The organism is Mycobacterium sp. OTB74 (assembly GCF_029892685.1).
GTDB lineage: Bacteria > Actinomycetota > Actinomycetes > Mycobacteriales > Mycobacteriaceae > Mycobacterium.
The window spans coordinates 1-114906 of the sequence record NZ_JARXVD010000021.1; the positions used below are offsets into that span (position 1 = coordinate 1).

The window sequence follows — 114906 nt, forward strand, 5'->3', positions numbered from 1 at the left end:
AGTGTGTGAAGACGTCAGACATCTCCACTAAGCCCGGAGGTCCTCCCTTCTCACAGCCGAATCGTCAACAACGTCCCTGCCGAGTACATCTAGACGTTAAATCTGAACTCCGCGACGTCGCCGTCGTTCAGTAGCTACGTCGTCTCGGCACCCGTCACGGCAAGAATCGTGCGCGCGACTGACTCGGGATGGTCGAGCATCGGGACATGCGCCACATCGGGCAGGACGGTGAACGTGGCCCCCGGCAGGGTTTCACGGACGATGGCTTCGTAGTGCTTGAGCGGAAGCAATGTGTCTCGTTCTCCCCAGGCGACCGTAATCGGGCACGGCAATGGGTCCATCGACTTCACGTATTCGTCTGTGTTGTTGAAGATGTCGTCGACGATGGTGCATTCCAAATTTTGTCTGGCGATCTCGACCGCTCGGGCGGCGCTAAGTCGATTTCCGTGCACTGCGGCATCACGCAAAGCCACTTGCCGCCCAATTGACGAATTCGTTATGACCGGAGTCACCGGCCGTATGCCCAGAGCCAGCACGTGGGTTCGTCTGGCCTTCTTTGCGGCCTGCATCCGGAGCTTGTCCGACCAGATTCCGGCCGGCGAGAAGGCGCAAACTGACGCCGCCCTGCCACGCCGCGCCAATTCGAGCGCCACGAATCCGCCCATCGAGTTGCCGGCTAGGTGCGGCCGATCAAGTCCCTGCTCATCGAGATAGCGTTCGGACGCGTCGATGACGTCCCAGATCGTGACCGGACGCCGCTGCACAGCCGGACCCCCAGGGTGACCGATCGCAGACGGTGTGAAAACTGCGTGATTCGCGACGAGCAGTGGAGCGGTCTCTTGCCAGACCGCGCCCGACATCGTTAAAGGATGAAAGAGTACGAGGGGCGGCAGTTCGGCAGTCATTGGGTGATCCTGGCACCGTGCTTTCGTGCGGTTGGCGACTTTACAATCCTCCGACGTATGGATGCTTATCTGTGCCGGAACTCGACTATGTCGCCGTTGGGCGGTTTGACAACTCCTACGTCCAGGGGTCGAAGCTGTTCACGCCGTCGATGCAACCTTGGTACATGTTCGACAGATTGTCCGGCACGATTTTGGGCCAAGCCGTTCGTGGTGATCCTCAGGTCGCGGTCTAATGTCACGACTTTGAACCGCCAGCCGTTGCCACGGTGAGGCGCTAGCCCGGTCTCCTGTAGCAGAACTCCACCACAATCTGCAGTCGATCAATGCCATGGCCGAGAGGCCACTGCACGGCAGCATCCGCCAGCGCTTCAGTGGCTACCGCGTTTCCAGAGTGGTCCGCACCACCGTAGGGTTACGGGCCAAATCCAGTACCGGGCAATGGGTTTCGACAGCCTCATGCAGCTCGCGGTAGCGCTCATCGGTTTCCGGGCCGGTGACCGTCACCACCACACGCACCTCACCGAAACCGGCACGGACGGCGTCGTCGAGACCAAGAACCCCCGCACATCCAGGTCACCCTCCGCCCGCACGCTGATGTCGTCGACCGCAATGCCCAGCTTCTCCGCCCAGAACCGCCAGGTCACCACCTGGCAGGACAGCAGCGAAGCCAAGTAGTACTCGACTGGGTTGGGCGCAGCATGCTCCCCGCCCAGTGCGGGCGGCTCGTCGACCCCAATGCGGTACTTGCCGAGAGCGACAGTGCTTGCGACTGCGCCGTGAGCCGTCGCCGACGCGCGAAAGACAACCTGGCCGTTCGCAGTGTTGGCGGCGATCGCTTCGCCGGTCGCCGCGATGATTCCAGCGAGTTGGTTCGTCGAGGTGGTCATAGTGGGTCGACGGTAAAGGTGCGCAGGCGGATGGTCGCGGGTTGCGCTCGCGCTGAGGCGAATTCGCGTCGCAAGTGCCCATACTCATTGGGCAGTCGCTGATCGACAGCTGTCAAACAACAGCAGCATACGGACTGCACATGCCTCAAACGCGACGACCTACACGTTGAAGCAGAACTCCACCACGGCACCGCCCAGTGTGCGGTGCCGTGAAGAATATGCGGAACAGCGCCCGCATCGTCAGCAGACCGATAATCTCCTGCGAATGAGGTCAAGTCTGGCCGGCAAAGTTGCTTTCGTTACCGGCGGCGCGTCAGGCATCGGTAGCGCATTGGCCACGCAGCTTGCCGGTGCCGGCGCAGAAGTTTGGATCGCCGATCGTCAAGCTGGCCAAGCGGAGAAGCTAGCGCAGCGCCTCGAAGGCCGCGGTGGAAAGGCGCATGGCGTCGACCTCGACGTGCGCGATTTCCAGTCTTTTGAGAGAGCGGTCAAGGAAGCGGTCGAACAGTCCGGACGAATAGATTTCCTGTTCAACAACGCTGGCATCACAATTGCCGGGGAGATGGATTCGCTGACTCTCAACGATTGGAATGACGTCCTTGATGTGAATCTTCGTGGAGTGGTGCATGGAATCCAGGCGGTGTACCCGATCATGATCGCGCAGCGCTGCGGTCACATCGTGAATACCGCTTCGTTCGCGGGCCTGACGATCGACGCCGGCAACGCGCCCTATACCGCGTCCAAGCACGCCGTCGTAGGAATCTCAAAGACGCTGCGGATCGAAGCCGAGCGCCACGGCGTCAAGGTGTCCGTGCTCTGCCCGGGTGTGATCCGGACCCCGATCATGACCGGCGGGAAGTACGGACGCCTGCAACCCAATGTCGACGAAGCCGAATTTGTTAAGGAGATGTTTGAGTCGCTCAGGCCGATGCCGCCGGACGTCTTTGCTGAACAAGCACTTCGCGCCGTGTTGCGGGGAAGGACAATCATTGTGTTACCTAGGTGGTATCGAGCTCTTTGGTACCTCGAACGGATCTCACCGGCGTTATCGATGCGGATGTCCAAGGCCACGCTGAATCGAAAGCGGCAATTGGAGTCCGAGCCGTCGTGAGGGCGGGCGGGCGTGGCTCAGAACGCATTCACGAGCAGCACATAGGCAAGGGTTCCGGCACCGACACCGAGTAAGGTCCGCCGCCCGGCCAGAAGGTGCAGATCTCGCAGTGACCGCCACCGCGAGCGCCGCGTACGCCAAATGGCTGCCGTCGACCGCGACCTAGCGGAAGGTGCTCGCAGCCAGAATCAACACGATGCCGACCGGCATCCAGGTGGCCATCGTGTTGACGAAATGGGACTTTCGCAGCGGCTGGAGGATCGCGAACGGCACCGCACGCAAGGCCAAGTCGCTGAGGCCAACGTGACGACATCGAGCGTGGGCCATTACGAGGAATTCCGGCCGATTTTGCACGTAGGCCCCCACGTTCGACTGCGGTCGGTTACTGGCGGCTTTCCTGGTTGACCACGGTGACGATCTGGTCGGCGACCAATTGCGGCTGGTAGAGCATCAGGTTGTGGCCGCTGTTGGTAGCCGTCACGTTGACGGTGCCGAGCGCGTCCGCCAGCAGCGTGTTGGCCTGCTGGATCTGGCGCAATGTGTAGTTGTCGGGCTTCAAATCGGTCGGGGGCGGGAGTTTGTCAGAGCTGAGCACGATCGCGCGAACCTGCGGTAGCGGCGGTGCGGCGCTGATGGCGGCGTATGCATCATCGGCCAGGAAGCCTTCGCCGTTGGGGTCGGCCGGTATCGCAGCATCCCGATTGAACGCGGCGTTCTGCTCGGCGTCGCCCTGTGTGGGCAGGAATTCCGAAACCGGGTCGACCATGACCAGCCCGCTGATCAATTCGGGGTGTGTTCGTGCCAGCAGGTCGGCGACGAGACCGCCGTAAGAATGCGCTGCCACTACCACCGGCGTCGAGATACCCAGTGCGGAAAGCAATGTGACGACGTCGTCGACATCCTGGGCAACGGTGTGCGGTTGGGCGCTGGGCGTGGACCGATCCACCCCGTCGGGTCGTGTGTTGGGCCGGTCATACGCGCATACGCGCGTCGTTCTGGCCACCACGGGTTGAGTGGCAGTTGGACTGCGCTCGAGCTTGGCCTGGCCGATGACGTCGTACGGCAACGAACGGACCGGGTCGTCGGCAGGCACGACGACGTTCCATACCTCCGCATAGCTGCCCTTACCCGGAATGATGAGAACCGTGGGCGTGCCGGCGCCCTGGCAGTTCACATATAGGCTGCGACCGCCGCCGATGTCGACCAAGCCCGCGAAATCGCCGGCGGCCCTTGCCGAACCGCAGCCGTTGGCTATGACAGCGGCCAGCGTCAGCGAGATCGAGACCAGCGAGTGCCAGCGCATGCCTAACGATAAGGCCGCTGCCTCCGCCGCAGGTACTTTTACGCCGCAGCCTTACCGCGTCGGAGATGTTCTCACAAAAGCTAAGTTCTGCTACAGAATCCGACGATGGCGGCCGGATCACACTCGACGCTGTCGCGCTGTCGCGACCGTCTCAGCGAGGCTGGTAGTGCAGATAGGCAGTGCCGTTGTCGAAGATCGTGTGCTCAACGAGGCTAAGCACCGGCACTCCGCCGCGTCAACGCAATCATTCCGCCCCAAGGTCCGAGTCACTATCGCCAGCAGCGCCCGTCATGCACGAATGCGAACGCTTGGTGGAGTACAGGATGTCGGCCGGTACGCAGTTAAACGTTGAAGCGGAACTCCACCACGTCGCAGGTCACCGTGGCTCGGCAGGCGGCCGGTGCGGAAGGCGGGTGCCACCCCGGGCGACATACTGCGCTCGCGCGGCATCGAGACTCAGTGACCCGTTAGGGCCACCACGAACGACCTTACTGTCGTGATCATCCTGACCGTCGTCCTCCCAATGACACTCGGCACAAATGTCATATGCGCCGCGCTCCTCAAGCGTCATATGACCGCAGCACGGGCATGAGTAGCCGCCGTCGACGGCTTCAGCGCGTACGTTCAGCTGCGACGTGTAGAAATCAAACCAGCGTGTTCGCTGAGCAAGCAGTTCTTCGTCGCTCAGCATCGGATCGACGTCTGGGCCGCGTGACACACCGCTCACTTCTTCTGCTGTCCAGACGTTGCTTGGAAGCGGAACTCGACAGAGTCGGCGCTCACCACGATCTCTTCCATCGCGGGAGCATTTTCAACTGCATTAAAGTGTGGACCGGAATACCCGATGGGGCGCGCATTCGCCAATATCCATCGGCAAACGGCACTATTTGCGCGATCCATCAAGGTTACCGTGACGGTACGAGGATCGTCTTTTCCGGCCATCACCGCCTCTAGCCAAGACCATAGGGTGCGTTCAGAGTCCACGGCGCGACGTAGCCGCAGGTCAGAGACCTTCGCTCGGGGCCGAAGTCGGACTTCCGACACGGAATCGCCATCACTCTCGTCATACACGACTTCGACACCAAGCCCACTCACTTCGGCAAATCCGACCTCCGTGCCACCGATCATTACCTGGAAGTTGAATGCGCCGACGAGATCGTTGGCCGCCAAGAGCACCTCACTTGTGTCCCACTGACATTCGGCTACGTGTTGAACAGCCTAGCTCTAGGCTTAGCGGGCGAGGCCGCTTCAGCCTGGCCCAAGCAGTCCAAAGGGATAAGGACAGCAGATGGCAACACGCGACAACCCATTCGGCGGCTTCAACTTTATGGTGCGGCTCGGCGATGACGGTGCCGACGACACGATAGTGGGCGGGTTCTCGGACGTCACAGGCCTCGAACAAGAGATCGTGTTCTACGAGTACCGCAATGGAAACGACAAAGAAAACCATCCCCGGAAAATTCCAGGCATCAGCCGAACAGGCGAGGTGGCGTTGAAGCGTGGCGTCATTGGCGATTTGCGACTGTTCTCATGGCTAAAAGAGACCCGAGACGGCTTGTATGATCCAAGAACTGTAACGATCACACTACTGGACGAGAGTCGATCACCAGTCGTCAGTTGGGTCCTTTCCAATGCCCAACCCAAGAAATGGATCGGACCAAACCTCCACGCCCTTGAGCTCGATGGAGTGGCGACCGAAGAACTCATCCTGATAGCCGAAACGATCGACTTCAGGTCGCTTTAGTGGACCCGGTCGCTCCCTCGGCCTGAGCCGTGAGCGAACTTCTGAGCACCGCAGCACGGCACGGCGCGGCTACTTAGCGGCAGCCTTGCCACCAGACGACTAGACGTTGAAGCGGAACTCCACCACGTCACCGTCGGCCATGACGTAGTCCTTGCCTTCCATCCGGACCTTGCCGGCAGCCTTGGCAGCGGCCATCGACCCCGCGTCGACCAGATCATCGAAGGCCACGATCTCGGCCTTGATGAACCCCTTCTCGAAGTCGGTGTGAATGACGCCCGCCGCGCGCGGTGCGGTGTCACCCTGGTGAATGGTCCACGCCCGCGATTCCTTGGGCCCGGCGGTCAGGTAGGTCTGCAGCTTCAACGTCCGAAAACCGGCCTGCGCCAACGCATCCAGACCCCGCTCGGTCTGGCCGATCGACTCCAGCAGCTCGGCCGCGGACTCATCGTCCAATTCCAGCAGCTCGGCCTCGATCTTGGCGTCCAGGAACACCGCTTCGGCGGGCGCCACCATCTCGCGCAGCTCGGCCTTGCGTGCCTCGTCGGTCAGCACCGACTCGTCGGCGTTGAACACGTACAGGAACGGCTTGGTGGTCATCAGGTTCAGCTCGCGCAGCACCGACCAGTCCTTGCCGGTGGAGAACAGTGTCTTGCCCTCGTCGAACACAGCCTGCGCGGCCACCGCAGCCTCCAGCAAGGGCTTGCGGTCCTTGTTGTTGCGAGCTTCCTTCTCCAGCCGCGGCACCGCCTTCTCCAGCGTCTGCATGTCGGCGAGGATCAACTCGGTCTCGATCACCTCGATGTCGGACTTCGGGTCCACCCGGCCGTCGACGTGCACCACGTCGTCATCGGCGAAGGCCCGCACCACCTGGCAGATGGCGTCGGCCTCGCGGATGTTGGCCAGGAACTTGTTGCCCAGGCCCGCGCCCTCGGACGCACCTTTGACGATTCCGGCGATGTCCACAAAGGTCACCGGCGCCGGCACAATCTTCTCCGACCCGAAGATCTCAGCGAGCTTGTCCAGCCGCGGATCGGGCAGTGGCACCACACCCTCGTTGGGTTCGATCGTTGCGAACGGATAATTAGCCGCGAGCACATCATTACGCGTCAACGCGTTGAACAGCGTCGACTTCCCGACGTTCGGCAGACCGACAATTCCCAGGTTCAGACCCACGAGTCAAATAGTTTAAGAGACGCCACACTCCCGCAACGCCCACCAGTCGGCACGGTGGCGTCAATTGCCGGTACGGTCTAGGAGTGTCAGCAGAGCATGATGGGCCCGAAGCTGCCCCGGATCATCGCTCCGCACTGCCCAAAATCCCGGGAATCCCCTGGTGGGGGGCCATTGTGCTGGCCATCACATTCTCCGCGGTGGGGTTCGCCTACGACGCCGGTTCGGGTGACAGAGAACTCAGTGGCTTCTTCTCGTTCTGCTACATCGCCGGATGTGTGCTGGCCGTGCTGGCGGTTCGGCGCTCCGGTGTGTTCACCGCCGTCATCCAGCCTCCGCTGGTGCTGTTCGCCACCATCCCGGCCGCCTATTTCCTGTTCCATGGTGCCAAGATCGGCGGCGTCAAGGACATTCTGATCAATTGCGGTTATCCACTGATCGAGCGTTTTCCGCTGATGTTCTTCACGGCGCTGGCGGTCCTGGCGCTTGGTCTGGTGCGGTGGTTTGTCCTGCCCAAGTTCCAGCGCCCGGTCGACGACGCGGCCGCCACAGAAGGCGGCGAGGCCATCAGCAGTGCACGCCGGTCCCGCCGACCGAGCACCACCGACGAGGCCGAGGACGCCGCTGCGGGCGGGCTGGTCGCCATGCTGTCCGCGAAGCTCACCAAGCTGACAGCAGCCCGCGCCCCGCGCACCCCACGCGCTGCCACCCGGCGCGCCGCCGCAGACGCAGCTGAGGTTGCGCCGCCGCGCCGTTCATCCGGGACCGGACGCGCACCGCGTCCCCGCCCCGCGGCCGACACCCAGATCATCGACCAGCCGGTGCGGCGCCCCCAGCGCGGCAGCCGTCCACGGCCCGCCGCGGATGAACCGTACGGCCTCGTTGAACCACCTGAACCGCGACGCACCGCCCGCCAACCGCGCCGCACCGCGCCGCCGCCGTCTGATCGGCGCGGCGCCGACCTTCGTGAACAGGGCGACGCATATGGGGCGCAGCGGACCGGACGCGGCGATCAGCGCCGGGCAGATCAACGCACGGCGGATCAGCGCCGGTCCGATGCACTCCCGCGACGCCGACACCGTGCGGACGACCCCTACGAACCCGTGGATCGGTTCGACCCCCGACCGGCACGTCCAGCCCCGCGCGGTTCATCGCCTGGTGGAGCCCGCGGCATGGGACCCAACGGACGTGGCGCGTCGACCAACGGAGCTCGTAGCCCAGGAGGCGACAGCGAGGGCAGCGGTACCCGGCACCCGGTGTCCCGCGTCCGCTACCGTGGTTCGGACGACGCCGAACCGCGCCCGGAGCCACGCCCCGACCGTCGGCCGCGCCAGCCCCGCAATTGGGAAGCCGACTCCTGGGAATACGACGTCTGATATCCGGAAAGCTGTTGTCCGGCGCAGGCTTTGCGGCCTGAGGTACGAGCTCTACTGGCGCGCCGGACGAATCTCCCGGGGCAGCGCGAAGACCAAGGTCTCGTTGGCTGTGGTGACCGGTTGCACAGTGCCATAGCCGAACTCGGCCAGCCGCTCGAGCACTCCACGCACCAAGACCTCCGGCACCGACGCACCCGAGGTCACCCCGACCGTCGTCACGCCTTCGAGCCAGGTCGGATCGATGTCCTCCGCGTAGTCGACCAGGTGCGAGGCCCGCGAGCCGGCATTCAGGGCCACCTCGACCAGTCGCACCGAGTTCGACGAATTACGCGAACCCACGACGATGACCAACTCACACTCCGGTGCCATCGCCTTGACCGCCACCTGGCGGTTCTGGGTGGCGTAGCAGATGTCGTCGCTGGGCGGGTCCTGCAGCGTCGGGAACTTCTCCCGCAGTCGGCGCACGGTCTCCATGGTCTCGTCGACGCTCAGCGTGGTCTGCGACAGCCAGATGACCTTGTTCACGTCACGGACCGTCACGTTGTCCACCGCATCCGGGCCGTCGACCAACTGCACGTGGTCGGGCGCCTCACCGGCAGTGCCGATCACCTCTTCGTGGCCCTCATGGCCGATCAACAGGATGTCGTAATCGTCGCGGGCGAAGCGCTTCGCCTCGTTGTGCACCTTGGTCACCAACGGGCAGGTGGCATCGATGACCTTGAGGTCCCGGGCTGCGGCGGTTTCGTGCACCGTCGGCGCCACACCATGGGCCGAGAACACCACGATGGCGCCCTCGGGCACCTCGTCGGTCTCGTCGACGAAGATGGCGCCGGCCTTGGCCAGCGTGTCCACCACGTGCCGGTTGTGCACGATCTCGTGGCGGACGTAGACCGGGGCGCCGTGCTTCTCCAGCGCTCGCTCGACGGTCTCGACGGCGCGGTCGACACCGGCGCAGTAGCCCCGCGGTTCGGCGAGCAACACCCGCTTCCCGCCCTCAGCCGTGGCTGCGGCGGCCACCGAGCTCGTGGTACCCGGAATGCCCATATTGATCGTCGGCGGCATGGCTCAAGGGTACTGATGACCAGCCGGGCAGAGCCAGCCGTACTCTGGCAGCCATGTCTAGTGCACCCTATGGGGTCCGCCTGTTGATCGGCGCGACGGCAACTGTGCTCGAAGAGACCTTGCGGCTCCCCCAGACCATCTTGACTTACCCCATGACGCTGGCGAGTCAGGTCGCTGGGCTCGTCATGAAGATGCAGCAGGATCTGGCCGAGCTGGTCATCAAGGGCGACGAAACACTGGAGCAGTGGTTCCCGCCCAAGGACGAGCAACCCGAGTGGGCCACCTTCGACGAGGACCTGCCTGACGACTCGGCGTCCGTCACCGAGATACGGCACGACGGCACCCGACTCACCGAGGGCCGGTTTGCGCTGTACAGCACCGATCCCGCCGATGCGCAGCAGAGCGCTACCCCGGCCGGCACCACCGCCTCGACCACCGCCACCGCCGAGGTGCCCGGCATCGTAGAGGAACTCGGCTACGAGGAGCTGACCCTGGCCCAGCTGCGCGCCCGCCTGACTTCCATGAAGCTGGGCGACCTGGAATCACTGCTGGCGTACGAGGAGGCCACCAAGGCTCGCGCCCCGTTCCAGACCCTGTTGAGCAACAGAATCACCCGCATGTCCGCGAAGTGATCGGGCGGTGACTGGGGCAGGATCAGGTGCGGCAGGATCAAGCGCGGCCGAACCCGCGAACTCGGCCGAGAACCCCTGGCCGGTACGCGCGGTGTCTACCCGGGTCGCCAAGTACATCGACCGCCTCGGCACCATCTGGATCGAAGGCCAGCTCACCGAGCTGAAGCTGCGCCAGTCCACCGCTTGGATGGTGCTGCGTGACCCCGCGGCAGACATGTCGCTGTCGGTCAGCTGCCCCCGCGCCCTGGTGGATGACGCTCCCGTCCCGTTGTCCGAGGGCACCCAGGTGGTCATGCAGGGCAAGCCGCAGTTCTACACCCGCAACGGATCATTCTCGTTGCGGATCAGCCAGATTCGCGCTGTCGGGATCGGTGAACTACTCGCACGCATCGACCGGCTACGTCGGCTGCTGGATGCCGAGGGCCTGCTCGACCCACGACTGAAGCGGCCGATCCCGTTCCTGCCCAACACCATTGGGCTGATCACCGGACGAGCGTCCGCAGCCGAACGCGACGTCATGTCTGTTGCTGCCGGTCGTTGGCCCGCAGTACGATTCGACGTCCGCAACACCGCGGTACAGGGCACCAATGCAGTGCCGCAGATCGTAGAAGCCTTGCGCGCGTTGGATTCTGAGCCGAACGTGGACGTCATCGTGATAGCTCGCGGCGGCGGCAGCGTCGAGGACCTGCTTCCGTTCTCGGATGAGACGCTGTGCCGGGAAATCTCCAAGTGCAAGACACCGGTGGTCAGCGCTGTCGGACACGAACCCGACAGCCCTCTGTGCGACCTGGTCGCCGACCTCCGGGCAGCGACCCCCACCGACGCGGCCAAACGCATCGTGCCCGACGCAACGGCCGAACAAGCTCTGGTGTCCGATCTACGCCGGCGCAGCGCCCAGGCGCTACGCAACTGGGTAAACCGGGAACAGCGGGTGATCGCCCAGCTGCACAGCCGCCCGGTGCTGGCCCAGCCGCTGCAGGCGTTGGACGCCCGGCACGATGAGATCCAGCGCGCGGTGGCTGCCGGCCGTCGGGACATAAAACGACTGATCGCTGCCGAGTCCGACCATGTCGGCCACCTGACCGCCCGGCTGTCCACATTGGGCCCCGCCGCGACGCTGGCCCGTGGCTACGCGGTGGTCCAGAACTTGTCGGCGGATGGCTCGGTGCTGCGGTCGGTGCACGACGCTCCGGCTGGGGCCAAATTACGAATCCGGGTTGCCGACGGCGCCGTCATCACCACGAGCGAGGGCATAGATGAAGAACGTTAGTGAGCTGGGATACGAGGACGCGCGTGACGAACTGATCGAGGTGGTGCGCCGACTGGAAGAGGGCGGACTGAATCTGGACACCTCGTTGCAGCTCTGGGAAAGGGGCGAACAACTGGCCAAACGGTGCGAGGAGCACTTGGCCGGCGCCCGCCAGAAGGTCGAGGACGTGCTCGCCGCGGGCACCGACGCGGAAACCTGAGAACTTCGGAGATTCTCCGAACAAACTCGAAACTGGAACACGTTTCAGTTATCCTCTTGACCCATGGGTGATGCTTCCTTGACCACCGACCTCGGCCGCGTCCTGGTGACCGGCGGGTCCGGCTTCGTCGGCGCCAACCTGGTGACCGAACTGCTCGACCGCGGGCACCAGGTCCGTTCCTTCGACCGGGCACCCTCGCCCCTGGCCGACCAGGAGAACCTGCAGAAGGTGCAGGGCGACATCACCAACAGCGACGATGTCGCTGCCGCGGTGGCCGACGTCGACACCATCATCCACACCGCAGCCATCATCGACCTGATGGGTGGTGCATCGATCACCGACGAATACCGCCAGCGCAGCTTCTCGGTGAACGTCGAAGGCACAAAGGCTTTGGTGCACACCGCGCAGGCCGCCGGCGTTGCACGCTTCGTCTACACCGCGTCCAACAGCGTGGTCATGGGTGGGCAGGACATCGTCAACGGCGACGAGAACATGCAGTACACCAACAGGTTCAACGACATCTACACAGAAACCAAGGTGATTGCCGAGAAGTTCGTACTCAGCCAGAACGGCGAGCACGGCATGCTCATCTGCTCCATCCGCCCCAGCGGCATCTGGGGCCGCGGCGACCAGACCATGTTCCGCAAGGTGTTCGAGAACGTGCTCGCGGGCCACGTCAAAGTGCTCGTCGGCAACAAGAACATCAAGCTGGACAACTCCTACGTGCACAACCTGATTCACGGTTTCATCCTGGCCGCCGAGCATCTGGTGCCCGGTGGCACCGCGCCCGGCCAGGCCTACTTCATCAACGACGGCGATCCGATCAACATGTTCGAGTTCGCCCGTCCGGTCATCGCGGCATGCGGACACAACCTGCCCAACTTACGAGTGTCCGGCCGACTGGTGCACAAGGCCATGATGGTGTGGCAGCGTCTGCACTTCAGGTTCGGCATCCGCGAGCCGCTGATCGAACCGCTTGCGGTAGAACGGCTTTACCTCAACAACTACTTTTCGATCGCAAAGGCCAAACGCGATCTGGGTTACGAACCGCTGTTCACCACCGAGCAGGCGACGAAGGAATGCCTGCCGTACTACGTCGACCTGTTCCACCAGATGGCAGCGGCGACCGGGTAGCCGTCACCGGATTCGGCTCAGCCCCATAGCGACATCAAGCCGACGTAGGTCGCCGTCCCGATCAGGATCGACAACAACGCTTGGCCACGCACCCAGTGCAGGCCTGTAGTCACTGCCACCGCGATGCCCAGCCAAAGCAGTTGGCGGGCGCTGCCGTCGGTCTGCCCACGCAGGGTGTAGATAGCCAGCATGGCCATCACCCCGAGTGGCATGTGCGTGCTCAGGTAACGCACCACGACGCTATGCCGCATCGGCGCCAGAATGGCGAACGGCAGCGCCCGCAGTGCCCAGGTGATCCCGGCAGCGACGGCCACCAGCAGTGCGATGTGCCCCGCGCCGTCAGGCATCGCCGCGCTGTTCGACTGCCAGGCGGGCCAGTAGCACCACGGTGAACGCTGCAAACGCACACACCAGCAGCTGGCCTGGCACCAACAGCCAGGAAGCCACTGCACAAGCCACCGCCGCCAGCGCGGTCACCCGATCAGGCCGCTGCCGGTAGGCATCGATGGCCAGCACGACGAACAATGCCGTCAGCGCAAATTCCAGTCCCCGCAACCGTTCGACCGGCAGCGCCAGGCCAATCAAACCGCCCAGCGCCGCTCCGGTGACCCAAAGCCCTTGCAGCGCAGCCTGCATCATCAGAATCGGACGGGTGGTCCACCGCTCCGCAGCCGGGCTGACCGCCACCGCATAGGCCTCGTCGGACAGTGTGTAGGTGCTATAGAGCTTGCCCGTCACAGCCTTGACCCGGTCCAGCGGAAAGGACAGCGCATAGAAGGCGTGCCGACTGTTGACGATGAATGTGGTCAGGGCGACCGCGCCGACCGGCGCCGCTGCCGCCGCCAGACCCACGATCAAGAATTCCAACGACCCGGCGTAGATCACCGCGGCGAATACCGGCGCCCACCACCAAGCCAAGCCTGCGTGTACCACCAGCAGCCCAAGCGCCATGCCCAGCGGAATGAACGCCAACCCGATCGGTGCGGTCGCGGCTATGACCTGACGCACCGAATGGTTGGACATGCCAATAGTCTGCCCCGAACGGGATCGACTGCTTCAGCGGTACAAGTGCACCGGATGGTGTGTCGCCTGTTCTATGCGGGCCGACGCAGCATGCAGCAGCTCGGTGCCCAACGTGATGAGGGCGCGGGCCGCCGCTATCTCCTCACCGATCATCGGTGTACCCGGATCTCGGGGGTTGCGGTAGGCATCTCCGGTGGTGGATATCGTGTCGTCGCGCAGGTGCGCCCGGGCCGATGCGTGGGTGTGGATCTCGTCCTCGGAGAACTCGATCTCGACGAGCCACTTGTTGGTCAAATCCATGTCGTACATGTCGATCACCTTCCCCATCAAGCGTGCGCCGAAAAGCCACTGCGCGCCAGAGTGAAAATTGGGCCGGATCAGACGCGGGGGCGGCGGCTATCGAGTTGCACCCGCAGGGTATTCGAGTGAACTCGATTCTCCCGGGTTTCGCCGAGACGGTGCTGGTCACCGGAAACCGGCAGCAGTTCGTTGAAATGATGGGCGTGGACTTCGACGAAATCGTGGCGATGCGTCAGGGCGGCTACCTGGACATCGACAACTCGGCCGAGGTCGCGGCGTTCCTGGCCGGTGACCGGTCGGCATTCTGCACCGGCGGTGAGTACGTGGTCGACGGCGGAATGACCGCCAGCCTTATGTGAGTGTTGGGGGGCACCCAACCAGCCCCCCAACAACTTTCACGACGCGACGGCTCTGCTCGACGAAATCGCACGGCTTGTACTGGTGGTCGAAGAAATCCTGGTCCTTACATCGGCTCGACGGCCGGCGGCTTCCAACTGCCGTCGAGAATGGCCGGTTCACCCCAGTAAGCCCGGATGTACAACGAGAAATAGCCATCCGGCGCCGGCAACCAGTTCGATTCCTTTTCCGGCCCAGGCGATTTCGACCCCGCGTACATCGTCAGCGAACCATCCGCATCCCTGACCAGGGTCTTGTTCTTGGTGCCCAACGAGTATCTGTTCAACGGGTTCGCGTTGAACAGGTGCTTGTCGTTGTACAACGTCAACGAGGTGAAGCCCTTGACCGGCGGCTCCCGCCCAGGCGCGAATGTCACCTTGTAACTGCGCGATCCTTGCAGCGGCGCACCGGTGGCATCGTTGTCGGTGTAGAAGTACTGCGTCTCGGTGGGCCGGTTGTCGAACATGTTCGACCGTGCAGTGCCGGTGCGATTGAAATAGTCGACACCCCACTGGGCATTGTTGGTCGAGCGGTTCCAGCCATTGCCCGCGGGACGACCGTTGTGCACCCATTCGAAGAACGGAGCGATGACGTCCTGCTCACTTGCCACCGCGGTATCCAGCAACACCTGGTGAATGGCCGGATCCTGTTTGGCCGCATCCATCAGTGACCGGAACTGTGCGTACAACGCCTCCTCTCCGGGCAGCGGAGCGACGGTGTCGAGCACCTGAGGCAACTGGTCGAAAAACCTCTCCGGCACAACCCATTTCGTTTCGCCGCTCGCAGCATCGGACGGTGGCGCAGGGATTTCGGGAAGCTTGGCCCATTCGACGGTCTTCATCTTGCCCTCGAACTCGGACAGCGGATAGATGTTGATTTGATTGATCACCGACTGGATCGCTGAGCGGTCCTCACGGGTGTCATCCATGAACACCCGGGGCAGCGCAATGGCCAGCGGAGTTGAGGACCGGAGAATCGCCTCCACACCATTGGGTTTGTCGCCCTTCCAGTTAGGGCCGGCGAGCAGGTAGAAGCCCGGTTTGGTGGAGTAGGGCTTGCCCAGCTCACCGAATTGATCGGTGCGAGCGTCGCTCAGCGCGTAGACCCAGAACCGATCTCCGAAATCGGGAACCTGGGCGATCACCGGCTGCTCGTCCAGTGACAGATATGCCAGGCCATATACGACGTCCTGGTTGGGGCAGGTGACGAAAGTTTCGCTTGGTTCAATGTAATTCGATAGCATGGCCAGCCGTCCCTGCGGCGCGACCGGCAGCACACCGCCCAGCAGTCCCGGTTGCGGCGCCTTGGTGATGGTGTCGTGCCGATTGATCATGTTGACCATCGGCCAACCCCACACGTATGCGGTCTGAGCGATGGTTCTGGCGTAACCCGGTGTCATCGTGATGCCCGACGCCGGCTGCGTCATCTGGGAAGCCGGCGCACCGTTCGCACCTGGTGACGGCGCCGGGGATGAAGTGCCCGAAGCCGATTGATTCGAAGCGGCCTTCTGCTCAGGCTTGGAGCATGCGGCAGCGGCAGTGGCCGCCCCGACCGTCGCGGCCGCCAGGCCCGCGGCACGTAGGGCCCATCGACGGGAAAGTTCGCTTGCCGCGATGAAACTGCCTTCCAGCCGAATTGGGTCCTTCAACTGATCGCTTCCATTCCTACTCGAATTCTCTATGAACCGGCACGAACTCCGCCGATTGCACAGGACCGTCCCCTAGCCTTTGACGGGGGTCCGACCATCAGAGACGGAGGCAAGAACGTGCCGAACGGTAAGCCGAACATCATGGTCATCTGGGGCGATGACATCGGGATCAGCAATCTGAGTTGCTACAGCGACGGCCTGATGGGCTATCGAACACCAAATATCGACCGCCTCGCCGACGAAGGCATGCGATTCACCGATTCCTACGGTGAGCAAAGTTGCACCGCGGGCCGCGCGGCCTTCATCAGTGGGCAAAGCGTATACCGCACCGGGATGAGCAAAGTCGGCGTCCCCGGTGTGGACATCGGTTGGGCCGCAGAGGATCCGACCATCGCCGAGCTGCTGAAGCCGATGGGCTACGCCACCGGCCAGTTCGGTAAGAACCACTTCGGCGACATGAACAAGTTCCTGCCGACAGTGCACGGATTCGACGAGTTCTTCGGCAACCTCTATCACCTCAACGCCGAGGAAGAGCCTGAGAACTTCGATTACCCGCATGAAGACCAATACCCCCGGCTGTACAACCTGGCCAAGCCGCGCGGCGTGCTCAAGTGCAAGGCCACCACCGAGGTGTCGACCGAACCGGATGACCCGAAGTTCGGACCCGTCGGTAAGCAGATCATCGAAGACACCGGCCCGCTGAACACCAAGCGCATGGAGACCATCGACGAGGACATCGCTGATGCCACAGTCGATTACATCAAGCGCCAGCATTCGGCAGGCAATCCGTTCTTCGTCTGGTGCAACTTCACGCACATGCATCTGTACACCCACACCAAGCCGGAGAGCCGTGGCCAGGCCGGGCTGTGGCAGTCGCCGTACCACGACACCATGATCGACCATGACCGCAACGTGGGCACGGTGCTCAACGTGTTGGACGAACTCGACATCGCCGAGGACACCATCGTCATCTACTCGACTGACAATGGGCCGCACCGCAATTCGTGGCCGGACGCCGGAACCACACCATTCCGTAGTGAGAAAGACACCAACTGGGAGGGTGCATTCCGCGTTCCGGAGATCATCCGCTGGCCCGGAAAGATCAAGGCGCGCAGCGTCTCCAACGAGATTATTCAGCACCACGACTGGCTGCCCACGTTGCTGGCCGCGGCGGGCGACCCCGACATCACCGAGAAGCTCAAGAAGGGCCACAAAGCCGGCGCCGATGGCAATACCGAGTACAAGGTCCACATCGACGGCTACAACCTGCTGCCGTACCTCACCGGCGAGGTCGAGACCAGCCCGCGTCGTGGCTTCTTCTACTTCTCCGACGACGCCGAACTGCTGGCGCTTCGGTTCGAGAACTGGAAGATAGTCTTCGCGGAGCAGCGATGCCCTGGGACACTGCGGATTTGGGCCGAGCCGTTCACCCCACTGCGGGTGCCGAAGATCTTCAACCTGCGTACCGATCCTTATGAGTTCGCCGATGTCACGTCAAACACCTACTACGAGTGGCTGTTACGGCACGACTACTTCATCTTCTACGCCACCGCAATGGCCTCGAAGTTCCTCGACACGTTCAAGGAATTTCCGCCCCGGCACCCGCCGGCCAGCTTCAGCGTCGATCAGATCGTCGAAAATCTTCACGCTTACCTTGCAAAGGACTGAAAGATGCCAAACGGAAAACCCAACATCCTTGTCATCTGGGGCGATGACATCGGGATCAGCAACCTCAGCTGCTACAGCATGGGGCTAATGGGGTACCAGACACCCAACATCGACCGCCTCGCCAAAGAAGGCATGCTGTTCACCGACTCTTACGGCGAACAGAGCTGTACCGCCGGCCGTTCTGCGTTCATCACCGGGCAGAGCGTCTACCGAACCGGTCTGTCCAAGGTCGGGTTTCCGGGAGCCGACGTCGGGCTACAGGCCGAAGACCCGACCATCGCCGAATGCCTCAAGCCACTCGGGTACGCGACGGGGCAGTTCGGCAAGAACCACCTCGGTGACCTCAACAAGTACCTGCCGACGGTGCACGGGTTCGATGAGTTCTTCGGAAACCTGTACCACCTCAACGTGGAAGAGGAACCCGAGCTCCCGGATTATCCGAAGAAGGAACAGTTCCCGATTCTGGCCGACCTGCAGCGCCCGCGCGGTGTCATCCACTCCTGGGCCACTGACGAGGTCTCGACCGAACCGGACGATCCGAAGTACGGCCCCGTCGGCAAGCAACGTATCGAGGACACCGGGCCGCTGACCAAGAAGCGGATGGAGACCATCGACGACGACACCACCGATGCCTGCGTCGACTTCATCAAGCGCCAGGTAGACGCGGACACGCCGTTCTTCGTCTGGATGAACACCACCCACATGCACCTGCGGACCCACACCAAGCCGGAATCGCTTGGCCAGGCCGGTGTTTGGCAGTCGCCATACCACGACACCATGGTCGACCACGACCGTCACGTCGGGAAGCTGCTCAACCTGGTCGACGAATTGGGCATCGCCGACGACACCGTCGTCATCTACTCCACAGATAACGGTCCGCACGCCAACACCTGGCCCGACGGCGCGACGACCCCGTTCCGCAGCGAGAAGAACACCAACTGGGAAGGTGCGTTCCGCGTCCCCCAGTTGATCCGCTGGCCCGGAAAGATCAAGGCGGGCAGCATCTCCAACGAGATCATCCAGCACCACGATTGGTTCCCCACATTCCTCGCCGCGGCCGGGGAGCCGGACATCATCGACAAGCTCAAAGCTGGATACAAGGTGGGCGACAAGGAGTTCAAGGTCCACCTCGACGCGTTCAACCTGCTGCCGTACCTCATCGGCGAAGTCGAAGAAAGCCCACGCAAGGGCTTCATCTACTTCTCGGATGACTGCGATGTGCTCGGATTACGTTTCCACAACTGGAAAGTGGTGTTCCAGGAACAGCGCTGCCAGGGCACCTTGCAGATCTGGGCAGAGCCATTCACGCCACTGCGAGCACCGAAGGTGTTCAACCTGCGTACAGATCCGTACGAGCGGGCCGACGTCACGTCCAATACGTACTACGACTGGTGGCTCGATCACGACTACATCGCGTTCTACGCAGGAGCCATCGTGACGCAGTTCCTGGAGACCTTCAAGGAATTCCCGCCACGACAGGAAGCGGCATCGTTCACCATCAACCACGCGGTGGAGAAGCTGCACGCGTTCCTGGCAGCCGACTAGATGCTGGAGCATTGGAACGACGGGCCCACGAAGTCGGCAATTGTCGACTTCGTGGGCCGAGTCAACTCGGTAGGCCCGGATTTCGTTGAGCCGCAAGACCGTATCGCGGTTTTCGACAATGACGGCACGCTGTGGTGCGAGAAGCCGGCGTACATCCAGCTGGATTTCCTGGTCCGCCGCATGGCCGAGCAGGCCACCGCTGACCCGTCGCTGACGGCTGGACAGCCTTACGCGGCAGCTGCCTCCGGCGACCTGGCCTGGTTTGGCAACGCCGTGACAAAGCATTACAACGGCGACGATTCGGACCTGAAAATCCTTGCTGGAGCCGTTTTTTCGGCCTATCAAGGGTTGCCGGTGGAGGAACACGCTCAACGCGTCGCGGCGTTCTTCGCCCGAGCCCAGCACCCGACCCTGCATCGGCCGTACACCGACTTGGGATACGCCCCGATGGTTGAGTTGTTGCGGTATCTGGAATCAGCCGGGTTCACCTGTTACATCGTCTCCGGCGGTGGCCGAGATTTCATGCGTCCGGTCACCGGTGCCATGTACGGCATCCCGCCGGAACGAGTGATCGGCAGCACGGTCGCCGTGCAATACCGCGACGGGGATGTGCTCACCACGGCGCAGCCGGAGTTCCTTTCCGACGGACCGATCAAGCCGGCCCGGATCTGGAGCCGGGTCGGACGGCGGCCCATCTTCGCGGCCGGCAACTCCAACGGCGACATCGAGATGCTCGAGTACACCCGCGGCTTGCGGATGCTGGTGTTGCACGACGACGCCGACCGCGAATTCGCCTATACCGCAGGCGCGCAGAAGGCGCTGGACCTGGCGCAAACCCACGGCTGGACCGTCGCCAGCATGCGCACGGACTGGGCCACCGTCTTCGATGCCTGACCTTCCGCCCAAACAGACAAACGGGCCAAAAAGTGCGAGTACAACCGGCCAAAACGTCGATTTCGACGCAGCCTGGATTCCCGGGCAGACCACCACCGTGGGCTCCGACGACCACTACCCCGAGGAGGCACCTGCGCACACCGTGACGGTGGAAGGCTTCTGGATGCAGCGTCACCAGGTGACCAACGCGCAGTTCGGGGCATTTATCGAGGCCACCGGATACGTCACGGTCGCCGAGCGCCCACTCGATCCCGCCGACTATCCGGGCGCCCCGCCGGAGAATCTGCAGCCAGGGTCCATGGTCTTCCGCCGCACTGCGGGCCCGGTCGACCTGCGTCATCTGAGCCAGTGGTGGGCCTGGACCCCCGGCGCCTGCTGGAACCATCCACGTGGACCGCGGTCCTCCCTGGTCAACCGTGAGAACCATCCAGTCGTCCACGTCGCGTTCGAAGACGCTGCGGCATATGCAGATTGGGCCGGACTGATGCTGCCGACCGAGGCGCAGTGGGAGGTCGCGGCCCGCGCAGGCCTGCCGCACGCCACATACACCTGGGGCGACGATCCCGAACCAACCGGCCAGCGGCTCGCGAACTACTGGCACGGCGAATTCCCCTACCTACCCGACACCGGCTACGGACAGACCTCCAACGTCGGACAGTTCGAGCCGAACGGCTACGGGCTGTTGGACATGGCGGGCAACGTCTGGGAATGGACAACCGACTTTTACGGTGACACCCGGGATGTCCAACCCTGTTGCGCTGCAGAAAGTTACGACCGCGGCCAGCCAGGAAAGCCAGTAGCCCGCCGTGTGATCAAGGGCGGGTCGTTCCTGTGCGCCGACAGTTACTGCCTGCGCTACCGCCCGGCCGCACGGCGGCCGCAGGCCGTCGACACCGGAATGAGCCACATCGGCTTCCGCTGCGTCCAAGTGGATTCTTGAAACGGAATCCGACCTGCGACGTTTCCGAGAATTGCAGATACCGCCTGTGATTTGCCTGGCAATAGCCGTCAGATCACGCGCCCAATTCAGTACCTGAACATCGCCACACCTCGGAGAGAACGCCGCCAGAAACTATTTCCGTACGACCCCGCCGCCGCAGACCCCCGGTTTACCATCGTGCGCATGACTGACCCAGCCGAGGAACCTGACGTCACCACCCACGAACCCGACGTCACCGTCGCCGAATCTGACGTCACCGTCGCCGAACCTGAAGTCGCCACCGACGAATCCGAACCCAAGGTCAACCACCACCACGCAGTGTCCAAGCCTCGCTCAGTAGCCTTGCCGATCGCCATTTGTGCAGCCGTGATCGGCCTTGCCGCGCTGGGGCTTTCGATCTGGGGACTCGTTCGCCATCCGCATGAAACGGCCACCAGCTCTCTGTCCCCCGCAGACGCCAAGACAAAGGCGTGCACGGCATTCGGCACGGTCGCACGTGCCGTCAGTCTGCAGACCAACGCCCAGCTCGGAGATGACCCGACGGCCCGCGCAGCGGTGGCGGCCAACGCCCGTCTGGCCACGCTGGGTGGTGGGCAATATCTGATGGCGGCGCTCGACCCGTCGACGCCGAACAACATCGCCGACCCCGCGCGCAGTTTCGCCAGCGCCCTGACCGACATCGGTATGAGTCAGCTAGCCGGCGCAGCCAACGACAATCCGGACCAAGTCGCCAGGCTGAAGACCGCCGAAGGCAACATCGTCACTTTGACCGGCCTCTGCAAGTAGGCCTTTTGGCCGACACATGTGCAGCCGTGAGCGGCTGACGGCTGCATACGACCAGCCCTCCCGAAGGGCGTCTGGTAAGGATTACGAGAACGCCCGTCAAATGCCTTGAGTTGGGAGCCACAGTTGAGTGACGCGGTACTGGTAACCGGAGCCTTCGGCATGGTCGGCTCGCAGACGGTGCGGCGCCTGGCTGCCGACGGCCGCCGGGTGGTCGCGACCGATCTGGATGTGCCGGCCAATCGCAAAGCTGCCGAGAAGCTGCCGCCCGGCGTGCAGTTGCGCTACGCAGACCTGACCGACCCGGCCGCGGTCGATGCGCTGGTCAGCGAGGTGGCACCGGCCGCGATAATCCACCTCGCCGCCATCATCCCGCCGTTCTGCTACGCCCGGCGAGGGCTGGCCCGCAAGGTCAACGTCGATGCCACCGCGTACCTGTTGGCGGCCGCGGCCAAGCAACCCACGCCGCCGCGGTTCGTGCAGGCTTCCAGCATCGCGGTCTACGGCGCCCGCAACCCGCACAAGATCAGCGATGTGCTGACTGCCGAAACTCCGGTCAATCCGTCTGACATCTACGGCCAGCACAAGGTCGAAGCCGAGGCTTTGGTGCGCGCTTCGGGCCTGAACTGGCTGATCCTGCGTCTGGGCGGGGTGCTGACCTCAGAGCCGGGCTTCAGCATGGACCGCGACCTTTTGTTCTTCGAGGGTGTGCTGCCCGCGGATGGGCGGCTGCAAACCGTCGACGTGCGCGATGTCGCCTCCGCGTTCGCCGCGGCCACCACGGTCGATGTCATCGGACGAGTTCTGCTGATCGGCGGTGACGACAGCCACCGGCAGCTCCAGGGCCAGATCGCACCGCAGACCACCGCAGCCATGGGTGTCGGCCAGCTGATGCCCACCGGCCGGCCGGGCAACCCGGACAGCGACACCGACTGGTTCGCCACCGACTGGATGGACGCCACAACCGCGCAGGAAATCCTTGGCCACCAACATTATTCGTGGCCGCAAACATTGTCCGACACCGCGGCCTTCATCGGCTGGAAGCGCTGGCCCATGAAGCTGGTCGCCCCGCTGGCCCGCGCCTACTTCACCAAAAACAATGTCTACCAAGGTGTTCCGGGGCCCTATGCGGACGTCTGGAACACCATCCGCAGCAAGTGGGGCGAGCCGGGTCCCGACGGCGGCGCACAGTAGCCACCCGAACCACCCTGAGACTGCACGCAGGAGAAACTTCATGAGCACCCAACGCAACGCCCTCGTGGTCGGTGGCGCCTCCGGCATCGGCTGGGCCTCGGCCCAGGGACTGGCGGCCCAGGGTTACCGGGTCACCATCGCCGACCTGAACGCCGACGGCGCCGCGGCCCGCGCTGCCGAACTGGGCGCACCGCACACCGCGGTAGCGGTAGACGTGACCGACGAGGCTTCCGTCGCAGCGGCTTTCGAGTCCGCCGGCGAGCTGGACGCGGTAGTCAGCTGTGCCGGGTTCTCCAACATCGGGCTGATCGTCGACCTTGCAGTCGCCGATTTCCGCTCGGTGGTCGAGTGCTGTCTGATCGGTGGGTTCACCGTCGCCAAGTACGCGGGACGTCATCTGCGTGAGGGTGGTTCGCTCGTTTCGATCTCGTCGCTCAACGGCCGCCAGCCGGCTGTCGGGATGAGCGCCTACTGTGCCGCCAAGGCCGGCCTGTCCATGCTGACCCAGGTCGCCGCACTAGAGATGGCCGCCAAGGGAATTCGGGTCAACGCGGTGGCGCCGGGTTTCGTGCGCACCCCGCTGACCGAGGGTGCCGCGATGGTCCCCGGTGTGGTCGAGGAGTACATCGAGAACACCGCATTGGGGCGGGCCGGCACTCCGGAAGACATCGCCAACGCGGTGCTGTTCCTGTGCTCGGACCAAGCCTCCTGGATGACCGGTGAGGTACTGGATCTCAACGGTGGCGCGCACATGAAGCGCTACCCGGACATCATCGGGCACGTCATGAAACTCGCTCAGGGGCAATGAGTTTCGCCGGCAAACAGGCGCTGGTGACCGGGGCCGGCTCGGGCATCGGAGCGGCACTGTGCCGTGCACTGGCGCAGGCCGGTGCCGAAGTGGTGTGCACCGACATTGACGGCGAGGCGGCGGCCCGAACCGCCGCCGAAATCGGCGCCCGCTGGGCCGCCCTCGACGTCACCGACGCCGCCGCCGTTCAGGGTGCAGTCGACGAAGTGGTGAACCGGGCCGGGCGTATCGACCTGTTGTTCAACAACGCCGGCATCGTCTGGGGCGGCAATACCGAACTGCTGACGCTGGACCATTGGAACGCGATCATCGACATCAACCTGCGTGGCGTGGTGCACGGCGTGGCCGCGGCCTACCCGCAGATGATCCGGCAAGGTCACGGCCACATCATCAACACCGCGTCGATGGCCGGACTTGCTGCCGCGGGGCAGGTCACCAGCTATGTGATGACCAAACACGGCGTGGTCGGACTGTCATTGGCGCTGCGGTCCGAGGCTGCCGCGCATGGCATCGGGGTGCTGGCGGTCTGCCCGGGCGCGGTGGAGACACCCATCCTGGACAAGGGCGCGGTCGGCAGATTCCGTGGGCGTGAATACTTCTCGCAAGCCGGATCGAAGCCGTATTCGCCTGACCGGCTGGCCCAGGACACCTTGCGAGCCATCGAGAAGAACAAGGCCATTCTGATCAAGCCCCGTGCCGCACACGGCCAATGGCTGTTCGCCCGGCTGGCGCCAGGCTTGATGCAGCGCGCGGCGATCGGATTCGTCGCTCGTCAGCGAGCGTCGCAGAATCGCACCGACTAGATCGGTTGCGCTCTCTGGGTCGCCTCGGCCAGCGTCCGGTAATCACCTTCGCCGGCAGAACCGGTAACCGCCACCTGCGCGGGCCCCTTGGGGCTGTTCAGGCGGGCAGTCCAGACCGGCTCCGACGATCCGCCCTGTCTACTGTCGCCCGTGTCCCCCGCGCCCTCGTAAACCACCCAGTGCACGCCGTCGATGTCCTGCGCGCCAGTCGGATACATGCCGCTGTGGATCGAAGCAACCAGCTTCTCCTCGTCAGCGTTGCTCTGGATCAGTGCCAGATACATTCCGGCGGCTGTCAGGTAGCCGACCGTCGAGGACACGGCGCGGAACCGCTGCCGGGTCGACGGGTCGGTCCGGCCCGCATCGATACCACCCCGCGAGCCAGAATTGGCGTGCCAGCCGTCGGGCAGCACCGGCACGCGGATCGGGATGCCGAGGGCCGCGGCGTCGGCCTTGAGCGCTGCCTGGGCGTCGTATTGTGGGGCCGGGCCCTTACCCGGTCCATTCGGCGCAAAAGAGCACATGCCGAGGATGCCTGCCAGCACGATGCAGGCCACAACCAGCGGCGCCATCGACCAGAACATATCGCGGCCGTCCTGCAACAGACGGTCCTTGGCGGGCCGAGGTACCGGAACCGACTGACCAGCACCGATGGGTACGGGCTGCGGTTCGGGCGAGTCCGGATCTGATGACGTCACGGTGCTCAGTATCCCAGCTCCCGAAGTCCGACTGCCTAATGGGACAATTTGCGCATGACGCCATCGCGCCGCGAAGCTCCTGATCGCAACCTCGCCCTCGAACTGGTCCGAGTCACAGAAGCCGGAGCCATGGCCGCCGGCCGATGGGTCGGCCGAGGGGATAAGGAAGGCGGCGACGGCGCGGCTGTCGACGCGATGCGCGAGCTGGTCAATTCGGTGTCCATGCGCGGCGTCGTGGTGATCGGTGAGGGCGAGAAGGACCACGCCCCGATGCTCTACAACGGCGAAGAGGTCGGCAACGGCGACGGGCCGGACTGCGACTTCGCCGTCGACCCCGTCGACGGCACCACCCTGATGAGCAAGGGCATGCCCAACGCCATCTCGGTGCTGGCAGTCTCCGAGCGTGGCACCATGTTCGACCCGTCCGCGGTGTTCTACATGAACAAGATCGCCGTCGGACCGGACGCCGCCGATGTGCTCGACATCACCGCCCCGATCGCCGAGAACGTCAAACGCGTCGCCAAGGTGAAGAACTCCAGCGTCGCCGATCTGACCGTCTGCATCCTGGACCGACCGCGGCACGCGCAACTGATGGCCGACGTCCGCGAGGCCGGTGCCCGCATCCGGCTGATCTCCGACGGCGACGTCGCCGGCGCCATCTCAGCCTGCCGGCCGAACTCCGGCACCGACATGCTGGTCGGTATCGGTGGCACCCCCGAGGGCATCATCGCCGCCGCCGCCATCCGCTGTATGGGTGGAGCCATCCAGGCCACCCTCGCCCCGACCAACGACGACGAACGCCAGCGCGCCCTTGACCGTGGTTACGACCTGGACCGGGTGCTGACCACCGAGGACCTGGTCTCCGGTGACAACGTGTTCTTCTGCGCCACCGGCGTCACCGACGGCGACCTGCTCAAGGGCGTCCAGTACTACGGCGGCGGCTGCACCACCCAGTCCATCGTGATGCGGTCCAAGTCCGGCACCGTCCGAATGATCGAGGCTTATCACCGGCTGTCCAAGCTCAACGAATACTCCGCGGTGGACTTCACCGGGGATATCTCCGCGGCACACCCTCTGCCGTAATTCCGTCATCTCACGAAACGAATAAGGGAGCACAATGGCCGACACCGTTGTCGACAACAGCACCGAGTACCGGATCGAGCACGACACCATGGGCGAGGTCCGGGTGCCGATCAATGCCCTGTGGCGGGCCCAGACCCAGCGCGCCGTGGAGAACTTCCCCATCTCGTTCCGTGGTCTGGAGCGCACCCAGATCCGCGCGCTGGGCCTGCTGAAGGGCGCCTGCGCACAGGTCAACAAGGACCTGGGTCTGCTGGCGCCGGAAAAGGCTGACGCCATCATCGCCGCTGCCGGTGAGATCGCCGACGGCCTGCACGACGAGCAGTTCCCCATCGACGTCTTCCAGACCGGTTCGGGTACCAGCTCGAACATGAACGCCAACGAGGTCATTGCCTCGATCGCGGCGCGGGGCGGCGTTCAGGTCCACCCCAACGACGACGTCAACATGTCGCAGAGCTCCAACGACACCTTCCCCACCGCGACCCACATCGCGGCGACAGAAGCTGCTGTCCGTCACCTGATTCCGGCTCTGGAGGTGCTGCACGAGGCGCTGGCCACCAAGGCCCGCGCATGGCGCACCGTGGTCAAGTCCGGCCGCACCCACCTGATGGACGCCGTGCCGGTGACCCTGGGTCAGGAGTTCGGCGGCTACGCCCGCCAGGTCGAGGCCGGCATCGAACGCGTGAAGGCGACCCTGCCCCGGCTGGGCGAGCTAGCCATCGGTGGCACCGCCGTCGGCACCGGCCTGAATGCCCCCGACGGCTTCGGCGCCAAGGTTGTCGAGGTGCTCGTCGCGCAGACCGACATCGCCGAACTGCGTACCGCCGCTGACTCTTTCGAGGCACAGGCCGCCCGCGACGGACTCGTTGAGGCGTCCGGCGCACTGAAGACCATCGCGGTGTCGCTGACCAAGATCGCCAACGACGTGCGCTGGATGGGCTCGGGCCCGCTGACCGGCCTCGGCGAGATCCAACTGCCGGACCTGCAGCCGGGCAGCTCGATCATGCCGGGCAAGGTCAATCCCGTTCTGCCCGAGGCGGTCACCCAGGTGGCCGCCCAGGTGATCGGCAACGACGCAGCGGTCACCGTCGGCGGTCTGTCGGGCGCGTTCGAGCTGAACGTGTACATCCCGATGATGGCGCGCAACGTGCTGGAGTCCTTCACGTTGCTGTCCAACGTCTCGAAGCTGTTCGCCACCAAGTGCATTGACGGTCTGGTCGCCAATGAGGCGCACCTGCGCGAGCTGGCCGAGTCGTCGCCGTCGATCGTGACGCCGCTGAACTCGGCCATCGGCTACGAGGAGGCCGCCAAGGTCGCCAAGGAAGCCCTCAAGGAGCGCAAGACCATTCGGCAGACGGTGATCGACCGCGGCCTGATCGGTGAGAAGCTCTCGGAGGCCGAGCTGGACAAGCGCCTGGACGTGCTGGCCATGGCGAAGGTCAAGCCGGGCGACTAACCCTCCCTCGCGATCCGATACGAAGTGCCCCTTTCCTTTTGGAGAGGGGCACTTCTATCCCGGTGCTAGTCCACCCGCATGTTCGGTGTGTCGGCTCTGTTGTGGCACCTGTAATTTGGATCGGTCAACTTTCATCGACGAGTCAGGGAAAGTTGACCGGTCCGAACCGAAGTTGTCCAGAGACAGGCGACACGTCGAGCCGCCGGCTGCATCCCACCTTCTTCCGCCGTGTGCAGTGTCGCACTCGGATCACGTCGTATTGCGTACGACGCTACCGACTCGACCCGCCAAGGCACGGAAAAGGGTGGTGGACAGAAGTCCACCACCCTTTTCGGAATCAAGTTCGCGGTTAGGGTGTCCAGGTGCCGAACGGCACGTACGGACTACTGCCGAACGGTGTGTACGGGTCCGCTCCACCGATTCGTTGATCGCGCGGATATACCGTCTCCGGGCCGCCGGGCGGCATGGTGACGGTGCCACCATCGCCCGAACTCGGCCCGACGACCGGTCCCGCGGCCGACGCGATCGGCGCCGAACAGATGGCGAATGCAGCCGCGCCCGCCAGGGCCGACGCGAGGGAAAGCCGGATGATCTTCACTTTCGTCCCTCCGATTGGAGTCAGTTGCTGATAACAGAATTCCTTGCCACAGAGGGCAATTCATCGATGCTGGCACCCAGCTGCACGGTGGGACCGGCCCCACCACGACCTGGCGGACTACCCCGCCGGCCGATGGCGGTTAACCGCTACCTGATATACGGAATGACGCGCGAATCGGTTCAGTCGAAGCGCAATGGCAAGATGACGGTCAAGGTGGTGCCTCCGCCCGAGGGGCTGAGGACCTGCAGCCGGCCGCCGATCGCCTCGACCCGGTCGGTCAACCCGGTCAGGCCAGATCCTCTGTCGGGGTTGGCTCCGCCGACGCCATCGTCCTCGATCACGATGCGCAATGTATCGCCGACGACGTGTGCCGAAGCTTTGACCTCTTCGGCCTTGGCATGCTTGGCGGTGTTGGTAAGCGCCTCGGCCACAACGTAATACGCGGCGACCTCTACCGGCTCGGGAAGCCGGCCGTCGACACCGACGTCCAAGGTCACCGGAACGGCCGAGCGTCGGGCCAGGGTCCGCAGCGCGGCGGCCAGCCCGCCGGCCAGCACCGCCGGATGGATACCCCGGGAGAACTCGTGCAGATCGTCGGAGACATCGTTGAGCGCGAACATGATTCGCTCCATCTGCGCACGCAGCTCCAGGTCGTCGCCGGACACCGACTGTTCTGCCAGCCGGACCTCCAGCTTCAGCGTCTCCAGTCGCTGCTGTGCGCCGTCATGCAAGTCGCGTTCGAGCCGGCGCCGGGCGTCGTCGGCAGCTGCCACGATGCGCGCTCGAGAGGACGCGAGCTCAGCATTGCTGTCTTCTATCGCCGCCGTGGCCGCCGCGCGGTCGAATGCGGCCCGCAGCAATGCCTCCAGAGCGGGCACGACCCGTTCGCGGAGCCGGCGGAGGGTGCGCGGCGGCGCCTCTCGTGGCACCAGTAGCGTCCCGAACACCTCGTCCTCGTCGCCCAACAAGATCGGAATGCGCCCCTCACCGGCGAAAACCATGCCGCGCTCGATCCGCACCCAGGGCAGTTGCAGTACCCGCGCGAGCCGACTAGCCGCCTGGTCGAGTGCGTAGTCCAGCTTTGTCCCGCCCAACAGCAGCCGAGCCAGTTCGGCTGCCAGGTCTGCCTCGCGGCGGCGCTGGTCGGCCTCCTCGGCCCGGACCCGGGCGCCTCGCGCCAGACCGTTGGCCACCACGGCCACCAACAGCATGCCGGCGTGCATCGCCACGTGATGTATCTCGGTCGGAATGAAATGTCCAGTATGCCAACCCTTCAACGAATCGAAGGCGATGGCACTGAGAATCGAGGTGAGGGCGGCCAGCCACAGCGGCCAGAACGTGGCCACCACCAAGATGCCGAGCAGATAGACCGCGCCCAGATGCTCTGCCGGATCGGCCATGTCGAGTACGTACAGCACCAGTGACTCGGCCACGATGAAGATGGCCGCTACCGCGACGCCCACCCTGACCGGTGGCGTCGTCGGCTGCAGCAGCGGCAACAGCCCGTGCTTCCCGGCGGACCACGGCAAAGCTGGTTTCGAGTCGATGCTCGTCAAGACTGTGCTCATAGGCGATGGGGCCGGACGCTGGTTCGAAAATCGTGCGCTCGACGTGATGCCGATGCTAATCGCGAACCCTTCTGGTTCACCCACACGTCAGTTGACGGTTACCTACGCATCCACTGTGAGTGCGCTCGGCGCTCCCGGAGCCCGTCATGGCCGTGGGTAGCCTGGCGCTATGCAGGCAATCTCTTGTTCCTGTACGCCGCGATGATCACCGCAGAAGGCCCCGCGACCCAGGACAACACCGGTCGCTCAGCGAAGATGCTGCGGGTGGTCGTCGCCGAGGATGATGTGCTGTATCGCGAGGGCCTGGCCAGCCTGCTGCAGCGCACCGGTTTCGACGTCGTCGGGAAGGCGCAAGACGGCAATGACCTATTGGCGCTGGTCAAGGCCGAAAACCCGGATCTGGCGGTCGCCGACATCCGGATGCCACCCACGCACACCACCGAGGGACTGGACGCGGCCCGCGCCATCCGCCAGGAGGCGCCTGGCACCGGTGTGTTGGTGTTATCGGCCCACCTGGACACCGAGTTCGCCCTGGAGCTGGTGACCCGCGGCGAGCGGATCGGTTATCTGCTCAAAAGCCGAGTAACCGAGGTCGCCGACTTTGTCGATGCGCTGCAACAGATTTCGCGTGGCGCCCTGGTCGTCGATCCGGGTGTGGTCGCCGAGCTGGTGAACGCCCGCCGCCGGAACGACCCGTTGGCACGGCTCACCTCGCGCGAGCGTGAGGTGCTGGCACTAATGGCCGAGGGCCGGTCCAACACCGGCATCGGCAGGCGGCTGTGGATCACGGAGAGCACCGTCGAGAAGCACATCCGGAGCGTCATGACCAAGCTGGACTTGCCGGATACCGAGGATGATCACCGCCGCGTGCTGGCGGCGATCACTTTCCTAGCCGGACGATGACGAGCGAACTGCGCCGACCAACTCGTTGATGATCCCGGCGGACAGAGCGGATTTGACGATGAATCCCAGTGCCGGGCTGTCGGCCAGGCTCTCTTCGAACTCCTCCACCGGCGTGGCCGACGTCAGAATCACCGCCGGGTGGCTGTCCTGGCGCAATTGGTGAGCTAGGTCGAAGCCACTCTCTTCACCCAGGTGGACGTCGACCAGGGTTACGTCGGGCCGCAGTTCGCGGGCCGACCGAAGTGCCTCCGCTGACGTGGTGGCGGTGCCGACCACATCCAGCCCACCGTGCTCTAACAACCGGCGCGCGGCATCAAGGAACTGGGCATTGTCGTCGACAAGTAAGCACCGCAACTGCACACCTCAGTCTGGAACGCGCGGCCGAATCCTGCACCCCCGACAGGTGAACTCTGGCTGAAGTTTCCGTCGGAGTCCAGTTCTGGGAAGAAATATGTGGTTGCCCACCAGCACCATTGGAGGACAGCCTCGACGACAGCCCCACCGACTGTCGACAGTCTGGAATTCATGTCGTGATAGGCCGCCCGTGGTCACCTCGACATCCGACAGGCACACCCTATTGGGAACCAACTTGTCGGGACCCCTACGCACTACACACGGAGACACGTTGACTCAGATGCACACCGGAACCGCTCGGGCGACGGTTACCGGTCACTACCGAGAATTGGCAGCGCAGGGTGCTGCTGATCTCGTGGGTGCCGGCGCGCTCGATATCCTTCGCTGGACCGACGAACACCTGGCCGGTAGCTATGTGATCGCGTCGAGCATGCAGGACGCGGTGCTGGTCCATCTGGCCTCGCGGGTGCGGCCGGGTGTCGACGTGATCTTCCTGGACACCGGCTACCACTTCGCCGAGACGATCGGCACTCGCGATGCCGTGGCCGCCTGCTATGACGTCAACGTCATCAGCACACATCCAGAAATAAGTGTGGCCGAACAAGATCTGCTACTGGGCAAGGACCTGTTCGCCCGCGATCCGAACGAGTGCTGTCAGCGACGCAAAGTGCAACCGCTGTCCCGTGCCATGCGCGGCTACTGCGGTTGGGTGACTGGCGTGCGCCGTGCCGACTCCCCCGACCGCGCCGATACCCCGGTGATCGCGTTCGACGAGAACTTCGCCATGGTGAAGGTGAACCCGCTGGCCGACTGGACCGACGACGACGTCCAGTGCTACATCGCCGAACACGACGTTATGGTGAATCCGCTTGTCCACGAGGGCTATCCGTCGATCGGCTGCGCTCCGTGCACGACCCGTCCCACACCGGGCGCAGAGGTGCGCAGTGGCCGCTGGCAGGGCTGGGGCAAGGACGAGTGCGGACTGCACGCGTCCTGACGGTCGCTACTGGCCGTTGCTGACGCCGCCTGAGTTGGCGCCCGGAATGTCTTTGATGGGGAAGTTCGGCATCGGCGGCGGCGACGGCGTATTGGGCAGAGTCGGGATCTCAGCCGGCGGAATGTCGTTGAGCCCGTTGACCGGTGGCCCATTGTCGCGGCTGCCGTAAGACGTGCCCGGCTCGCGCGGGCCGACCATCTGCGTGACGGTCACCATGTGGTAGCCGTTGGCCTTGAGCACCGGGATGAACTGCTGCACAAGGTCAACCGTCGACGAATAAGTGTCGTGGAACAGCACCACCGAGTTCGGTTTGATCTGAGTCATCAGCATGTACCGGGTGGCGGCGGTGTTGGAGTCGTTGGCCCAGTCGAACGGGATGACGTCCCAGTTGATGTCAGCCAGGCCCTGCTTCTTCGCCTCGGCCAGCACCGCATCGTTGATCAGACCGCCCGCGGTGCGAAACAGCTTGGGCCGCTGGCCCGTTGCCTTCTCGACCGCGTCGCTGGCCTTGGACAGCTGGCTCGGAATGTCCTCGGGCGGAATGGTGGTCATGTTGGGGTGTTCCCAGGTGTGCTGACCAAGTTCCATGCCGGCTTCCACGACGCGCTTGGCGCCCTGCGGGTTGGCCGCGACCTTGTTGCCGATCTCGAAGAACGTCGCCTTGGCGTCGTTGTCCTGCAGGATCTTCAGCAGCCGATCTGTGTACGGGCTGGGGCCGTCGTCGAAGGTCAGCGCTATGCACTTGTACTTGCTGCAGTCCACCTCGTCAGCCTTGGCGACATGTCCGGTCAGGCTGCCCACCACCACGATGGTCACCCCAGCGCAGACGCCCAGCACAGTCCGCCAGTAGGACCATGTCGGGGTGTCGGGGCGTCGCAGTCGCACCCGCACAGCTTACCGAGGCCGCGATTTGTGCACGAAAACGTGCGGTCAGCACCCGTGATCGTGCACAAATCGCGCTCGGATCAGGGCAGCGTGCCGGGGGTGATCTCCTCGAGCATCTCGGTGACCAGAGCCGCGATGGGCGACCGTTCACTGCGCAACAGGGTGATGTGCGCGAACAGCGGGTGCCCCTTGAGCTTCTCGATCACCGCGGCGACGCCGTCGTGCCGTCCCACCCGCAGGTTGTCGCGCTGGGCCACGTCGTGGGTGAGCACCACCCGCGAACCGGCACCTAATCGGGACAACACGGTCAGCAACACGTTGCGTTCCAGCGACTGGGCCTCGTCGACGATGACGAACGAGTCGTGCAGCGACCGGCCGCGGATGTGGGTCAGCGGCAGCACCTCCAACATGCCGCGGCTCAGCACCTCTTCGAGCACGGCCGGGCTGGCCAGTCCTTCCAGGGTGTCGAAAACCGCCTGGGCCCAAGGGCCCATCTTCTCGCTCTCACTACCGGGCAGATAGCCCAGATCTTGTCCACCGACCGCGTACAGCGGCCTGAACACCACGACCTTGCGCTGGGTGCGACGCTCCAGCACTGCCTCCAGGCCTGCGCACAGCGCCAGTGCCGACTTGCCAGTGCCGGCCTTGCCGCCGAGCGAGACGATGCCCACCGACTCGTCGAGCAAAAGATCAAGGGCTACCCGCTGTTCGGCTGACCTTCCCCGGAGGCCGAACACTTCGCGGTCACCTCTGACCAGTTGCACCCGTTTGTCGGCATTGACTCGCCCCAGCGCGTGCGAGGTACCACCCAGCAACCGAATTCCGGTGTGGCACGGCAGATCCCGCGCTTCGGTGAGGTCGATATCACCGTCGGCGAACAGTGCGTCGATTTCCTCCGGCGCCGCGTCCAGTTCGGTCATGCCCGTCCAGCCGGAGGTGATGACGTCCTGTGCGTGGTACTCATCGGCCGCCAAACCGACCGCACCCGCCTTGACGCGCAGCGGAATGTCCTTGCTTACCAACGTAACTCGCTTGCCTTCGGCAGCGAGGTTGGCAGCACAGGCCAGGATTCGCGTGTCGTTGTTGTCAGTACGGAATCCCGACGGCAACACCGACTGGTCGATGTGATTCAGCTCGACCTGAAGCGTACCGCCTTGTGTCCCAACGGGAATCGGCTGATCCAGCCGTCCGTACTCAAGGCGCAGGTCGTCGAACATGCGCAGCGCCTGTCGAGCAAACCAACCCAATTCATGGTGATGTCGTTTGCCTTCGAGCTCACTGATGACCACCAGCGGGACAACTACTTCGTGCTCGGCGAATCGCGTGCATGCCCATGGATCGGACAACAACACAGAGGTGTCGAGCACATAGGTGCGGCTCTGGCTGGATTGCCGGCCGCGCCGGCCCTGCGAATCAGACACGTGGCGCTCCTTGGCCCGTGCGGTCCCACACGAGCGTTTCGGTGGACGCAGCGGTACCTGGACCGGGACCGGTCCCGTTGGAGCCTCGGGTACCGCCCGGATAGCAGAGCATGTCGCTAGCCATCACCGGCGACGCTACTCCCGGCCGCCGCTACACGCAGACGGCGCGCCGTGGCCAGTTCGTGACTACTAGATGACGAATTGTGACAGTGACGCGTCGCCGGCCAGGCCCCAGGCCTTGATCCGATCGGAGATCACCGCGCGCAGCGCAGCGTCATCGAATATGCCGGCGTCAGCAACCACCGCCACCTTGTCCTGATACGCGTCGATATCGGCGCCGACGACCTGCAGCGCGGCGGCCCGGGCCGCGATGGCGGCGACGGTCTCTTCGCGGCGGGTCTGAAGGCAGCGCGCCACCAGATTGCCGAAGAACTCCTCATGACGCTCTTCATCCCGGGCGATCCGGCCGGCCATGGCCGCCAGCACCGGCTCGTCGATCTGCGCCTGCAGGTTACGGGTGAACACAGCATGCGCCCGCTCGAAGAACGCCATGAACACCAGCGTCTCGATCTGGCTGTACTTGTCCGCCCGGTAGCCCTTCTGGACGTGCTCGACGCGCACGTCCTCGTTGGCCGTCGGATCGACCTGACGGGTGACAACCAGGTAGTTCCGGATCGCGATGGCGTGCAGGTGCTCCTCGGCGGTCCACCGGCCCATCCACCGGCCCCACTTGCCTTCGAGAATGAAGTGCTCGACCAGTTCGCGGTGGTAGCCGGCCAGGTTGTCCTTGGTGATCAGCAGGATTTCCAGCGCATCGGTGACCGGCTTGGGCAGCGTGACGCTGGAGGCGTCCCAGTCCTTGCCGCCCAGAAACGCGAAGTTCTCGCCCTGGTCAAACGGCACATAGTCGTGGGCGTACCAGGCTTCCTCAGTCTTGAGGTGCCGCGCGAGGTTGTCCTCGACGACGGGCTCCAGATCCAGGGTCAGCGCGTTGGCAACCGGTTTCACAGCCATGAAAGTAACTGTAACCCGAGTTCACACGTTTTTGAAATCATCCACGCCGAAACGGACAAACGGGCCGGGTTTTTTGAGTAACCGCGGCCAGAATGTCGGTTTCGGCACCAGAAATCAGAGCGTCAGGCCCGGGTACAGCGGGTTGGCGTCCAAAATTTCGGCCTCCGCCGCATGCGCCCAGTCCGCAGTGGCGTCGACCAGCTTGTACTTGGCCTTCGATGATCCATCGGCGGTCGTGTTCTTCAACACCTCGACCACGATCTCGGCCACCCGGTCGAAGTCCGCGGCCCCGAACCCGCGGGTGGTCAGCGCGGGGGTGCCGAACCGGATGCCGCTGGTGTACCAGGCCCCGTTCGGGTCGTTGGGGATGGCATTGCGGTTGGTGACGACGCCGGCGTCCAGCAGCGCGGACTCGGCCTGCCGGCCGGTGAGGCCGAAGGACTGCACGTCCAGCAGCACCAGGTGGTTGTCGGTGCCGCCGGTGACCAGCGTGGCGCCGCGCTTGAGGAAGCCGTCTGCCAGGGCCTTGGCGTTGTCGGCAACATTCTGGGCGTAGGTCCGGAAGGCGGGCTGACGAGCCTCGGCCAGCGCGACGGCCTTGGCGGCCATCACGTGCGACAGCGGACCGCCGAGCACCATGGGGCAGCCCTTGTCGACGGCCGGTGCGTACTCCTCGGTGGCCAGCACCAGACCACCGCGCGGGCCACGCAGCGACTTGTGCGTGGTGGTGGTGGTGACGTGAGCGTGCGGCACCGGATCCTCGTCACCCGTGAAGACCTTGCCGGCGACCAGACCGGCGAAGTGCGCCATGTCGACCATCAAAGTGGCGCCCACCTCGTCGGCGATCTCGCGCATCTTGGCGAAGTTCACCCGACGCGGGTAGGCGGAGTAACCGGCCACCAGCACCAGGGGCTTGAACTCGCGGGCCGCGGCGGCGACGGCGTCGTAGTCGATCAGACCGCTCTGCGCGTCGGTGCCGTAGCTGCGCTGGTGGAACATCTTTCCGGAGATGTTGGGCCGGAAGCCGTGGGTCAGGTGGCCGCCGGTGTCCAGTGACATGCCCATCAGGCGCTGACCGCCAAGGCGAGCGCGCAGCTTCTCCCAGTCCGCCTCGGACAGGTCGTTGACGTGCTTGGCACCAAGTTCGGCCAGACCCGGAGCCTCGACGCGGGTGGCCAGGATGGCCCAGAAGGCAACCAGGTTGGCGTCGATACCGGAGTGCGGCTGGGCGTACGCGTAGGGCGCACCGAACAGCTCACGGGCATGCTCGGCGGCCAGCGCCTCGACGGTGTCGACGTTCTGGCAGGCGGCGTAGAACCGGTGGCCGACGGTGCCCTCGGCGTACTTGTCGGAGAACCAGGTGCCCATGGTGAGCAGCACGGCCGGCGAGGCGTAGTTCTCGCTGGCGATCAGCTTCAGCGAATCCCGTTGGTCGGCAAGCTCTTTGCGGGTCGCTGCGGCGATCCGCGGCTCGACCGACTCGATGACCCGCAACGCCGCCTGGTAGGCCTCGCTGGCGGTTGCGGCGTACTCGGCACCGAGGCCGGAGCTGGACACAGACGAATCAGCGGTCATGCGTTCAGCCTAGTCGGCGGCTGTTTTGGGTACCGAATCGGCCACCGCCGCACACTCCCCGTCGTCAAGGTTCGCAACCTGCACATCCGTCACGGTGTGTCGTCCGCAGTCCCCCACAAGCGGGTGGGGTACCTCCCTCCCGGGGGCGTGCCCCCACCGCACGCTCGCGGCAGACGAGTCAGGCGGCCCGCAGCGCTGACGGCATCAGCGGTTCGTCGAGCAACCGGCCGAACCGCGCCGTCAGCGACACATCGGCAGGCCGGGCCTCCAGCCAGCCGCGCAGCAACCGGTAGCCCTCGACGTAGGTCGACGTGTACGCCCGCCACAGCGGCGAGGACAGGAACCGCAGCGACTGCAGCGCTCTGGCCTCGGTGGTCAGTGTCCAGCGCTGCAGAAACACGGCCACCTCATCGGCGTCGCGATCCTCGTCGTGCAGCATCAGTGCAGCGTCCTGACGGACGTCGGCCAGCGCGGCGCTGGCGGCCGAAATCGCTTCTGCGCGTTCACCATCGAAGCGCAAACCCAGGTCGGCGTAGATTTCGGCGGCCCAACTCCCCCACGAGTCGCCAACGACGGCGTACAGCGCCAAGTCCGCCAACCCCTCGGCCATCAGGCACTGCGGGGTGTTGACCAGGAAGATGGTCTGCTCGGCCTGCCCACCCAGCTCAACCAAGCCGGCCTCTTTGCGGCAGTGCTCGGTGTGATGACCGGGGTAGGACTCGTGGGCCACCAGCCGCGGCAGGTTGGACATCTGCTGTTTGAGGTCGGCATTCACCGCAACCGTCGAGCGGTAGTTGCCCTCGTAGTAGTTGAAGCCCGACCACGGCTTGTCTGTGACCACCTCATAGTTGATGGTCTCGGTGTCCGGGAGCGGAAAGTCGGCCCGGACCCGGTCGCGCAGCGCCGACGAGAACGCGTGGATGCATTCCTCCAGCCGCTCGGGCGGGATCTCCTCGCCGACTCGGTAGGCCTGCATCCGCTCGGCCAGCGGCCCGCTGCCGCCGACTGCCTCGTCGAGTGCGCGGTGCGCCTCCCGGTAGCGGTCCTCGTCGCCCTTGGAGATGGAGACGTCGAAGTAGGCACGCACCTCGTCGACGAACCCGACGGCCTCCCCGGCGAATTTGCGACCCGCACAGTCCAGCGCCCTCAGGTGCGCCTTGAGGTATTCGGCACGTTGCTCGGTCAGGCCGGCGCCGTCTACGTCACCAAGCAGACGGCGAGCCTGACGAGCCAGCGCGGCTGGGTCCGGCGCCGGTTCGTCGGCCACCTGCCGACGCAGCGCCTGGTCACCGGTGAACGAGTCGACGTAGCCCTCCTCGATGCGGTCGAACCGCAGCCCAAGCAGCAGATATTCGCGGATCAATCGGTCCGTAGCCGACCCAGTGTCCATATCGCCCCACGTTAGCCGGTACCCCCGCGTTCATCGCGTCGCCATAACTGCAAGACTGAACACATGCCGCGGCCGAGCGAGCCGAGTCCGTACGTCGAGTTCGACCGGCGCCAATGGCGCGCCCTACGTATGGCGACGCCGCTGAAACTCACCGAACACGAACTGTTGGGTCTGCGTGGCCTGGGCGAGCAGATCGACCTGCTGGAAGTCGAAGAGGTCTACCTGCCACTGGCTCGCTTGATCCACCTGCAGGTGGCTGCGCGGCAACGGCTGTTCGCCGCCACGTCCGAGTTCCTCGGAGAACCGCAACAGAACCCGGACCGGCCGGTGCCGTTCATCATCGGAGTCGCGGGCAGCGTGGCGGTCGGTAAGTCGACCACGGCACGCGTGCTGCAAGCGCTGCTGGCCCGATTCGGCCACCATCCGCGCGTCGACCTGGTAACCACCGACGGCTTCCTGTACCCCAACGCCGAGCTGACTCGGCGAAAGATCATGCACCGCAAGGGTTTTCCTGAGAGTTACGATCGCCGGGCACTGATGCGCTTCGTCACCGCGGTCAAGTCCGGCTCCGATTGCGTATCCGCGCCGGTGTACTCACACCTGCTCTACGACATCGTGCCAGGCGAGAAACACGTGGTGCGGCACCCGGACATCCTGATCATCGAGGGACTCAACGTCCTACAAACCGGGCCGGCCCTGATGATCTCGGACCTGTTCGACTTCTCGGTATACGTCGACGCCCGGATCGACGACATCGAGAGCTGGTATGTATCGCGGTTTCTCGCGATGCGTGCCGGTGCGTTCTCCGACCCGCAGTCGCACTTCCATCACTATTCGACGTTGACCGATGAGCAGGCCATCTTCGCGGCCCGGGACATCTGGCAGTCGATCAATCTGCCGAATCTGATCGACAACATCCTGCCGACCCGACCGCGGGCGACGCTGGTGCTGCGCAAGGATGCAGACCACTCGATCAACCGGCTGCGGCTGCGCAAGCTGTAGCCAATTCGGCGCGCTCCGTAACGGTGAGCGTGACGGAGCGCGCCGAGATCGCAGATCAGGCCCGACGAACGCCGAGGTATTGCAAGTCGGCCATAACCAGCGTGTAGGCCGCGCTGAAGAACATCAGCGCCACCCCCAACGTCGTGAGCGGCCAGACGTTGTCCACCACCACCAGCACCGCGGCGACGGTGAACCCCAGGTTGGCGATCGCCACCGCAATACCGGGCGTCCGAACCGATTCCACGCCGGACAGCCAGTAGACGACCACGCCGTAAGCGACCAGGATCGCGGCCAACCAGTACTCGACGGCCTTCGGCAGGCCCGACGACACCGACAGCCAACTCGCCGCGGCGGCAAGAACCACTCCAGAGAAGGCGCTGAACACGGCGTCGATACGCAGCGCCAGCCGGAGCAGACGATCCGAACGAATGTGGACGGGAGAAACGATGGTGGTCATGGCATTTCCGTTCTTCGAAGGGGGGTGACTTGTGCACGATTCGGTGCGGTGAGCGCCCGAGATCGTGCACAAATCGCGGGCAGAAGGCCGGCGCGGGGGCGTCAACCGCAACCTCTGTCAGCTGACGCCCCGCACCGGCGGGGAGGGAGTCACGCCAGACGGCGCACTCCGAGGTACTGCAGCCAGGCGCAACCCAGCCCAACTGCCAGGAACGCCCAGACAATGCCCACGCCTACCGCGGTCAGCGGCAGCACGCCGGCTACCAGCGCTCCCACTGTCAGGACCGAGAAGGCGAGATTGCCGACCAGCACAGCGACTCCGACCCGGCGGAGACGGCGGGACACCGCCAGCACGTACAGCGCGAAGCCCCAGCCGACCAGCAAAGCTCCAACTAGCCAGGTGACGGTGCCGGACAGACCCATGAGCCGGCCCAGCGGGTCCGCGGTCACCGCGACCAGCAGGCCTGCCAGCCCGCACAGCGTGCCGTCGACACGGAGTGCGAACCGCAGCAGGGAGTCTGAACTGTCGAACAGGATGGGCGTGGTTACTCGGGGGGTGATGACGGCCATGAGGGTTGCTCCTCGGGAGTGCCGGTGGTGGACGACTGGACACCCACGACACTGCTCACATACCGCTGCCAGATCGATGCCGAACGCTGCCAGTTACTGCCAACCGCTGGTCACAGCGTTGCGACCGATGTTCCCCGCAGATCGGCGGCAATGACGCGGGCGGCCGCGTTCTGCCAGTTGTGCAATGACCGCTGCGGCACCTCGGTGACGAACCACTGCCAGGCCTGCCGAGCCACCGGGTCCAGCCCGGCCGCGGTGGCGTTCTGCGCATAGGCCCGCACCCCAACCACGTATGGGAAGTACAGCGAGTTGTAGTGCCGCCACTGCTCGGTGGTGCCGAAGTCTCCGCCACCGCGTGGCTTAAGCGCGGAAATCCGATCCGCCAGCAAAGCTTTCAGCTCGTTGGCTCGTTCCAGCGGCTGGTCGGGTGCGCCGCGCCGGGCCAACCGGTCGTCGATCAACGGCAGCGCCGTCAGCGGTGAGGCCACCAACTTGGACAGATCGGCGTAGTGCCCCAGGGCCCGTCGGGTCAGGCGGGCGAAGGTCTCGTCGTCGACGCTGTCCAACGGGTTGGTGGCCCGCAACGGCAGAGCCGCCTCGGTATGGCGCAGCGCGGCACGGTCGGCACGCAACTCGGGCGAACGCGAGAAAGCCAGCCGGTCCAACAACCCGGCCAGCGGGTCGGCCAGCACGTTGATGGCGATGGCCACCGCCAGGCTGGTGAACAACAGCACCATTAACGCGACCTGCGCGCGCGACACCATCAGCCCGATGAGCACCTGACCGCCGAACACCGCTGCCACCGCCATGCTGCCGGCGAACGACCGCACCATGCCTGCCCGTAGCGCCTGCCCCTCGTCCAACGCATCCCACATCGCCACGGCGACACCGAGCAACAACACATCAAAAGCCGTGGCAGCCAACGCAAGCCAGCTCGGCAGCAGGCCCAGCGGAATCACCAGAATCGCGTTGCTCAGCCCGAAGAACAGCGTCGCCACCACCACCGGGCCGACCACCGGCCGGACCTGAACGCGCAATCGCGTCACCGCCAGCACCAGGGCAACGAGAGTGGATAGCGAGACGGCCCCGAACATCAGCCAGTGCCCGGTACGCAGCGGCGGATGCACACCGCCCGACAGCGCGGCGCCCGTCACTGCCACCGCGGCCACCGCCGCGACGGCCGAAACATATTTCAGTACAACGGATTTAGTGCGTACCGAGTCCGCAGGACTGGCCAGTTCGAGCAGCACCGCCAACCACGCGATACCCGGGATCACCGACAACAGGCTCTCGACCCGGCTGAGCACACCCGTAGGCGCTGTCCCGGCCAGCCGCACCGCGTCAACCGCCACCACCACCGCAAAGCTGCACAACCCGACAGCCGCGCACACCAGCACCGGCTTGCGCGGGTCACGCGCCAACAGATACAGCCCGAGCCACCAACTCAGGGCGAACACCACTGCCGACAACGCAGCCACGGTGTCAGTCTTCCACTGCTACATGCCGTATCGACGATTACGCGACGTGTAATCGCGCAAGGCGCGCAGAAAGTCGACGCGCCGGAACGCCGGCCAATGCGCATCGGTGAACCACATCTCCGAATATGCGCTCTGCCACAACAGGAATCCGCTCAACCGCTGCTCCCCCGACGTCCGGATCACCAGATCCGGGTCCGGCTGACCCGACGTATAGAGGTTCTCCGAGATGGCGTCGACGGTCACCGCCTCGATGAGTTGTTCAGCGGTCGCCCCGTTGGACAGCTCCTTGCTCAGCAGGGTGCGCACCGCATCAGCGATCTCCTGGCGACCGCCGTACCCGACCGCCACGTTGACATGGAACGAGTTGGCACTGGAGTGCTCGTGGGTCGACTTCACCGCGTCGCGCAGCCGTCGTGCCGGCTCCTCACCGAGCAACTCCAGATCGCCGACGGTGCGCACGCTCCATTGCTTGTCGGGCGCACAGATCTCTTCGACCACGTCGGTGATGATCTCGATCAGGGGCTCCAATTCCTGTGGGTCCCGCTGCAGATTCTCCGTTGACAGCAGATACACCGTGGTCATCTCGATACCAGCCTGCTGACACCACCGCAGCACCTCGGCGATCTTGGCCGCACCCACCCGGTAGCCGTAGCTGACGTCGTCGTGACCAGCCTCACGTGCCCACCGGCGGTTACCGTCGCACAGGACCGCAATGTGCCGGGGCAGTTGCGCTTTCGACTGAGCGAGCTCCTGTCGCAGCCGCATCTCGTAGAGCCGGTAGGCCGGTTCCTTGAGCCGCCGGGGAATGATGTCCACGAGAAACCAGACTACTGTGAGGAGCTGGAGAACCCATGGTTGTTACTGGAGGGAACGTGACGATCGATTCCAGCGATTCGGCCGCCGCACCACCGGGGGACGCGCCGAAGCCGTACCGCGCCGCCGCCGTGCTGCACCCGCCGGAGACCCTGCCCGAGGCGGTGGCCCAGTTCCTTGGCAAGCCCCGCGCCCGCGGCTGGATCCACGTCTACTCGGCCGTGGTGGCATTCATCGCCGGCACGACGCTGGTCGCGGTCTCGTGGGCGATGCAGGGCACCCGCGCCGGGCTGGCCACGCTGCTCTACACCCTCACCATCGTGGCCATGTTCACCGTCAGCGGCACCTATCACCGGGTGAACTGGAAGTCCGAAAAAGCGCGCACCTGGATGAAGCGTCTCGACCACTCGATGATCTTCATCTTCATCGCGGGCAGCTACACGCCGTTCGCACTCCTGGCGTTGCGCTCGGGCGGCGGGATGACGTTGTTCTGGATCGTCTGGGGCGGCGCAGCCGCCGGCGTGCTGCTCAAGATGTTCTGGCCGACGGCACCGCGCTGGGTTGGAGTGCCGCTGTATCTGCTGCTGGGCTGGGTGGCCGTCTGGTTCATCGGGCCGATCATGCACAGCGCCGGGGTCGCGGCCGTGGTGCTGCTGATCGTCGGTGGCGCGCTGTATTCGGTCGGCGGTGTGCTCTACGGCCTGAAGTGGCCCAACCCGTGGCCGACGACGTTCGGCCACCACGAGTTCTTCCACGCCTGCACCGCGGTCGCGGCCATCTGCCACTACATCGCGATGTGGTTCGCCGTCTTTTCCGGGTGATTTGGGCGCGCTCCGTCACGCTGAGCGATACGGAACGCACCGACGTCCCTACAGCTGGGTGACGTTCTCCGGGCCCCAGTAGGCCTTCATCGAGGCGATCTTGCCTTCGTCGTCGAAGGTCATGGTGCTGATGATCTCGATGCGCATGGCGCCGTTGACGGTCAGGTTCCAGAAGAACGCCGCCTCATGGCCGAGGGCCCGCAGCGTGACGATCTCGCTGGCGCACTTCACGCCGGCGATGTTCGAGTAGAAACCGTGAATGGCCTGGCGACCGATGTGCACCTCGCCGCCGACCGGGTCCTCGACGGTGGCGTCAGAGGCGTACAGCTGGGCGATCTCGTCGGCATTGCCGACGCTGACCAGTTCCAGGTAGCGGGTGACGGTTGCGGTGATCTGCTCGGCACTGGGCATGAGCCGCACGCTACACGGCGCCCCTCAACGCCGCCGCAAGCTCCCCTGCCGTCGTGACCGGAAGGTCACATACCCGGCCCCGGCAGACGTATGCGGCGTCGTGACCGTTGACCCGGTCCCGCCCAGCCAGCAACGCTGACGAATTCACTTCACCACCCACGACGATGGCGCCACCTGGCGCGAGTTTGCGTGCTGCAGAAAGCAATTCGGAATCAGGCGCACCACACGCGACGGCGACCTGGAGCGGTCCGCGCACTGCAGCCTCGGCAACCGCCAGCCAGTGCCCACCGGAGCGCGGCGAGCGAGCCAGCAGCGGAGTGGCCGTACTCAACGTCGCCTCCGCGGCAGCGGCGTAGCGGTCCGGGTCGGGCGCCAGGTGCGCTGCGAGCAGCAGGGCCTCGGCGATCAGCGATGCGCCCGACGGGGTGGCGCCATCCACCGGGTCGGACGGCCGCAGCACCAACGCCTCGGCATCGTCGGCGGTGTCGAACCAACGGCCATCCTGGTCCGGGTCAGCGAAATGGGTCAGCGCCGTGTCCAACAGGCCCGTCGCCACGGTCAGCCAGGATTGCGATCCGGTGATCTGGTGCAACGTCAACAGGCCAGTGGCCAGCGCGGCATAGTCCTCCAGGATGCCCATGCTCTCGCCCACCACACCGCCCAGACTGGCCCGGCGCAGTCTGCCGTCGACAACGTGCAACGACAACAGCCGCTCTGCGCAAACCGTTGCCGCGTCGAGGAATCCAGGCTCATTCAGCGCGACGGACGCCTCGGCCAGCGCAGTAATGGCAAACCCGTTCCACGCGGTGACCACCTTGTCGTCACGGCCGGGCTGAGGCCGGGAAGCCCGTGCCGCCAACAGTTTTGTCCGCACCCTCTCGAATCGGGCCGCGTCATCGGGGTCTGCCAGTAGTTGCAGCACCGAACTGCCGTGCTCGAATGTGCCCGTGTCAGTGACCTCGAAAACCGAAGCCGCCCAATGCCCGTCGTCGGGCCCTAGGACCGACACCAGCTCCGATGGCGTCCACACATATGTGAGACCCTCGTGACCGGCGGCGTCCGCATCCAGCGACGAGACCAACATGCCGCCGGCACCGAGGTCGCCCATCATGAACCGGGCGGTCTCGTCTGCCACCTTGTGCGCCAATGGATCTTCGGTCAACCGCGCCCAGTGCGCATAGACACGAAGTAGTAACGCGTTGTCGTACAACATCTTCTCGAAATGCGGCACCACCCAGGATGCGTCGACGCCGTAGCGGGCGAAACCGCCGGCCAATTGGTCGTAGATGCCGCCGCGGGCCATTGCCGTGCAGGTCCGCTGCACGGATTCCATTGCGGTACCGGTTCTTTCATAGTGCCGCAGCAGCGCTTCCAGCAGCGCCGACGGCGGGAATTTCGGCGCCCGACCAAAGCCACCTCGGGCCACATCTTCGTCACGCAATACGCCGGCCACCGCGTGGTCGCACAGCTCGGGAACCGGCGCCGGCCCACCGCCGGGCAACCCGACCATCATCTTGCGCAGCTCCGAGGCGATCTGGTCGGAGGCCTGCTCCACCTCTGCGCGACGCTGCCGCCACGTGTCGGTGACTGCCGAAAGCAGTTGCAGAAAATTGTCTTTCGGGTAATAGGTGCCGCAGAAGAACGGTCGCCCGTCGGGGGTCAGGAAGCAGGTCATGGGCCAGCCGCCCTGCCCGGTCATCGCGACGGTGGCGCTCATGTAGATGGCGTCCAGATCGGGCCGCTCCTCGCGGTCCACCTTGATGCACACGAAGTCGGCGTTGGTGACCGCTGCCACATCGGCGTCCTCGAACGACTCATGGGCCATCACATGGCACCAGTGGCACGCGGCGTATCCGATCGACAACAGGATCGGCACATCACGCGCGGCCGCTTCGGCCAATGCCTCCGGCGTCCATTGCTGCCAGTGCACCGGGTTGTCGGCGTGCTGGCGTAGATACGGACTGGTCGCCGAAGCGAGGGTGTTAGCCATCCCTGGAGTCTGACTCAGTTTCTGGCGCAGTGGGTTCCGGCCCGGCGGGGTCGGTGTCCGTCGCGCCGACAGTCCCGTCATCGACCGCCTGATCAGGTTCGGGATGTTCGCGGTCGAACGACTCCGGCAGCTTGCGCAGATGCCGGTTCATCGACCACACCAATGCGATCACGCAGATCAGCAGGATCAGCGTGATCACCAGTCCCGCCGGGCTGGCCTTGCCGAAGTCGGGGCCAGTCTGCCGCGGCGCGTCCGCCAGCAGCGTCAGTGCATACCCAGAAATGATCACCGTGAAACCCCCGCGAACAGGTCTGTCTCGGGCAACGACACCGGCACCCTGGAGCGGGCCAACTCGTACTCCTCGGTGGGCCAGAGGCGTTGCTGCCATTCGATCGGGGCCCGGAAGAAGTCCCCGTTCGGGTCGATCTGCGTAGCGTGCGCCCGCAAGGCGTCGTCCCGCTGCGCGAAGAAGTCGGCGCATTGCACCCGGGTGGTCACCCGCTGCGAGAAGTAGTCGTTGTCGGGGTCCCAGTGCGCCAGCCACTTGTCGAACGGTCCGTGCTGGCCGTGCTTGGCGAACTCGTCCTGCAACATTTGCATGCGCTGACGCAGGAATCCGTGGTTGTAGTACAGCTTGCGGACGCCCCATGGCTCACCCGCCTCGGGAAACATCCGGTAATCGGCCGCTGCCTCGTAGGCCGCCATGGACACCTGATGGCAACGGATGTGGTCAGGGTGCGGGTAGCCGCCGTTCTCGTCGTAGGTGGTCATCACGTGCGGACGGAACTCCCGGATGACCCCGACCAGCCGCTCGACCGGCTGCTCGATGGGCACGACGGCGAAGCAGCCCTCGGGCAGTGGCGGCGGTGGATCGCCCTCGGGCAGCCCGGAGTCGACGAAGCCCAGCCAGTGGTGCTCGACGCCAAGGATCGCGGCGGCCTTGGCCATTTCGTCGCGGCGCACCTCGGTGATGCGTCCGTGCACCTCCGGCAAATCCATCGCCGGGTTGAGAATGTCGCCACGCTCACCACCGGTCAGTGTCACCACCATGGCGCGCACGCCGTCGGCGGCGTACTTGGCCACACTGGCGGCGCCCTTGCTCGACTCGTCGTCCGGGTGGGCGTGCACCGCCATCAACCGCAGTTCGCTCACGTGTGCCTTACCTATGTGTCTCTACTCAGTCGGACAGTTCAGTGATGTCCAACAGTCCCGTCCTATAGTTCCAGTCCAAGAAATCCCAACCGACCGACGGGGCACCCAAACAGCCATGATCGAGCGTCCCACCGCCCGCTACGGACAGCAGCGACTGTCCGGGCCGACGCGTCGTCGCCTGGTCATCGGCCTGACGATACTGATCGTGGCCGCAGGCGTCGCGCTGGCGCTGGTCGCGTTCCAGCGGTTGGGCACCGCGCCGGTCAAGGGTGAGCTGAGCGGCTACACGCTGGTTGACGGCGAAACGGTAGCCGTCACCATTTCGGTCACCCGGGAGAACCCGTCGCAGCCCGTGGTGTGCATCGTGCGGGCCCGGGCCCTCGACGGCAGCGAAACCGGACGTCGCGAGGTGCTGGTGCTCCCGTCGCAGGCCAAGACTGTGCAGGTCACGACCACGGTCAAATCCACGAAACCGCCGGTCGTCGGCGACGTCTACGGCTGCGGAACCGACGTCCCGCGGTATCTGGTGGCACCCTGACAGGCCACCCTCACAGCCGCCGATTCAGCCACCTGGCGAACTCCGAACAGCGAAATCATTAAGTTTCGGAGACCTCGCGGTGGTACGCTGGCTCAGTACACGGTTCCGACTGGGGCCGTGTATTGCTGCTTTAGCGGGCCATTCATGCCCCATTTTGCAGCATACGGAGTCCCAACCAACGGGGCACCCCGACGCACCGCCGGGGTTCGACATGCACGCTGAGACGACAGGAGCGCGGCAGACATGACCGACACCCAGGTCACCTGGCTCACCGAAGAGGCCTACGAGCGCCTGAAGGACGAGCTCGACCAGCTGATCGCCAACCGCCCGGTCATCGCCGCGGAGATCAACGACCGCCGCGAAGAGGGCGACCTGCGCGAGAACGGTGGCTACCACGCAGCCCGCGAGGAGCAGGGCCAGCAAGAGGCGCGCATCCGTCAGCTGCAGGAATTGCTGAACAACGCCAAGGTCGGCGAGGCACCCAAGAAGTCTGGCGTCGCGCTGCCCGGCTCGGTCGTGACCGTCTTCTACGACGGCGACAAGAACGACACCGAGACGTTCCTGATCGCCACCCGCCAGGAGGGCGTCACCGACGGCAAGCTGGAGGTCTATTCCCCCAACTCGCCGCTCGGCCACGCACTGATCGACGCCAAGGTCGGCGAGGAGCGCAACTACACCGTGCCCAGCGGCGCCACTGTCAAGGTCACGCTGGTCAAAGCGGAGCCGTACCACGCCTGACCCTGTCGGTCGGCTGACAAGCTATGGCTCAGATCGCCGAGGACCTGTTTCTGCTGCTGTTGGACAACGCCTCAGCGCAGCCGGGTCTGGACCAACCACGTCGGCACCGAGTGCTGTCCGGAGCCGTTCTGCTCGACCTTGCGCTGGCCTGTCGCATCCGCCCAGCGCAGTCCGGAGACGGAGCACCCGACGGTCATCTGGTCGCGCTCGCTGCTGACGGCGAGGTCGACGCGCTGAGCACACCGGCGCTGGAATTGCTGCAACAGCAGCCGCTACGGCCGGCCGCTGTGCTGACCAAACTGCGCAAAAGCACTGAGCCCGATCTCATCGAGCAATTGCAACGGGCGGGGCAGTTGCGCCGTGAGCCTGTGGGCCACAACAGATTCCGACACCAATACGCGTTCCCGCTGATCGACCGCAGCCGGGTCGCCCAGGCCCGTGCCGACCTGCTGTCCGCCTTGTTCGACGGCAAGCCACCCACTCCGGTGATCGCCGGCATCGTCACGCTGCTGCACACGGTCGACGGTTTGGGTGCGCTGCTGAGCCTGAACGACCGCGGCTGGCGGTGGGTACACAGCCGCGCTGGTGACATCGCCAGTGGCAGTTGGGTCAACGAATACGCGACGGGGATTCCGGAGGTCAACCTCGCGGTCACCGCGTCGGCGGTGCGGAACGCACTGTCCTGACCTTCCCACTGACGCGGTGGGAGTCAGCTCAGCGCTTGTTCCAGATCGCCGAGCAGGTCGGACACGTCCTCGATACCCACGGACAGCCGGACCAAGTCCTCAGGCACCTCCAGCTGCGAGCCTGCGGTGGAGGCGTGGGTCATGTCGGCGGGATGCTCGATCAAGGACTCCACCCCGCCCAAAGACTCAGCGAGAATGAAAATATCGGTCCGCGAGCATAATTCGCGCGCTGCCTGACGTCCGCCGCGCAACCGCACTGACACCATGCCGCCGAATCCGCCCATCTGCTTGGCCGCCACCTGGTGGCCCGGGTGGCTGGACAGGCCCGGGTACAGCACCGTGGACACCTTGGGGTGGTCGTCGAGGAATTCCGCGACGCGCATGGCATTTTCACAGTGCCGCTGCATGCGAAGCGGCAGGGTCTTGAGCCCGCGGTAGGTCAGGTACGCGTCGAACGGGCCCGGTACCGCGCCTGCGCCGTTCTGCAGGAAAGCGAAAGCGGTATCGAGTTCCTCGTCGTTGGTGACCAGGGCGCCACCGACGACATCAGAGTGCCCACCGATGTACTTGGTGGTCGAGTGCAGCACGATATCGGCCCCCAGGGACAGCGGCTGCTGCAGCGCCGGTGTGGCAAAGGTGTTGTCCACCAACACCTTTACTCCGGACGTCGAGGCGATCTGGACGATGCCCGGGATGTCGGCGATGGACAGCAACGGATTGGTCGGGGTCTCCACCCAGATCAAGCGGGTCTTGCTGGTGATGGCCGCCCGCACCTCATCCAGATTGGACAGCTGCGCCGGGGTGTAGCCGATGCCCCACTGGCTGAACACCTTGTCGATGAGCCGGAAGGTGCCGCCATAGGCGTCGTCGGGAATGACGATGTGGTCGCCAGGGCGCAGCACCGCGCGTAGCGCACAGTCGGTGGCGGCCATGCCAGAGCTGAAGGCCCGTCCGTAGTTGCCACGCTCGACCGCCGCCAGCAGGGTCTCCAACGCCGCGCGAGTCGGGTTGCCCGTGCGGGAGTATTCGAACCCGCCACGCAGACCACCGACGCCGTCCTGGGCGAAGGTCGAGCTGGCGTAGATCGGCGCGTTGACCGCGCCGGTCGCCGGATCCGGCCGGAAACCGGCGTGGATTGCTCGGGTGGCCGGGCCGTACGCCCGGTAGTGGTCGGCCTTGCTGCGCTGCTCGCTCACGTGGGCCAGCCTAGTGGTGCCGTATCGGTCGCGGCACCGGCGACAAGCCAATACGCACCGCTAGTCCCGCAACGGGCGTCCTTGCGCGTCGGGCACGCTGCCCATGAGCATCATGATTCCGTCGATCAAGGGCCAAATCGCCCCGATGCCACAGGTAACCAGCGACACGACCAATTGGAGGACACCAATGTTCGTGTAACCGAGGTAGAAGCGACCGACGCCGAAGCTGCCCAAAAAGATCTGCAGCAGACCCGCGGTTATCTTCGATTTGTCCGAGAGCGGAACCCCGGTGAGGGGATCCCGCCCGAACGGCGCGGACGGATCGACCGGGTAGCCGTAGGGCATTTGACCGCCGTACGGGTACGGGGGCGGCGGGTACCCCGGCTGGCCCGCCTGCGGATACGTCGGTTGGCCGGGAGGCGCCGGGTATGACGGCGGCTGCTGGCCGTACTCCGAACCGGCCGGCGGCTGCTGGCCGTACCCACCTACACCGAACCCCGGGCCATAGTTGCCCTGTGGCTGCTCAGGTCCCGAGCCGCCCTGGTTGTCCTGATAATCCGTCATAGTTCACCGATCCGCTGGATGTCCGGCATGCCCCATGGCTGCAGTGCGTGCTGAATCCTGCCAGACGCCGGGGAGCAATGCCTGCCCGAGCACCCACTGGTGAACCAGTGGGTGCTCGGACCATTGACTAGGTTCAGCGCCTTCCGCTGACCGATTCGCGCTACGGCGTCAATGGCGCGAGCGGGCCACCGCTTAGGCGGCGGTACGCGTACGTGATCATCAGCGCCGCAACCGGAGCGGCCACCAACAGGCCCACCAGGCATAGCAGCGCGCCGACCAGCAACAGCAGGTAAGCAACCACCAAGACCAACAGCACCTGACCGAAGTTGGCTGTCACCAGGTTGATACTGGCCTTGATCGCATCGATGGGCGCCAAGTTGCGATCGATGCACGCGATGACCGCAAACACCGTGAACACCGTGATGACCAGCGCGATCAGACCGCCGAGAATCGAACCGAGGGTCGGCAGCACGGCGCCGAGCAGCCCGCTGATGAGTCCGCTCACCAGGCCGACGATCAGCGAGATGATGACGACCTGCCCGATATTGCGCGGCTTGAAGAACGATCCGATCTCTACCTGCCGTCCATCGGCAATGTCCAGCAGGCCGCCGTAATAAGCGGACGAGAACACAGCGCCCACGACCAGCAAGACAATGGAGCCGACCAACAGCACTGCGAGGCCCGCCCCACTGAGCGTGGTGACATCAGTCGTATAGCTGATGCCCGAGTCGCTCGAGTTGAAGCTGGTGACGCTGTCCGGTGACAGGCTGCCGGCTCCAAACTCGGTGAGCCAGAACAGCACAGCCCCGATCAGGCCGAAGACAATGATCGGGACGATCAACTGAGCTGGGTGCTTGATGAACTTGTTCCAGGCCCACTGCAGTGCGTCGCCGACACCGAGCGGAGCAGCGAAACCGGGGGCACCGTACGGCTGGCCCGGGTACTGCGGCTGGTAACCACCGGGAGGTGGCGGGTACGCACCGCCCGGAGGGGGCGGCGGATAACCACCGGGCGGCGGAGGCGGGTACCCCCCGGGCGGGGGCGGTGGATAGGCACCGGGAGGGGGCGGGGGTGGGTAGCCACCGGGCGGCGGAGGCGGATAGCCGCCAGCTGGCGGAGGCGGTGGGTAGCCACCGGGCGGCGGAGGCGGATAGCCACCACCCGGAGGCGGCGGCGGATAACCGCCAGGGGGCTGTGGGTATGAACCAGCCGGAGGCTGCGGTGGTGGGTAGCCGCCAGGTGGTGGCGGATAGGCACCACCCGGAGGCGGCGGCGGGAACCCCTCACTCGGAGGGGGGAAATTCGGTGGGGCCGGTGGAAACCCCTCAGCCGGTGGGGCCGGCGGAAGATTCTCACTCGGTGGCACCGGGGGAAGTCCCTCACTCGGTGGGACCGGAGGAAGGTTCTCCGGCGTTTGATCCGTCATATTTCGTCCCTCCGAGATGTTCGACCCTGCCATTCCTGATCAGGGTCGCGATCTGAATCGAACTACACATGCAAAACGGTAAAAGGAGTTATCGGCACGTTGCGGATAACAAACCAAATGCACACTACCGCTAGCACGATGATCGGCGCCCAACGTTTGTGTTGCCAACTGGTCACTGTTTTGCCGGTGACCCGTCCGCGGACCCAACTCACATAAGCCCACAGCAGCAACGGCAACGCCAGCACTGCTACCGCATTGAAGTGCAGCGCGGCAATAACATCGCCATGCATCAGGGAGTACAGCATGCGCATGCTGCCGCATCCGGGGCAGTCGATTCCCAGCAGCGCCCTGGTGGGACACACGGGTAATGGACCGCCGGGCACCATCGGATTGCACACCCACACAACACAACACGCGCCGCCTGCTGCCAGAGCCACCCCCAGCGGCGCGATGAGCGGGTTCATCGCGCCGGTGCGCTGGAAAGGTTGCACCTTGGAACCGAAACTCAGTAGGTCGATGTCGTGACGGTCATGATCCCCAATGCATAGAGCACGACGAACATGATGATGCTGATGATGGGGCCGGAAATCGCACCCCAGATCGCCCATTTCTTGGCCTGCTCAGCAGCCGCCTGCGCAGCGGGGAACTGACCTGCCCGCCACAGGTTTTCGACCTTGAGCGCCTGGAGAATGGAAACGATGCCAAATGGCAAGCAGCACAACAGGGTACACAGAATGCCCCACACCAAATAGTTGTCCGGCGGACCACCCATGCCGTATCCGCCCGGACCGGGGTACCCACCACCGGGAGGCGGAAATCCTCCGCCTGGCGGGAATCCACCCGGGGACGGGTAGCCACCAGGTGGGGGGTAGCCACCAGGCGGCGGGTAACTACCAGTTGGCGGGTATTGGGCCATCGACGCCCTTCAATGCTCGAGTGCTGACCTGAGGGCCGTAACACTACCGGAGGTAGACCGACCGGCGGTGTTACGCAACAGCAACGGCTATCAGCGGTAGTTACTTGCGCGAGCCACCCCGGGACAGGAACCCGAGCAGATCGTGTCGGGTCAGCACCCCGACCGGCTTGCCGTCCTCGACGACCATCACCGCATCGACCTCACGCAGCGACTTGGCAGCGGCGGACAACAGCTCGCCGGAACCGATCAGTGGCAACGGCGGCCCCATGTGCTGCGACACCGCGTCGGCCAATTTGGCCCGGCCTTCGAAAACCGCTGAGAGCAAATCACGTTCGGACACGCTGCCGGCCACCTCGCCCGCCATCACCGGCGGCTCGGCACCGACCACCGGCATCTGCGAAACGCCGTATTCGCGCAGGATTCCGATGGCATCGCGGACGGTCTCCGACGGGTGCGTGTGCACCAGGTCAGGCAGCACGCCGGACTTGGCCCGGAACACTTCGCCCACCGTCGACTCCTGGACCGAACCGTCCAACCGGCTGCGCAGGAAACCGTACGACGACATCCATGCATCGTTGAAAACCTTTGACAGATAACCTCTTCCGCCGTCCGGCAGCAAGACCACCACGACCGCATCCGGGCCTTCCCGCTCGGCGACGGCGATTGCCGCTACCGCGGCCATCCCGCACGAGCCACCGACCAGCAACGCCTCTTCACGCGCGAGCCGTCGAGTCATTTCGAAGGAATCGGCGTCGGACACCGCGATGATCTCGTCCGGGACCGACGGGTCATAGGCCGACGGCCAGAAGTCCTCACCGACACCTTCGACCAGGTACGGCCGGCCGGTACCGCCCGAGTACACCGAACCCTCTGGATCGACGCCGATCACCTTGACCCGGCCGCCGGACACCTCTTTCAGATAGCGGCCGGTGCCGGTGATGGTTCCGCCGGTACCGACGCCCGCGACGAAATGCGTGACCTTGCCGTCGGTGTCGGCCCAGATCTCCGGGCCGGTGGTCTCATAGTGACTCGCCGGACCGTTCGGGTTGGAGTACTGATCCGGCTTCCAGGCGCCGTCGATCTCGGTCACCAGGCGGTTGGACACGCTGTAATAACTGTCCGGGTGATCCGGAGCCACCGCGGTCGGGCACACCACGACCTCGGCGCCGTAGGCACGCAACACGTTCTGCTTGTCCTCGCTGACCTTGTCCGGGCAGACGAAGATGCATTTGTATCCACGCTGTTGCGCCACGATGGCCAAGCCGACGCCGGTGTTGCCAGAGGTGGGCTCGACGATAGTGCCGCCCGGCTTGAGTTCACCGCTTGCTTCAGCAGCGTCGATCATCTTGACCGCGATGCGATCCTTGGCGCTGCCGCCGGGATTGAGGTACTCGATCTTGGCGGCAACCAGTCCGGAGCCTTCTGGGACAACAGAGTTCAGCTGCACAAGCGGCGTGTTGCCGATGAGCTCACTGACGTGGCGGGCGATGCGCATGAGTACATGTTGTCAGGCCGCACCGCCCGCGCGCAGCCCGGATTACCAGGTTGCCTCGCGGATGTAGTCGCCAATTTGCTTGAGCGAGCGGTCTGCTTCCTTGACCAGCGGCGCTCCGAGTTGGAACACGTGCATCTGGCCCGGCCACACATGAATCTCGACGGGCACCCCGCAGGCGGCCAGCATGTGCGAGGCCTTCCGGGCGTCGTTGAGCAGGACCTCCGAACCCGACACATGGATCAGGGTGCGTGGCAGTCCAGGTTCGATGTGGTCGAGCGGCTCGTACACCTCTTCCGGACGGCCGTCGACGAGGTGGCGTGACGCGGCCTCCTCGATGAGCTGAATCAGCGCGTCGAAGGCCCGCGGCGGGAACATCGCATCAGAGCGCATGTTGGGGTGCTGAGCCCGGCCGTCGTTGTCGATCTCGAACAGTGGCGACATGGTCACCACCGCCGCGGGCAGCTCACCCTCTTCGCTCAGCCTCTCGGCCAGCGCCAGCGACAGATAGCCACCGGCCGAGTCTCCGGCCAGCACGATCTGATCCGGCTCGTAGCCCTTCAGCCGCAGCCATCGGTAGGCGTCCTGGCAGTCCTCGATGGCCTCGCCGATGGAGTGCTTGGGGATCATCCGGTAGTCGACCGCCAACACCGGGGCGTCGGCGTACTTGGACAACGCCCCGACCAGCCGGCCGTGGGTGTGCACGCCACACGTCAGGAACGCGCCGCCGTGCATGTACAGAATGACGCTGCGCTTGCCGTCTGCCGGCAGCACACCAGGCGCGCGGACAAGCTGTGCCGTACAGTTCGGCAGCCCGATTGTCGCGCGGATGGTGCCGGGCGTGGGCCGCATGATCCGGGCCGCGAAGTCCAGCAAACCGAAGGGCCAGGGCGCCTTGGGGACGTAGCTACCAACGGACAGAGTTGACTTGATAGCCAATGTAGCTGCTAACGACATCAGCCGTCCGGCGAGGCCAGGACCGTCCTCGATGATCTCGAGCGGCGCGCCGTCACTAACCGGATAACGGCGTGGCTTACGCCCTCTAGCAGCACTTATAGCAACACTATGGGTACTGCTCAACCTACTCGGTGCGGTCATCGTCACCACTCCTACGCCTTTGTAGTGCTCGGTGTATTAAGCGTCCTGCGTCAATTTCAGACAACTCGCGTAACTTAGCTTGCCACCACTACATAGATCAACAATCTTTGTGGTCGAATTGATGCCGCACTTGATATGTCAATGTGATCGCGCCGACCGGGCCGCTGAACCTGCGAACCCGCTGAACAGCCTTAGACTGATTGACGTGGGCATACGTGCACCTCGCAGGACAACAATCGCCCTGGCGACCGCAGCCACGATCGCGTCGACCGGCTCTGCCTACATCGGCGCGCGCAACCTACTGACCGGCCAGGCCGCCAAAGCCCGCCGAGTGATTCCCAAGTCGTGGGACGCCCCACTCCGAGCCGACGGCGTGTACGACCCCAGCGGCGGACCCGTCGAGAAGTGGCAGCGCGGGGTGCCGTTCGACCTGCACCTGATGGTCTTCGGCGACTCCACCGCCACCGGATACGGCTGCGCCACCGCTGAGGAGGTGCCGGGGGTGCTGCTCGCCCGTGGACTGGCCCAACAGTCCGGCAAGCGGATCCGCGTGTCCACAAAAGCAATAGTCGGGGCTACCTCTAAAGGGTTGTCCGGCCAGATCGACGCCATGTTCATCGCTGGTCCACCGCCCGATGCCGCGGTGATCATGATCGGCGCCAACGACATCACCGCCGCCAACGGCATCGGCCCGTCGGCCCGGCGTCTGGGCGCAGCGGTCCAGCGGCTCAGTGACAGTGGCGCGGTCGTCGTCGTCGGCACGTGCCCGGATTTCGGCTCCCTCACCGCCATCCCCCAGCCGCTGCGGTGGGTGGCCCGCAACCGAGGGCTGCGGCTGGCTCGCGCACAGGCCGGACTGGTCCGCTCGGCCGGCGGGGTCCCTGTCCCGTTCTCGGACTTGCTCGCCCCCGATTTCCTCAAGGCACCCGAGGTGCTGTTCTCGCCGGACATGTTCCACCCGTCGGCCGCGGGTTACTCGCTGGCCGCCCAGCAGTTGCTCCCGGCGTTGTGTGAAGCGTTGGGCGAGTGGGCTTCTGATGCACCCCCGGCTTCCGCACTGGTCTCCCGGACCGCGGATGCGGCCACGCTGCTCGCTCGGCTCAGCGGGATACCACGGCTGTGGCGGCGCACGACAGGCGTACCCGCGCCTATCGTCGCACCCGCGACCGGATAAATTCGGGGGAAGCAATTCCCTGGATTTATTCGGACTCGATTAGGAGCCAGTCATGCCCGAAGCCGTCATCGTCGCCACCGCGCGCTCCCCCATCGGCCGCGCCGTCAAAGGCTCGCTGGCCACCATGCGACCCGACGACCTCGCCGCGCAGATGGTGCGCGCAGCGCTGGCGAAGGTGCCGTCGCTGGACCCGCGCGAGATCGACGATCTGATGATGGGCTGCGCACAGCCCGCCGGTGAGGCCGGCTACAACATCGCTCGTGCCGTCGCGGTCGAACTGGGCTACGACTTCATGCCCGGCACCACCGTCAACCGGTACTGCTCCTCGTCGTTGCAGACCACCCGGATGGCATTCCACGCAATCAAGGCCGGCGAGGGCTCGGCATTCATCTCCGCCGGTGTCGAGACCGTGTCGCGCTTCGGCGTCGGTGCTGCCGACGGCGCCCCCAACAGCAAGAACTCGCTGTTCGAAGACGCCCAGGCCCGGACCGCCAAGGAAGCCGAAGGCGCCACCTCGTGGACCGACCCGCGCGATGCCGGCCTTATCCCCGACGTCTACATCGCCATGGGCCAGACCGCCGAGAACGTCGCGCTGCACACCGGCATCAGCCGCGAGGACCAGGACCACTGGGGAGTGCGTTCGCAGAACCGTGCCGAGGCCGCCATCAACTCCGGCTTCTTCGAACGCGAGATCGTCCCGGTCACGCTGCCCGACGGCACCGTCGTCTCCAAGGATGACGGCCCACGCGCCGGCACCACCTACGAGAAGATCAGCCAGCTCAACCCGGTGTTCCGCCCGAACGGCACCATCACCGCCGGTAACGCCTGCCCGCTGAACGACGGCGCTGCCGCCGTGGTGATCATGAGTGATGAGAAGGCAAAGGCCTTGGGTTTGACCCCGCTGGCGCGCATCGTCTCCACCGGTGTTTCCGGTCTGTCACCGGAGATCATGGGCCTGGGCCCGATCGAGGCGGTCAAGAAGGCGCTGGGCAACGCCAACATGGCGATCGGCGACATCGATCTCTACGAGATCAACGAAGCCTTCGCCGTGCAGGTGCTGGGCTCGGCCCGCGCCCTGGGTATGGACGAGGACAAGCTGAACGTGTCCGGTGGCGCGATTGCGCTGGGCCACCCGTTCGGTATGACCGGCGCCCGCATCACCGCGACGCTGCTCAACAACCTGCAGACCAACGACAAGCAGTTCGGCATCGAGACCATGTGTGTCGGTGGTGGCCAGGGAATGGCCATGGTCATCGAGCGGCTTTCGTAGTCTTGCTTTTGCGTTGACCCCCACGCTCCGAGTCAATCGGGCGTGGGGGTTTTCATTTGCGCTGCAATAGACTCTCGACCCGATGACCACCATCGGAACCCCACTGTCGCCGAACGCGACCAAAGTCATGCTGCTCGGATCAGGCGAACTCGGCCGCGAGGTGCTGATCGCGTTGCAGCGTCTGGGCGTCGAGACCATCGCCGTCGACCGCTATGACAACGCGCCGGGTCAGCAGGTCGCCCACCATGCGCGCACCATCTCGATGACCGATCCAGAACAGCTCACGGCACTCATCGAGGCCGAGCAGCCCGACCTGGTCGTCCCGGAGATCGAGGCCATCGCCACCGAAGCGCTGGTCGATCTGGAGGCGGCCGGTGTGGTGCGGGTGATCCCGACCGCCCGGGCCGCTCGCCTGACGATGGACCGCGAGGGCATCCGGCGGCTGGCCGCCGAGGAACTCGGCGTGCCGACCAGCCCCTACCGGTTCTGCGACTCGCTGGAGGAGTTAAAGGACGCGATCGGCAGCGCCGAATTGTCCGGCTCGCCGGACGGTGGCATCGGTTACCCTTGCGTGGTCAAGCCGGTGATGAGCAGTTCGGGCAAAGGCCAGAGCAAACTCAACGGACCCGACGACATCGCGAATGCCTGGGACTATGCCATGGGCGGGGCGCGCGTCACCAATACCCGCATCATTGTTGAAGGTTTCATCGACTTCGATTACGAGATAACGCTTTTGACGGTGCGCGCCATCGATTCCGAGGGCCAGACGGCAACGCAGTTCTGCGAGCCGATCGGGCACCGGCAGGTCGCTGGCGACTACGTCGAGAGTTGGCAGCCGCACCCGATGTCGGCAGCTGCCCTCGAGAACGCCCAGCGCATCGCGCGCAAGGTCACCGAAAACCTTGGCGGACGAGGCGTTTTCGGTGTCGAGCTGTTCGTCAAGGGCGACCAGGTCTGGTTCAGCGAGGTCAGTCCGCGCCCACACGACACCGGCATGACCACCATGATCACCCAGTGGCAGAACGAGTTTGAGCTGCATGCCCGCGCGATCCTGGGCCTACCGGTGGACACTTCGCTGCGGACGCCGGGCGCCAGCGCGGTGATCTACGGCGGTGTCGAGGCCGAGGGCATCGTGTTCGACGGCGTCGAGGCGGCGTTGCAGGTACCGCATACCGACCTACGTCTGTTCGGCAAGCCGGAGAGCTTCCGCACCCGCCGGATGGGTGTCGCCCTGGCCCGCGACAAGGACGTCAATGTGGCCCGCACCAATGCAGCCAAGGCAGCGAGCCGGGTCAAGCCGCGCGCCGTCTGACGCATCGACATTCCCGTTGACTCTGCCACGGCGTAAACGCACGAGAAGTCGACGCCGAGAACGCAGGAGCAACGCGCTGGACCAGCACCTATCGGCCGTTCGACGGATACCGGACGATAGCCCCCGATCACTAGCCTCGGTCTCCCATGGAATGAAAATCCATGGGTTCGAATCGTCACTACAGATCGGAACCCGAGTTGTCAGAAGTCAGCAATATTCCTCTGCTCCCTGAGGAGACGATCCTCTTCTCCGCCGACTTCACTCCCTCGCCAATCATCCGCTCCCGGAAGAACGGCCTGCTGATTACCGACAAACGAGTCGCAATCATTCACCCGCAGCACGTTCTGGTGTTCGTCAGGGTCGGGCACACGGTGTCGAGCACCATGCATGACAAGTTCGCTCAGGTCACCGTGGGGCGGCTCATGTCCCGCCACCACATTTGGCTGGCACTGGTCTTCGGCGGCCTTGGGCTCTACTCGTTTATGGTCGGCGGGGCCATGCTGGACGGGTACGGCGGAGGTATGGGCTTCCTCGCGATGCTCGCAATGGTGGTGTTTTTTGGACTCGCGGCGCTGCAACTGTGGCTGGCCCGGCAACTGGGGTTGACCGTCGTCAACACCGGCGGACATCACATGACGGTCGCAGTGGACTCCGCTGAACACCAGCACATGCTGGTAGCCGCCGAAATGATTCAACAATTGGCCCTCGGCAAGCGGGTGGCGCCCTACACCCCGCCTCCGCCGCCACCAATTCAAACCGGGTACGGCAGTCCAATAGGTACGCTCGGCGCCCATCCGCGAGGCTGGGGCCAGCCACCCGGCGGCGGCACCGGCTACTGAACCACCGTCCGGTTCATCCTGCAACGGCGGCGTAAAAGCGCGAGAAGGCAACGCCCACACCGCACCTTCACGCAAAAGCCGCAAAAGAGGGGCGCCCGCCAGAGCGGACGCCCCTCTTTTGTGGTGACTAGTCGTTGTTGAAGTAACTGAGCAACCGCAGGACTTCGATGTAGAGCCAGACCAGAGTGACGGTCAGCCCCAGCGCGACGCCCCAGGCGGCCTTCGCCGGCGCACCGGCGCGGATCAGCTGGTCAGCCGAGTCGAAGTCGGTCAGGAAGCTCAGCGCCGCGATCACGATCATTGCGATGGAGAAGATGATGGCGATGGTCCCGCCGCTGCGCAGGTACAGGCCCTCGCCGCCATTGACGTGGAACATGCTGAGCACAAGGTTGCCGAGCATCAGGAACAGCGCGCCGAACATGGCGCCCACCAACATCCGCGTGAACTTCGGGGTGACCCGGATGGCGCCGGTCTTGTAAACCACCAGCATGCCGAAGAACACGCCAAAGGTGCCGAGGATGGCCTGGCTGAGCAGTGCACCAGCACTGATGCCCGCCACCATGAAGTTGGCCGTGACGAAGGAAATGGCGCCGAGCGCCATACCTTGCATAACGGCGTAGCTGAGCACGATCGCCGGGTTGTCCTGCTTACGGCCCCAAGTGGCGACCAGCACCAGCACAAGGCCGCCGATGGCGCCGACCGCCATGAGAGGCGTGGCCAGGGCCAGATTGCCGGCGATCAGGAAATACGAAACCGCGGCCGATGCCGCCAGCACCGCCAGCGTGATACCCGTCTTGGTGACAACGTCGTCGACGGTGAGCGGGCGCGATGCCGCGCTCTGCTGCGGTGTGTACGGGGTGTACGGCTGGGCCATGGTCTGCTGGGCGCCGTACGCGGCGGCACCACTGCCGAATTGCGCGTATCCGCCCTCCGTCTTGGACAGAGAACGAAATACCGGGTTGCTGCTTTCGCGCACCGTGGGGTCCTCTCATAAAGCTATGGGGTTCGCCTGCTGACGAACACCCTCTCAACGTACGGCGTCGGGTGGTGGTTCCCAACCGGAGGAGAAAACTGGAAATTCGCTGTGAAAGGTTACCTGCCGGGTGCCGTGCGGGAGTGACGTTCTAGATTGCATTACCGTGGCAGAAAACGAGGACATCCTAGTAAGTGTGGAGAACGGTGTCGGCGTCGTGACGCTGAACCGCCCCAAGGCCATCAACTCCCTGAACCACGTCATGGTCACCGGTCTGGCGGACGCCCTCAATACCTGGGAACACGACGACACCGTCCACACGGTGCTGCTCACCGGTGCCGGCGAGCGCGGCCTGTGCGCCGGTGGCGACGTGGTCGCGATTTACCACAGCGCCAAGGCCGGCGACGACGACGCCCGCAACTTCTGGCATGACGAGTACCTGCTCAACGCGCACATCGGGCGCTTTCCGAAACCTTATGTCGCGCTGATGGACGGCATCGTGATGGGCGGCGGCGTCGGCGTCGGCGCACACGCCAACGTCCGTATCGTCACCGAGAAGACCAAGCTGGGCATGCCCGAGGTCGGCATCGGCTTCATCCCGGACGTCGGCGGCACCTACCTGCTGTCGCGCGCCCCCGGCCAACTCGGCCTGCATGCCGCGCTGACCGGGGCCCCGTTCTCCGGCGCGGACGCCATCGCGCTGGGTTTCGCCGACCACTTCGTCCCGCAAGCTGACTTGCCGGCCTTCCGCGACAAGGTGATCAGCGCCGGGGTCGACGCTGCCGTGGCCGCCTACGCCACCGAGCCTCCAGCCAGTAACCTTGTGTCGCAACAGCATTGGATCGACCAGTGCTACGCCGCGGACACCGTCATCGAGATCCTGGATAACCTGCGCAGCCACGACGCCGAACCGGCGCAGGAGGCGGCCGACCTGATCGCCACCCGGTCGCCCATCGCCCTGAGCGTCACACTGGAGGCCGTCCGCCGTGCCGCCAAACTCGCCACACTGGAAGATGCACTGCGCCAAGAGTTCCGGGTGTCGGTGGCCTCGTTGAAGTCGCATGACCTGGTCGAGGGCATCCGAGCCCAACTGGTCGACAAGGACCGCAACCCGCAGTGGTCGCCGGCCAAACTCGTGGACTGCACTGCAGAAGCAGTCGACGCATACTTCGTCTCCGCCGATCCCGACATCACTTTCTAGGAGGGCCACATGACCGCAGAAGACTTTGAGACCATCCTGGTGACCCGCGACGACCGCGTCGCCACGATCACGCTGAACCGGCCCAAGGCGCTCAACGCGCTCAACAGTCAGGTGATGACCGAAGTCACCACGGCCGCAGCCGAACTCGACGCCGACCCAGCTATCGGCGCCATCATCATCACCGGTAGCGAAAAGGCCTTCGCAGCGGGCGCCGACATCAAGGAAATGGCGAATCTGACTTTCGCCGAGGTGTATTCGCAGGACTTCTTTGCGCTTTGGGGCAAGTTCGCCGCCACCCGCACGCCCACCATCGCCGCGGTCGCCGGGTACGCCCTGGGTGGCGGCTGCGAGCTGGCCATGATGTGCGACATCCTGATCGCCGCAGACACCGCCAAGTTCGGCCAGCCCGAGATCAAGCTGGGCGTGCTGCCCGGCATGGGCGGCAGCCAGCGGCTGACCCGCGCGGTCGGCAAGGCCAAGGCCATGGACCTGATCCTCACCGGCCGCAACATGGACGCGGAGGAGGCCGAGCGCTGCGGCCTGGTGTCCCGCGTGGTGCCGGCCGACCAGCTGTTGACCGAAGCTCAGGTGACCGCAAAAACCATTGCCGGCATGTCACTTTCGGCGTCGCGGATGGCCAAGGAAGCGGTCAACCGGGCATTCGAGAGCACGCTGGCCGAGGGCCTGCTCTATGAGCGCCGGCTGTTCCACTCGGCCTTCGCCACCGAAGATCAGACCGAGGGCATGGCGGCATTCACCGAGAAGCGGGCACCGAACTTCACGCATCGCTAAAGTCGAGCGGTGGGCGAAACCACCGAAACCAGTGAAGACACTGCTCAAGAATCGGCTGACACCACCGAGGCCGCCGTCCCTGATACGGCGGCCCCGGCCAGGCCGGACTGGTGGGTGCGCCACTACACCTTCTTCGGCACCGCCGTTGGCCTGATCTTCATCTGGTTTTCGATGACGCCATCGCTGCTGCCCCGCGGACCGTTGTTCCAGGGCCTGGTCAGCGGGGCGGCCGGAGCCTGCGGTTATGGCATCGGCGTGCTGAGTGTGTGGCTGGTCCGCTACATGCGCTCCAAAGATTCCAGTCCGCGGGCCCCGAAGTGGGCCTGGGTGACGCTCATTGTGGTCGGCATCATCGGTCAGGTCCTGGCGGTCATCTGGTTCCACATCTGGCAGGACGAAGTGCGCGACATGATGCACGTGCCGCGGATGAGCTTTTGGGACCATCCGCTGACCGCGGCGCTGTCAGTGGTGTTCTTGTTCGTCTTCGTCGAGATCGGCCAGCTGATCGGCAAATTGGTGCGGTTCCTGATGCTGCAACTGGAACGCATCGCACCACCGCGAGTATCGGGCGTGGTGGCCGTCCTGCTGGTGTTCGCACTGTTCGTGGCGCTACTCAACGGTGTGGTGGCACGGGTGGGCATGTCCACCATCAACCGCACCTTCGCGTCCTTGAATGACGAGGACAATCCCAACAATCAGGCGCCGAAGACACCGTTCCGGTCGGGCGGTCCGGGGTCGTTGGTCAATTGGGCGTCGCTGGGCCGACAGGGCCGCATCTTCGTCGGCGACGGGCCGTCGGTCGAGGAACTGTCCCGGTTCAACGGCACCCCGTTGGCTGCGGCAACCGAGCCCATCCGCGTCTACGCGGGGCTGCATTCCGCGAGCGGCATCAAGGCGGCGGCAAAGCTGGCCGCCGAGGAACTCAAACGCGCGGGCGGACTGAACCGCGCCGTCATCGGGGTCGCAACCGGCACCGGCACCGGCTGGATCAACGAGGCCGAGTCGGCCGCGCTGGAGTACATGTACAACGGCAACACGGCAATCGCGTCAATGCAGTACTCCTTCCTACCCAGCTGGATTTCCTTCCTGGTGGACAAGGAGAATGCCCGCGAGGCCGGGCAGGACCTGTTCGAAGAGATTGACGCCATGGTGCGTCAACTGCCCGAGGGCAAGCGGCCCAAACTCGTCGTATTCGGCGAGAGCCTCGGGTCGTTCGGTGGTGAAGCGCCGTTCCTCGCGCTGAACAACCTGATCGCCCGCACCGACGGTGCGCTGTTCTCAGGGCCGACGTTCAACAACACGATCTGGACGCAGCTGACCGCCGACCGCGACCGCGGCTCGCCGCAGAAGCTGCCGATCTTTGACAACGGTGAGAATGTCCGCTTCGCCGCGCGCCCCGAGGATCTGAACCGGGGCGGCACCTGGGGCCATCCGCGGGTGGTGTACCTCCAGCACGCGTCCGACCCGATCGCCTGGTGGAACCCGGACTTGCTGTTCTCCAAGCCGGATTGGCTGCGCGAGCCGCCCGGACCGGATGTCTCCCGACGCATGAACTGGTGGCCCGTGGTGACGTTCCTTCAGGTGTCGGCCGACATGGCGGTGGCGGTCGACGTGCCTGACGGGCACGGACACGTCTACGTCGCCGATGTCGCCAACGGCTGGGCGGCCGTCCTGCAACCGCCGGGTTGGACGGACGAGAAGACCCAGCGGCTGCGCCCGCTGCTACATCCCAGCGCCGGCACGTAACAGCAGCGCCTGGGCCGAGCCGCCCAGCACGCCATTAGCGGCCAGCGCCTGGTAGCCACCGATCACGTCGGTGGCGCGATGCAGCCCGAGGTTCTTCAGGGCCGCGGCAGCCAGACTCGAGGTGTAGCCCTGCGAGCACAGAATGACCCATTCCACGGCGTCATCGGTGGCCTGTGGCAGCCGGGCGTCGCTGGTCGGGTCGCACCGCCATTCGAGGACGTTGCGCTCGATCACCAGGGCGCCCAGTTCCGGTGGCACCTCGCCTTCGACCGCCCGTTGAGCGGCCGGCCGGATGTCTACCAGGATCGCCCCGCGAACTAGTGCCAGCGGCACCTCGGCGGCGGTCAGTCGTACCAGCTGTGAGCGGGCCGCCTTGAGCAGCCCGTCGACGCGGCTGGTCCGACTTCCCGTCGCTTCGCTCGCCTTGAACATCAGTCCCCCTCAGGTGTGTCGGTCAGTTCGGTGCGTACCCGGCGCAGGGTGTCGCGTTCGGTCACGTCGTAATAGGACATCGCGGTCAACGGCGGTGAGTAGGCGTGCACGCTCAGCGTCGGGCTCGCGGTGCTTACCTGCCGACCGGGTTCCAGCACGACGTCGTGAACCCAGCCAAGCGGGAACCCGGCTTGGTCGCCACTCTCCAGCGTGCGCCGGCGCAGCCCGCGACCGTCCCACCTGGTTTCTGACAACGCGCCCGACACCACGGTCAGCGCGCCCAGCGAGCCGCCGTGGTCGTGCAGTTCGGTGCTGTGGCCAGGTACCCAGCTGATCAGCCAGATGTCCAGTTCATCGTCGCCGTACAGCCGGGTGTACCAGCGCTCGTCCAGCGGGACGCCGTCTGCGGGCAACAACCGGTCGTACCGGCCGGTCAGGACCTCCGCCGCGCAGTGGTCCGTGGCGTGCAGCAGGTCGGGTAAGCGCAAGCGGGTGGGTGCCAGGACAGCGGGACGCGTGCGCGATGAGAGGCCGATGGACGGCCGGGGAACGGTGGGTGAGACGTACAGGGTGGACATGGACAGAACTCCAATGCGGATGGGCAGGCTGAAACGACCGGGCTCAAGCCCGGCAACACTGCCCGTTCTGCATCGCCATCGGCGGGTTCTGGACTGCCATGGTCCCCATGGTGGACGAACCACCGCCGGGCCGGAAGCATTGCGTTCACGCTGATTCTTGGCCCGAGGCGGCCGCGGCTAGATTGGCAGTCATGCGCAGTTACGTGATCCGCGCGGTGCTGCTGGCGGCCGTGGTGGGTGTGGTGGTCACCGGATGCGAGTCGGGGAAGCCCGGTACCGCGAACGCTCCGGCCCCCACGGCGATGTCCGAGCTTCCGCCGCTGCCGCAGGAGCATCCGGTGCCGCCGAGCGCGATTGCGACGTCACCAGGCGGCGTGACGACGGTGGTGGATGTGCCGTCCGACGCCACCGAGTCCCAGTTCGGTCAGGCCTGCCACGCCGCCACGGTGTGGATGGCCGCCCAACACACTGAGCGCGCGGCCCTGGTCGAGCCCTACCTGAAACTGATGCAGCAGCCGGGCATCCGCGATCCTGGCAACTTCAACACACCATGGGCCGATTTAACCCCAGGCCAACAGGCCGGCGTCATTATGGCCGCCACCACCGCAGCCAAGGGTGAATGCGGCTGACCAGCGATAATCGCGGAGAAGTCGCTGAGTTCATCGCTATTGCCCTACAGTTAACGCTGCCGCCAGACCGACGTGACGGACCACCGTTACCACCGGCGGCCACCTAAGACTTCTGCTCATCGCCGGCACCACCGCCCGGCGGACCACACGTATCCGCGAGGCCGACTGACATGACGCAAGCCGAGTTGACGGGGCAGACAGCCCGCCACCGGCTTCCGGCGCGCCAATTCGAAGATTTGGCTCCCAGCCAGGGCCTAATCCAGAGCCCCGGCCACAGCCCCAGCCAGGGTCCGAACCAGAACCCCAGCCCCGGTCCCAGCCGGTGGCGCGCCCTGATGAGCGCCCGGGTGGGCTGGGACACCGTGGGCCGCGTGATGGTCGCAATGGTAGCCGCGGTAGCCCTGGTAGCCACCGGCCTGGGTTGGTGGACGGTCCGCGGGGCGCTGCACGGAATCACCGTCAGCGAAGCGCTCGGGACGGACGCCCCAAGATCGACCGGCGGCTCGATGAACGTCCTGCTCATCGGCCTCGACTCGCGTAAGGACCAGCAGGGTAACGACCTGCCGCAGGATCTACTGGACAAGCTGCATGCCGGAGACTCAGACAACGGCGGCTACAACACCAACACGCTGATCCTGGCCCACATCACCAGCGACAACAAGGTTGTCGCATTCTCCATCCCCCGCGACGACTACGTCCGGGTGACCGGCATCCCGGGCTACGACCACATCAAGATCAAAGAGGCCTACGGTCTGACCAAGGCCAACACCGAACAGCACTTGATGGACAAAGGCGTCAGCGACCAGGGCGAGCTGGAAAGCAAGGGACGCGAGGCCGGGCGGGCCGCCACCCTGGCCGCGGTGCGCAACCTCACCGGCGCACCCATCGACTACTTCGCCGAAGTCAACCTGGCCGGCTTCTACGACATCGCCTCCAGCCTGGGCGGCGTCGAGATCTGTCTGAACCACGCGGTTCACGACGACGACTACTCCGGCGCCGATTTCCCAGCCGGTACCCAGACCCTGGATGCGTCGCAGGCGGTGGCGTTCGTGCGTCAACGCCACGGTCTGGAGAATGGCGACCTGGACCGTACCCACCGCCAACAGGCCTTCCTGATCTCGGTGATGCACCAGCTGCAGCAGACAGGTTCGTTCACCGACATCGGCAAGCTGCGCCAACTCATCGGAGTCGCTCAGAAGGACATCGTGCTGTCTGCGGGCTGGGGCGAGGAGCAGTTCCAGCGCATGGGCCAGATCGCCGGCGGTTCGAACGTCCAGTACCGAACTCTGCCGGTGCTGCGTTACGACAACATCGACGGCCAGGACGTGAACATCATCGACCCGATGGCGATCAAGATCGAGGTCGCCAAGTCGTTCGGTCTCAAGCCCCCGGCCGGTTCCAGCTCGTACTCGGGCTCGTCCGGCAGTTCCGATGAATCGTCCATCTCCACGAATGCCTCGACGCTGGACAAGGCCTCGGATACGACTGACACCACTGGCACAACCGGCACCTCCAGCGGCAAGACCGGTTCGAAGAAGTCGAAGTCGTCGCAGTCCGCTGACACGACCGAGACCTCCAGTGCGGTGCTGGAGGTGGTCAACGCCTCGGACGTCACGGGCCTGGGGCGGCAAATGTCGGACATCCTGAGCAACCGCGGCTACTCCACCGGGCAGGTCCGCTCCTCGCAGGACGGCGAACTCAGCGCCACCGGCGTCGAGTTCAGCCCTGGACTGGACGACGACGCCAAACACCTGGCCGATCTGCTCGGCATCGATTCGGCGCGCCTCGACCCGTCGATCCCCACTGGTCATATCCGGATCACATTGGGGACGGGCTATCAGGTGCCTGACACTCTGGACAGCGTCTCCATGGCGGCCGCTGACTCAGCCAACTACGACACCACCCAGCCGACGCCGGTTTCCGGACCGCCGCTGGGCGCCAAAGGATCAGTGCCCTGCGTGAATTAGCTTGTACACAAGCACATTTCACAAATCCACGGACGCATCTTGCCCTGAGGGGTCCTGCTGCTCTGAAATCCACTGCTGACCGCGCCGAACTGCCTCGTCCACTGCGCCGAAGACAACGTCGGTGGCCGGCAGCACGCCGTCGGCCCCCAGTTTGTCGACGATGCCGCCGCGTGCCAACTCTTTCTGGGTCGCCGGACTGACCCCGGCGATCAACATCCGGCCTCCGGCCTCCCGCACTTGGTCGGCCCACCTGTTCAGCACCAGAATCACTTTCGACGACGGCACATCCGGTAGCGCACGCAAGCTCAGCACCACCACCGCGTGCTCACTACCAGCCACCCGCGGCCACTCCTGGTCGATGCGCGGCACCTCGGCGAACAGCCCCACCCCGGCGTAGCCCAGCACCGTCACCCGGTTGTCGGGCAGCTGGTCCGGCACCCGCACCACCGACCACCCACCCTCGCCATGCTCAAGGCAGATCAGTTGGGCCGAGCGAGATGCCTTGACGCAGTAGAGAACTAGGGAGGTGACGGCGCCGATCAGGATCGCCTGGTGCAGCGGCAACTCGGTGGTGGCGGCGAAGGTCAGCAGCATGGCGACCGCTGATAGCGGCGCGGTGCGGAACACCAGCATGATGTCGTCCCACCGGCCGGTGACCAGCTCCGCGCCGATCACCAGGATCAGGCCGCCGATCACGGGCATCGGGATGATCTCGGCGGCCGACCCGGCTACCAGGACCAGGACCAGGAGCCACAGCCCGGCGAACACCCCGGTCCAACGAGTCTGTGCGCCTGCCGAAACGGCCACCCCGGTACGCGACAGCGAGCCTCCGGTCGGCATGGCACCGAAAAAGCCGCCCACCACGTTGGCCGCTCCCTGCGCGACGAAATCGCCGGATGTACTGGACTTGCTGCCGTCGGGATTGGGTACGGCGGCTGCGATGCCAGCCGCCTGCGCCAGACCCACCAGGGCCACCGCCACCCCGCCGGTCAGGAGCTGCACCATCCCGGACGTGCTGGGAAAGACGAAGGGCGGCAAGGTGTTCGGAATCTTGGCGATGTCTCCGACGGTTTCGACCTTCAGGCGCAGCGCGGCGACGGCGATGGTCACCACGACCAGCGCGATCAGGGTTGCGAACGCTTCGAGGGGTTTGATCAGCCGGAACACCGCCCAGACGGCGACGGTCGCCCCGGCCACCGCACAGGCCGTGGGCTGCCATGACCCGATGTGCGAGAAGGCTTCGATGAGCTTGCGGACGGTGTTGTGATGGCTGGGTTGGTAGCCGGTCGCGTCATGGATGACGCCAGCGATGATCTGAACTGCAATACCGGTGGTGAATCCGGTCATCACCGCGTTGGACACGAAATCCATGACCGATCCGAAGTTCAGCAGGCCGAACGCCAGCATGACCAGTCCGACCACGACCGCGAGTGCGGCGATGTTGCGGGGGTCGAGCGGGTCCAGGCCCGCTGCCTTCAAGACGCTGCGCGATGACAGAGCCAGCGCGCTGGTCAGCGTCGTCACCATCAGGACCGTCCGGGCGAACAGCGAGCCGACGACGGTGGACAGCATTCCTGAGTACAGGCCGGCGACCGGATTGAAGCCACCGATGCTGGCGTAAGCCATGCCCTCGGGGATCGAGAACAGGCCGGTGACCAACCCGGCGATGACGTCTCGAAGTGTCGGTCGGCCCAGTCGCCGGGCGATGCCGGACGCGCCGAGAAGGGGTTGATGTTGTCCGGTCGCTGATGCTCCCCGCGTCACGTGGCCAACCCTGCCACCCTTTTGCGCCACGACGGGGATATCCGGCCTTTGTGGTCGCTCAGCGGCGCTCTCGGCACCGCCCACAGAACATCAAGCACACCTAACGAATTTGCCCAACGACCTGCAAAAACTCCCCGGAGATGACAAGAAGAGCTAACTATTCGGCCGACATTTCCGACTACCGGTCAGTAACTGTGTGTTAACTCACACAATGGTGCACAATGTGCGGTGACTCACTAATCGAGTCCCAAAAATGAAGGGTGGGCACCATGGTCGCTCCGCAGCACCGACCGCTGGCACGGTCATACAGTGGCGCGGTCAACGGGCGTCGGGTACTGCTGATGGGCATCGTCCTCTTGCTCATCGCCGTCGCGGCCATCAGCGGCATCATGTTCGCCCTCAGCAGCGGTCAGCCGCAGGTCGCGTTGATCATCGGGCTGATCTCGGCCGCGTTCTTCTCCCGCGTGGGCTGTTGACGCACTAGATCCGTTCAGTCCAGTCCCCTCTGCGCTGCCCTGACCGGCGCGCGAGAATAGCCACATGCGGGTTGCACTGGTCTTGGGCAGCGGCGGCGCCCGCGGTTACGCCCACATCGGCGTCATCGATGCATTGCACGAACGCGGCTTCGAGATTGTCGGAATCTCTGGTTCGTCAATGGGCGCCCTGGTCGGTGCACTGGAGGCCGCCGGCAAGCTCGATGAATTCACCACCTGGGCCAGCGCGCTGACGCAACGCACCGTGTTGCGCCTGCTCGATCCGTCACTGACCGCAGCCGGAGTGCTACGCGCAGAGAAGATTCTGGACGCGGTCCGGGAGATCATCGGCCCGCGAACCATCGAGAGCCTGCCCATCCCCTACACCGCCGTCACCACCGACCTGATCGCCGGGAAATCGGTGTGGCTGCAACGCGGACCCGTCGACTCGGCCATCCGGGCATCCATCGCCATTCCCGGGGTCATCGCCCCATATCTGCTCGACGGCCGACTGCTGGCCGACGGCGGCATCCTGGACCCGCTGCCGATGGCCCCAGTGGCGGCGGTCAACGCCGACCTGACGATCGGCGTCAACCTCAACGCGAGCGACCCGACGCCGACACCTGATTCGCCGCGCCCCACCGCCGAACTGCTCAACCGCATGCGCCGCAGTACGACGTCGTTGATCGACCGGGCCGCCGCAAGTTCACTGCTTGATACGCCTACGGCCCGAATGGTGCTGGGCCGGTTCAGCAATGCCGTGGACGCCATCGACCCGACCCTGGATCCCACCCTTGAGGCCGGCGAGGACTCCCCGGTTCCACGGCTCGGCGGGTTCGAGGTGATGAATCGGACCATCGAAATCTCCCAGGCGGCACTGATGCGGCACACCCTGGCCGCCTACCCGCCTGATCTGCTGATCGACGTGCCGCGCACGGTGTGCCGCAGCCTGGAGTTCTACCGGGCCGCCGAAGTCATCGAGGTCGGTAACGAATTAGCTTGCGCTGCACTGGATTCCCTGGGCCTGAAAGCCTAGGACGTCACCGCCTGGGACACGAACGTGGCGAGATCGGCCGCCACCCGGCGACCCTGCGCGCGGCCGGCATGTGCCGACGGAATCCGGCAGGCCGGGTCCAGTGGGTCCTTGCCGAAAGCCGCGAGGGCCGCGTCGTCGGCGTAGACCGCGTACGTCGTACCCGAAAAGCCGGCGACCTCGGCGGCGGTGCCGGCCCCGAACGGCGACGACACATCGGCGGCGGCCGGCACCAAGACCACCGCTGCAGCGCAGTCGGCGACCGCGACCAGGTTGACGCTGCTGCCCATGCCACCGTCCATGTAGCGCCGGCCGTCGATCGTCACCGTCGGCCAGGCGCCCGGTACCGCACAGCTGGCCGCCACCGCGTCCACCAGGGACACTCCGGAGTCGCGGTCGAAGACCACCAACTCGCCCGTGTCGATGTCGACCGCGGTGATCCGCAGCTCGCGATCCGGCCAGTCGTGGGACGGCAGGCGCTGCTCGATGACGGCGTGCCGCACCTCTGGGCTGACCGTCTCGGTAGCCGCCGCGATGGCCCCGAGGCTCTGCAGCTTCTGCGCCCTGGTCGTGTTCGGGGTCAGCATGACGTCGAGGAACAGATTGCCGATGGCGTCGATCTCAACCCCCGGGCTGATCTCCGGCGACTGTTCGGCGATCTGCCGGGCGAACAACTCGTCGATGCTCAGCGCGCTGCCGAGCTGGGCTCCCACGGTCGAACCCGCCGAGGTACCCAGGGTCACCGACGAGTTGCGCAATGCCGCGGCCACCCCGGGGCTCTCATCGGCGATGCCCTGCAGAATTCCGGTCTCCCAGGCGATTCCAGCGATTCCGCCGCCGGCCAGCACCAGTGCACGTTTGGTCACGGTATCCATCTAACGCGAGCCGACTCGGGCAGCGACGCCGTCATTCCACCAGTAGGTCGCCCAGATGCTCCAATGACCGGCTGGCATAGCCCTGCCACACCTTGCCGAACGCCGGTAGCAGCGGGGCGGTCAACGCGCTGCGCGGGTGCAGGGTCCAGCGCCAGGTGATTTTGGTACCGGTGCTTTCGGAGGTGAAAATCCACTCGCCGTCGACCTTATGGACCAGGGCGGCCATCGGACCGGCGAAGTCCGAGAGGGTGTAGCCGAACGAGTACGGCTTGTTGAACGACGTCAGAGTTTCGGCCATGCCGCCACCACCGCGGAGCAGAATGTTCCGCGTCTGCCCCACGGTGTCCCAGCTGCCGGTCTGGTCACGGACGGCCTTGATCGGCGGAATCGGTCCGTACCAGCGGCAGAACAACTCATTGAGCGGAATCGGGACAGTCCCGCCGAATGCGTGCTCGACCCCGACGGGAACGCTCCGTGATTGCTCAACAGCCAATGCCTGGGCCATGATGGCGATGATAACCGTCGACGATGACGACAGGGAGTCCAAATGACCGACACCATGCGAGCTGAGCGGTTCTACGCCGACACCAAAAAGGTTGTGGTGGAAGATGTTCCGATTCCCGTGCCCGGTCCGGGTGAAGTTCTGGTCAAGGTGGCGTTCTGCGGCATCTGCCATTCGGATCTGAGCCTGATCAACGGCACTTTCCCCAACCAACTACCGGTGGTCACCCAGGGACACGAGACTTCCGGCACCATCGCCAAGCTCGGCCCGGGCGTGACGGGGTGGGCCGAGGGTGACCGGGTGGTGGTCGCGGCCGGCAGGCCGTGCCTGGAGTGCGCAAACTGTCGGCGCGGCGACGTGTCGAACTGCCTGCGCATCCGGCTCATGGCATTCGCGTACGACGGCGGCTGGGCCGAATACACCGTCGCCCAGGCCTTTGGACTGACCCGCATCCCGGACAACGTGCCGCTCGAGCAGGCCGCGATCCTGGCCGACGCGGTGTCCACCCCGTTCGGCGCGGTGGTGCGCACCGGGCAGGTCGGTATCGGCGAGTCGGTCGGGGTGTGGGGTGTCGGCGGACTGGGCACGCACATTGTGCAGCTGGCCCGGCTGGTCGGGGCGGCACCGATCATCGCAATCGACGTCAACGTTGCGGTGCTGGAACGGGCGCTGGCCGTCGGGGCCGACTACGCATTCGACGCGAGTGATCCCGACCTGGCGGCGCACATCGCCGAGGCCACCGGTGGGTTGATGCTCGATGTGGCATTCGACGCGGTCGGGCGCGGGTCCACATTCGATCAGGCGGTGGGGTCGCTGACCGTGGGTGGCCGGTTCGTCGGAGTGGGCATGAGTGCCGACGCGCCGTCCATCGGACCGACCTCGTTCTTCAACCTGACCCGCAAGCAGGTACTGGGCCATCTGGGTTATCAGAACGCCGACATCGGGACGCTGGCCATGCTGGTGTCACGAGGCCGGCTGGATCTGAGTCGCTCGATCAGCGAGATCGTGCCGCTGGAGGACATCGTGTCCGGCATCGAGAAGCTCGAGCGAGCCGAAGGCAATCCGATCCGAATTCTGGTGCAGCCCTAGCGCAGTCGCGGCGCAGCCTTGGCGCTGAACAGCGGCAGCTCCAGGTAGGTCGCGATGCCCGGCTCGGCAGCGCACACCGCAGGCACCGAGTTGACGCAATGCGCGGCGGTGGCGACGACGCCTGGTTCCGGGCCGTCTTCACCGAACTCGCCCTGAAAACCCTTGATGGACACGGTGAAGTCCGGGTTGCCGCGGACCTCCATCTCATAGCGCTGGCCTTCAGGACCGAAATCCCATGCCGGGTCCAGGTTTTCCTCACCCATCAGCCAATTGACGGTCACTCGCACCACGACCTCGTCTCCGACCAGCGCCTCCCAATGGAACTTCCGGGCGGCCACCTGACCCGGCTGGATGGGCCCCAGCGGCGAGTCGATGGGCGCCGTGGCAACCGCAATCTCCTGCCGAGCAACGATTTTCGGGTCGGCGTTGAAGCCGAATTCGTCGACGCACATCCGGACCGCCTGGATGAAGCCGCCGTCGAGCAGCTTTTGCATCGGTCCGGTCAGTGCCTTGTCCGGGGTCTCGCCGAAGCCCATGACGTGCCGGAGCACATCAGGGGCGTCGTAGGTGCGCAGATCCGAGAACTCCTCGGCCCGCACGAAAGTCACGCCGGTGGACATCACCGAGAACAGGAGCGGGAACTTCTCACTGATCCCGCCCGGCGCGATGCCGGTGCCGTGCAGGGTCGCGTTGCCTGCCAGCGCGGCCTCGCGCAGTGCGGCGCCCTGCTTCTCGCTGGGGTACACCCAGCCGACCGGGGTGATCACGTTCTTCCCGGACCGCAGCAGGGCGGCAACCTCGTCGGGGTTGGGCAGCAGCGGCGCGTAGATGACGGCGTCCGCGGCCAACGCCAGGATGTCGTCGACGCTGTTGGTGGCCGTGACGCCGAGCGGTTCGGTGCCGATGATCTCGCCGACGTCCTTGCCGTTCTTGGCTTCCGAGTGCACCCAACAGCCGGCAAGTTCAAGGTCGGGGTGTTCCAGCACGCCTTTGATCGCGGCGACGCCCACTCCACCGGTTGCCCATTGCACAACTTTGAGTGCCACTGACGAACCTCCGAAACTAGAACACGTTCTATTCAGGTGTATACCACCGCCGACATGGCCGAGGCCATATCCGGCAATTAACAACTGTTGTTATGGTGCTGCCAAGCGCAACGAAGCGAAGGGAATCCCCAATGTCCAAGAACCGCGTATTCGTCGTCGGCGTCGGTATGACCAAATTCGAGAAGCCGGGCCGGCGTGACGGCTGGGATTACCCGGACATGGCGCGTGAGTCGGGAACAAACGCGTTGAAAGACGCCGGCATCGACTACACCGAGGTGCAGCAGGGCTACGTCGGGTACTGCTCGGGCGACTCGACCTCGGGTCAGCGTGCCCTGTACGAGCTGGGCATGACGGGCATTCCGATCGTCAACGTAAACAACAACTGTTCCACCGGGTCGACCGCGCTTTACCTTGCCGCACAGGCGATTCGGGGTGGCCTCGCGGACTGCACCATGGCGCTGGGCTTCGAGAAGATGCAGCCGGGCTCCCTCGGCGGCGGCGCGCAGGACCGCGAATCACCGCTGGGCAAGCACGTCAAAGCCCTGGCCGAGATCGACGAGTTCGGATTCCCGGTGGCGCCGTGGATGTTCGGGGCGGCCGGCCGCGAGCACATGAAGAAGTACGGCACCACCGCCGAACATTTCGCGAAGATCGGTTACAAGAACCACAAGCATTCGGTGAACAATCCGTATGCCCAGTTCCAGGACGAGTACACCCTCGACGACATCCTGGCCGCCAAGATGATCTCCGACCCCCTGACCAAGCTGCAGTGCTCCCCCACCTCGGACGGATCAGGTGCAGCGATCTTGGCCAGCGAGGCGTACGTCGAAAAGCACGGACTGGCCGGGCAGGCCGTCGAGATAGTCGGTCAGGCCATGACCACCGACTTCGCCTCGACTTTCGACGGCAGCGCGGCCAACATCATCGGGTACGACATGAATGTGCAAGCTGCCCAGCAGGTTTACGGCCAGTCCGGGCTCGGTCCGCAGGACTTCCAGGTGATCGAGCTGCACGACTGCTTCAGCGCCAACGAACTGCTGCTGTACGAAGCCCTGGGCCTGTGCGGCGAGGGCGAGGCGCCGTCGCTGATCGACAACAATGACACCACCTACGGCGGCCGCTGGGTGGTCAACCCGTCGGGCGGACTGATCTCGAAGGGCCATCCTCTTGGCGCGACGGGCCTGGCCCAGTGCGCCGAGCTGACCTGGCAGCTGCGCGGCACCGCCGACAAGCGTCAGGTGGACAACGTCTCCGCGGCGCTGCAGCACAACATCGGCCTCGGTGGCGCCGCCGTCGTGACCGCCTACCAGCGCGCCGAGCGGTAGCGACTGCTCAACCGTCGAGCATCGCGTCGATCAGGCGGCGCAGCACCTGCCTGACCTCCCGCCGGGCCTTCTTCGGATCGTCGGCGGTGGCGATGGCCATGGCCGCCTCGTCGAGTGCACCGATCAGCACGTGCGCCAGCGCCCGCACCGGCTGGCGCGCGAGCTGGCCGGCCTTGATCGCCTCGGTCAGTAGCTGCTCGGTCATGCCCAGGCTGTAGCGCTGGGCAATGTCGCGGAAACCGGCCCAGCCGAGCACGCTCGGGGCGTCCAGCAACACCAGTTGCCGGACTTCCGGCTCGGCGGACACCTCAAGCCAGGCGTCGACCGCGGCCCGGATGGCGTCCGCCGGAGTGGTCGCCCCTGAGGCGGCAACCAGGGCCGCCAGCCGGTCCATGATGTCCTGCTCCACCACCTCCACGACAGCCACGAAAAGTGCTGCCTTGTCGGCGAATTGGTGATACATGGCGCCCCGAGTCACCCCGGCTGCGGTGGCGATCTCCGGCGTCCCCACCTCGGCGTAGCCACGCTCGCCCCACAACCGGCGGGCGGCCTCGATCAGCACCCCGCGGGTAGCCGCGGAGCGCTCTTCTTGAGTACGTCTCTTGTTTTCCATACACCCTGTTGGTAAGTTACGGTCAGCCTGTTTGTAAAAGTGTATCGAGCCAGGAGTCATCCATGTCGATCATCGAGATTAACGCCGGAACCATCCATTTCGAGGAATTCGGACCGAAGGACGGCAGGCCGGTCGTCTTCGTGCACGGATACATGATGGGCGGCCAACTGTGGCGGCAGGTCAGCGCCCGATTGGGCGCCCGCGGCCTGCGCTGCATCGCCCCCACCTGGCCATTGGGCGCGCACCCCGAACCGCTGCGGCCTGGCGCCGACCGGAGTATCCAGGGCGTCGCCGGCATGGTCGCTGAAACCCTGACCGCGCTGGACCTGCATGATGTGGTGCTGGTCGGCAACGACACCGGCGGGGTCGTCACTCAGTTGGTCGCGGTGCATCATCCAGACCGCATCGGCGCGCTGGTGTTGACGAGTTGCGATGCGTTCGAACACTTTCCGCCGCCCATCCTCAAGCCACTGATCCGCGCCGCACAGTCGCGGGCGGTGTTCCGCTCCGCCGCGCAGGTGATGCGAATCCCGGCCGTCCGCAAGCGGGCCTACGCCGGCTTGGCCCTTTCCGACATCGACGCCCTCACCGAGGAATGGGTCGGTGTCCCGCTGGCCAATCCGGCAATCGCCGAGGACCTCCGACTGTTCACTCTGTCACTGCGCACGGAGGTCACTACCACCGTGGCGGCGCGGCTATCCGAATTCGACAAGCCGACTCTGGTCGCATGGTCTGCCGACGATGTGTTCTTCGAGCTCGGCGACGGTGAAAGGTTGGCGCGCATCATCCCGAACGCCCGGTTCGAGGTGATCGATCGCGCGCGTACGTTCTCAATGCTCGACCGGCCACATCGGTTGGTCGACCTACTGTCAACGATCGCAGTGCCCGCCTAGCCCACCTGCCCACGAAACCGCATTCCGGCAGGTCAGTTCTCGAACTTTCCCTGCTGGAATGTCCCCCGCAAGCGGGAGGTGCCCCCAGTTTCGGCAGTCTCAGAGGGTCGTGACCTCGTAGGCTCCGTCGGCGTAGCGGGCGCGGATGGTCTTCTTGTCGTACTTGCCGACGCTGGTCCGCGGTACTTGGTCGACAAACGTCCACCGCTCCGGCAGCCACCAGCGAACCACCTTGTCCGCCAGGAACTCTCGCAGCTCGGCCGGGGTTGCCGAAGCGCCGGCGTGCAGCACCACGGTGGCCAGTGGCCGCTCCTGCCAACGCTCGTCGGGCACGCCGACCACGGCAGCCTCGAGCACCGCGGGGTGGGCGATCAGCAGGTTCTCCAGCTCCACCGACGAAATCCATTCGCCGCCAGACTTGATCACGTCCTTGGCCCTGTCGGTCAGCGTGACATACCCGCATGCGTCGATGCACCCGACATCGCCGGTGCGCAACCAACCGCTGTCGAACTTCTCGGCGTCGCCGCCGAGGTAGTAGCCGCCCGTTATCCAGGGTCCACGCACTTCCAATTCCCCAACGGCCACACCGTCATTGGGCACCGGAACACCTGAATCATCGACGATCCGCACTTCGACGCCACACATAGCACGGCCCTGGGTCGCGCGGGTCGCCCAGTGCTGCTCGTCGGACATCCCCGGCAGCGCCTTGGCGGTGGTCGCCGTCGGCGAGGTTTCGGTCATCCCCCACAACTGCTGGATGTACACGCCGAACTTTTCCTGGAAGGTTCGCATCAGCGAAACCGGCACCGCAGAGCCACCGCACGCGACCATTCGAAGCGACGAAATATCATGTCCCGGAGCCTTTTCCAGGCAGTGCTGTACGTCGTTCCAAATGGTCGGCACGGCGGCTGCGACGGTGGTGCGCGTCGTCTCGATCAGGTTGATCAGCGAGGCCCCGTCCAGGAATCGGTCCGGCATCACCAGGTCCGCTCCGGCCATCAAGGCTGCGTAAGGCAGTCCCCAGGCGTTGGCGTGGAACATCGGCACGATGGGCAACGCCACGTCGTCGCTGCTGACCCCCAGAGCATTGCTGGTACACACCGCCATCGAATGCAGGAACGTCGAACGATGGCTGTAGACAACGCCTTTCGGATTGCCCGTTGTTCCACTGGTGTAGCACATTGCGGCCGCGGAGCGCTCATCCAACTCCGGCCAGTCGAACTCGGCGGGCTGCTCGGCCAGTAACTCCTCATAGCGGAGCACCGTCTTGCCCGAGGCTGACAGCGGCGCCAAATCCCCTGAGCCGACGGCGATTACCGTATGGACGGTGGTCAGCTGCGGTAAGACGGGAGCCAACTGCGCGGTCAGCGACAGGTCCGCGATGATGATCTGGTCTTCGGCCTCGTTGGCAATGTAGGCGATCTGCTCAGGTGCCAACCGGATGTTCAGGGTATGCAGGACCGCGCCCATCGTCGGGATGGCCAAGTAGGCCACGGTGTGCTCGCCGTTGTTCCACATGAATGTGGCGACGCGCTCGTCACCGCCGATGCCCAACCCACGGAGTGCGTTGGCCAGCCGACCGGCCTGCTCACCGACCTGTCGATACGTCAGGGTGCGGAAGGTGCCGTCGCCGACGGCGGTGGTGACCGTGCGGTCGGCGTTGAGCCCACACGCGTACCGCATGATGGTGCCGACGGTAAGTGGGACGTCCTGCATGGTGCTGAACATGGTGAATCGCCTCTGAATTGCTGACCGGTGGGGTGACGCGATGCTAGCGGACACCACAGGCCGGCCCACCGTTAACTGCGAGAGAGCATGATTGAGGCAGAACAGTCCGCAGCAGAACCAGGAGGGAACCATGCGAACGATATTGGTATCACTCGCGGCGCTGGCCGGAATGTCGGCGGCGCTGGCCGCCCCCGCCGGGTTCGCCGCCGCCGAGACTGCGCAGGACACCATCAATCGACTGCAGTCCGAGGGCTATACCGTCACCATCGACAGGGTGGGCACCGCACCTATGTCCGAGTGCAAGGTGGCCAGTGTGCGCAATCCGCAGCAGATATCCCAGCCCGTGCCGTACCTGGGGCCGGGTCTGCGCGGCGGCAGCTTGCTGATGCAGCAGGTCAACAAGACCATCTCGGTTTCGCTGGACTGCACCGGCACGCACTGACTCGCCGCCCCGCAATCAAAAAACGTCCCGCCGGCTGCAGCCGGCGGGACGTTTTGACGAAAGCAATTAGATAGCAGCAGCCTCGAGGGCTCGTACCTCGGGCATGCCGACCGACTTGGTAGCCATGAACTGCGAGTAGAGCAGCTGCTGCGGAGCGGTGACCTCGACAGCGGTGATTTCACCGGCGCAGTCCGCGACATACAGGCGCGCGCCGTCCTGGCTGACGGCGACGCACGACGGCTGCGCATAGGCCTCGATGACGTCGACGAGGTGGCCGGTCTGCGTACAGAACACGGTCACCCGGTCGTAGTCCACGACATAGGCGCGGGTGCCGTCGGCACCGACCACCAGCTGGGTGGGAGCATCGCCCACCGACACGCGGCCGGTTGCCCGGCCGGAGGCCAGATCAACGGTGTACACCTCACCGCGGTCGACAAGGTCGGAAGTCAGCACGTAGGCGGTGTTGTCCGGGCCGAGCGCCAGGCAGCGGATCGGCGCGCCGATCACGATGGTGTTGCGGACCCGAGCGGTCTCGGTATCCACGACCACCAACTGGCTGCCCACCTCGTCGGTGGTGGCGACATAGAGCCGGCGACCGGTGTGATCGACCGCGAGCGCATCGATGCTGATGGCCGGACCGGTAGCGATCTCGATGGTGCCGATGCGGTCGGCGGTGACGTCGATGACGGCAACGTCGATGTAGGTGTCAGTGGCACGGCCGGCGAACACGCGCTTGCCGTCGGGGCTGACCGCGAGCGCACTGACGCCCGAGGCCAGCGGGTAGGTGGCGATCTCGGAGCCGGTCACCAGGTCGATGACGGCTACGCCGTCGAACTCGGCAGCGGACAGCGCCACGTAGGCGCGGTCGTCGGCGACGACGACCGCGAACGGCTCACCGTCGACCGGGATATCGCGGATGGTGCGGGCCGACGGGTCGATCAGTGCCACCATGTTGTCCGCGAAGCTGGTCGCGACTAGCACGCCCGCGCTCTCAGCGATGTCAGCGATCGCGCCGCGACCGACGCGCGCGATATCCACCGCCCCAGGCGCGGACACAACGCCAACCTGGCTTGCAGTTGCGCGAGCGTTATTATTTGCCACGATCTTCGCTACCTCCGCCGACACAACGCTGCGCCGGTAGTCGACTCCCCTTCGGGGTGCGCCCGGTCGGGCGCTGCTTTGCATAAGTGTAATGACAGCCACCGACATCCCGGACGGCTTCGATGACACCTGCTTACAAATGGTTCAGAGAATCTCAGGCGATACTTAAGTTGCGAATTGTTATGAACTTGTTATCCATTGTCATCAGGCAATCAACCAGCGATAACACTGAAAGTGCCGCGAAATAGCAAACATCAGTCGATTTTATTCTTACTGATTGCAGGTCTCAATTTCTTAATATTCCCAGCCAAAATGAGCTAAACGTCACACGGCGACACGCGGGCTCCAAATCCCATCCGCCACACCTGTACGACGAAACTCACAAGGCCATTTAGAGCGGTCGCACCTCCAGCCGAAAGCGGCCGCGTCACGATTCGCTGTTGAGCTATAGTTCACATTCCGTTCATGATGTGTCGGGGGTCACATCTCAGCGCGTCCAAAGTGGCCTCAGCGCCGTCACACCACCTCGGCGGTGGGCGCAACGGCACCCTGGCCCGGCACCGCCGATCCTGAATCCAGCATCGTCAACTCGTCGAACGGGTCGGCGCCGCGCAGCACTGCATCGGCCCTGTCCCGGTCGATGGTCTTGGTCCATGACCCGACCAACACGGTGGCAACCGCATTGCCGGAGAAATTGGTGATGGCGCGGGCCTCGGACATGAATCGGTCGATGCCAACGATCAGACCGACTCCGTCGAGCAAGTCCGGTCGGTGGCTCTGTAGGCCGCCCGCCAACGTCGCCAGTCCGGCGCCACTGACTCCGGCGGCACCCTTCGACGCAACGATCATGAAGGCCAGCAAAGACAGTTGATGCCCGACCGATAGCGGACGTCCCATGGCATCGGCGATGAACAACGACGCCATGGTCAGGTAGATCGCGGTGCCGTCGAGGTTGAACGAGTAGCCGGTCGGCACCACCACGCCGACGGTGCTGCGATCGACGCCCAGGTGCTCCATCTTGGCGATCAAGCGAGGTAGCGCGGACTCCGATGACGACGTGGAGAAGATCAGCAGGTACTCGCGGGCCAGGTAGCGAACCAACCGGAAGATCGACAGCCGCGAGACCGTCCACAGCACCACGCCGAGCACCCCGAAGATGAACACCACGCAGGTCAGGTAGAAGCCCAACATCAGGGCCAGCAACTGGCCGACCGCGCGCCAACCGGTCTGGCCGACCACCCCGGCCATCGCCCCGAAGGCGCCGATAGGCGCCAGCCACAAGATCATGGTCAACACCCGAAACACCAGTTTCTGCATGTGCTCGACACCACGCAATACCGGCTCGCCGGCACTGCCCATGCCCTGCACCGCGAAGCCGACAAGCAGCGCGATGAACAGGGCTTGCAGCACGTTCCCGCTGGTCAGGGCCGAGAACAAGGTGTCCGGAATGATGTGCTCGATGAACTCCACGAGACCGCCCGACTCGTGAGCCTTCGCTGCAAACTGTGCCCCCTGACCGGTCTTGGCCAGGCGCAGACCCGAACCCGGGCTCAACAGGTTGCCTACCACCAGCCCGATCGCCAGCGCGACGGTCGACATGATCAGGAAGTACCCGAGCGCCAGACCGCCGACCTTGCCGACGGTCGCCGCTTTGCGTACCGATCCGATGCCCAGCACGATGGTGCAGAAGATGACCGGCGCGATCATCATCTTGATCAGGTTGACGAACATGGTGCCGAGCACTGCGACGTCCTTGCCGACCTCGGGTGCCAGCAGCCCGACGGTCACACCGATCACAACTGCGGCGATCACCGCCAGGTAAAGCCAATGGGTGCGGTCCCGGCGCGGCGCAGATTCGGTCATGACGGCATTCCTTCCGCTTCGCCATCAAAATCTTCTGCAAAGATGTTCGGCCACAACAGGATGCAGATCAGGCATTTGCGCATTTCGGTCACCCGGTGTCGTTGCCGGGCCTACGCCCTTACGCGCATCGATGCCGCCTCGGACTCCATCGCTCGAGGCCGAAACAGCGTTTATCCCTTACTGATTCACTTCATGATCTGTTCGGAGATCTGCACCATCAGCCGCCGCGGTGTCACCCGATAACCGTTGGCCATGATGGCGTTCCTGAGGCCGCAAACCACCGTCGGAGACGATTTGTCGATCGCGGACAGCGCCACCTCGACAACCTGCTGTGGGGTCTGCCGACCGCTGGTCAGAAATTCCTCGCCGGTCCTGGCGAAGAAATCGGTCTCGGTGGCACCCGGGCACAGCGCAAACACCCGAACACCGGTGCCCCTGGTCTCCTGCCAGAGCGCCTCAGTGAACGACAAGACAAAAGCTTTGGTGGCGCCGTACACGGCCATGGTCGGGGTGGGCTGGAAGGAAGCAGTCGAGGCGAGATTGATGATCAGGCCGTGCCCCGCGTTCGTCATGGCCGGCAGATAGCGGGCGCTGAGTTCGACCAAAGTGGTGCAGTTCAACTGGATTTGGGCAATGTTGGGTTCGATCTGCTGGGTCACGAACTTGCCGTGGGTCCCGACGCCGGCATTGTTGATCAGGATGTCCACGCGGCGCCCCAGTGCGTCGACCTTGCCGGCCAGCTCGGCACCGGAGCCGGGTACCGACAGATCCGCGGGCACCACGTCGATCTCCATTGTCGGATGCGCGGTCAACAGCCTGGTGCGCAGGTCAAGCAGCTTGTCCGCGCTGCGCGCGACGAGCACCAGGTTGACTCCGCGGGCGGCCAGCCGGACCGCGAATTCCTCGCCGATCCCTCCGCTGGCACCGGTGATCAATGCGGTGTTGTTTGTGATGTCCATGGTGACCTCCCAGCCGGTTCCCGCTGCGATTTCGGTGCCCTAACAATCCTATTGCGCCGCATGACAGCCGTCGATTCTCCGGCCGGAAAAGAGCAGGCGACGGGCAGGTCAATTTCCCCCAAATCGGGGGACGACATGCGGCATATTCGTAAATATTGTCGGAGCCATCAATCAAACGGGAGGTTCGATATGTCCGCTGAAGATCAGATCTGGTCGAAGCCAGCCGCGCAAGCCATTCCGCAAGAGGGCTACTTCGAGCTCACCCGCGGCCGCTACGGGCCTACCTATCCTCGCACCCCCGCGTGCTACGGCTTCAACATCATCGCCAAGGTCAAGGAAGGCCGCGAAGATGTAGTACGCGCCTACGGCAAGGAGATCGAGGCTGCAATCGCCGGATCCCCGGATGTGCTGGCGCCGCTGAAGCTGCACTACCTGCGCTGGCTGCTGTTCGATGTCGGTTCGGGATTGCACTTCCAGTACCAGGGTATTTTCGATACCGATTTCGACAAGTACACCGAGGACGCGATCAAGCTGTTCAGCGCCACCGGGATCACCACGGTGTTCACCAATCTTGAAGGCTTTCCGGAGGATTGGAAAACCAACCCGGAGGCGTTCATCCAGTTCGTCCGCGAACACCACGTGCCCAGCTTCCTGGAATACGGCGAGTACCCCTACGTCACCGCTGACGAGATAAAGAAAGCGTTGCGCCTCAAGGCCGCGTTCTCGGACATGTTGGACCAGATGCAGTGACCGACGTACAACTCGAATTCGAGGACATTCAGCACATCCTGCTGACCCGCACGCCGGCCCTCACCGGACGCTACGAGTTCTTGTCGTTCGACACCCCGGCCGCCGGCCGGGCCTGGCTGTCGGAGATGACACCGCTGGCGCAGTCGGTCGCCGACGTGGAAGGCAGTGTCGATGACTCCAAACGCTGGGTGACGTTGGCGTTCACCTGGAATGGGTTGCGCGCGTTGGGAGTTGACGAGGAATCGCTGGCCACCTTCCCGGATGAGTTCCGGGAAGGTATGGCAGCCCGTGCCGACATTCTCGGCGATAAGGGGCCGGCCGCGCCGGAGAACTGGGTGGGCGATCTAGCCTCGGATGACCTACACGCCATCGTCATCCTGTTCGCCCGCGACGAGCCCGAGCGCATCCGGTGCGTCGGCGAGCACGATGCACTGTTGGCCCGCTGCCCAGGTGTGCGTTCGCTGTCACACCTGGACCTCAATGCCAGCCCGCCATTCAACTATGCGCACGATCATTTCGGGTTTCGCGACCGGCTGTCCCAGCCGGTAATGAAGGGTTCCGGCGAGGAGCCGACACCGGGTTCGGGCGACCCGTTGGAGCCTGGCGAGTTCATCCTCGGTTACCCCGACGAGGAGGGACCGGTTACCGATCTGCCGCAGCCCGAGGTACTTTCGCGTAACGGCAGCTATATGGCCTACCGTCGGCTCGAGGAACATGTGGGCCTGTTCCGCGACTACCTGAAGCAGAACGCCGACTCCCCAGAGGGCGAGGAACTGCTGGCCGCCAAGTTCATGGGCCGCTGGCGCAGCGGCGCTCCTCTGGTGCTTGCGCCCGAGCATGACGACCCGGAGTTGGGCGCAGATCCCATGCGCAACAACGACTTCAATTACAAGGAGGAAGATCCGTTCGGGTATGCCTGCCCGCTGGGAGCGCATGCTCGTCGGCTCAATCCACGGGATACGGCACCAAATATGAATCGGCGTAGGATGATCCGGCGCGGCGCCACCTATGGTCCGGCCCTGCCTGAAGGAGCTCCGGAGGACGGCATCGAACGTGGTATCGCCGCGTTCATCATCTGCGGCAGCCTGGTGCGCCAGTTCGAGTTCGCCCAGAACGTCTGGATCAACGATCCGACCTTCCACGAACTGGGCAACGAGCACGACCCCATCTGCGGCACCCAGGATGGCACCCTCGAATTCAAGATTCCCAAGCGGCCAATCCGTAAGACAATCAAGGGATTACCGGCATTTACCACCTTCAAGGGTGGGGCATACTTCTTCCTGCCCAGTCTGGCCGCGCTGCGCTACCTGCTCACGTTAGAAGGTTCGGAGGCATCATGACCGCACCACAACCCGCACGCACCTACAACCAGGCCCATCTACCCCGGCCACATACCGGTGGACGACGAGTGTCCATCTACTGGTCGTGGAGCTATCCGTGGGAGGCCCAGCGCGACCCGTCGTTGTTGTACAACCGGTTCTCCACTATGACGGAGGTACGCGTGGCGACGTGGCCTGCGTACGAAGGACCCGAGTACAGCCCGCGGAACTTCTTGCAGGGCGTCGACGGGACGTTGGAGCTGTTTCACCGCTCCGCCTTGTCATTTCAGGCGGTGGCCGGTGAAACCACGGGGCATCCGGTGGCGGTGTTCCAGCGGGTCGATCAGGCCGGCTACCGCCTGCCCATCGATGAACGCATCCTGGACGACACCGACACCCTGATGATCTTCGGCCTGGACCACCTGCTCGGCGAGGAGGACGCCACTCCCGAGGAGATCGCCGCGATCCAGCAGTGGTTGCGTCAAGAAGGCAAGTGCCTGATGCTGGCGCCGCACCACGACGTCGGCTTCACCGACGACAAAGAGCAGCAGCAGATGGAGTTCCTGCACCACGGTGACCCGCTGACGCCGCGGAAGCAGCGGTTCAGCGGCTTCGCCCGCTCGCTGCTGACCGGACTGAACATTCCGGTGCACAACACCTGGGGTCTGCGTCCCGCGACGGTTGAGGGCGCCAAACAGATTGTGCCGCTGACCGCTTTCCGTGATCTCGACTCGGCGGGCCTGCTGCGCGACGTCACCACACTGGCGTTGCATCCGCACCTTCCGCACTACCAGCTGACGGCCCCTGAGGGGCCAGAGCTTCGAGTGCTGGGCCGGCAGCCGATCGACATGACTCGGCCGCATCCGTTCACCTTGGCCGGCAACACCGAGTTCAACGCGATAATCCACATGCCGCCGTCCGGTGACCGTGCCGGTCACATCGTGCTGGTCGACTCAACCCATTTCACAACACTGTTCGGCGCCAGCGAGAGCCTGAAGTCTTTCTGGCGCAACCTCGTGACGATGGGCTGAGACGCGGCGATGACGCTGACCGAACTCGCGGCCCGCGGCGCCAACATCGCTGTCGTCATCTTCGTGGCGTCCAGCACCTTGGGTGTCGGGCTGGGCCTGACGCCGACCCAGATCGTCACGCCGCTCAAGGATATTCGGGTCGTCAGTCTGACGCTGCTGGCCAACTTCGTCGCGGCGCCGCTGGTTGCCTTCGGGCTGTGGCGGCTGTTCGACCTCGATACGCCATTGGGTGTGGGTCTGCTGCTGTGTGGGATGGCTGCTGGCGCACCGTTCCTGATCAAGCTCGCCGAGTTCGCCCGCGCCGACCCGGCGTTGACAGTGGGCCTGATGGCGCTGCTGATGATTACGACGGTGGCCTACGTGCCGATCGTGCTGCCCATATTTCTCAAGGGCACCGAGGTCAACCCGCTCGCGATCGCCTCGTCGCTGGTGGTACTCATGCTCATTCCACTGGCCCTCGGCCTGCTCGGGCGCAACCGCGCTCCAGCACTGGCCGACCGCATCCGGCCTGGTATCGGGTTGCTGAGCACCGCCAGCATGGTGCTGGTGGTCATCCTGACCATCATCGCCAATTTCCGCGAGGTGCTGTCGGTGTACGGCACCAGAGGCCTCCTCGCGGCGATCGTCTATACCGCCATATGCGCCGGAATCGGTTGGGGTCTGGTGTTTTTCAGCACGACAGCGCGGCCGGTGCTGGCGTTGGGGACAGCGCAGCGCAATGCGGCGGCCGCCTTCGTGGTCGCTAGCCAGAACTTCAGCGACCCCCGGGTCGCGGTGATGATCACGGTGGTGTTGATCGCCGAGTTCTCGATGCTGATCCCCGTCGCCAGATTCCTGGCCCGTCGAACGTGACGGTCAGGACGCGTCGAGCAGACCGATGCGGGCCGCCTCGGTCACCGCTGCGGCGCGGGTCGAGACCGCCAGCTTGCGGTAGATGGATTTGGTCTGGCTCTTGACGGTTTCGCGGCCCAGATTCAACTCGGTGGCGATCCGTTGCAGGGACAGGTGAGTGGCCAGGTGCGGCAGCAACCGTAGTTCGGCCCCACTCAGCGCTGGTCGCGGCCCGTTCTGAGTGCGGGCTGCGAACAGTTCCTCAACACGCACCAACCGGAGTTGCAGCGCCTCGGCGTCAGGTTCCCGACGGCAGGCCCGCTGTGCCGAATCAAGATGTCGTCGGCACAGCTCCGAGTCATCGATCTCGACCGCGGTGGCGGCCATCAGCGCATGTCCCAGTGCGGCGGTCCGCGCGGACAACTCACCCAACCCGTTCAGGAGCCGTTCAGTGGCGTGTATCGCCACGCGCGCTCCGGGCACGTCACCGCGGCGTCCACGCACCAATGCGTCCACCGCATAGACCACCACCATCGGGACCAGATCGCACAGGTCCCGGGAGTCGACGATGCTGCGGGCCTGCGCACTACGCTGACCCGCCGACACCGGCGCACCGGCGTCGAGGTCCAGCAAGGCGAGGTGCGCCAGCGCGGCGGCCTGAAAGCCCGGCAGATCATCGAGGACTGGCAGCGCCGATTCCAGTGTGGCCCTGGCACCTTCGTCATCACCGACCATGGGCAGTGCGGCACCTTTGACGGTGCAGGCCGCACCCCACCACGGGTTGGTCAGGTGGTCGCCAGCAGCACACACCGTATCCGCGTGCCGCACCACCTCCCGCACGCCGCCGATACCGACCAGTGAACCAACAAGAGCGGCAGCGACTTTGACCGACTGCGTGCCGTCGGCTAGCGCTGCACCAGTGTCGGCCGCGGTGGCCATCAGCAGCGACCGCTGGATCAACTCCGCGTCACCGAGCGTCACACCCAGCCAGGCCCGGGCGATCGCGGCGTCGGGGTGCTCGGTGAACATGTGCTCGTCGAGCAGGTTCAGCCGGCGTGCCAAAATCCCTGCGCGGCCGTCGAATCCGAGTCGGACCGCATCGAGCCCGACCAGTGCTGCGGCATGTGCGGGGTCCTCTGCGGCTAGCGCCTGCAGCAGTGCGCCGTCGATGTCGCCTGCGCGCTCCAGGTGGTCGGCCGCGCAGTCGGCCAGGGTACGGAACCGTCCCGGATTCCGGTCGCGTAGCCGCGCGCGCAGTTGATCGGCGAACAACCGGTGGTACCGATACCAGGTTCCGTTGGCGTCGAGAGAGACCAGGAACAAGTTGCCCGATGCGCGGATGGTATCGAGCATGTCAGCTGAATCATCGCGCTGCAGAACATTGTTCAGATCGTCTGCACTGAATCGGTCGAGTATGGCCGACTCCATGAGGAAGGACTCGACGGCGGGGTCCAACCGATTGAGCACCTCCTCGACCAGGTAGTCAGCGACCAGGCGATGACGTCCGGTGATCGCCTCACCCGACGAGCCCTCACGCAGCGCCATTGCCGCCATGACCACGCCAGCGGCCCAGCCCTCGCAGCGTTCGATCACCAGTGCGGCTGTTGGTCCGGTCAGGCCGGTTGGACCGCCGATGGAATCAAGAGCCGATTCAGCTTCTGCCGCAGATAGTTTCAACTGCTCAGCACCGATATCCAGAACATCACCCTGCAACCTGCGCCGCGCCAGATCCAGTGGCGGGACATTGCGGCCGATCAGGGTAAACGTGGCCGACTCCGGGGCCATCCGAATCAATACACGTAGGGTTTCGACGGCCGCGTCGTGAGTCAGTTCGTGAATATCGTCCAGCACCAACACAACTGGGCCGGCAGCCTCCAACGCCCCGACCACTGCCGGAACAAGTTGGGTATCAACAGCGCGGCCGGCCCCGCGTAGATACCGGATTACCGCCGCGTCGACCGAGGCGACCTGACCGAGCGCAGTCACCAGATGTAGCAGCAGGTGCGCGGGGTCGTTATCCAGGTGGTCAAGACGCATCCACGCGAACGGCCGGCCGTCAGCGTCGTCCCACAACGCCACAGCGGTCGTCTTTCCGTACCCTGCTGGCGCTGTCACCGCCACCAGTCCGGCGCCCGAAGCACACAGCATCTGGGTAACCGCAGGCCGCGCGATCACGGCGTCGCCCAGTCTCGGGCGACCGTAGGTGGCCCTCGGAATGTTCGCGACCCAGCCTTCCGATACCACGCACGCATCGTATGTGCGATCCGAGCGGCCGCCCACTTGCGCCCGTTATGTTCGACTCCGACGCGAATTCTGGAACTGCGAATGACCAGGTTATTTCAACAATTTGGCAAACTCGTCAGGGCTATCTTGATAGATTGCGCCCGACGATGGGAGCGAGCATGCACGCCACAACCCGTTCATTAGCAGTCGCGGCGTTGGCAATCGGCCTCGTGGCATCGGCCTGCAGTAATTCCCCTGCCCCTGAGACCAAGTCGTCGGGAACTTCGGGAACCGCCGCTACATCAGCCTCACCTGTGCACGCCGCCGGCGACGCCGGTCAACTCCAGTCCCTGGTGCCGACACCTGCCGGCACGACGCAGAGCTTCGGCCCCGACGCCATTCCGGACAACGGTATTCACATGTATTTCCAGGTACATGGGTCACCGGCTGACGTAGTCACCGCCTACAAGGCCGCCCTCGAAGGCAAGGGCTGGACGGTGACCACCATCGTCACTTCCACCGGCGGGCCGGGCGGTGGCGGCGGCGCGACCTATACCGGAACGCACGGCGACAACTACGGCGTTTTCGACGGTGGCGGGTACAGAGACACCACCTATCTGACCGTCTGTACCTGGCCAAATAAGCCTGCACAGCCCAACTGCAGCCGGGCTAGGGTGAAATAGGCGATCTGTCGCGCCGCGGGGCACCCGATAGAGTTATGAGTCGTGGGCTTGGCTGCAGGTGCGATCTTCGCGGAATATCGCATCCTGCGTCTGTTGGGCAGCGGAGGCATGGGCGAGGTCTACCAGGCCCAGCACCCGCGGCTGCCGCGTCAGTACGCGCTGAAGGTCCTGCCCCGGGATCTGTCGACCGATCGTGAGTATCGCGGCAGGTTCGACCGCGAGGCCGATCTGGCCGCCAGCCTCTACCACCCGAACATCGTGGCCGTGCACGACCGCGGCGAGTACCAGGGCCAGTTGTGGATCGTGATGGACTACGTCGACGGACCCGACTGCGACCGGTTGCTGCGCGAACGCCACCCAAACGGCATGCCGGCGCGGGAGGCGTTGGAGATCGTTTCCGCGGTGGCCGATGCTCTCGATTACGCCCACCAGCGGGGCTTGCTCCACCGGGATGTCAAGCCCGCCAACATCCTGATCAGTCAACCCGATTCCGCGCGACGACGAATCCTGTTGGCAGACTTCGGTGTAGCTCGGCGGACAGGCGATACCAGTCGCCTGACCGAGACCAACATGGTGGTTGGGACCGTGAGTTATGCGGCTCCTGAGCAGTTGATGGACAAGCCGCTCGACGGCCGCACTGACCAGTACGCGCTGGCGGTTACCGCGTACCAGTTGTTGACCGGGTCGACGCCCTTTCAGGGCTCTACCCCGGCTGTCGTCATCGGCCACCATCTCAACGCGCCGCCGCCACCGATCAGCGGCCGGCGCCCGGAACTTGCCGGGCTGGACCCGGTTTTCGCCCGGGCCTTGGCGAAAAATCCACGCGACCGGTACGCCCGCTGTTCGGACTTCGCCGAAGCGCTTGTCGCGGCAAGCCGTGTAGCTCCACCGGCGCCGGTCAGCCCGGTGTCGGATTCGGTGACGCGGCCGAATCCGGTCGGCGAGGTCCCCAGGCCTCCGTTACCGCAGACCCGCGCGATGCCGTTTCCCGAATATCCGCCTCCGCCAGTCGAATCGGCGGTGCTTCCGGCCGCGGCTGCTCCCTCGTCGCGGCGCTGGGTGCTGGCGTTCGGGGCAATAGCGGCCATTGTGTTGTTCTTCGGTGGCATCACCGTCTATGCGATGTGGCCCAAAGATGGCAGTACCAGCGCGAATCGGCTGACACCTGTGGGCCCCGCGTCGCACAGCCCGTCATCGTCGACCTCGCCTTCAGCGACGACATCGACGACGACTTCTACAACAACCGGGGCCATCACATTCGAGACCATGCGCGATTTCGTCACCGCGTACTACAACGAGCTACCGGCAAATCCAGAAGCAGCATGGGCAAAACTGGATGCGGCATACCAGAATTCGGCGGGCGGCCTGTCTGAATACAAGAGCTTCTGGGCGACGCTGCAGTCGGTGACAGTGGTGTCGGTGAGCCCGCGGAACGCCGATAGTGTGATGGCTAGGCTTCAGTATGTCCGCCACGACGGCGGGGTCAGCACCGAAGACCGTTGGCTGCGAATGACTTTGGTCGACGGCGTGATGATGATTGATGGGTCGCAGATCGCCTGATCGGTAGCGGTGTCTGCGCCTGGCTGCCGCAAACGGGCGACTGGCAGCGTCGCTAGTTGGCCACAGCACCATCACGATGTCGTAAAACCCGATTTCTCGCAGGATTGATCTAAGGTACATATCTCCAGTTCACCGCTGTGCTAACACAATTCGTCGCCAGCTAACTCCAAGTGCTCTGCCAGCGGTCAGCCGGGATCGCCTGATAAACACACCGCCATGAAAACCAAAGCACGTATCGCAGCAACCACAGCCCTGTTGGCCGCCAGCTTTGGCTTGACAGGGCTCGCGGCAGCCACGACCGCACAGGCCATGCCCGCCGCTCCAATGCCCGGCTATCACTGGTGCCCCGGCGATTTCTGGGCCCCGGAGTGGGGCTTCAATTGGGCTGGGGACCGCTGCCACGACGACTTCTACTTCGACGGCGAGCCCCGCGACCAGTGGCACTGGCACGGACAGGGGCCCTGGCACCCCGGTTGGTGATTGAGCGCTGAGGTCCCCTCGGTCATGAGGGCCTCGCTTCCCCGTTGGAACTGCGTCCAGGGCTGTCATTCCAGGACAATCACCAAACCCTGAACGCAGTCTCGGGCGGCGGACGCTACGGAAGCGCCTGAGGTGTCACCAGGAATTTCTCGCCGGTCGCCCGCTTGAGGTAGCTGTTGAACGCATCGGGCTTGAGCATGCCGGCCAGCGAGACTTCTCGGGTGTAGGTACTCGCGAATGTCGTAGTGAGTTCGGCGGCCACGCGGAAGCGAAGCCTGCCGATGGTCTCGGCCCCGGCACCCGCGAGAAACGGCGTGAGCAGCCAGCCACCGACGCCCCACGCCATGCCAAAGTTTCTGGTGAGGACAGTGGGGCCGGTGTCGAGGCCGCCGTAGATGTACACCTGCTTGTGAACGGTCGACCCGTATCGGGAGTACTGCGTCGCCGTCGCGTTGGCCGCTTGCTCCATGCCGTTGAGGATCTGGCTGGCCAGCGTGCCACCACCGGTGGCGTCGAACGCCAGCGTTGCGGACGTCGCCTTGAGCGCTTCGACGAGGTCTGCCTCAAATGACGGTGCCGCCGAGTTGCAGATGTAGGCCGCACCCAGACCACGCAGTATTTCTTCCTGCTCGGCCTTGCGGACGATGTTGACCAGCGGAACGCCGTCGGCTTGGCAGAGCTTGACCAGCATCTGGCCGAGATTCGAAGCCGCAGCCGTGTGGACCAGTGCCGAATGTCCTTCGCGGCGCATGGTTTCCAGCATTCCCAGCGCAGTCAGTGGGTTGACGAACGACGATGCCCCGTCCTTCGCCGTGGCCCCTTCGGGCAGGACCAGACACGCCGCGGCATTGACCACTCGGTACTGCGCATACATCCCGCCGCCCGCTATTCCCACCGTCTTGCCGACCAAGGCTTGCGCCGATGCCTCCGTCCCGGCGGCCACCACGGTGCCCGCGCCTTCGTTGCCCACCGGAAGCGACGTACCGACGCGGGTAGACAGCCCTGCCAGTGCGCGGGGCGGCAGTGGCGCGGTGACGACGGGACGCTCTGGGGTGCCCGCGACCGTCGCCGCAGACATGTCAGCACCGGGAATAAGCACGCCCAGATCCGACGGGTTGATCGGCGACGCTTCGACCCGAACCACGACTTCGTCGGCGGCTGGGGCCGGTATCGCAACCTCGTGTAGTGACAACTCGAGCGTGCCGCCGGCTGTGACCAACGAGCGCAATTCCAAACCAGTCTTCGGTAATGCCTGGGTCATCGGTGTTCCTCTTGCCTAGAGCCGGCCGGCAGCGAGATCGGCTGCCTGCGTGACCTTTCCGGACTGCACGTAGGACACGTGGGCGCCCATGTCCGCGCCGCCTTCCCAACAGATCGGGTCAGCCTGGTTGCACTGATCGATGGAGTTGGCGGCGTACTGCGGCGCCAACTCCGGTAGCGGGCGCCCGGCAAGCATGCCGGCGAAGCTGGTGCGCGGCGTACCGAACAGTGCACTGGCCGCCACGTGATTAGCGATCTGGGGAGACGTTTCGTTGGTCGCCCCTTCGATGACCGCCGCGCCTTGCGAGTATCCGCCGAGCACCATCTTCGTGTTCGGGCAGCTGGACGCAATGGACTCGATGAGCGACCGCGCAGCGTCGGTGCCGGCAGGGGTGCTGTTGTTGAAGTCGTTGCTGGCCGGGTAATCGACTGCTGCTCCGTCAACGGTGCGCGGCGCTACCCGCGTCCGCAGTTCGTCGACAAACGGACCGCCGACACTGCCCAAGCCCGGCGGCTCGCTGGTGCCTCGGGCGAACACCACCTCAACATCGGGGCACGGCGCCGCGTTGGCAGGCGCAGACGTAACCGTCGGGACAGCTGCGGCCAGTGCCGCAAGAACCAAGAGCAGAGTCGGCTTGGTGGTCATGCCAACCGATCGTAGGACCGCACGGGATATCGGCCACCGAGATTTATCGGATGACCTCCGTCTGTTCGAGGTTGATCAGCATGTCGGGTAGTGCACCTGGCGGCACGAAACCTGTGCCCCATCTCCCAGCCCCTGCTGCCAGCCGAGCAACCCACCAAAATCGCTACTCGACGCAGCGAGCATCTGCTTTTCGAGTATTTCCTCGGCTACATTCACCTCGTGCGCCAGTTGTTGCTTCGCACGATGGTGATTGCCACCATCGCCGCACTGGCTGCAGGCGGGGTGGCCTGGCTGCTGCACGCTCCTGATGTCGCCAACATCAGTTGGATCGCCGGGACGCTGGTGGGGCTCGTGCCGTCACTGTGGTGGTTGCTCGTCGCCTTGCGCAGTGGCCGGCTCGGTGTCGACGCGATCGCCGTGCTGGCGCTCATCGGCACGCTGGCGGTCGGTGAGTACCTGGCGGGCGCGCTGATCAGCGTTATGGTCGCCACCGGCGAGGCCCTCGACGCCGCCGCCGAACGCCGCGCGGCGCGCGATCTGCATGCGCTGCTCGACCGTGCGCCGAGCACCGCGCGGTTGCATACCGAATCCGGAGTACAGACAGTGCCACTGGCCGAAGTCGGCGTCGGCGACATCGTCATCGTCGGGCCGGGTGAAGTCGTCCCGGTCGACGGGCGGGTGAGCTCACCGTCGGCGGTCCTCGACGAATCGGCACTGACCGGTGAGCCCCTGCACGTGGAGCGGCACGCGGGGGAAGCGGTGCGCAGCGGCGTGGTCAACGCCGGCGGCGCCATGGAAGTGCGCGCTACGGCGACCGCGGAGAACAGCACCTACGCAGGCATCGTGAAGTTGGCGCAAGAGGCGGCCGCCGAAACCGCGCCGGTGGTTCGCATCGCCGATCGCGTTGCCACTTGGTTTCTGCCGATGACCCTGGCGGTATCGGGCGCGGCCTGGTGGCTCAGCGGGTCGCCGATCCGGGCGGTCGCAGTGCTGGTGGTGGCGACCCCGTGCCCGCTGCTGCTGGCGGCCCCGGTGGCCATCGTGTCGGGACTTTCGCGCGCATCGCGCATCGGGGTGGTAGTGCGAAGCGGCAGTGCGCTGGAAAACCTCGGTCACGCAACGACATTGGTACTCGATAAAACCGGCACGGTGACAACAGGCCGGCCGCGCGGCACCGATGTCATGGTGGCGCCCGGCTGGGACAGCGGCGAGGTGCTGCGCCTGGCCGCGGCCACCGATCAGGTGTCACCCCATGTGCTGGCCCGGGCCATCGTCGACGAAGCGACCGAACGCGGTCTGACACTGCCGATGCCCACCGATGTCGTGGAGGAAGCCGGCAAAGGGGTGAGCGGCGTCGTCGACGGTAAGCGGATCACGGTGGGCAATCACGCGCTGCCCGACGATCTGCCGCCGTGGGCGATCGCTGCTCTCACCCGCGCCTCGTTCGACGGTGCCGTCATCGCCTGGGTCAGTGTCGACGGCGATCTCACCGGGGCGATTCTGCTGATCGACCCGGTCCGCACCGACGCCCCGCGCACCATCCGCCGATTACGCGCCGCCGGGATCGGCCGGGTGCTGATGCTCACCGGTGATCGAGCCGCCCCGGCTGAGCAGGTGGGTGCGGTGCTTGGCCTCGACGAGGTGCGCGCGAACCAGAGCCCCGCCGACAAGGTCGCAGCGGTCCGCGTCGAGCAGGAGAAGGCGGTGACGGTGATGGTCGGTGACGGCGTCAACGATGCGCCGGCCCTGGCCGCGGCAAGTGTCGGGATCGCCATGGGTGCGCACGGCGCAACCGCCAGTTCGGAAGCCGCCGACATCGTGTTGACGACCGATCACCTCGAACGTGTCGCGGACGCCATGGTGATCGCCCGCAGGTCACGCTCAATCGCATTGCAAAGCGCCGTCTCCGGGATGGGAATGTCGTTGGTGGCGATGGGTTTTGCCGCCTTCGGCCTGCTGCCGGCGGCTCTGGGCGCGTTGCTGCAGGAAGTCATCGACATCGCTGTAATTCTCAATGCGCTGCGGGTGCTGCGCGGCGGCGAGGGCAGCGCAGCACTGCCGGCCCAGACCGAGGAAATGTTGCGGCAATTTGCCGACGAGCACAACGAGATGCGCGATGACCTCGCGCTGTTGCGCAACGCCGCCAGTCTGATCGTTAGCGGCGACGATCAGAGCGCGCTGGCGACACTGCAGCGGGCGGACGACTTCGTGCAGAACACGTTGCTGCCCCATGAGCAAGCCGAGGAACATCGACTGTATCCGGCGTTGGAGAATCCGCTGGGCAGTGCTGAGGCCACCGCGACGATGAGCCGCATGCACGCTGAAATCGACCGGCTGGCAGGGCGTTTGCATCAACACGTCGAACTCGCCAACGCGGCGGCAGCTATCACCAACGATCAGCGCGAGGACCTGCTGGACTGCCTGTACGGCCTCAGCGCCGTGCTGCGACTACATTTCGCTACCGAGGAGGAGAACTTCTTCACCCTCGGCTGACGCCAGCAGAGCCTCCGATACACACGCTGACATCGCGAATGCGCCGGCGCGCGGTATGCCGTCGTCGCCAAAGGACGGGGCTTAGACAGCCCGCGCCGACTACCTCTGGCGACCCTGTGTGATCCGACGAAGCATCAGCGAGCCCACCAGGGCTGGCCAGGCCCCCGGCGCCGGCGACATAGAGCGCTATGCCGAGGGATGCGGTTACGGGGTGATCGGCATCGGGCACCCACGGGTCACAGGATGGGTTGCTGAAAGTCAATAAAGACGATCGTTCGCGTCGCTAAGCTCCATTACATACCGACCACGCATGAGGTGTGGAGTGTTGCCAAGCGAGAAGCGCAGGATTGGATGGAACCCGCTACGCCTTTCGCGCGCACTACAGCCGGTTATCCCCTGCGCAAGAACAGCCAGCTGACTTGGCTCTCAACGACCGCTTCCACTCACTGTCCAATCTGACTTGGACGACGTGGGGACCGAACGGCGCTGACGGCTCAGGCGAGGAGCACACCCAAATCAACTCCGACCCAACTTGTGCCGACCGCACGCAGTACACCGACGCGGTTCAAATCCATGCGTCGAATCCTCAACCTCCGCCGCCAAGCAGCGGATGCCCGGCGAACATCTTGTTCTACTCCGACGTAGTGCTCAGCCACCCAAACGGGACCACCACGCCGCACAATCCCTCCGCCGAAAGTTTCGAGTGGACCACCATCAACGGGGCGGAAGCCGTTCACTACTGGAACCTCGTGCCAACGCGCGAATAACAGTGAACGACTGACGCGCCATAGAATTTCGCCGGCACATCGCGAGTTAGTGGAAAATGTTGTGCCACAACCATACTCGGATCGAGAAGTGGGTAGATCAGGGTTTGACGGTGGTCAAGGTCGGCGGTCTTTTTGGGCGCGGGAAGGGGATGTGCCGCAACGCACCTTGCACTTGGGCCACTCGTCACGGGCTACTAACAGAGCCCAATGCGACGCGGACAACCGCGGTGAACGACCGGCAAGAGTTGTCGGTGTGACTTTGATTCACTGGCGTCCGACTGCGTCGTCGCAACCCGACGAGCTGCTCGAAGCGATTGTTAACCGGGCCGCTTACATCGGAACGCCTACCTGGACGAGTCCTTGCGGATATATTCGCTGCGGCGGTAACCGTCATCTGCCGGAGAACCCAAAGGCGAGCTAACCCGGCGACCCATTCCTGACGGAGCACCAGCGATGGCTCTGGGGTTGAGCGACGGGGGACAGCCGTGCTAGCACGAATCGCACGACTCGCGATGTCGGCGCCGCGATCGATCATCGCGGTCGCGATGTTGATCATGTTGGGCGCCGGGATTTACGGCATCGGGGTAACCAAGAGCCTGTCCGCGGGCGGCCTCCATGATCCGACCAGCGAGTCGTCTCGTGCTGCCCGGCTGCTGTCCGAGAAGTTTGGCCAGGGCGATATGCAGATGACCATTGCAGTCACCTCCGACGCCGGCGCACAAAGCCCCGGCGCGCGGGCCGTCGCAACCGAGCTCATCCAGCGTCTGCAGGCGTCGCCGTACGTCGCCGGCGTGAACTCGGCGTGGGCCGCATCGCCTACCGCGGCCACGTTGATCAGCAAAGACGGCAAGACCGGTGTGATTGTCGCTGGCATCAACGGCGGGGAAAATGGTGCACAGAAGCACGCCAAGGCGCTGGCCGATCAGCTGCTGCACGACCGCGACGGAGTCAAAGTACGCGCGACCGGCGATGCCATGACCTATGTACAGATCAACGCGCAAACCGAAAAAGACCTGCTCCTGATGGAGTCCATCGCCCTCCCGCTGAGCTTTGTGGCGCTGGTATGGGCGTTCGGCGGCCTGCTGGCGGCCATGCTGCCATTGGCGGTCGGCGGGTTCGCGATTCTGGGTTCGATGGCGGTGCTGCGCGCCGTCGCGCAGGTGACCGATGTGTCGATTTTCGCGCTGAACCTGACCGTGGCGATGGGGCTGGCACTGGCCATCGATTACACGCTGCTGGTGGTCAGCCGGCTCCGCGACGAACTAGCCGGGGGCGCCGGACGTGAGGAGGCGCTGGTGCGCACGATGGCGACGGCGGGGCGCACGGTGCTTTTCTCGGCCGTGACGATCGCATTGTCGATCGTGGCGATGGTGCTATTCCCAATGTATTTTCTGAAATCCTTTGCCTACGCGGGGATCGGAGCGGTTGCGTTCGCGGCCGCTGCCGCGATCGTGGTAACGCCGGCGGCGATCACATTGCTCGGGCACCGGCTGGACGCACTGGATTTTCGCCGGTTGGGCCGCCGCGTCTTCGGCCGTCCGGAACCGGTGCGGCGCCCTGTTGAGCAAGCGTTCTTTTACCGCTCGACCAAGTTCGTGATGCGCCGAGCGGTTCCCTTCGGAGTGGCCATCATCGCGTTGCTATTGCTACTTGGCGCGCCGTTCATCGGCATCAAATGGGGCTTCGCCGATGATCGGGTGCTGCCGTCATCGGCCTCGGTGCGCCAGGTCTCTGAGCAGCTGCGCAGTGATTTCGCCGGCGATGCTACTGCCAATGTGGTCGTCGTAATTCCGGATATGAACGAGTTAACGGCCGATGATCTCGCCCGCTATGCGGCTCAGCTGTCGCAGGTTCCCGGCGTGACGGCGGTGTCTGCGCCCGGTGGCACTTTAATTGGCGGCTCGCTGGTCGGGCGACCGTCGGCGCCGTCAGCTATCCAGGATGGCAGCGCATTTTTCACCGTTGCCAGTGCCGCGCCGCTGTTCTCGCCGGCCTCGGAGATTCAGCTGGACCGGTTGCACGCCGTCGCAGGTCCCGGCGGCCAGCCTGTCCTGATCACCGGCTTGGCGCAGATCAACCGTGACAGTTCCAAAGCGGTCACGTCCCGGCTGCCGCTGGTCCTCAGCGTTATCGCGGCGATCACGTTTGTGGTGTTGTTTTTGCTGACCGGTAGCGTGGTCATGCCCTTGAAGGCGTTGCTGCTCAACATCTTGTCGCTGAGCGCCGCGTTCGGTGCGTTGGTGTGGATCTTTCAAGATGGGCATTGGGGCGCGTTCGGCACCACGCCTACCGGCACCCTCATGGCTGCCATGCCGGTGCTGTTGTTCTGCGTCGCATTCGGGTTGTCCATGGACTACGAAGTGTTTCTGGTGTCGCGGATTCGCGAGCATTGGCTCGAATCCCGGCGCTCCCGGGCCGATAACGATGAAAGCGTCGCGCTGGGGCTGGCCCACACCGGTCGGGTGGTGACTGCCGCGGCACTGGTGATGGCGATTTCGTTTGCCGCGTTGATCGCGGCGAAGGTGTCGTTCATGCGGATGTTGGGTGTCGGACTGACGCTGGCGGTGCTGGTCGATGCGACACTGGTGCGGATCATGCTGCTTCCGGTGTTTATGCACGTGCTGGGCCGCGTCAACTGGTGGGCGCCCAAACCGTTGGTCCGGATTCATCAGCGGTTTGGTTTCAGCGAGGCGAATTCATCGGAACTGACCGAGGTTGCCGCAGAAGCCCGAGGGAGAGGTGCACTGTGACGGACATCGATGTTGCGATTGTCGGAATCGGGTGCCGATTTCCCGGCGGGGTTGAGGATCCGGAGAGTTTCTGGAAGTTCTTGATGGACAAGGGCGATGGTGTGACGGAGGTGCCAGCGGACCGCTGGCGCATCGATCGGTTCTACGATCGGGATCCCGACGCCCCGGGGCGGATGTATGTGCGACGGGCAGGTTTCTTGACCCACAGTCTCTGGGACTTCGATGCCGACTTCTTCGGTATCTCGCATAAGGAAGCGGCCATCCTGGATCCACAGCAACGGCTGCTGCTCGAAACCTCTTGGGAGGCATTGGATGACGCCGGGATGGCCGGATGCATCTCGGGCAGTTCGGCAGGCGTGTTCGTCGGTGGGTTCGTGCTTGACAGTGGGATGAGCCGAGTCGGGCCGTCGGTGCGATCAAGCATCAGTGGCTTCACGGCGATGGGCGCGGCGTTGACGTTGTTATCTAATCGGATCTCCTACACGTTCGATCTGCATGGTCCCAGCGTGACTGTAGATACCGCGTGTTCTTCGTCATTGGTGGCAACGCATCTGGCGGTACAAGCGTTACAGCGCGGCGACTGTGAGACGGCACTGGTGGGCGGGTCGAACGTGATGGTGAGCCCAGACACGTTCGTGTCGATGTGCAAGAGCAGGTTTTTGGCCTTCGATGGCCGGTGCAAGACATTTGACGCCGCCGCCGACGGCTATGGTCGCGCCGAAGGCGCGGCGATGGTCGTGCTCAAACCGTTAGCCGAGGCGCTTCGCGCCGGTGACCGAGTTTATGCGGTGATCGCAGCGACCGGTGTCAATCAGGATGGCCGCACAGTGGCGCTGCCGGTGCCCAATCAGGTTGCGCAGGAGGATCTGGCGCGGCGGGTGCGGGATCGGTCAGGATTTGCCGCGCACGAGATCAGCTACATCGAGGCGCACGGCACCGGCACGGCGGTGGGTGATCCGATCGAAATGCGGGCGCTGGGTGCGGTATACGGCGCGGTGGATGGGCGCAGCGCGCCGGTTCCGGTCGGCTCGTTGAAGAACAACTGGGGGCACGCCGAGGCGGCGGCGGGCGTGGCCGGCTTGATCAAGGCTGCGTTGACACTGCGGCATCGAACGGTGGTGCCGCAGTTCCGGGTGGAGCAACTGAACCCGGCAATCCCGTTCGAGGAGTTGGGGATCCGAGTGCCGCTGGAGCCCGAGCCGCTCATCGCCGGACCGACGGGCCGGAATGTGGTCGCGGTCAACGGATTCGGCTACGGCGGCACCAACGCGCACGTCCTGCTGACCGAAGCGCCTGCGCCCCGACCGATTTCCGAGCCAGCGCGGCCAGTGATCCGAGTTCTGCCGGTGTCCGGACGAAGCGACGCCGCCGCGCGAGCGGCAGCCGGCAGGCTGGCCGGATTGTTGGACACCGTAGACCCCGTGACGATCACCGCCGCGGCGTGGACGAGGCGGGCCCATCACCCGTTCCGCGTCGGCGTGCCCTACACCGACGCCGTGGATCTGCGGGATCGGCTGGCCGCCCTGGCAAATGGGGAGGGTCGGGCACTGAGCCGCGTCGTGGCCGACGGCACTACCGGGCCGGTGTTCGTCTATAGCGGCATGGGCCCGCAATGGTCGGGGATGGGTCAGGGCCTGCTCGAGTCGGACGAGTGCTTTCGCGCCGAGGCGCAGAAGATCGACGCGGAGTTCGCAGTGATCGCCGACCGGTCGATCCTTGAGGAGCTACAGCGCTACGACGGAGACTCGCAGGTGATGCCGACCGAGATCGCTCAACCGGCGAATTTCCTAGTGCAAGCGGCGCTGACCGCGGTGCTGGCCAATCAGGGCGTCACGCCTGCGGTGGTGGTGGGTCACAGCGTCGGTGAGGTGACCGCGGCGTATGTGTCTGGGGCGCTGTCGCTGACCGACGCGGTGTGGTTGAGTTACCACCGGGCACGGCTGCAGGCGCGCACCGCCGGCACCGGCGGCATGCTGGCGGTGGGCTTGGCGGCGGCGGCGGCGGAGACGCTGATCGCCGAGCTACCACAGGTGTCGCTGGCCGCGGTGAACGGTCCGTCGTCGGTGACCCTGTCCGGTAACATCTCGGCGCTGCAGGCGCTGCACGACACCCTTTCGGCGGACGGGACTTTCGCGCGGATGTTGCGCGTCGAGGTGCCCTATCACAGTCACCTGATGGACCCGATCCTAAGCGAATTGGCCAAGACTCTAGCCCGATTGGCGCCACGGGCGCAGGCCGCCCCCGCGTACTCGACGGTTACCGCGGCGCCGGTTGCCCGCGTGGGCTGGACGGCCGAGTACTGGTGTGACAACGTGCGCGAACCGGTGCGGTTCGCCGACACCATCGCCGCGTTGCTCGACGAAGGGCATCGAGTGTTCCTCGAGGTCGGGCCGCATCCAGTTCTCAGCGGGAACATTCGCGAGCAGCTGGTGCAGCGCGGCATCGCCGGCGCGGCGGTGCCCACGTTGACGCGTGGAGCCGACGACGCCGAGCGGGTGCTGGCCGCTGTCGCGGAACTCTATGCCGCCGGCGGGATCTCGACCGCAGCCATCCCCGGCAGTCCACAAATCCGCGTGCCGCATCTGGACATGCCGCGCTACCCCTGGCAACGGACCTTTCTGCGGACGGAGGATCCTGCCACCTTGTTGGACCGGTTCGGCACAGCAGAGGGATTCGCGATGCTCGGCGATCCGGTCGGGACCACAGCTGACACCGAGTGGGAGGTGCCGCTGGCGGCGGCGCAGCTGCCATGGTTGCCGGATCACGTCGTCGCTGACCGTGTGGTGGTGCCCGGCGCGGCATATATCGACGCGGCGTTGAGCGCGGCAGCCAGGCGCACCGGGCGATCCAGCTTCGGCCTGGAGGCTCTCCAGTTCGTGGCACCGCTGCTCGTGGATCCGCACGATGTTCCGCGGCTGCGGGTCACCGTGGAGGAGTCCACCCACCGTTTCGCGATCCGGTCCAAGCCGGGTGATCCCGACAGCACGGCGGGCTGGACCCTCAATGCCCGGGGCCGATTGATCGAAGCCGAATTCGATTCGGCCACAGTCGATGTGAAATCGGCCGCCGATGCCGTCGATCTGGATGGAGAGGCCATTTACCGCGGCATGACCGAACTCGGCCTCGAATACGGTGCAAGCTTCCGGCGCATCGCGAGCGCGCACGTCACCCGTGATCGCGTGGTGGCGGTGCTCAGCCGGCTGGACGGCGAGCAACCGCGGCACCTCGCGCACCCCGCCGTGGTGGATTCGGCGCTGCAGTGCGTCGCCACCCTGGCCGTGGCCGCCGGCCCGCTGATCGACGAGGGCGCGATGGTGCCCCACTCAATGACCGGCGTGCGCTATCACGGGCCGATCCCCGACGACGCCCGGGCGGTAGCCACGCTGCTGTCCACCAAGCCCTTCCGTGCCGATGTCACCATTGCCGATGCCGAGGGCCGGGTGGCGCTTCACATGTCCGGGGTGGAGTTCCGGTCGGTGGCGCAGATGGACGCCGCGCGCCGGCTCGAGCGGGTGTTCTACGAGCAGGTGTGGGAGCAGGTCGCCCCGCCGATCCTTGCCGAGGGCGAGCAACGCATCGAGGCAGTCGCGGTGTTCTGCGCCGGCGCCGACGCAAAGTCCCGGGCCCACCAGCTGTTCGGTAATCACGATGTGACGCCGATGACGGTGCTCACCGACCCCGAGGGCGCAGAGGAACTCGTGCGCACTGCGCTGCTGGGCGGCAACGGCGATCCCATCGCCGACCGGATTCGGGTCGTGTTCGTGGCAAGCACCGAAATGGACGGCGCCGATCAATTGGAGCTGCTCGCGAAGGTGGCGAAGGTGGTGCAGCAACTGACCGAGATCGGCCGCGAATCCGCGCGCGCCGGCGAGAAGTCCTCCGCCGCAGGCAGCGCGCAGCGCGGTTCGGCGTCGAAAGCCGCCGAACCCGTTCCAGCCGAGGGTAATCGGGCTGCGGCGGCACCGACCGCTACGCAAGTCCGAGGGGTCGTGATCACCGATTTCGGCGCGGCACTGCCCAGCGATGAGACGATCTCGCTCACCCACGCCGGGCTCGTCGGCGCCCGCCGCGAGCTGTTCGCTGAACAGCCGTGGATGCAGTGGATGCTCATCGATCTCGACGGAGCGTGTGGCGACGCGGTCGCCGCTCCGTTCGAACCGTCGGCAGCCGACCCCGCCGACTCGGCCGCGTGCGAAGTCAGTGCGGCTGAGCCTGCTTCGGCGGCGGTTGGGGTCGCGTCTGCACCACGGCCGAGCGTGCGTGACCTGATCTTGACCGATGGACCCCTCGATGAGATCGTCTGGCGCGACGGGACTCTGTGGGCGGCGCGGGTCAGCATGGGCGCCGGTGCGTATCTGGCGGCCCGAGCCCACGCCGAGCGCGCCGGGACTGACGTCGAGAACTTCCAGATCGAGATCCCCAGGACGCGGCTGCTGGCAGATCTGGCCCTGCGACAGGTCGATAGGGTGCCGCCCGGGCCCGGTGAGGTGGAGCTGCGGGTCGAGGCGGTCGGCCTGAACTACAAGGACAGCATGAAGATCGTCGGCATGCTGACCGAACGTGAACTCGCCGGAACCTATTACGGGATGAGCGTCGGCATGGAGGTGGCCGCCGAGGCGGTACGGGTCGGTCACGGGGTGACGAACGTCGGCGTGGGAGACAAAGTGGTCGTCTTCGCGCGGGGCATGCTGCGCAAATATGTGACCCTGCCGGCGCAGAACTGCGGGCGGATCGGCGTCTGGGTGTCGGCGGACGAACTGGCCGACCCAACCGTCGCGGCCACCTACGATCCACTTGTCTGCGGTTCGCAACTGCCGTTCCTGACCGCCATCTACGGTCTCCGGACGCTGGCCCGATTGCGGCCGGGTGAAATAGCGCTGATCCACGGTGCCGCAGGCGGGATGGGCCAGGCTGCGGTCCAGGTGGCATTGCGGATGGGCGCCACCGTGATCGGTACCGCCAGTAGCCCGCAGCGGCGGGACTCCGTGCAGCAGGACGGGGCGCATCACGTGCTGAACTCGCGGTCGGCGAGCTTCGTCGACGAGGTGTTGCAGCTGACTGGCGGCCACGGCGCGGACGTGATCTACACCTCGGCGCCGGGCGAGATCGGCGCCCAGAACCTCCGTGTGGCAGCGGAGTTCGGACGGATTGTCGATATAGGCAAGGCCGATATCTATACCGACGGGCTGCTCGAGCTGCGCCCGTTCGACCGCAACCTGAGCTTCTTCGCTGTTGACATGGACCGGGCAATGGCCGTGGACTCCGATATTGTGTGGAATCCGGGGCTGGAGGCGGTGGAGGAACTGACGTCGGGCCGGTACCGGTGGCTGCCGTATCGCCGGTTCACCCTCGACGAGTTGCAAGAGGCGTTCGAGACGGTCGCACGCGCAGACACCATTGGTCGCGTAGTACTCGATTTCCGCACCGAGCCCGCGCGCGTACGGCCGCCGGTCGACTACGTGGACATCCGGCCCGGCGGCACCTATCTGATCACCGGCGGGTTCGGTGCGTTCGGGCTGGCCACTGCGCGTTGGCTGGTGCGCGCGGGCGCGCGGCGACTAGTACTCGCCGGTCGCCACGGCGCGTCAAGCGAGTCAGCGCAGCTGCAACTGGCCGACTTCGCCACCATGGGCGTCGAGGTGGTCGAGGAGCGATTGGATCTAGCCGACTACGACGCCACGGCCGAACTGATCGCCCGCATCGAAGGCAGCGGCCACCCATTGCGCGGGGTGTTCCACGCCGCGGGGGTGGTGAACATGGTCCCTGTCTCCGACCTGTCCCGGGCCGAGCTCGACGCGGTGGTCGCGCCGAAGGCCCGCGGCGGTGAGAACCTCTACCGCGCGGTGACCGCCGCGGGTGTGAAACCCGATGTGGTAGTGCTGTATTCATCGATCAGCGCGTGGGGCATCATGGAGCCGCAGCTGTCCTATGCGAGCGCGAACTACGCGCTGGACGCGCTGGCGGCGATGTGGCGGCGCCAGGGGGTGCGGGCGCTCGCGGTGAACTGGGGCTACATGAGCGGCGGTGGGATGTCCGAGGGACACGAGGCCTTTTCCACGTACATCAAATCCCTTGGCTATACCGCGATCGACATGGACCGCGCCACCACTCTGCTGTCCGAGGTGCTCAGCTTCGGCGTCCCGCAGGCCGGGATCGTCGACGTGGACTGGACCCGGTGGGCCCCAGGCTATGAGGGCATTGCGCGCAGTCGCCGCTTCGCGCAGCTGTTCGCCGACGCCGGGGTCACCGGCCAGCGACCGGCCAGCGCCCTCGCCAAAGCAATCGCGGCGGTGCCGCCGAAGGAGCGCGTCGACATGATCGTCGAGAAGCTGGCGTCCGAACTGGCAACGGTACTCGGGGTCAGTGCAACCACCATCGACGTTGACGCACCGATGACCGAACTCGGGATGGACTCGTTAACAGCGATGGAATTCGGCGCGCGCTCTGAAAGGGAGCTGAACATCCAGATCAAACCCTTTGAGCTAAATCGCGGCATATCCATTCGCGGCCTCGCCGCCAAGCTGGTCTGGCAACTGATGCAGCAGGTCGGTGCGAAAGGAGCGGTCGCGTGACCGTAGCGCTGAACGTGAGCAAGCGGTATTCGATGGTCGATGCCTGGTTCTACGACACCATCGTGGCCCCAGCGCTGGCGGCGATGAAGCCCGACCTGGCGGCCGAGTTGCTCGCAGCCTTGCCCGCGAATGGTCAGGTGCTCGACGTCGGTAGTGGCGGGGGGCAGCTATGCATCGCTTTGGCCGAGCGCGGGCCGGGCCTGCGGGTTACCGGCGTTGACATTTCCCCCGACCAGCTGCGTCGGGCCCGACGACGAGCGACGGCGCTCGACGAGCGGGTCCGGTTCGTCGAGAACACCGCCATGGAGCTGCCATTCCCAGACGAATCCTTTGACGCCACCATCAGTTACGGCTCGATCAAGCACTGGCCCGACGCGTCCCGCGGGGTCGGCGAAATGCTGCGCGTGCTGCGCCCAGGCGGACTGTTCGTGGTGGTGGAGCTGGACCGCGACTGCAGCCTGGCCGACGCGCGGCGCTACATCGCGCGATGGCGGCTGCCACGCCCGGCGCGGGCGGCGTGGTTGCCGATCTTCCGCAGATTCATCGCCGGCGGCAGCATCAATCTGGAACAGGCGCGCACCCTTGTCGCTGACCGGCCCTTCAAAGAGGTGACCGTGCAACGGATCCCCGGCGAGCCGGGGCTGGAAATCATCGGCCGCAAGGCAGCTAGCCGCCTCGCCAGCGAATAGCGCCACAAGCCCGCTGCGTAGGGAGCTTGCGCCGCATCAGTCATGAGAATCAGGGAACAAAGCGTGGCGGATATAGATCGCTTTCTAGTGCGTTTGCGTCGCGTTCGGGCTATTCCGGCGAGCGGCTTTGATAAGCGCAAGGAATGCTGCCTGATCGCCAAAAGCAAAAGTGCCCGACCCGCCGCGCAAGTAGCATCTCGATTACCAAGCGGCGAGCAAGGTGCGTTGCGGTGGCGAGCAAGAAGCGCATGCGTTCGACAACCTTCTGCCGTACTACGGGGCTGTGTCTGTTGAGGAATTGGACCGGGAAATCAGCACGGTAAGCGAGCGGGCTGCGCGCCGTAGGAGTCGCGCTCGCGCTACTAAGCGCTATTGGGACGAGCGCCCAGCCGTCAGGTCGGCGTAAACGGGGGTTTGAGAGCAATCGCAACCGTGGACGCCGCCATCCTGACCTGAAAGGTCCGCGGTGAAGGCCCCAGCCCGGTGTCCGCACCGGCCCGGGCGGTGCGGACACCGTCCAAATAGCTCAGGCGCGTGCTAGGTCGATGGCGATGGGGACCGGGTTGCTGATGACGTCCCGGACGGGCGAGTAACGGCTGAGGTCGGCCAGTTCGGCGAGCTGATCGTCATCGAAGTCGCCGGTGACCTTGATCGTGACGCGGATCTGGCCGTACCCAGGGCGCACCTTGTCGTTGAGCCCGAGGACCCCCTGTGCGTCCAGGTCCCCCTCGACGGTGGCCTCCAGACCCTCCAGTGCTATGCCGCGGGCGGCGGCGTGGAAGGTGATCGTGCCGGTGAGGCAAGCCGCGAGGGCGTGGAGGACATATTCGCTGGCATTGGGCGCCCGGTTTTCACCGAGCAGGACCGGCGGCTCGTCGGACTCCACCGTGAACGGCTCTGTGCGGGAGGCGTCTTCTTGGCCGACGCCGTAGAAGTCCTTGATCGTCGTGCGGCTATAGCTGCCGTCGATCCACTCGTGGCGAGCACGGAACTGAAACCGAGCTAACGCGGGGTTAGCGGTGACAGCGTCCATCGTTCCGGAGAGCTGGTCGACGTCGAGGCCATTGACGATGGTTTGTGCGTACATGATGAGCTCCTAGTTTCGATTAAGCACGACCGTTCGTGCTATCAAGCACCGTACGACCGATCGTGCTAAGTTGTCAACATGACGACTGCCACGACGAACCAGCGCACCCGCATGCAACGAAAGACGCGCGCCGACGGCGAACGAACCCGCAGCGCGATCCTGCGCGCCGCCGCCTCGCTTGCCACTGTCGACGGCCTGGAGGGCCTGTCCATCGGGAACCTGGCCGCCGCGACCGGCATCAGCAAGAGCGGCCTCTACGCCCACTTCGGCTCCAAGCTGGAACTCCAGCTGGCAACCGTGGAGGAGGCGGAGCGGATCCTCGCCACAGAAGTCATACAGCCCGCGCTCACGGCCCGCCCCGGCCTAGCCCAGCTGGCAGCGCTGTGCGAAGCATTTTTCAGCTATGTGGAGCGACGCATCTTCCCCGGCGGCTGCTTCTTCGCTGCCACGGCGCTGGAGATGGGCACTCGTCCCGGACCCATCAAGGAACGGATCGCTGCCATCCAGGACGGGTTCGTGACACTACTCCGAGACAACGCGGCCATCGCGCTTGAACAGCACGAACTTCCGGCCCGCGAAGACCCAGACCGGCTCGCGTTTGAGTTGCACGCGATGCTCCTGGCCGCCGACACCAAATTCGTGCTGCACGATGACCCAGCCATCCTGGAGTTGGCCCGCCAGGTCGTCCGGCAACGGCTGGGACCCGAGCCAATGTGAAGGTGCTGCAGACGCTGCTGGGCCACAACACAGCCACCATCACGCTGGACCGCTACGGACCGATGCGTCGGCCCTATAGCGTGTCTACAGAAGCGGCCCGAAGGCTACATCTAGGCAATAGCTTTCGCGCTCAACCGCCACACGCAGTCTGGTGTCGCGCTGCTCCACGTGGACTTCGGGAAATTCCCCAGATTCACCGAAGTGAAGAGTTCGGCCAGCGACGGGGGTGCCTGCGCTTACCGGCGCTGTTGCGGTCGGTCGGGTATAACCCTGCCCCCTCCTCGAAAACTCCCGCCGGTGTCCGCGACGGGCATACGATCACCTTATAAGGGCAACCTTGAACCAAGGGCTCGGTACGTCCAGGAGGTAGAGATGAGGACGGCTGGGCTTGTACCGCCTGGGTACGACTACGCCCCGCCGAGCATCGGTGGTATGTACCGGGGCAAATGCCCGCCGGTCGAGCTAACCCGTAGCCCCGACCTCAGTGTGCGGGTGAGAATCGCGCAGGCGCAGGCGGGTGACCCGCCGCTCGGTTACCCCGGCAAACAAGTCGCCCGGTAATGCGCGAGAGCATGCGCTCCGCCGCTAGTCGAGCCGTCCGGTGACGAGGACACATTCGGGGATTCCGACTGCTTCTTCTTCGGACACCGCACGTTCGTAGCGAGCCATCATGTCGTGCACGCCGATCGCCTCGACGTGCCAACCGTGTTGTTGGAGCCAGTCTGCGACTTCCGTGCGTTCCTCCTTGTACCAGAGAGCGGGAAACTCTGGCATGTCATCTCCGCCCTCGATGACGGCGTGGCGTAGCTCGTCATAGAAAGCCTTGAGGCGAGCAACGTTCTCGGGCTGGTAAAACGCGGCGGTAATCGCATCGACCGCGATACAGCTGCCCGTCGCGCTCAGACCGTGGATCCGGTCGAACAAAAGATCTTGGGCGGTGGCCGGCAGGTATGCCATTAGACCCTCCGCCGACCATGCTGTCGGTTGGTTCGGGTTGAAACCGGCGTCGCACAACGCCTTTGGCCAATCCTGGCGCAGATCGATCCCAACGGCGATGTAACGGGCGACCGGTTCAGCCTCATGGGAACGCAGCGTCTCGGTCTTGAACGCCAGCACCGCTGGCTGGTCGATCTCATAGACGGCGGTGCCTGGTTTCCATGGCAGCCGCCATGCCCTGGCGTCCAGCCCGGCAGCCAGGATCACTGCTTGCGCGACAGTGGCGCCAGCGGCGGTGAAGAAGTCGTCAAACCACTTAGTCCGCGATCCGTTGTACGCCCCCACGGCCAGCACCTGTCGCAGTAAGTGCGGATGGTTCTGGTGCAGCCATGGGAATAGGTTGGTATGGATTACTGAGGACCCGCCACGTGTAGTGGCCTCATCCAGGAAGAACTGGGCGTATGGGTCCGCGAACAGCGGGTGTTCGTGCTCGCTTTCCCTGGCCCGCCATTCCGCGCATCCGAACGCTGTTGCACCAACACTCTGCGTGATGTCCCACGTGTCGTCGTCAGCCCTGGTCATTTGCCCGCCCTTCGTTTCTCGGCACGGCCATTGGTTTGTGGAGGCTCGGGGTCGTACAGCCGGCAGCGCTCGATGAGGATCTCGGCCAGCCGTTCCGGCTCGCTGATCATCAGGCAGTGACAGGTATCCACCTCGATGAGTGTTTGGACACCACCAAGCGCATCAATGTATTGGCGCTGCATCTTCGGCGACAGGGCGCGATCTCGCAGGGTCAGGATCCAGGTGCGCGGAACGTCATCGGGCATTCCTTGCCGGGACACCTTCTCCCCCAGTATCCGGGCGGATTCCGGGTGTACCTTGTCGGCCATGAATTTGCGCCGCGCCCTGGGCACTCCGTTGAGGTAGAGGAATCTGATTCCAAGCGAAGGTGTTTGGCTCAATCCGCCTCGCTTCGCGTTGCGCCGGGCGGTTGGCGCGAAGGGACCGGTAAGCGTGTCGGCGAGCGACGTGCCCTCGGGCGGGACGAACGCTGTCGCGAGGATCATCTCGCGTACCTTCGACGATCCAAGCTTGGCGACCACGCTGGGCACCGTCAGTCCAGCCAGCGAATGACCGACTAGAACGATGTCATCCAACCCAGCGTCTGCGATATCGTCGACGACCGATTGAACACAGTCCGCAAGAGTGAGCGTAGGAAGATCGCCGGGTTTGTTCCTCCGTCCCGGCAAGTCGGGAGCGAGCACGTTCAGCTCCGGTGCTATCCGGTTGAGCTCCTCGACGGCCAGCTCCCACGAATCGGCGGCGAGTCCGCCGCCATGCACGAGAACCAATGTGGGCAGTGCCATCGCGGGCCTCCTTCAGCGTCGTGAGCCCGAGACCGCATCGTAAAGCTCGCGACGCCACCCCGGGTGGCGATGACCGAGTTAGCTAGCGCACCGACCTCGCCGCCGGTATCCCGCCGCGCGCCGGGGCGACGCCGTGGTGAGTGTAGTAGCGAGCCGATCCATTCGACCCCAAAACGCATCTACCAGGCCTTTTCCCGTGCCCCCAGTCGGACTCGAACCCTCATGGGGTACTCCGATAACCGGGTAAAAAAGCTCTGAACTGCCCAAATAGGGAGCGTGACCTTAGTCCAAATTAGTGTAACTGTGTCCAGATGGTGCCCAGAGTGTGTCCACAATGTGTCCACGCACGGGGGGCAAAACACACACCTGTAGCCGTGACGCCGAGCATTGTCACCGGTCCGTCGGCTCCCTCTTCGTCCGACTGAGGATGAATCGGCACGTCAGGACCTACAGAGTTGGGCAAATGGGACACAGCCGGGGCACACAAACCCCACATTGCGCAATAGTGGGCCCCCGCAGGGCCCCACCTACTCGCCTCCGGTCCGGGCGGTCACGCTGGGGCGGCGGCGGAGTCTTGGATGTGTGCCGGAAGCCGGTGCAGGACCTCGCATCCCTCCTGTCGTGGCATGGCATGGCTTGCCCGGAGCGCAAAAGCGGCGACGTCGGGCACGCGGGCAGGCGATTGGTCGGCCTAAGGAGCTTGATGCAGCCAAAGCTGCTCTGGCTCAGCGGATGCACGCAAGCGGCGAGTCGGCAAGCACCATCGCGACGGCACTCAACGTCAGCCGCGCGACGGTGTACCGCGTGCTCTCTGAGCTGAATCACGATTCCGAGTAGCTCAACGGCAGCAGTTCGGGTCCAGCACCGAACACAAAGCAACCAGGGATTCGCTGCGGGGCCGGTGGTACACGTTCATGCCACGCCGCTCCGATTCGACCAAGCCGGCCCGCCGCAACTGAGACAGGTGATGACTCACCGTTGATTCACTCAGGCCGACGGCCGCCGCCAAGTCGCAACTGCACTCCTCTTCGAGGTCGCTTCCGAACAACAGCGACACGAGCTTGACCCGGACCGGATCGGCTAACGCTTTGAGTCGCAACGCAATCTCTAATGCCGCGGCGTCGTCTAGCGGACCGGCTGCGACGGGTGAGCAGCAGACCGGCGTGGAGATATCGACGACGGGCAGCGCCTTGGGCATGTAGCCATCGTGCCACGATATGTTGACATATGTCGAAGAGGTGGGATGATCGGTGGAGCGTACAAGTTCGACATAAGTCTCACAGGTAGGTGCTCATGTCCTGTGTTCAACTCGCCCTCAACGTGGACAACCTCGGCGAAGCCGTGGCGTTCTACTCGAAACTGTTCAACACGAAACCGGCGAAGATCAAGGACGGCTACGCCAACTTCGCCGTCGCTAATCCCCCGCTGAAGCTGGTCCTGCTGGAAAACCCCGGCAAGGGCGGCACCATCAACCATCTCGGCGTCGAGGTCGAATCCAGCGATACGGTCCACGCAGAAATCACCCGCCTAACCGACGAGGGCATGTTCACCGAAGAAGAGATCGGCACCACATGCTGCTTTGCAACGCAAGACAAGGTCTGGGTGACCGGACCTAGCGGAGAGAAGTGGGAGATATACACCGTCCTGGCCGACTCCGAGACATTCGGCACCAGCCCCGAACTGTTTGCCGTAGACAAGTCCGGTGGCTGCTCGTGCCACAACAGCGACGAGACCGTGGGTGACAGTCCCGCCGAATCCGCCTCGCCGTGCTGCTGCTGAGCGACTGTGCCTAAAGCGACTGTGCCTAAACGGATAAAGCCCGACCGCCAGTTGCCGCGACGATTCCTCGCCGAGTTCATCGGCTCCGCACTGTTGGTCACCGTCGTTGTCGGATCGGGTATCGCCGCCGCGCAACTGTCGCCCAACGACGTAGGGTTGCAGCTACTCGAAAACTCCACAGCGACCGTCCTCGGACTTGCGGTGCTGATCCTTTTGTTCGGCCCAGTCTCCGGCGCACACTTCAACCCAGTTGTTTCCCTTGCCGA

At 64.9% G+C, this 114906-nt stretch carries 105 protein-coding genes and 4 pseudogenes (1 of these 109 only partly in view); 56 read left to right on the top strand and 53 right to left on the bottom strand.

The genetic code is table 11. The features are described 5' to 3' along the window. Positions 1-134: 134 nt before the first annotated feature. Positions 135-905: an alpha/beta hydrolase gene (locus M2432_RS23065; RefSeq protein ID WP_280829169.1), complete on the bottom strand. Its 771-nt coding sequence runs from the start codon at positions 903-905 to the stop codon at positions 135-137. A 375-nt stretch (positions 906-1280) separates the two neighbouring features. After that, positions 1281-1792, bottom strand: a pseudogene (locus M2432_RS23070) (OsmC family protein). Between the two features lie 265 nt (positions 1793-2057). Here M2432_RS23070 and M2432_RS23075 point away from each other — a divergent pair. Continuing rightward, positions 2058-2903 carry an SDR family NAD(P)-dependent oxidoreductase gene (locus M2432_RS23075; RefSeq protein WP_280829170.1) on the top strand — a complete coding sequence of 282 codons (846 nt, stop codon included), beginning with the start codon at positions 2058-2060 and terminating at the stop codon, positions 2901-2903. Between the two features lie 382 nt (positions 2904-3285). Here M2432_RS23075 and M2432_RS23080 read toward each other — a convergent pair whose 3' ends face one another. Beyond that, positions 3286-4206: an alpha/beta hydrolase gene (locus M2432_RS23080; protein WP_280829171.1), complete on the bottom strand. Its 921-nt coding sequence runs from the start codon at positions 4204-4206 to the stop codon at positions 3286-3288. A gap of 723 nt (positions 4207-4929) precedes the next feature. Next, positions 4930-5376 (bottom strand): phage tail protein, encoded by a 447-nt coding sequence (locus M2432_RS23085; protein WP_280829172.1) that lies wholly within the window; start codon positions 5374-5376, stop codon positions 4930-4932. A 118-nt stretch (positions 5377-5494) separates the two neighbouring features. On the opposite strand from M2432_RS23085, the gene M2432_RS23090 reads away from it, so the two are divergent. After that, entirely contained in the window at positions 5495-5950 is a 456-nt protein-coding gene (locus M2432_RS23090; RefSeq protein WP_280829173.1) for a phage tail protein, read from the top strand. 99 nt (positions 5951-6049) lie between these two features. Here M2432_RS23090 and ychF read toward each other — a convergent pair whose 3' ends face one another. Beyond that, positions 6050-7123 carry a redox-regulated ATPase YchF gene (gene ychF, locus M2432_RS23095; protein WP_280829174.1) on the bottom strand — a complete coding sequence of 358 codons (1074 nt, stop codon included), beginning with the start codon at positions 7121-7123 and terminating at the stop codon, positions 6050-6052. An 83-nt stretch (positions 7124-7206) separates the two neighbouring features. Here ychF and M2432_RS23100 point away from each other — a divergent pair, with 83 nt between their 5' ends. Next, on the top strand, positions 7207-8496 hold the full coding sequence (locus M2432_RS23100) for a DUF6542 domain-containing protein (protein ID WP_280829175.1): 1290 nt from the start codon (positions 7207-7209) through the stop codon (positions 8494-8496). Positions 8497-8547: 51 nt separating this feature from the next. Here the strand turns inward: M2432_RS23100 and M2432_RS23105 are convergent, their stop codons facing one another. Beyond that, on the bottom strand, positions 8548-9558 hold the full coding sequence (locus tag M2432_RS23105) for a 4-hydroxy-3-methylbut-2-enyl diphosphate reductase (RefSeq protein WP_280829176.1): 1011 nt from the start codon (positions 9556-9558) through the stop codon (positions 8548-8550). 53 nt (positions 9559-9611) lie between these two features. On the opposite strand from M2432_RS23105, the gene M2432_RS23110 reads away from it, so the two are divergent. The 4 genes from M2432_RS23110 (at position 9612) to M2432_RS23125 (ending at position 12793) form a co-directional block, all read left to right on the top strand. Next, entirely contained in the window at positions 9612-10190 is a 579-nt protein-coding gene (locus M2432_RS23110) for a lipid droplet-associated protein (protein ID WP_280829177.1), read from the top strand. A gap of 7 nt (positions 10191-10197) precedes the next feature. Beyond that, on the top strand, positions 10198-11460 hold the full coding sequence (gene xseA / locus M2432_RS23115) for an exodeoxyribonuclease VII large subunit (RefSeq protein WP_280829178.1): 1263 nt from the start codon (positions 10198-10200) through the stop codon (positions 11458-11460). After that, complete coding sequence (locus M2432_RS23120; RefSeq protein WP_280829179.1) at positions 11447-11659, top strand: exodeoxyribonuclease VII small subunit; 213 nt, start codon at positions 11447-11449, stop codon at positions 11657-11659. The genes xseA and M2432_RS23120 overlap by 14 nt, the downstream gene beginning before the upstream one ends. Before the next feature lie 63 nt (positions 11660-11722). Then, positions 11723-12793, top strand: a complete 1071-nt coding sequence (locus M2432_RS23125; RefSeq protein WP_280829180.1) for an NAD-dependent epimerase/dehydratase family protein — start codon at positions 11723-11725, stop codon at positions 12791-12793. Positions 12794-12810: 17 nt separating this feature from the next. Here the strand turns inward: M2432_RS23125 and M2432_RS23130 are convergent, their stop codons facing one another. From M2432_RS23130 to M2432_RS23140, 3 genes are read right to left on the bottom strand one after another with little or no spacing between them, the layout of a single operon-like run. Then, positions 12811-13140 (bottom strand): AzlD domain-containing protein, encoded by a 330-nt coding sequence (locus M2432_RS23130; RefSeq protein WP_280829181.1) that lies wholly within the window; start codon positions 13138-13140, stop codon positions 12811-12813. Continuing rightward, entirely contained in the window at positions 13133-13816 is a 684-nt protein-coding gene (locus M2432_RS23135; RefSeq protein ID WP_280829182.1) for an AzlC family ABC transporter permease, read from the bottom strand. The genes M2432_RS23130 and M2432_RS23135 overlap by 8 nt, the downstream gene beginning before the upstream one ends. Before the next feature lie 33 nt (positions 13817-13849). After that, the gene (locus tag M2432_RS23140) at positions 13850-14125 is read right to left on the bottom strand and encodes a DUF1876 domain-containing protein (RefSeq protein ID WP_280829183.1); all 276 of its coding nucleotides are present in this window, start codon (positions 14123-14125) and stop codon (positions 13850-13852) included. On the opposite strand from M2432_RS23140, the gene M2432_RS23145 reads away from it, so the two are divergent. Continuing rightward, positions 14050-14475 (top strand): SDR family oxidoreductase, encoded by a 426-nt coding sequence (locus M2432_RS23145; RefSeq protein WP_280829184.1) that lies wholly within the window; start codon positions 14050-14052, stop codon positions 14473-14475. The two genes, M2432_RS23140 and M2432_RS23145, sit on opposite strands and share 76 nt — an antisense overlap. 104 nt (positions 14476-14579) lie before the next feature. Here M2432_RS23145 and M2432_RS23150 read toward each other — a convergent pair whose 3' ends face one another. Further along, positions 14580-16160 (bottom strand): DUF1254 domain-containing protein, encoded by a 1581-nt coding sequence (locus M2432_RS23150; protein WP_280829185.1) that lies wholly within the window; start codon positions 16158-16160, stop codon positions 14580-14582. Between the two features lie 117 nt (positions 16161-16277). Between M2432_RS23150 and M2432_RS23155 the strand changes: the two genes are divergently transcribed. The 8 genes from M2432_RS23155 to M2432_RS23190 all read left to right on the top strand — a co-directional run bounded on the left by M2432_RS23155 (position 16278) and on the right by M2432_RS23190 (position 24795). After that, a complete protein-coding gene (locus M2432_RS23155) occupies positions 16278-17828 on the top strand; it encodes an arylsulfatase (RefSeq protein WP_280829186.1) in 1551 nt (516 codons plus the stop codon). A gap of 3 nt (positions 17829-17831) precedes the next feature. Then, on the top strand, positions 17832-19373 hold the full coding sequence (locus tag M2432_RS23160) for an arylsulfatase (RefSeq protein WP_280829187.1): 1542 nt from the start codon (positions 17832-17834) through the stop codon (positions 19371-19373). Next, the gene (locus tag M2432_RS23165) at positions 19374-20267 is read left to right on the top strand and encodes an HAD family hydrolase (RefSeq protein ID WP_280829188.1); all 894 of its coding nucleotides are present in this window, start codon (positions 19374-19376) and stop codon (positions 20265-20267) included. 76 nt (positions 20268-20343) lie between these two features. Beyond that, entirely contained in the window at positions 20344-21207 is an 864-nt protein-coding gene (locus tag M2432_RS23170; RefSeq protein WP_280829265.1) for a formylglycine-generating enzyme family protein, read from the top strand. A gap of 183 nt (positions 21208-21390) precedes the next feature. Beyond that, complete coding sequence (locus tag M2432_RS23175) at positions 21391-21993, top strand: hypothetical protein (RefSeq protein ID WP_280829189.1); 603 nt, start codon at positions 21391-21393, stop codon at positions 21991-21993. 123 nt (positions 21994-22116) lie between these two features. Continuing rightward, on the top strand, positions 22117-23184 hold the full coding sequence (locus M2432_RS23180) for an NAD(P)-dependent oxidoreductase (protein ID WP_280829190.1): 1068 nt from the start codon (positions 22117-22119) through the stop codon (positions 23182-23184). A gap of 40 nt (positions 23185-23224) precedes the next feature. Further along, complete coding sequence (locus tag M2432_RS23185; RefSeq protein WP_280829191.1) at positions 23225-23992, top strand: SDR family NAD(P)-dependent oxidoreductase; 768 nt, start codon at positions 23225-23227, stop codon at positions 23990-23992. Beyond that, the gene (locus M2432_RS23190; protein WP_280829192.1) at positions 23989-24795 is read left to right on the top strand and encodes an SDR family NAD(P)-dependent oxidoreductase; all 807 of its coding nucleotides are present in this window, start codon (positions 23989-23991) and stop codon (positions 24793-24795) included. The genes M2432_RS23185 and M2432_RS23190 overlap by 4 nt, the downstream gene beginning before the upstream one ends. Here M2432_RS23190 and M2432_RS23195 read toward each other — a convergent pair. Further along, positions 24792-25448 (bottom strand): DUF4245 domain-containing protein, encoded by a 657-nt coding sequence (locus M2432_RS23195; protein ID WP_280829266.1) that lies wholly within the window; start codon positions 25446-25448, stop codon positions 24792-24794. The genes M2432_RS23190 and M2432_RS23195 overlap by 4 nt on opposite strands. Before the next feature lie 99 nt (positions 25449-25547). On the opposite strand from M2432_RS23195, the gene glpX reads away from it, so the two are divergent. Together glpX and M2432_RS23205 are read left to right on the top strand one after the other, a co-directional pair. After that, the gene (gene glpX, locus M2432_RS23200; protein ID WP_280829193.1) at positions 25548-26576 is read left to right on the top strand and encodes a class II fructose-bisphosphatase; all 1029 of its coding nucleotides are present in this window, start codon (positions 25548-25550) and stop codon (positions 26574-26576) included. Positions 26577-26610: 34 nt separating this feature from the next. Then, complete coding sequence (locus M2432_RS23205) at positions 26611-28029, top strand: class II fumarate hydratase (RefSeq protein WP_280829194.1); 1419 nt, start codon at positions 26611-26613, stop codon at positions 28027-28029. 349 nt (positions 28030-28378) lie between these two features. On the opposite strand, the gene M2432_RS23210 is transcribed toward M2432_RS23205, so the two are convergent. Together M2432_RS23210 and M2432_RS23215 are read right to left on the bottom strand one after the other, a co-directional pair. Then, complete coding sequence (locus M2432_RS23210) at positions 28379-28627, bottom strand: hypothetical protein (protein WP_280829195.1); 249 nt, start codon at positions 28625-28627, stop codon at positions 28379-28381. Positions 28628-28806: 179 nt separating this feature from the next. Next, the gene (locus M2432_RS23215; protein WP_280829196.1) at positions 28807-30183 is read right to left on the bottom strand and encodes a DUF4118 domain-containing protein; all 1377 of its coding nucleotides are present in this window, start codon (positions 30181-30183) and stop codon (positions 28807-28809) included. Positions 30184-30396: 213 nt separating this feature from the next. Here M2432_RS23215 and M2432_RS23220 point away from each other — a divergent pair, with 213 nt between their 5' ends. After that, complete coding sequence (locus tag M2432_RS23220; RefSeq protein WP_280829197.1) at positions 30397-31098, top strand: response regulator transcription factor; 702 nt, start codon at positions 30397-30399, stop codon at positions 31096-31098. Here M2432_RS23220 and M2432_RS23225 read toward each other — a convergent pair. Beyond that, positions 31084-31458 (bottom strand): response regulator transcription factor, encoded by a 375-nt coding sequence (locus M2432_RS23225; protein ID WP_348536333.1) that lies wholly within the window; start codon positions 31456-31458, stop codon positions 31084-31086. The two genes, M2432_RS23220 and M2432_RS23225, sit on opposite strands and share 15 nt — an antisense overlap. A 274-nt stretch (positions 31459-31732) precedes the next feature. On the opposite strand from M2432_RS23225, the gene M2432_RS23230 reads away from it, so the two are divergent. Then, a complete protein-coding gene (locus M2432_RS23230; protein ID WP_280829199.1) occupies positions 31733-32449 on the top strand; it encodes a phosphoadenylyl-sulfate reductase in 717 nt (238 codons plus the stop codon). A gap of 6 nt (positions 32450-32455) precedes the next feature. Here M2432_RS23230 and M2432_RS23235 read toward each other — a convergent pair whose 3' ends face one another. From M2432_RS23235 to M2432_RS23255, 5 genes are all read right to left on the bottom strand, one after another. Then, positions 32456-33328, bottom strand: coding sequence for a polysaccharide deacetylase family protein (locus M2432_RS23235; protein ID WP_280829267.1), 873 nt, complete (start codon positions 33326-33328; stop codon positions 32456-32458). Positions 33329-33414: 86 nt separating this feature from the next. Next, positions 33415-34755, bottom strand: coding sequence for a PhoH family protein (locus tag M2432_RS23240; RefSeq protein ID WP_280829200.1), 1341 nt, complete (start codon positions 34753-34755; stop codon positions 33415-33417). A 189-nt stretch (positions 34756-34944) separates the two neighbouring features. Beyond that, positions 34945-35769 (bottom strand): acyl-ACP desaturase, encoded by an 825-nt coding sequence (locus M2432_RS23245; protein ID WP_280829201.1) that lies wholly within the window; start codon positions 35767-35769, stop codon positions 34945-34947. Between the two features lie 114 nt (positions 35770-35883). Next, positions 35884-37344, bottom strand: coding sequence for a glycine hydroxymethyltransferase (locus M2432_RS23250; RefSeq protein WP_280829202.1), 1461 nt, complete (start codon positions 37342-37344; stop codon positions 35884-35886). Positions 37345-37522: 178 nt separating this feature from the next. Further along, positions 37523-38734 (bottom strand): DUF885 domain-containing protein, encoded by a 1212-nt coding sequence (locus M2432_RS23255; RefSeq protein ID WP_280829203.1) that lies wholly within the window; start codon positions 38732-38734, stop codon positions 37523-37525. Between the two features lie 63 nt (positions 38735-38797). Here M2432_RS23255 and coaA point away from each other — a divergent pair, with 63 nt between their 5' ends. Beyond that, positions 38798-39736 (top strand): type I pantothenate kinase, encoded by a 939-nt coding sequence (coaA, locus tag M2432_RS23260; protein ID WP_280829204.1) that lies wholly within the window; start codon positions 38798-38800, stop codon positions 39734-39736. A gap of 55 nt (positions 39737-39791) precedes the next feature. On the opposite strand, the gene M2432_RS23265 is transcribed toward coaA, so the two are convergent. The 4 genes from M2432_RS23265 to M2432_RS23280 form a co-directional block, all read right to left on the bottom strand. Beyond that, positions 39792-40193 (bottom strand): hypothetical protein, encoded by a 402-nt coding sequence (locus tag M2432_RS23265; RefSeq protein WP_280829205.1) that lies wholly within the window; start codon positions 40191-40193, stop codon positions 39792-39794. A gap of 149 nt (positions 40194-40342) precedes the next feature. Continuing rightward, complete coding sequence (locus tag M2432_RS23270; protein ID WP_348536334.1) at positions 40343-40762, bottom strand: hypothetical protein; 420 nt, start codon at positions 40760-40762, stop codon at positions 40343-40345. A gap of 110 nt (positions 40763-40872) precedes the next feature. Next, complete coding sequence (locus M2432_RS23275) at positions 40873-42240, bottom strand: hypothetical protein (protein WP_280829206.1); 1368 nt, start codon at positions 42238-42240, stop codon at positions 40873-40875. 18 nt (positions 42241-42258) lie between these two features. After that, a complete protein-coding gene (locus M2432_RS23280) occupies positions 42259-43056 on the bottom strand; it encodes a (2Z,6E)-farnesyl diphosphate synthase (RefSeq protein ID WP_280829207.1) in 798 nt (265 codons plus the stop codon). A 128-nt stretch (positions 43057-43184) separates the two neighbouring features. Between M2432_RS23280 and M2432_RS23285 the strand changes: the two genes are divergently transcribed. Next, a complete protein-coding gene (locus M2432_RS23285; protein ID WP_280829268.1) occupies positions 43185-43874 on the top strand; it encodes a hemolysin III family protein in 690 nt (229 codons plus the stop codon). A 48-nt stretch (positions 43875-43922) separates the two neighbouring features. Here the strand turns inward: M2432_RS23285 and M2432_RS23290 are convergent, their stop codons facing one another. The 4 genes from M2432_RS23290 to mca are packed head-to-tail and all read right to left on the bottom strand — an operon-like array spanning position 43923 to position 47427. Beyond that, the gene (locus tag M2432_RS23290; protein WP_280829208.1) at positions 43923-44285 is read right to left on the bottom strand and encodes a nuclear transport factor 2 family protein; all 363 of its coding nucleotides are present in this window, start codon (positions 44283-44285) and stop codon (positions 43923-43925) included. A gap of 10 nt (positions 44286-44295) precedes the next feature. Then, the gene (locus M2432_RS23295; RefSeq protein WP_280829209.1) at positions 44296-46275 is read right to left on the bottom strand and encodes a thioredoxin domain-containing protein; all 1980 of its coding nucleotides are present in this window, start codon (positions 46273-46275) and stop codon (positions 44296-44298) included. After that, positions 46268-46561, bottom strand: a complete 294-nt coding sequence (locus tag M2432_RS23300; RefSeq protein WP_280829269.1) for a hypothetical protein — start codon at positions 46559-46561, stop codon at positions 46268-46270. Before M2432_RS23300 ends, M2432_RS23295 begins: the two co-directional genes overlap by 8 nt. Then, entirely contained in the window at positions 46561-47427 is an 867-nt protein-coding gene (mca, locus tag M2432_RS23305; RefSeq protein WP_280829210.1) for a mycothiol conjugate amidase Mca, read from the bottom strand. The genes M2432_RS23300 and mca overlap by 1 nt, the downstream gene beginning before the upstream one ends. 115 nt (positions 47428-47542) lie before the next feature. Between mca and M2432_RS23310 the strand changes: the two genes are divergently transcribed. From M2432_RS23310 to M2432_RS23320, 3 genes are all read left to right on the top strand, one after another. Then, complete coding sequence (locus tag M2432_RS23310) at positions 47543-47965, top strand: DUF4307 domain-containing protein (protein WP_280829211.1); 423 nt, start codon at positions 47543-47545, stop codon at positions 47963-47965. A gap of 243 nt (positions 47966-48208) precedes the next feature. Next, positions 48209-48703 (top strand): transcription elongation factor GreA, encoded by a 495-nt coding sequence (gene greA, locus M2432_RS23315; RefSeq protein WP_280829212.1) that lies wholly within the window; start codon positions 48209-48211, stop codon positions 48701-48703. A 23-nt stretch (positions 48704-48726) separates the two neighbouring features. Next, positions 48727-49389, top strand: coding sequence for a GPP34 family phosphoprotein (locus M2432_RS23320; protein WP_280829213.1), 663 nt, complete (start codon positions 48727-48729; stop codon positions 49387-49389). Positions 49390-49412: 23 nt separating this feature from the next. On the opposite strand, the gene M2432_RS23325 is transcribed toward M2432_RS23320, so the two are convergent. From M2432_RS23325 to M2432_RS23355, 7 genes are all read right to left on the bottom strand, one after another. Next, complete coding sequence (locus tag M2432_RS23325; protein ID WP_280829214.1) at positions 49413-50585, bottom strand: cystathionine gamma-synthase; 1173 nt, start codon at positions 50583-50585, stop codon at positions 49413-49415. 60 nt (positions 50586-50645) lie between these two features. Then, positions 50646-51149: a TM2 domain-containing protein gene (locus M2432_RS23330; RefSeq protein WP_280829215.1), complete on the bottom strand. Its 504-nt coding sequence runs from the start codon at positions 51147-51149 to the stop codon at positions 50646-50648. 160 nt (positions 51150-51309) lie between these two features. Continuing rightward, positions 51310-52575: a hypothetical protein gene (locus tag M2432_RS23335; protein ID WP_280829216.1), complete on the bottom strand. Its 1266-nt coding sequence runs from the start codon at positions 52573-52575 to the stop codon at positions 51310-51312. 62 nt (positions 52576-52637) lie between these two features. Continuing rightward, the gene (locus M2432_RS23340; RefSeq protein ID WP_280829270.1) at positions 52638-53039 is read right to left on the bottom strand and encodes a DUF2752 domain-containing protein; all 402 of its coding nucleotides are present in this window, start codon (positions 53037-53039) and stop codon (positions 52638-52640) included. A gap of 41 nt (positions 53040-53080) precedes the next feature. Then, positions 53081-53347, bottom strand: coding sequence for a CD225/dispanin family protein (locus M2432_RS23345; protein WP_280829217.1), 267 nt, complete (start codon positions 53345-53347; stop codon positions 53081-53083). 244 nt (positions 53348-53591) lie between these two features. Continuing rightward, positions 53592-54986: a cystathionine beta-synthase gene (locus tag M2432_RS23350; RefSeq protein WP_280829218.1), complete on the bottom strand. Its 1395-nt coding sequence runs from the start codon at positions 54984-54986 to the stop codon at positions 53592-53594. A 42-nt stretch (positions 54987-55028) separates the two neighbouring features. Continuing rightward, positions 55029-56081: an alpha/beta hydrolase gene (locus tag M2432_RS23355; RefSeq protein ID WP_280829219.1), complete on the bottom strand. Its 1053-nt coding sequence runs from the start codon at positions 56079-56081 to the stop codon at positions 55029-55031. 205 nt (positions 56082-56286) lie between these two features. On the opposite strand from M2432_RS23355, the gene M2432_RS23360 reads away from it, so the two are divergent. From M2432_RS23360 to M2432_RS23375, 4 genes are all read left to right on the top strand, one after another. Then, positions 56287-57255: an SGNH/GDSL hydrolase family protein gene (locus tag M2432_RS23360; RefSeq protein WP_280829220.1), complete on the top strand. Its 969-nt coding sequence runs from the start codon at positions 56287-56289 to the stop codon at positions 57253-57255. 52 nt (positions 57256-57307) lie between these two features. Then, entirely contained in the window at positions 57308-58525 is a 1218-nt protein-coding gene (locus M2432_RS23365; RefSeq protein WP_280829221.1) for an acetyl-CoA C-acetyltransferase, read from the top strand. An 82-nt stretch (positions 58526-58607) separates the two neighbouring features. Next, complete coding sequence (purT, locus tag M2432_RS23370; RefSeq protein WP_280829222.1) at positions 58608-59837, top strand: formate-dependent phosphoribosylglycinamide formyltransferase; 1230 nt, start codon at positions 58608-58610, stop codon at positions 59835-59837. A 161-nt stretch (positions 59838-59998) separates the two neighbouring features. Further along, positions 59999-60676 (top strand): hypothetical protein, encoded by a 678-nt coding sequence (locus M2432_RS23375; RefSeq protein WP_280829223.1) that lies wholly within the window; start codon positions 59999-60001, stop codon positions 60674-60676. 127 nt (positions 60677-60803) lie between these two features. Here the strand turns inward: M2432_RS23375 and M2432_RS23380 are convergent, their stop codons facing one another. Further along, the gene (locus M2432_RS23380) at positions 60804-61652 is read right to left on the bottom strand and encodes a Bax inhibitor-1/YccA family protein (protein WP_280829224.1); all 849 of its coding nucleotides are present in this window, start codon (positions 61650-61652) and stop codon (positions 60804-60806) included. 163 nt (positions 61653-61815) lie between these two features. Between M2432_RS23380 and M2432_RS23385 the strand changes: the two genes are divergently transcribed. The 3 genes from M2432_RS23385 to M2432_RS23395 all read left to right on the top strand — a co-directional run bounded on the left by M2432_RS23385 (position 61816) and on the right by M2432_RS23395 (position 65388). Continuing rightward, on the top strand, positions 61816-62850 hold the full coding sequence (locus tag M2432_RS23385; protein WP_280829225.1) for an enoyl-CoA hydratase/isomerase family protein: 1035 nt from the start codon (positions 61816-61818) through the stop codon (positions 62848-62850). Between the two features lie 9 nt (positions 62851-62859). After that, positions 62860-63642: an enoyl-CoA hydratase gene (locus M2432_RS23390; RefSeq protein WP_280829226.1), complete on the top strand. Its 783-nt coding sequence runs from the start codon at positions 62860-62862 to the stop codon at positions 63640-63642. Positions 63643-63756: 114 nt separating this feature from the next. After that, positions 63757-65388, top strand: coding sequence for an alpha/beta-hydrolase family protein (locus M2432_RS23395; RefSeq protein ID WP_280829271.1), 1632 nt, complete (start codon positions 63757-63759; stop codon positions 65386-65388). Here M2432_RS23395 and M2432_RS23400 read toward each other — a convergent pair. Together M2432_RS23400 and M2432_RS23405 are read right to left on the bottom strand one after the other, a co-directional pair. Beyond that, complete coding sequence (locus tag M2432_RS23400) at positions 65365-65820, bottom strand: rhodanese-like domain-containing protein (RefSeq protein WP_280829227.1); 456 nt, start codon at positions 65818-65820, stop codon at positions 65365-65367. The genes M2432_RS23395 and M2432_RS23400 overlap by 24 nt on opposite strands. Beyond that, positions 65820-66398: a cysteine dioxygenase family protein gene (locus M2432_RS23405; protein WP_280829228.1), complete on the bottom strand. Its 579-nt coding sequence runs from the start codon at positions 66396-66398 to the stop codon at positions 65820-65822. Before M2432_RS23405 ends, M2432_RS23400 begins: the two co-directional genes overlap by 1 nt. 191 nt (positions 66399-66589) lie before the next feature. Between M2432_RS23405 and lpqV the strand changes: the two genes are divergently transcribed. Together lpqV and M2432_RS23415 are read left to right on the top strand one after the other, a co-directional pair. Further along, positions 66590-67027, top strand: a complete 438-nt coding sequence (lpqV, locus tag M2432_RS23410; protein WP_280829229.1) for a lipoprotein LpqV — start codon at positions 66590-66592, stop codon at positions 67025-67027. A gap of 335 nt (positions 67028-67362) precedes the next feature. Further along, positions 67363-68994, top strand: a complete 1632-nt coding sequence (locus M2432_RS23415) for an LCP family protein (RefSeq protein WP_280829272.1) — start codon at positions 67363-67365, stop codon at positions 68992-68994. 18 nt (positions 68995-69012) lie between these two features. Here M2432_RS23415 and M2432_RS23420 read toward each other — a convergent pair whose 3' ends face one another. After that, a complete protein-coding gene (locus M2432_RS23420; RefSeq protein WP_280829230.1) occupies positions 69013-70758 on the bottom strand; it encodes a solute carrier family 23 protein in 1746 nt (581 codons plus the stop codon). A gap of 269 nt (positions 70759-71027) precedes the next feature. On the opposite strand from M2432_RS23420, the gene M2432_RS23425 reads away from it, so the two are divergent. Both M2432_RS23425 and M2432_RS23430 read left to right on the top strand, forming a co-directional pair. After that, positions 71028-71234 carry a hypothetical protein gene (locus tag M2432_RS23425; protein WP_280829231.1) on the top strand — a complete coding sequence of 69 codons (207 nt, stop codon included), beginning with the start codon at positions 71028-71030 and terminating at the stop codon, positions 71232-71234. Positions 71235-71298: 64 nt separating this feature from the next. Continuing rightward, the gene (locus M2432_RS23430; RefSeq protein ID WP_280829232.1) at positions 71299-72267 is read left to right on the top strand and encodes a patatin-like phospholipase family protein; all 969 of its coding nucleotides are present in this window, start codon (positions 71299-71301) and stop codon (positions 72265-72267) included. On the opposite strand, the gene M2432_RS23435 is transcribed toward M2432_RS23430, so the two are convergent. Further along, positions 72264-73139, bottom strand: coding sequence for a patatin-like phospholipase family protein (locus M2432_RS23435; protein ID WP_280829233.1), 876 nt, complete (start codon positions 73137-73139; stop codon positions 72264-72266). The two genes, M2432_RS23430 and M2432_RS23435, sit on opposite strands and share 4 nt — an antisense overlap. 31 nt (positions 73140-73170) lie before the next feature. Then, positions 73171-73644, bottom strand: coding sequence for an SRPBCC family protein (locus tag M2432_RS23440; protein WP_280829234.1), 474 nt, complete (start codon positions 73642-73644; stop codon positions 73171-73173). A gap of 42 nt (positions 73645-73686) precedes the next feature. On the opposite strand from M2432_RS23440, the gene M2432_RS23445 reads away from it, so the two are divergent. Next, the gene (locus M2432_RS23445) at positions 73687-74730 is read left to right on the top strand and encodes a zinc-binding dehydrogenase (RefSeq protein ID WP_280829235.1); all 1044 of its coding nucleotides are present in this window, start codon (positions 73687-73689) and stop codon (positions 74728-74730) included. Here the strand turns inward: M2432_RS23445 and M2432_RS23450 are convergent. Then, positions 74727-75776, bottom strand: a complete 1050-nt coding sequence (locus M2432_RS23450; RefSeq protein WP_280829236.1) for a dihydrodipicolinate reductase — start codon at positions 75774-75776, stop codon at positions 74727-74729. The two genes, M2432_RS23445 and M2432_RS23450, sit on opposite strands and share 4 nt — an antisense overlap. Positions 75777-75907: 131 nt before the next feature. Between M2432_RS23450 and M2432_RS23455 the strand changes: the two genes are divergently transcribed. After that, positions 75908-77101 carry a lipid-transfer protein gene (locus M2432_RS23455; protein WP_280829237.1) on the top strand — a complete coding sequence of 398 codons (1194 nt, stop codon included), beginning with the start codon at positions 75908-75910 and terminating at the stop codon, positions 77099-77101. Between the two features lie 7 nt (positions 77102-77108). On the opposite strand, the gene M2432_RS23460 is transcribed toward M2432_RS23455, so the two are convergent. Beyond that, positions 77109-77714, bottom strand: coding sequence for a TetR/AcrR family transcriptional regulator (locus tag M2432_RS23460; RefSeq protein ID WP_280829238.1), 606 nt, complete (start codon positions 77712-77714; stop codon positions 77109-77111). Between the two features lie 62 nt (positions 77715-77776). On the opposite strand from M2432_RS23460, the gene M2432_RS23465 reads away from it, so the two are divergent. Then, positions 77777-78607: an alpha/beta hydrolase gene (locus M2432_RS23465; RefSeq protein ID WP_280829239.1), complete on the top strand. Its 831-nt coding sequence runs from the start codon at positions 77777-77779 to the stop codon at positions 78605-78607. A 99-nt stretch (positions 78608-78706) separates the two neighbouring features. On the opposite strand, the gene M2432_RS23470 is transcribed toward M2432_RS23465, so the two are convergent. Continuing rightward, positions 78707-80335: a fatty acid--CoA ligase gene (locus M2432_RS23470; protein ID WP_280829240.1), complete on the bottom strand. Its 1629-nt coding sequence runs from the start codon at positions 80333-80335 to the stop codon at positions 78707-78709. 130 nt (positions 80336-80465) lie between these two features. On the opposite strand from M2432_RS23470, the gene M2432_RS23475 reads away from it, so the two are divergent. Continuing rightward, entirely contained in the window at positions 80466-80777 is a 312-nt protein-coding gene (locus tag M2432_RS23475) for a hypothetical protein (RefSeq protein WP_280829241.1), read from the top strand. 66 nt (positions 80778-80843) lie between these two features. On the opposite strand, the gene M2432_RS23480 is transcribed toward M2432_RS23475, so the two are convergent. The 3 genes and pseudogenes from M2432_RS23480 to M2432_RS23490 all read right to left on the bottom strand — a co-directional run bounded on the left by M2432_RS23480 (position 80844) and on the right by M2432_RS23490 (position 84700). Continuing rightward, positions 80844-81833 carry a YncE family protein gene (locus M2432_RS23480; protein WP_280829242.1) on the bottom strand — a complete coding sequence of 330 codons (990 nt, stop codon included), beginning with the start codon at positions 81831-81833 and terminating at the stop codon, positions 80844-80846. A gap of 497 nt (positions 81834-82330) precedes the next feature. Beyond that, positions 82331-83741 (bottom strand): annotated as a pseudogene (locus M2432_RS23485) (cation:dicarboxylase symporter family transporter). A gap of 185 nt (positions 83742-83926) precedes the next feature. Beyond that, entirely contained in the window at positions 83927-84700 is a 774-nt protein-coding gene (locus M2432_RS23490) for an SDR family oxidoreductase (protein WP_280829243.1), read from the bottom strand. 189 nt (positions 84701-84889) lie between these two features. Here M2432_RS23490 and M2432_RS23495 point away from each other — a divergent pair, with 189 nt between their 5' ends. From M2432_RS23495 to M2432_RS23510, 4 genes are read left to right on the top strand one after another with little or no spacing between them, the layout of a single operon-like run. Continuing rightward, positions 84890-85450 carry a hypothetical protein gene (locus tag M2432_RS23495; protein WP_280829244.1) on the top strand — a complete coding sequence of 187 codons (561 nt, stop codon included), beginning with the start codon at positions 84890-84892 and terminating at the stop codon, positions 85448-85450. Continuing rightward, positions 85447-86790, top strand: coding sequence for a peroxidase (locus M2432_RS23500; protein WP_280829245.1), 1344 nt, complete (start codon positions 85447-85449; stop codon positions 86788-86790). Before M2432_RS23495 ends, M2432_RS23500 begins: the two co-directional genes overlap by 4 nt. Next, positions 86787-87800 carry a hypothetical protein gene (locus M2432_RS23505; RefSeq protein ID WP_280829246.1) on the top strand — a complete coding sequence of 338 codons (1014 nt, stop codon included), beginning with the start codon at positions 86787-86789 and terminating at the stop codon, positions 87798-87800. The genes M2432_RS23500 and M2432_RS23505 overlap by 4 nt, the downstream gene beginning before the upstream one ends. A 9-nt stretch (positions 87801-87809) precedes the next feature. Beyond that, positions 87810-88652, top strand: coding sequence for a bile acid:sodium symporter (locus M2432_RS23510; RefSeq protein WP_280829247.1), 843 nt, complete (start codon positions 87810-87812; stop codon positions 88650-88652). Between the two features lie 3 nt (positions 88653-88655). Here the strand turns inward: M2432_RS23510 and M2432_RS23515 are convergent, their stop codons facing one another. After that, on the bottom strand, positions 88656-90875 hold the full coding sequence (locus tag M2432_RS23515) for an AAA family ATPase (RefSeq protein ID WP_280829248.1): 2220 nt from the start codon (positions 90873-90875) through the stop codon (positions 88656-88658). Between the two features lie 158 nt (positions 90876-91033). On the opposite strand from M2432_RS23515, the gene M2432_RS23520 reads away from it, so the two are divergent. The 3 genes from M2432_RS23520 (at position 91034) to M2432_RS23530 (ending at position 93577) form a co-directional block, all read left to right on the top strand. Beyond that, positions 91034-91537 (top strand): hypothetical protein, encoded by a 504-nt coding sequence (locus M2432_RS23520; protein ID WP_280829249.1) that lies wholly within the window; start codon positions 91034-91036, stop codon positions 91535-91537. A 42-nt stretch (positions 91538-91579) separates the two neighbouring features. Further along, a complete protein-coding gene (locus M2432_RS23525) occupies positions 91580-93097 on the top strand; it encodes a serine/threonine-protein kinase (protein WP_280829250.1) in 1518 nt (505 codons plus the stop codon). A gap of 216 nt (positions 93098-93313) precedes the next feature. Continuing rightward, positions 93314-93577: a hypothetical protein gene (locus tag M2432_RS23530; protein WP_280829251.1), complete on the top strand. Its 264-nt coding sequence runs from the start codon at positions 93314-93316 to the stop codon at positions 93575-93577. A 115-nt stretch (positions 93578-93692) separates the two neighbouring features. On the opposite strand, the gene M2432_RS23535 is transcribed toward M2432_RS23530, so the two are convergent. Further along, positions 93693-94838, bottom strand: coding sequence for a zinc-binding dehydrogenase (locus M2432_RS23535; protein ID WP_280829252.1), 1146 nt, complete (start codon positions 94836-94838; stop codon positions 93693-93695). A gap of 15 nt (positions 94839-94853) precedes the next feature. After that, positions 94854-95483: a cutinase family protein gene (locus M2432_RS23540; protein ID WP_280829253.1), complete on the bottom strand. Its 630-nt coding sequence runs from the start codon at positions 95481-95483 to the stop codon at positions 94854-94856. A gap of 243 nt (positions 95484-95726) precedes the next feature. Here M2432_RS23540 and M2432_RS23545 point away from each other — a divergent pair, with 243 nt between their 5' ends. From M2432_RS23545 to M2432_RS23560, 4 genes are all read left to right on the top strand, one after another. Then, entirely contained in the window at positions 95727-97976 is a 2250-nt protein-coding gene (locus M2432_RS23545) for a heavy metal translocating P-type ATPase (RefSeq protein WP_280829273.1), read from the top strand. A gap of 1252 nt (positions 97977-99228) precedes the next feature. Next, on the top strand, positions 99229-101493 hold the full coding sequence (locus M2432_RS23550; protein ID WP_280829254.1) for an MMPL family transporter: 2265 nt from the start codon (positions 99229-99231) through the stop codon (positions 101491-101493). After that, a complete protein-coding gene (locus M2432_RS23555; protein WP_280829255.1) occupies positions 101490-108065 on the top strand; it encodes a type I polyketide synthase in 6576 nt (2191 codons plus the stop codon). Before M2432_RS23550 ends, M2432_RS23555 begins: the two co-directional genes overlap by 4 nt. Next, positions 108062-108754 carry a class I SAM-dependent methyltransferase gene (locus M2432_RS23560; RefSeq protein WP_280829256.1) on the top strand — a complete coding sequence of 231 codons (693 nt, stop codon included), beginning with the start codon at positions 108062-108064 and terminating at the stop codon, positions 108752-108754. The genes M2432_RS23555 and M2432_RS23560 overlap by 4 nt, the downstream gene beginning before the upstream one ends. 526 nt (positions 108755-109280) lie before the next feature. On the opposite strand, the gene M2432_RS23565 is transcribed toward M2432_RS23560, so the two are convergent. Then, the gene (locus M2432_RS23565) at positions 109281-109841 is read right to left on the bottom strand and encodes an OsmC family protein (protein ID WP_280829257.1); all 561 of its coding nucleotides are present in this window, start codon (positions 109839-109841) and stop codon (positions 109281-109283) included. 78 nt (positions 109842-109919) lie between these two features. Between M2432_RS23565 and M2432_RS23570 the strand changes: the two genes are divergently transcribed. Further along, complete coding sequence (locus M2432_RS23570; RefSeq protein WP_280829258.1) at positions 109920-110558, top strand: TetR/AcrR family transcriptional regulator; 639 nt, start codon at positions 109920-109922, stop codon at positions 110556-110558. 372 nt (positions 110559-110930) lie between these two features. Continuing rightward, positions 110931-111119 carry a hypothetical protein gene (locus tag M2432_RS23575; RefSeq protein ID WP_280829259.1) on the top strand — a complete coding sequence of 63 codons (189 nt, stop codon included), beginning with the start codon at positions 110931-110933 and terminating at the stop codon, positions 111117-111119. Positions 111120-111143: 24 nt separating this feature from the next. Here the strand turns inward: M2432_RS23575 and M2432_RS23580 are convergent, their stop codons facing one another. Both M2432_RS23580 and M2432_RS23585 read right to left on the bottom strand, forming a co-directional pair. Next, positions 111144-112076 carry an SAM-dependent methyltransferase gene (locus M2432_RS23580; RefSeq protein ID WP_280829260.1) on the bottom strand — a complete coding sequence of 311 codons (933 nt, stop codon included), beginning with the start codon at positions 112074-112076 and terminating at the stop codon, positions 111144-111146. After that, positions 112073-112861: an alpha/beta fold hydrolase gene (locus tag M2432_RS23585; RefSeq protein WP_280829261.1), complete on the bottom strand. Its 789-nt coding sequence runs from the start codon at positions 112859-112861 to the stop codon at positions 112073-112075. The genes M2432_RS23580 and M2432_RS23585 overlap by 4 nt, the downstream gene beginning before the upstream one ends. A 660-nt stretch (positions 112862-113521) precedes the next feature. On the opposite strand from M2432_RS23585, the pseudogene M2432_RS23590 reads away from it, so the two are divergent. Beyond that, a pseudogene (locus M2432_RS23590) lies at positions 113522-113698 on the top strand (helix-turn-helix domain-containing protein); the annotation flags it as partial. Between the two features lies 1 nt (position 113699). On the opposite strand, the gene M2432_RS23595 reads toward M2432_RS23590, so the two are convergent. Continuing rightward, positions 113700-114059 (bottom strand): Rv2640c family ArsR-like transcriptional regulator, encoded by a 360-nt coding sequence (locus M2432_RS23595; RefSeq protein WP_280829262.1) that lies wholly within the window; start codon positions 114057-114059, stop codon positions 113700-113702. 95 nt (positions 114060-114154) lie between these two features. On the opposite strand from M2432_RS23595, the gene M2432_RS23600 reads away from it, so the two are divergent. Together M2432_RS23600 and M2432_RS23605 are read left to right on the top strand one after the other, a co-directional pair. Continuing rightward, the gene (locus tag M2432_RS23600) at positions 114155-114640 is read left to right on the top strand and encodes an ArsI/CadI family heavy metal resistance metalloenzyme (protein WP_280829263.1); all 486 of its coding nucleotides are present in this window, start codon (positions 114155-114157) and stop codon (positions 114638-114640) included. A 21-nt stretch (positions 114641-114661) separates the two neighbouring features. After that, positions 114662-114906, top strand: a pseudogene (locus M2432_RS23605) (MIP/aquaporin family protein) (its annotated part continues 487 nt past the right edge of the window); the annotation flags it as partial.

Excerpts from the sequence above, each read along its gene's own strand:
- M2432_RS23065 (WP_280829169.1), bottom strand. The coding sequence starts at position 905 with ATGACTGCCGAACTGCCGCCCCTCGTACTCTTTCATCCTTTAACGATG.
- M2432_RS23075 (WP_280829170.1), top strand. The coding sequence starts at position 2,058 with ATGAGGTCAAGTCTGGCCGGCAAAGTTGCTTTCGTTACCGGCGGCGCG.
- M2432_RS23080 (WP_280829171.1), bottom strand. The coding sequence starts at position 4,206 with ATGCGCTGGCACTCGCTGGTCTCGATCTCGCTGACGCTGGCCGCTGTC.
- M2432_RS23090 (WP_280829173.1), top strand. The coding sequence starts at position 5,495 with ATGGCAACACGCGACAACCCATTCGGCGGCTTCAACTTTATGGTGCGG.
- M2432_RS23105 (WP_280829176.1), bottom strand. The coding sequence starts at position 9,558 with ATGCCGCCGACGATCAATATGGGCATTCCGGGTACCACGAGCTCGGTG.
- M2432_RS23110 (WP_280829177.1), top strand. The coding sequence starts at position 9,612 with ATGTCTAGTGCACCCTATGGGGTCCGCCTGTTGATCGGCGCGACGGCA.
- M2432_RS23120 (WP_280829179.1), top strand. The coding sequence starts at position 11,447 with ATGAAGAACGTTAGTGAGCTGGGATACGAGGACGCGCGTGACGAACTG.
- M2432_RS23125 (WP_280829180.1), top strand. The coding sequence starts at position 11,723 with ATGGGTGATGCTTCCTTGACCACCGACCTCGGCCGCGTCCTGGTGACC.
- M2432_RS23130 (WP_280829181.1), bottom strand. The coding sequence starts at position 13,140 with ATGCCTGACGGCGCGGGGCACATCGCACTGCTGGTGGCCGTCGCTGCC.
- M2432_RS23135 (WP_280829182.1), bottom strand. The coding sequence starts at position 13,816 with ATGTCCAACCATTCGGTGCGTCAGGTCATAGCCGCGACCGCACCGATC.
- M2432_RS23145 (WP_280829184.1), top strand. The coding sequence starts at position 14,050 with ATGCGTGGGTGTGGATCTCGTCCTCGGAGAACTCGATCTCGACGAGCC.
- M2432_RS23140 (WP_280829183.1), bottom strand. The coding sequence starts at position 14,125 with ATGTACGACATGGATTTGACCAACAAGTGGCTCGTCGAGATCGAGTTC.
- M2432_RS23160 (WP_280829187.1), top strand. The coding sequence starts at position 17,832 with ATGCCAAACGGAAAACCCAACATCCTTGTCATCTGGGGCGATGACATC.
- M2432_RS23165 (WP_280829188.1), top strand. The coding sequence starts at position 19,374 with ATGCTGGAGCATTGGAACGACGGGCCCACGAAGTCGGCAATTGTCGAC.
- M2432_RS23175 (WP_280829189.1), top strand. The coding sequence starts at position 21,391 with ATGACTGACCCAGCCGAGGAACCTGACGTCACCACCCACGAACCCGAC.
- M2432_RS23185 (WP_280829191.1), top strand. The coding sequence starts at position 23,225 with ATGAGCACCCAACGCAACGCCCTCGTGGTCGGTGGCGCCTCCGGCATC.
- M2432_RS23190 (WP_280829192.1), top strand. The coding sequence starts at position 23,989 with ATGAGTTTCGCCGGCAAACAGGCGCTGGTGACCGGGGCCGGCTCGGGC.
- glpX (WP_280829193.1), top strand. The coding sequence starts at position 25,548 with ATGACGCCATCGCGCCGCGAAGCTCCTGATCGCAACCTCGCCCTCGAA.
- M2432_RS23205 (WP_280829194.1), top strand. The coding sequence starts at position 26,611 with ATGGCCGACACCGTTGTCGACAACAGCACCGAGTACCGGATCGAGCAC.
- M2432_RS23220 (WP_280829197.1), top strand. The coding sequence starts at position 30,397 with ATGATCACCGCAGAAGGCCCCGCGACCCAGGACAACACCGGTCGCTCA.
- M2432_RS23230 (WP_280829199.1), top strand. The coding sequence starts at position 31,733 with ATGCACACCGGAACCGCTCGGGCGACGGTTACCGGTCACTACCGAGAA.
- M2432_RS23245 (WP_280829201.1), bottom strand. The coding sequence starts at position 35,769 with ATGGCTGTGAAACCGGTTGCCAACGCGCTGACCCTGGATCTGGAGCCC.
- M2432_RS23250 (WP_280829202.1), bottom strand. The coding sequence starts at position 37,344 with ATGACCGCTGATTCGTCTGTGTCCAGCTCCGGCCTCGGTGCCGAGTAC.
- M2432_RS23255 (WP_280829203.1), bottom strand. The coding sequence starts at position 38,734 with ATGGACACTGGGTCGGCTACGGACCGATTGATCCGCGAATATCTGCTG.
- coaA (WP_280829204.1), top strand. The coding sequence starts at position 38,798 with ATGCCGCGGCCGAGCGAGCCGAGTCCGTACGTCGAGTTCGACCGGCGC.
- M2432_RS23265 (WP_280829205.1), bottom strand. The coding sequence starts at position 40,193 with ATGACCACCATCGTTTCTCCCGTCCACATTCGTTCGGATCGTCTGCTC.
- M2432_RS23270 (WP_348536334.1), bottom strand. The coding sequence starts at position 40,762 with ATGGCCGTCATCACCCCCCGAGTAACCACGCCCATCCTGTTCGACAGT.
- M2432_RS23290 (WP_280829208.1), bottom strand. The coding sequence starts at position 44,285 with ATGCCCAGTGCCGAGCAGATCACCGCAACCGTCACCCGCTACCTGGAA.
- M2432_RS23295 (WP_280829209.1), bottom strand. The coding sequence starts at position 46,275 with ATGGCTAACACCCTCGCTTCGGCGACCAGTCCGTATCTACGCCAGCAC.
- M2432_RS23310 (WP_280829211.1), top strand. The coding sequence starts at position 47,543 with ATGATCGAGCGTCCCACCGCCCGCTACGGACAGCAGCGACTGTCCGGG.
- greA (WP_280829212.1), top strand. The coding sequence starts at position 48,209 with ATGACCGACACCCAGGTCACCTGGCTCACCGAAGAGGCCTACGAGCGC.
- M2432_RS23320 (WP_280829213.1), top strand. The coding sequence starts at position 48,727 with ATGGCTCAGATCGCCGAGGACCTGTTTCTGCTGCTGTTGGACAACGCC.
- M2432_RS23330 (WP_280829215.1), bottom strand. The coding sequence starts at position 51,149 with ATGACGGATTATCAGGACAACCAGGGCGGCTCGGGACCTGAGCAGCCA.
- M2432_RS23335 (WP_280829216.1), bottom strand. The coding sequence starts at position 52,575 with ATGACGGATCAAACGCCGGAGAACCTTCCTCCGGTCCCACCGAGTGAG.
- M2432_RS23340 (WP_280829270.1), bottom strand. The coding sequence starts at position 53,039 with ATGAACCCGCTCATCGCGCCGCTGGGGGTGGCTCTGGCAGCAGGCGGC.
- M2432_RS23345 (WP_280829217.1), bottom strand. The coding sequence starts at position 53,347 with ATGGGTGGTCCGCCGGACAACTATTTGGTGTGGGGCATTCTGTGTACC.
- M2432_RS23350 (WP_280829218.1), bottom strand. The coding sequence starts at position 54,986 with ATGCGCATCGCCCGCCACGTCAGTGAGCTCATCGGCAACACGCCGCTT.
- M2432_RS23355 (WP_280829219.1), bottom strand. The coding sequence starts at position 56,081 with ATGACCGCACCGAGTAGGTTGAGCAGTACCCATAGTGTTGCTATAAGT.
- M2432_RS23365 (WP_280829221.1), top strand. The coding sequence starts at position 57,308 with ATGCCCGAAGCCGTCATCGTCGCCACCGCGCGCTCCCCCATCGGCCGC.
- purT (WP_280829222.1), top strand. The coding sequence starts at position 58,608 with ATGACCACCATCGGAACCCCACTGTCGCCGAACGCGACCAAAGTCATG.
- M2432_RS23375 (WP_280829223.1), top strand. The coding sequence starts at position 59,999 with ATGGGTTCGAATCGTCACTACAGATCGGAACCCGAGTTGTCAGAAGTC.
- M2432_RS23390 (WP_280829226.1), top strand. The coding sequence starts at position 62,860 with ATGACCGCAGAAGACTTTGAGACCATCCTGGTGACCCGCGACGACCGC.
- M2432_RS23400 (WP_280829227.1), bottom strand. The coding sequence starts at position 65,820 with ATGTTCAAGGCGAGCGAAGCGACGGGAAGTCGGACCAGCCGCGTCGAC.
- M2432_RS23405 (WP_280829228.1), bottom strand. The coding sequence starts at position 66,398 with ATGTCCACCCTGTACGTCTCACCCACCGTTCCCCGGCCGTCCATCGGC.
- lpqV (WP_280829229.1), top strand. The coding sequence starts at position 66,590 with ATGCGCAGTTACGTGATCCGCGCGGTGCTGCTGGCGGCCGTGGTGGGT.
- M2432_RS23415 (WP_280829272.1), top strand. The coding sequence starts at position 67,363 with ATGAGCGCCCGGGTGGGCTGGGACACCGTGGGCCGCGTGATGGTCGCA.
- M2432_RS23425 (WP_280829231.1), top strand. The coding sequence starts at position 71,028 with ATGGTCGCTCCGCAGCACCGACCGCTGGCACGGTCATACAGTGGCGCG.
- M2432_RS23430 (WP_280829232.1), top strand. The coding sequence starts at position 71,299 with ATGCGGGTTGCACTGGTCTTGGGCAGCGGCGGCGCCCGCGGTTACGCC.
- M2432_RS23435 (WP_280829233.1), bottom strand. The coding sequence starts at position 73,139 with ATGGATACCGTGACCAAACGTGCACTGGTGCTGGCCGGCGGCGGAATC.
- M2432_RS23440 (WP_280829234.1), bottom strand. The coding sequence starts at position 73,644 with ATGGCCCAGGCATTGGCTGTTGAGCAATCACGGAGCGTTCCCGTCGGG.
- M2432_RS23445 (WP_280829235.1), top strand. The coding sequence starts at position 73,687 with ATGACCGACACCATGCGAGCTGAGCGGTTCTACGCCGACACCAAAAAG.
- M2432_RS23455 (WP_280829237.1), top strand. The coding sequence starts at position 75,908 with ATGTCCAAGAACCGCGTATTCGTCGTCGGCGTCGGTATGACCAAATTC.
- M2432_RS23460 (WP_280829238.1), bottom strand. The coding sequence starts at position 77,714 with ATGGAAAACAAGAGACGTACTCAAGAAGAGCGCTCCGCGGCTACCCGC.
- M2432_RS23465 (WP_280829239.1), top strand. The coding sequence starts at position 77,777 with ATGTCGATCATCGAGATTAACGCCGGAACCATCCATTTCGAGGAATTC.
- M2432_RS23470 (WP_280829240.1), bottom strand. The coding sequence starts at position 80,335 with ATGTTCAGCACCATGCAGGACGTCCCACTTACCGTCGGCACCATCATG.
- M2432_RS23475 (WP_280829241.1), top strand. The coding sequence starts at position 80,466 with ATGCGAACGATATTGGTATCACTCGCGGCGCTGGCCGGAATGTCGGCG.
- M2432_RS23490 (WP_280829243.1), bottom strand. The coding sequence starts at position 84,700 with ATGGACATCACAAACAACACCGCATTGATCACCGGTGCCAGCGGAGGG.
- M2432_RS23495 (WP_280829244.1), top strand. The coding sequence starts at position 84,890 with ATGTCCGCTGAAGATCAGATCTGGTCGAAGCCAGCCGCGCAAGCCATT.
- M2432_RS23505 (WP_280829246.1), top strand. The coding sequence starts at position 86,787 with ATGACCGCACCACAACCCGCACGCACCTACAACCAGGCCCATCTACCC.
- M2432_RS23510 (WP_280829247.1), top strand. The coding sequence starts at position 87,810 with ATGACGCTGACCGAACTCGCGGCCCGCGGCGCCAACATCGCTGTCGTC.
- M2432_RS23520 (WP_280829249.1), top strand. The coding sequence starts at position 91,034 with ATGCACGCCACAACCCGTTCATTAGCAGTCGCGGCGTTGGCAATCGGC.
- M2432_RS23530 (WP_280829251.1), top strand. The coding sequence starts at position 93,314 with ATGAAAACCAAAGCACGTATCGCAGCAACCACAGCCCTGTTGGCCGCC.
- M2432_RS23535 (WP_280829252.1), bottom strand. The coding sequence starts at position 94,838 with ATGACCCAGGCATTACCGAAGACTGGTTTGGAATTGCGCTCGTTGGTC.
- M2432_RS23540 (WP_280829253.1), bottom strand. The coding sequence starts at position 95,483 with ATGACCACCAAGCCGACTCTGCTCTTGGTTCTTGCGGCACTGGCCGCA.
- M2432_RS23545 (WP_280829273.1), top strand. The coding sequence starts at position 95,727 with ATGGTGATTGCCACCATCGCCGCACTGGCTGCAGGCGGGGTGGCCTGG.
- M2432_RS23565 (WP_280829257.1), bottom strand. The coding sequence starts at position 109,841 with ATGTACGCACAAACCATCGTCAATGGCCTCGACGTCGACCAGCTCTCC.
- M2432_RS23570 (WP_280829258.1), top strand. The coding sequence starts at position 109,920 with ATGACGACTGCCACGACGAACCAGCGCACCCGCATGCAACGAAAGACG.
- M2432_RS23575 (WP_280829259.1), top strand. The coding sequence starts at position 110,931 with ATGAGGACGGCTGGGCTTGTACCGCCTGGGTACGACTACGCCCCGCCG.
- M2432_RS23580 (WP_280829260.1), bottom strand. The coding sequence starts at position 112,076 with ATGACCAGGGCTGACGACGACACGTGGGACATCACGCAGAGTGTTGGT.
- M2432_RS23585 (WP_280829261.1), bottom strand. The coding sequence starts at position 112,861 with ATGGCACTGCCCACATTGGTTCTCGTGCATGGCGGCGGACTCGCCGCC.
- M2432_RS23595 (WP_280829262.1), bottom strand. The coding sequence starts at position 114,059 with ATGCCCAAGGCGCTGCCCGTCGTCGATATCTCCACGCCGGTCTGCTGC.
- M2432_RS23600 (WP_280829263.1), top strand. The coding sequence starts at position 114,155 with ATGTCCTGTGTTCAACTCGCCCTCAACGTGGACAACCTCGGCGAAGCC.